The sequence below is a fragment of the Pseudomonas sp. D8002 genome (genome assembly GCF_013385695.1).
Classification (GTDB): domain Bacteria; phylum Pseudomonadota; class Gammaproteobacteria; order Pseudomonadales; family Pseudomonadaceae; genus Aquipseudomonas.
This window is the reverse complement of record NZ_JACAPM010000019.1, coordinates 10,691-123,258: the sequence shown is the minus strand read 5'-3', so window position 1 is coordinate 123,258 and position 112,568 is coordinate 10,691. Positions and strand designations below refer to the sequence as shown.

Here is a 112,568-nt window from a genome sequence, read left to right as displayed (position 1 = left end):
GGTTTGGCGTGAAATCTAAAAAGCCCCGGCGAGTGCCGGGGCTTTTTGCGTTTCAGTCCAGGCGTTCCGGGTAGGTGATCACCAGGAACGCCACCGCCTCACTGTCTGCGGGGTTGCGATAGCGGTGGGGCTGGTCGGCGTAGAACAGGATCGAATCACCGGTGGACAGCAGGTAGCGTTCCTCGTTGACGCTGACTTCCAGCACGCCCTGGGCCACCACCAGGTTTTCCTGGATCCCGGGCCCGTGACCTTCTGAAATCTCCTCGCCGAGGGCCTTCAGGCGTATCTCGTAGAACTCCGACTGGCGCGCCATATCGTAGGGAAACAGCGCCCGGCTGATGAAGCTGCCATCGGCGCTCACCAGGCGTTTGCTCTGTTGCGCCGGCAGCAGCTCAACCCCTTCGAACGCTCGATTTTCCAGGAACGCCGCCACCGACACTTTCAAGCCTTTGGCGATCTTGCACAGCACCTTGATCGACGGCACGCTGCGCCCGGACTCGATCTGCGCGAGCATCGCCCGGCTTACGCCGCAGTTGCGCGCCAGGGCATCCAGCGACAGGTAGCGTTTACTGCGCAGGCGCTGCAGGTTCTGCGCGACGCACTGGCCGATGGCGTCATCGTCGCCGCTGTTGCAGTCCTTGGGTTTGGTGGGGAGGTCGGGCACTTCGGGTATCGCGTGCAGGAAATTCATCGCCTCACGCCCGGCGGGTATCGCTGGACGTGGTGACGTGTGCGGTAAACAGCGCGACCCCGGCCCGTGCCGCATACATCGCCCACATCAGTTCAGCCGCTGCGCGAGCCTGGCGGCGTTTGCGGTGGAGGGTGAAATCGATGACGGTGGCGGATGTTTGCATGACGTAAATCTCTGGGGACTCAATGGCTCTACAGTAATCGGTGCCGCTTATTTCCATAAATACTGAGTTTGCATTTGGTAATTCTATTTTGGACTTAACACCGATGGGGGCCTGTGCGTTCATCAATGGTGACCCGCCGCGCTTCACGGGCTTCCCACCACAGACCTTGTGCCGGACCGAGCCCGTCGCAAAAACGAATTCCAAGGATTTACCCCCATGCCCCCCGCGTTTCCGTTCACCTCCCGAAAAGCCTGGCCCTTGCTGGGCTTTGGCGCCGCCCTGAGCTTCAGCCCGGTTTCCCAGGCTGACGACACATTGCAACTGGCACCCGTCGAAGTCAGCAGCGCCGAACTCAGCGCCGACGAACTGGCCGAGGTCCAGCTCAAGAGCGTTCCCGGCGCTACCAACTACATCGACATGGGCAGCGTCGATCAGGGGCGGGTGAGCACCAACGAGGACGTATTCAAGTACCAGGCCGGTGTTTATGCCAAGGCGGCAAACAACGAAGGGGTGAAGCTTTCGATCCGTGGCTCGGGTATCAACCGGGGCCCAGGCGCCCACGCTTCCGGCCTGTATGAAACCTTCGACGGCCTGCCACTGACCGGCCCGGGTGGCACGCCCTACGAACTCAAGGACCCGTTGTGGCTCAGCCGCGTTGAAGTGCTGCGTGGCGCCAACGGTTTTGACCAGGGCGCATTGGCCCTGGGTGGGGCAGTCAATTACGTGACCCACACCGGCTACGACGCGCCCAGGCTGCAAGTACGCTACGAAGCCGGCAGCCATGGCTACGCGCAGCGGGAGATCAGTTCGGGCCAGGTGCTGGGGGATGCCGACTACTACATCAGCCTCACCGACTCGCAATACGACGGTTTCCAGGACCACAGCGCCGGCAGCGGCAAGGGCATCGCGGCCAACTTCGGCTACCGCTTCAACCCCGACCTGGAAACCCGCTTCTACTTTCGCTACCGCGAAACCGACAACGATTCCCCCGGCAAACTGACCCGCGACCAGATCAGCCACGACCCGCGCGCCGCCGCCAGCCTCAACGTGGCGCGAGACTCGAAACGCACGCAACCGGGCTCGACCTGGATCGCCAACAAAACCACCCTGCACCTGGACGACAACGCCCGGGTCGAGGTCGGGCTGGCGTATCACGATTATCCGATGGACCTGCGCGAGGGCATCAACCGTCTCAAGGTTGCCTACACCGACGTCAGCGGCACCCTGAATTACATCCGCCAGGACACATTGTTCGGGCGTGACAGCAAGACCACCCTCGGCCTGCGCACCACCCAGGCGATGCCGAACAACGGCGGCTCGGAGTTCGTGCGGATCCCCACCGACAATACGGCGGGCTACGCGCCCGGCACCAGGACCCGCGACTACAGCTACCTGGGTTCGGACACCGTGCTGCATATCGGCAATGACCTGGAACTGCTGCCGGACCTGTGGCTGACCACCGGGCTGGCGGCAATCTACACCCGTCGTGAAACCGAAGTCAGCTACCCGCAGACCCACACACCCGTCAGCCAGCACGATTGGGATTACGCGCCCAGGGTTGGCCTGCGCTACGACTTCAGCCCCCAATTGCAGGTGTACGGCAACCTGAGTCGCTCGGTGGAACCGCCCCATGCGTGGTCGATGATCTGGGGTTCCAACAAGTACTTCCCCGTGGGCAGCGGCCCGGCCAGCGGTTTGCAACGTGAAGGGGTGAAGCTGAAAAACCAGACCGCCACCACCCTGGAAGTCGGCGGTCGCGGTGAAGCGTGGTTCGGCCAGTGGGACCTGGCGCTGTACCGCTCCGAGGTGCGCCACGAACTGCTCAGCGTCGAAACCCAGGCCGCGACGTCCACCACGTCCGCAATAATCGCCGAATCCAACGCCAGCCCTACCGTGCACCAAGGCCTGGAGCTGAGCCTGATCAGCCCGCTGTGGGACGGGGGCCGCACGGGCCAGCTCGCCCTGCGCCAGGCCTACACCTACAGCGACTTCCACTACCGCAACGACGACCGCTTCAGCGACAACACCTTGCCCGGCATCCCCAGGCACTACTACCAGGCGCAATTGCGCTACAGCCACCCGAGCGGTTTCTACACCAGCCTCAATGGCGAACATTCATCGCGGGTCGCGGTGGACTACGCCAACTCCTACTACGCGGCGGCCTACACACTGCTCGGCGCGACGCTCGGGTACGACGCGCCGAAGCACGACTGGCAAGCCTGGGTCGACCTGCGCAACCTGACCAACCGGCGTTACGCGAACACGGTCACGCCGGGTTATGACGACAAGGGGCTGGATGTGGCGCGGTCGACGCCGGGGGATGGCATGGGGGTTTACACCGGGGTTTCCTGGAGCTGGCGTTAATCCATAAAGTGTTTGATGTTGGCAGTGGGTGATTGCTGGCAAAGGGCACGTTCAGCGAACGAAGGCTGCATGCACCAGGCGCTGCAGCTGCGTTCGCTCCCACAGGCTCATCAGATCGAGCGGATTGGTGCCGTAACGTTGCCAGGTGTCCAGTGAACCTTGCCTGTTATCCGGTGCAATACAGCGCAGGCAGCACTCCAGAGCCGTCCCGCAGGTTGACAGCGTGACCTGCCAGCCGTCGATGTCGACAACCATTTGCTCGTCGCTGGAGCTGACGGGTTTCAGCGTTCGAACCTCTAATGCCACGTCCTTGAGCAGTTGATAGGCCTCGCGGGTGGAGACCGTGTTGGCGAAGGTTGTCATGCGTGATGTCCTTGTATGAGTCGCAGAAGTGTCGCGTGCGCACTGGTCGCTTTCAAGGTGGGCACAGCAAGTCGCAGATTCGTTGCAACCCATCACTCCATCCTTGCTCCCCCTTCGTTTTACTGTCATCGTTCGCGCAATTGGTAATCTTTCTTGTTTGAGAAATTTTTGCGCATGCATGACTTTCCTGTAGCTGATGGTGATATAGCCCGTCGCCAGCAGACCATCACCACCCTCTACAGCGACCATCATTCCTGGTTGCACGGTTGGCTGCGCAAGAAACTCGGCTGCTCGCAACATGCCGCCGACCTGGCCCACGACGCGTTTATCCGCATCCTGCTGCTGGCCGACCCCCATACCATCAAGGAACCCCGCGCCTTCCTGGCCACCACGGCGGGGCGCTTGATGATCGATGGCGCGCGTCGGCGGCGCATCGAAAAGGCCTACATGGAAGCCCTGGCGATCCAGAGCGAAGATGCCGGCATGCCGGACCCGGCGGCGATTCATGTGGCACTGCAGGCCCTGGAACGCATTGCCGAAATGCTCATCGGCCTGCCCGCCAAGGCCCGCGAGGCATTCCTGCTCAGTCGCCTCGACGGGCTGACCTACAGCGAAATCGCCGAACAACTGCAGGTGTCTTCCAGCACCGTGAAGAACTACATCTCCAGTGCGTTGGTGCATTGCTATCACACCCTGCACGGGGCGGACCCGCTGTCGTGAGTTCCGAGCAGATCATCAGTGAAGCCGCCCGCTGGCTGACGTTGTTGCACGACGACCACGTGACCGAGGCCGACCGCGCGGCCTTCGAGAAATGGTGCCAGGCCGATCCACGGCATGCCGTCGCCATCGAGCGCATGCGCAGCCTGTGGGGCAGCCTCGACGAGTTGCCCGCCGCCCCGGCGCGCATGGCCCTGAACCGTGCATTTGCCCCACAGAAAACAAGGTTTGCCGCCCGTAGCACCCAGGCCGTCGCGCTGTTGGGTGTGTTGCTGTGCGGCTGGGCCGGGATTGAGCGCCTGCCGGTGTGGATGGCCGACCAACGCACCAGCGTGGGCGAACGGCGCCAGGTGGCACTGACCGATGGCAGCCAGGTACAGCTCAACAGCAACTCGGCACTGGACGTGAAGTTTGACGGCCACCAACGGGTGATCGAACTGTTGCAGGGCGAGATGTGGGTCGAGGTAGCCAAGGACGCGCAACGGCCGTTCGTGGTGCACACCGACCAGGGCACGGCCACGGCATTGGGCACGCGGTTCCTGGTGCGCAAGGCCGAGGATGGCGCGACCGTGGTCACCGTGATCGAGTCCACCGTGGCCGTCAAAGGCACCGTTGCGGGCGACGTGAAAGTGCCGGCGGGGCAGAAGTCCACGCTCCAGGACGGCCGTGCCGGCACCCCACAACCCATCGGCAACGCCGACCCGGATGCCTGGACCCGTGGTTTGCTCAAGGTCGACGACCAGCCCCTGAGCGAGGTCCTGCAAACCCTCGCCGGTTACCGCCATGGGCTGGTGCGCTTTGATCCGCAGGCGCTGCAAGGGATGCGCGTGTCCGGGGTATTCAAGCTCGATGACACCGGCGCGGCACTGGCGTCGCTGGCGGATAACCTGCCGATCAAGGTGGAGTACTTCACGGATTTGGTGGTGGTGATCAAGCCGCTGTAAAAAGTCTGAATAAAAACTGCTCTCATTCATACCCGATTTTCCGACATGGCCGTCATGACTAATAGAACCCCCATTTCCCAGGACTTCTCATGTCGCGCCTTGCTCGTCCTTTACAGCCATTGACCCTTTCAGTGGCGATGGCGTTTGCCGCCGTACCCCTGCTGACCGTTCAAGCGTCCTACGCGGCTGAAAGCGCTGCGTTCTCCATTCCCGCCGGTGACCTGAGCCAGGCCCTCAACAGCCTCGCCGAACAGGCGGGCCTGGTATTGGCCTTTGATTCGAGCCTGACCCGTGGCAAACACAGCAATGGCCTGAACGGGCAATACAATACCGACGCCGCCCTGGCCCAAGTGTTGGCCGGCAGCGGCCTGCAAGCCCTGAAGATCGCCGACGACCGCTACCGTCTCGAAGCCATCCCGCACACCGATGGCGCCATGGAGTTGCAGGCCACCACCATCAGCGGCGCGTACCAGTCGGAAAGCCCCACCGGCCCGGTGTCTGGCTACGTGGCCACCCGCAGCCTGTCGGGCACCAAGACGGACACCGCACTGATCGAAACCCCGCAGTCGATCTCAGTGGTCACCAAGGACCAGATGCGCGCGCAGAACGCCGAGAGCCTCAACCAGATCCTGCGCTACAGCGCTGCCGTGATCCCGGAAACCCGTGGCTCCACCGCCTCGCGTCTCGACCAGTTGACCATCCGTGGCTTCACCCCGGCGACCTACCTCGACGGCCTCCGTATGCCGTCGAGCCGGGATGCCCTGCCGCAAAAAGACGCCTTCGACCTGGAGCGCGTCGAAGTGCTGCGCGGGCCGGCGTCGGTGCTGTACGGGCAGGGCACGCCCAGCGGTGTGATCAACATGGTCAGCAAACGCCCGCTCGACACGCCGTTCCATGAAGTCGGCGTCGAGTACGGGACCTTCAACAAGAAGCGCACGACCTTTGACTTGAGTGGCCCGCTGGACGACCAAGGCGTGTATTCCTACCGCGTTGCCGGCCTGTTCGACGATGCCGACGGGCAGATCGAGCACACCGAAACCCGGCGTCAATCCCTGTCCACCGCCTTCACCTGGCGCCCGGACGAGAATACCTCGCTGACCTTGCTCGGGCACGTCCAGAAGGACCCCAAGGGCGCGTCCTACGGCTCGATGCCAGCCTGGGGCTCGGTGCTGCACAGCCCGACGGGGCGCAAGATCGACGTGGATTTCTACGACGGCGAGAAAAACTTCGAGAAGAGCGACCGCGAGTATTACTCCATCGGCTACGCCTTCGAACATCACTTCAACGATGTCTGGACCGTGCGCCAGAATGCGCGCTACCTGCGCAGCGAAGGGCAATACCGCAGCCTCTACAGCAACTACCTGGAGAGCGATTACCGCACCATCCGCCGCTCGACCATCGCCAGCGACGTGAACATCGACGCCTATGCCCTCGACAACCAGTTGCAGGCCAAATTCGACACCGGGCCGTTGCAGCACACCGTGCTGATGGGCGCCGACTACCAGAACACCAGCACCGACACCAAGTCGGGCAGCGGCGTGTACACGGCAGGGCCTACGCTGGATATTTTCGACCCGGTCTACGGCGCGGCCGTGCCGGTGCCGGCCTACACCAGCGACGCCACCTCGCGCAGCGAGCAAACGGGGGTGTACCTGCAAGAGCAGATGAAGTGGGACAAATGGGTGCTGTTGATGGGCGGGCGTTATGACTGGGCCAGCACCGACAACAGTACCCTGGCGATGACCACCCAGAAAAAGACCAAGTCGTCCCAGGACAGCAAGGCCTTCACCGGCCGCCTGGGCCTGGTCTACCTGTTCGATAACGGCCTGGCGCCGTATGTCAGCTACTCGGAATCGTTCCAGCCGCAATCCGGCACGGGCTACGGCGGTTCGACGTTCCAGCCGACCGAGGGCAAGCAGACGGAAATCGGCATCAAGTACCAGCCGCCGGGCAGCAACAGCTTCATCACGGCTGCCATTTTCGACCTGCGCCAGACCAACGTACCGACGCTGGACCCGGACGCTTCCCACCTGTGCAACGGCTCCCGCTGCCAGATTCAGGACGGTGAAGTGCAATCCCGCGGGTTTGAACTGGAAGGCAAGGCCAGCCTGAACGACAACCTGGATATCACTGCGGCCTATGCCTACCTGGATAACCGCATCAGCAAATCCAACAACACCGTGCGTTATGCGCCCATCAGCGACATCGGTGTCGGCCCGGCCATTGCGGCCGAAGGCACCACCACCTACGCGGTGCCGCGTCATACCGCGTCGGCCTGGGCGGATTACACCCTGCACGACGGCACGCTGAAGGGCTTCGGCGTAGGCGCCGGTGCGCGCTATGTCGGTTCTTCCTGGGGCGATACCGCCAACACCCTGAAGGTGCCGGGCTACACCTTGTTCGATGCAGCGGTGCACTACGACATCCCGCACATCAATCGTCAGGGTGACAACCTGCGCCTGGCAGTGAACGCCACCAACCTGGCGAATAAAGAGTACGTCGCGTCCTGCTATTCCTACTCGTGGTGCTGGTATGGCTCGCAGCGTACCGTGCAGGCCAGTGCGACCTATCAGTGGTAAACACCCATTTACTGTAGGAGCGAGCTTGCTCGCGAAGAACCTGAGAGCAGCGCGCTAAGCCAGACACGCTGCGTTATCGTTAACGATTTTCGCGAGCAAGCTCGCTCCTACAGTGATCGTCAGTATTTTATGGGAGATGGCCTTTTAACATCGCCGCCCACTCTTTATCATCCGCCCCCAGCAACTCCGGCCATGGAGACGCTCCATTCACTAAGGAAGTCGTAATGCACATTGGAAAAATGCTGGGGTTGGCCCTGATCACGTTGTCGATGGGCGGCTGCGCCAGCTTCACGAAGGACGAAGTCGCACCTGTCACGCTGCCGTCGAAGGCCAGCTACGCCAACAAACCGAACGTCTACGTAGACTTCAAGTTCTACCAGGGCGAGCCGACAAATGCCGCCGCGGCCGAAGTCCCACAAGCGCGTGACATGCTCAAGCCACAGCTGCAGAAAGTCCTGACTGACTCCGGCCTGTTTGGTCGCGTGACCCTGGATGAATTCCAGAAGCAGCCAGGCGATTACAGCCTGCGCCTGAAGGTCTACAACCATCCACCGGGTGGCGGCCAACTGGTATTGGCCTTTATCAGCGGCTTTACCTTCACCATCATTCCGGCGCTGGGGACTGATCAGTACACCATGAAGCTGGAATCGGTGGACGCACAAGGCCAGGCACTGAGCACCGGCACCAACCACGACTCGATCAATACCTGGATGGGCATCTGGTTCATCCCGTTGATGGCCAACACGCCGAAAGACGCGGTGACCGATACCTTCACCCGCCAGGTCAATGCCCTGCTCAAGCAAATGGTCGACGGTAATAACCTGAAGTATTCGGCGCTGGATGCCGGCGTGCCACGAGCGTGACACGTAACTGAACGTTTGAAACAGCTGCGAGGGCAGGGTGGCCGATCCTCGCAGCCCAGGCCTTACTTAAGCGCCTTGATGAACAACGGGTCGCTGTACAGCGACTTGAGCAAATCCCGCACCATCGGGTTGTAGGCGTTGGCGGCATTCGGGATCGCAATGAACCCGAAGAACGAACTGGGCCAGGTGTGATTCACTTCCTTGGTCGCGTCGTACACCACGTCATTGCCCTTGAGCAGGGTAAACCGCGCGGCCAGGGTGCCGTTGCCGGAGCCCATGCCTGCCGACAGCGAATTCTTCACCACCAGCACTTGCAGATGACGTTCTGCTTGCGGGTTCAGCAGGCCTGCCAGTTGCAGTTCCTGGGTGATTGCAGCCTGGATATGCGCCGGGATGCTGCCACTGGGCGAGCGGATCGGGTTGGCACGTACAGACAACGAGCCTTCGCCCGATGCGGCCGTCACCTGGGCATTGCTGACGGGTTGCAGCGGCGCTGCTTGCTTGAGGACCTGGACGTTATCGAAGTTCGGCTCGTATTGCGTCATGGTGACGCCGCAGCCTTGCAACAGCAGTGCGAGCAATGGGGTCAACAGTAGAAGCTTTTTCACGGCGTTTCCTTGCGTGAGTGTGGGAGAGCGCCGCGATTATCGTCAGGCAATGGGCCATCGGCAACCAATAGTGGCAAAATGCCTGAGTGGCAGCGCTGTTACTTGGTTCGGTTTCAGGTCGGAAAATTCATCGAGAAGGCAATTTGCTGGCCCCTTTGTAACAAAATTCTCGCCAAAATCACTTTTATTTTCAGGTGGTTAGGCGGGATGCAAATGCGCAATGTTGGAATCATGCTGATCGCCTGTTCCCTGGCGGGTGGGGCGGTTTCGGTTGAGGCACGGGAGCTGCGGGACAACGACAAGTACATGTGCAGTTGGGGGGCTGGCACCGCCGCCCGGGCCCAGGAATTGAAGCTGTCGGGCGTCTCGCTGTACGCCGCGCGGCAGAAGCTGAAGACCTACCAGTTCAAGAAACCCTGGATGCACATGATGGCCATGGGCATCACCGAACAGACCTACGACAGCCGTTCGCGGGTCAAGCCCGAGGTGATTCGCCAGAGTTTTTATCAGGACTGTTTGCGCTACAAGCTGGCGCGTAAATAACCCTTATTTATCCAGCAGCAATTGGAGCCTTGAGAACGACTGGTCGTAGTTGGGCTCCCACGGAAAGCGCCCTTGTTTGTCCGGCCAGACCATTTGCAACGCAGGGAAATCAGCTTTGATCGAGGCGTAGAACCAGCCGGCATAACCGAGGTACTCGCGGTAGTGCCTGCGGTCTACAGGAATGAAGGCGATGCGCATGCCTTCGGCAATATCGTCATAGGGCTTGTAGGTTTCATAGGCGGCTTTTGCACCGGCAAAGCGGATCGCGGCGATGTTCAGCAACTGCTGGGCAATCTGCGGGGGCAGCCCGAATACGATGATTTCCGGTTGGCCGAAGTTGGCGTAGAACCCCAGGGAGTAGGCGAACGAAGGCTCACCGTCTTCAGCCCGCACATGCACATGGTGCCAGCCGATCTTCTTGATATCCGCCAACACCTTCTCGTCATATTCCGAATCTGCCTTGGGCAACTGGAATCCCGGAAGCGGGGCCTTGGCTGAAGTGTTCATCGAGAACAATGAGGCGGCGAAGAGGGCGACGGCGCGAATGATGTTCATCAGAGTCCTTTCTGCGGGATCAGGGGTTGAAAGCGCGATGAGGCTAGCAGTGTTGGGTTCGCTCGGCAAAGTGACCGATGCACCGCCCAGTACAAAATCTGCGTAAGCCTGTCCAACTTCGCCCCGGAGCCCGTCCGCATACTGGCCCCAGGTAATCGAAGAGGCACATGCCATGACCCGCTACGTCATCACCCCCAACGAAACCCCGTCCCTTGCCATCCACGGCGACGACGCCCGCTTCCCGCTGCGCCGGGTGTTCTGTGTCGGGCGCAACTACAGCGAACATGCCCGCGAAATGGGCCACGACCCCGACCGCGAGCCGCCGTTCTTTTTCATGAAGCCAGCTGATGCCGTGGTGCCCGCCGAGGGCGTGATCGCCTATCCGCCGCTGACCGCCGATCTGCACCATGAAGTCGAGTTGGTGGTGGCCATCGGCAAGGGCGGGGTGGACATTGCCCCGGAAGATGCCCTCGCGCATATCTGGGGTTACGGCCTGGGCATCGACCTGACTCGCCGCGACCTCCAGGCCCAGGCGAAAAAGGCTTCGCGGCCATGGGAGTGGGCCAAGGCCTTCGATGAGTCGGCACCCTGCACGGCGTTGCAGCCGGTGAGTGCCGTCGGCCATCCGGTCAGCGGGCGTATCTGGCTCAAGGTCAACGGCGAGCAACGCCAAGTGGGCGACCTGGCGGACCAGATCTGGTCGGTCATCGAGGTGATCAGCCATGCTTCCAAATCGGTGGCATTGAAGGCCGGCGACCTGATCTTCACCGGCACCCCGGCGGGCGTCGGCGCCTTGCAACCGGGCGATGTGGTGACCGCCGGGATCGACGGCCTGGCGGAACTGAGCTTCACCCTCGGCCAGGGTTGACGCTACAGTGGTGCCCAGGCCCCCCGAGAAACGTGTATGCCCGGCACCCGCATCACCACCTATGGCATGGAACAACGCAGCGACCGCTCCGACTTCTACATCCGCGACAAGCGGGGCAGGGCGGCGCTGACCAGCCCCCATCGCCACGAATATTTCCAGATCCAGATCAACCTGGGTGGCGACACCGTGCAGCACATCGGCGGCGCGGTGCGCCCGTTCCCGAAAAAGGCCCTGGCCTTTATCCTGCCCCATCGCCTGCACGTGATTCCCCATCCCGACGACGGCGACTTCATGCTGATCAATTTCAGCCAGGGTTTTTTCCTGCCGCAACTGACCTGCGACCCGCTGGACCTGGAAGACATCCCCATCGGCCAGGCGCCGGAGCTGTCGCCGTTCCGCTTCCAGGAGCAGTTGGACTTCATCCTCGACGACGCGGCCTTCGAAGAAGTCAAAACCTGGCTGGAACACATGCGTAGCCTGGACGCCCACCGCAGCTTCGGCGCCCGGGAGCGGCTCAAGGGTTACCTGTTCCAGTTGATCGGGCTGGTGTGCCAACAGTACGCCGAACCGCTCCAGGCGTTCGCCGCCAACAACGCCACCCGGCGTGGGCGCAAGGATGCCCTGGCCCGGGTGCAAGGCTACATCCGCGAGCATTTGCACGAGCCGTCGCTGAACCTGACGGATGCCGCGGCGGCGGCGTTCCTGTCGCCCAACTACCTGACCCACCTGTTGCGCAAGGAAACCGGCAAACCCTTCTCCCAGTTGGTGCTCGACCGGCGCATGCAACTGGCGCGCACGCTGCTGCTCAACAGCCCGCAGATGATCGGCGCGATTGCGCACCGTTGCGGGTTTACCGACGAGGCGTATTTTTCCCGGTGTTTCCGCAAGGCCCACGGGCTGGCGCCGGGGCAGTTCAGGCGGCGTGAGCAGGATTAACGCGCAATCCGGCTGACTGTTTTACAAATCCACCACAACCGATGTGTTTCAATTTACATACAATTGAGCGTCTCATCGGGAGGCGGTGCACATGGGTTCGGTTATACGGTTGGCAACTCCGGGCGATATCAATGCCATTTTCGACATTCGCACCGCTGTGGTGCAGAACCACTTAAGCCGCGAGCAGATGGCTGAGCTGGGCATTACCCCGCAAGTCGTCGCCGACAGCATGCGCGAGGCGCCTTGCGTATGGCTTGCCGAACTGGACGGCAGGCCTGTCGCGTTTGCAATGGTTGATCTTGCCGAAGGCGAGGTGTTCGCCCTGTTTGTATTGCCGTCTCACGAGAACCTTGGGTTGGGCCGCCAATTGATGGCAGTGGCCGAGGCCGCGCTGTTCGAGCACCACGACACGCTCTTCCTGATCACGGATGGGCGGGATCAGATCCGTGCCAACGGTTTTTACCAGCGGCTTGGCTGGGCAGTGGTCGACACGGCCGAGGGCGACGATGTTCGCTATCAGAAACACAAGGTGCAATGAGTGTATGAGTGAGCTGGAACCCCCTCAATCCAATGCCTTGCGCTATTTTGGCGTCGGCGTTCTATGTGTCGCGGTGTTGTTGGGGACTTATTTCGTTCGGCTCAATGCCCAGGTCGACCGGCAGCGGGAAGAGGCGGCGGAGCGCCTGGCGTTATGCCGTCAGGCAGCCAGTGTTTCGCGCGCCACGCCCCAGGACGAACTTGTGTTGGTGGATCCGTGCAAACACCTGTATCAGCACTATTTGAAGAAGCCCACGCACTTTTAATCAATAACCTTATTTTTATCGCGGAATTAAACAGCGAAGTTTGTTTAACGATGCGCTGTTATTGCACCAAAAAGTGGCATTTCCAATAATCGGATCCATTAAAAAAGTGTGGTTATTGAATGACTTAGCGCTGTTTTAATCCGACGAAAGGTTGAAAATTATCTTGTTACAAGTTTTTCCGCTGGGTAATATAGCCGGGCGTTCACCTCCCACGGTTTATGCATTTTTAAATCCCAAGTTTCCATCAGCTACTTGGGATTTTTTTTGCCCGCGATTTGAGCGTTGTATCAATCCTCTACGTCGGCAAACTCTGCGCGCATCCGCCCATTGCGCTTGGCCTGGTACAGCAACTTGTCGACGGCTTCGACAAAGGCCAGCGCCGCGCTGCCCGGCGTTACCGTGCAAGTGCCTACGCCCAGGCTCAGTGTCAGCAGGTCCGACACCGCCGAGTGCTCATGCGCGATCTGCTGCTGGCGGATCAAGTGCAGGCAGCGTTCGGCCACGCGCCGTGCCGACTCGGCATCGGTTTCCGGCAGCAACCACACAAATTCCTCGCCGCCGATGCGCGCAATGAAGTCCCGTGGCCGGTTGGCCGCCTGCGACAGCGTGCGTGCCACCTGGCGCAGGCATTCGTCGCCCTTGATATGCCCGTAGAGGTCGTTGTACTGCTTGAAATAGTCGATATCCAACAGGATCAACGACAGCGGCAATTGGCTGCGCTGGGCGCTGGTCCATTCCCGCGCCAGCACGGTGTCGAACATGCGCCGGTTGGCGATGCCGGTGAGGCCGTCCTGGAACGAATACTCCTCCAGCTGCTTCTGCAGGCGAATCAGGTGTTCTTCGGTCTTCTTGCGCTCGCTGATGTCGAACATGAAGCCGATCAGCGCCTGCACCTCGCCGTCCTTGCGCTCCACGTGCACCACGTCGCGAATCCACACGTACTCACCGCTGGCGGTCAGCGCCCGGTAATCGGCTTCATGATCGACCCCGGCGCGGGACTGGGAGACGCAGAAGTTGACCACATACTCGCGGTCGTCCGGGTGCATGCGTTCCACCCAGTCATCGACGGTGGCCCAGCTCTGCGGCGTCCAGCCCAGCAGCGCCTCGATCTGCGGGCCGATGTAGCTGAAAGTCATGGTTGCCCAGTCGATACGCCAGGGAATGGCCTTGGTCGATTCCAGCAACGTCTTGTACACAGCACTGTCGGGTTCGATCAAAGGTTCGATGCTCATGCGGAGTGCTCTCGGTGTCGGAAAAAAACCAGAGCATCTGGCCATCATCGCCAGGAAGCAAGCCCTTCGCGCGGCATCGGATAAGAGGGTGTCGGTGTGGTTTTTTTGGCGTCAGCCGGCCAGCGGTTTTAGCCGAAATGCGCACCAAGTATCACTTTTGCATTAATTCCCGGGCAGTTTGAAAAAGCTCATCTACCCTAGACGGATCACGTCCTCCGAGCCCCGTACAGGGAAGGGTGCCCGCATGATTTCGATCGCCGAGTTTCGCCACATCATGGAGTCGGGCTTCCTGCCCCTCGCCTGTGACTGCTCATTGAACAGCGACGGTTCGCTGCGCATCAACATCTTCGACCCGGCCTCCGGGCGCGTCGACCTGCTGCTGCCCCGTGTGTCGCCCCAGGGTCTGGACAGCATCCGTTCCATCTCAAACCTGATTGGCGAACTGCGCACCGAGATCAAGGCCGGGCGCAGGGGGTTTGCAGCGGTCAGTTAGCGGATCAGGAGATCGCTTGTGCCGTCGGGGTAGTCACTACCCCGTAACCGCGCCAGCAGCAATGCTCGCGGTGCCCCGGCAGGAACACGCAGCCGCCAAGGTTCATGAGCAGGACGGCGGCAACCAGCAGTGAAATTCGACGAGACATGGTGATTTCCTCAAGGTGATGGACGTCGCCAACCAACAGAACGCGCCTGTCGATTACCAACGGTTAACCCTTGAACGCGGCCACATGGATAATTCCGTCGCGGCCTTTCAACAATTTCATCAACTCCCCGCAAACCCTGGGCAATACTGGCCCTGCCTGCCGTCCTGAGCGGTCGCGATAAAAAGTTCTTTTTGTTGCGACGGATTTTCGGACACCTGCCGTTCAACCCTACAACTGCGATCACTGGCGATCGCCGATGAAGGAGTTGTCATGAGACTTGCACGACCGCTGGCCAAATTACGTTATGCCCTGTTGATCCCGCTGGCACTGGCCGCCCTGGTCAGCACGCCGACGTTTGCCCAGACCGAAGTGATCATCCGCGAAGCGCCACCGCCGATGCGCGTCGAGGCCGTTCCCGTCGAACGCCCTGGCTATGTGTGGGATCGCGGGCACTGGCGCTACGAAGGGCGCGGTTATGCCTGGGTACCGGGCCACTGGCAGCCGGTGATGCGCAACGCCCGTTGGGAACCTGGCCACTGGGAATCGCGCGGCCCCAACTGGTACTGGAGAGAAGGGCACTGGATCCGCTGAGCATTCCGTCAACCTGACCCTTAGCCACCGGACCGAGACTTGCCCTATTGAAAGACACTGATCCGGACGTTGAGCTGTTGGCCCGCATCGGTAACAACGAACCGGCGGCCATCAACGAAATGGTGACGCGCAAACTGCCGCGTTTGCTCGCGCTCGCCAGTCGGATCCTCGGGGATGCCGACGAGGCCAGGGACGTGGCCCAGGAAAGCTTCCTGCGTATCTGGCGCCAGGCTGCAAGCTGGCGCAGTGGCGAAGCGCGTTTCGACACCTGGCTGCACCGCGTGGCACTCAACCTGTGCCACGACCATTTGCGTCGGCGCAAGGAGCGCCCGTTGCGCGATGAGGAGGCGATGAGCGAGGTGGTCGACACAGCGCCTGCGCCCGATGAACAGCTGGAAGCGGCCGCCCGCAGTGAGCACATGGCGGCGGCGTTGGCGTCGCTGCCTGATCGCCAGCGTGAAGCGATTGTGTTGCAGTATTACCAAGAGCTGTCGAATATCGACGCCGCGGCGCTGATGAACATCAGCGTCGAGGCACTGGAGAGCTTGCTGTCACGGGCCCGGCGCAACCTGCGCAGTTACCTTGACGACACACCCGGGCCCGCCCGCCCAGGAAGGGGAAAACCATGACGCCTGAACGATTTGCCCAATTGGCCGAGGCTTACGGCGGCCACTTGCACCGTTGGCCGCGCGCCGAACAGGCCGAGGCCCAGGCCCTGCTGGATGCAGGCGATGCCAGTCTCCTTGAGGTGCTGCATCAGGCGCGATGGCTCGACGGCCAGCTGGACGGCTATCAACTGGCACCCGTCGACCCGGCGCTGGCGCGGCAGATTCGCCAATCGTTTCCCCAGCGCCAGTCCTTCTGGGCGCGCTACGCCGGCTGGCTGTCGCCGGCCGGTTTTGTTGGCGTGGGCATCGCCGGGGTCGCCGCCGGAATCCTGGTGGCATCGTTGAGCGTGCCGTTGCCCATGCTTGGCCCTGAAGTACTGCCGAGTGTCTTCGACCAGGGCGACGCCGAAGTCGTCTTCACCGTCAACGCCGAGGAAAGCGAGCAATGACCCCGTCACCCAAGTACCTGAAGCCGCTGCTGGTTGTGTCGGTGTTGTTCAACGTGTTTTTGATCGGCGGTGTCGGCGGTGGCTTGTACCATTGGTTGGCGAACACCAAGCCCGCCGAGGCGGTGGTTAACCAGCATGGCCTGCGCCAGGCGATGGTCAAGCTGCCGCCGGAACGGCGCAAGGAACTGCGCCAGTTGTTGCGCCAGAACCGCGCCGACAGCCAGCCGCTGGTACTTGCCGGGCGCGAGGCGCGGCTGGACGTGATCAAGCAACTGGAGGCGCCGACTCTCGACCGTGAGGCGTTGGTGACGGATTTGGGCAAGGCCCGGGAGGCGGACATGGCGCTCAGGGCGCTGGTGGACAACACCCTGGCGCAGTTCGCCAGCACCTTGCCCCGGGATGAGCGCCAGCGGTTGGTGGAGGCGTTGTATATGAAGGGCCAGGCGAAGGGCAAGGTCGCCAAGAGCCACTGATGATCGTTCCCACGCTCTGCGTGGGAACGCCGCCCCGGACGCTCTGCGTCCAGTTGGCGATGCAAGGTTCAAGTCTTGCGCAGTGGTGACGCGGAGCGTCACGGTATGCGTTCCCACGCAGAGCGTGGGAACGAGCATTAATAACCGAGACGGGCGACGGATTTTCCCGGGTGGCGGCGTTTAACCCGGGTAGGCCCGCCACTCAGGCGAAGGCCAATCTCATTGGGGAACCGTGCCATGTCCCGCCTATTCAAAGCTACGCTGGCCGCCACGTTGATGGCGGCTGCGTTGTCCGGTTGTATTGTCGAGCCTGTTCATCCGCGGCGTCCGCCGCCTTTGGTCGAGGTGGTGCCGGTGGCGCCGGCGCCAGGGTATCAGTGGGTGCGGGGGCACTATCGCTGGGGGAACGGGCAGTGGTTATGGGTGCCGGGGCATTGGCGGTACTGATCCACCACACGTTCAACTGCGACACCGAAACCCTGTGGGTGCTGGCTTGCCTGCGATGGCATCACCGCGGTCTTACTGACAGACCGAGGTGCCTGCATCGCGGGCAAGCTCGGCTCCCACAGGTGACAGGGGCTCTGTCAGGACTTTCCTGAACGTCTCCACCAACGGCCGCAAGTTGATCCGATGCCACGCCGCCCACAGCGGCGTGGTGTAGGTCAGCCACGGCAGTTCTCGCAGCACAACGCCCGGCGGTGCATTGCGGCTCAAGCCCTTTTGCACCATCGCGACACCTAGCCCCGACGCCACCAACCCCAACGCGGTAAACGGCTCGCTGGCCTCCATCGGAATCTGCGGGGTAAACCCTGCCCGAATGCACGCCGCAACAAAGTCATCCGCCGGGTTTGCACCCGCTTTGCGCTGCACGCCAATCCATTGCTGCTCGGCCAGATGCTCAGGCAGCAACTCGCTGACGCTGGCCAGCGGATGCTGCTCGGGCAGCGCCAGCAGCATCGGATCGTCCAGCACTTGCAATGCCATCAGGTCCGGGTCATCCGCCGCCGGTGGTTCACCCACCAGAGCGATATCCAGGCTGCGTTGGCGCAGGCCTTCCAGCTGTTCGGCGGAGGGCAGGTTGTACAGGGCGATATGCACGTTGGGCCGCGCGTCACGCAGTACCTTCAGGGCGTTGGGCAGCACCCCCGCGTGCATGGCGTTTTCGATGTAGCCGATGCACAGTCCGCCTTCTTCGCCTTTACCCAATCGCCGGCCCAATGACTCCAGGCGGTTGGCGTGGGTCAGCAGCGCCTTGGTTTCGGCGAGGAACGTCTGGCCGTCGCGGGTCAGGCGGATGCGCTGTTGGCTGCGCTCGAACAGGGTCAGGCCCAGGCGCTCTTCCAATTGGGCAATCTGCCGGCTCAGGGGCGATTGGGAGATGTGCAACCGTTCGGCAGCACGCCCCACGTGTTCTTCTTCAGCGACTACAACGAAGTAGCGCAATTGGCGGAAGTCGATCATGTCAGACCTTAAGGGACTCAAGTTGGTCGCAGTATGTCTTGGACGGTCCGATCTCTGCAATCTACGATCTGCTCAACGGTCAACACAGCGACCTTGAACAATCTTGAGGATTTACCCCATGAGCTTGAAAGACAAACTGCCCGGCGTGCTGGGTTTTGGCACCGCCCCCTTGGGCAACATGTTCCGTGCGATTCCTGAAGAGGAGGCGCAAGCCACCGTCGAAGCAGCCTGGAACCAGGGCGTGCGTTACTTCGACACCGCCCCGTTCTACGGCTCGGGCCTCTCTGAAATCCGCCTGGGCCAGGCCCTGTCCAAGTACAACCGTGACGACTATGTGCTCAGCACCAAGGTCGGCCGGGTGATCCTGGATGAAGTGGAAGAAAGCGCCCGCGACCTCGGCGAGAAAAGCGGCGTGTTTGAACATGGCCGGCCGAACAAGATGGTCAACGACTACAGCGCCGATGCCACCCTGCGCTCCATCGAAGACAGCCTCAACCGCCTCCAAACCGACCGCCTCGACATCGTGTGGATTCACGACATCGCCCAGGATTTCTACGGCGATCAATGGCTGGACTACTTCAATCAGGCGCGCACCGGTGCTTTCAAAGTACTGACCCGCCTGCGTGAAGAAGGCGTGATCAAGGCCTGGGGCCTGGGCGTCAATCGGGTCGAGCCTTGCGAGTTGACCCTGGACCTGGCCGAAGCCCAGCCCGACGGTTTCCTGCTTGCCGGTCGCTACACCTTGCTCGACCATGAACGCGCCTTGCAGCGCTTGATGGATGCAGCCCAGGCGCAGAACGTCGAGATCGTGGTCGGTGGCCCTTACAGCTCCGGGATCCTGGCGGGCGGCGCACATTTTGAGTACCAGAAAGCCAGCCCGGCGATCATCAGCAAGGTCGAGCAGATCAAGGCGATTGCCGCGGCCCATGGCGTGAGTGTGAAAGCCGCTGCACTGCAATTCTCCCTGGCTCACCCGGCAGTGGCCGCAGTGATTCCGGGTGCCAGTCGTCCGGGGCGCATTGCTGAAGACGTCGCGGCGTTGTCAGAGAAGATTCCCGCAGCCTTTTGGCAGGCCCTGCGCGAGGCACGATTGATTTCGGCCCGTGCACCGTTGCCGCTCTAACCACAGGAACGCGAACATGAAAATTGATATCAGTGGCAAAGTCGCAATCGTCAGTGGCAGCACCGCCGGCATAGGCCTGGGCATCAGCCAGGCGCTGGCGCAATCCGGCGCTACGGTGGTGGTGATCGGGCGTGAATCGGGCAAGGTCGACGAGGCGCTGGCGACCATTCGCCAGGCCGTGCCCGGCGCGGATCTGCGTGGGCTGGTGGCGGACCTCGGTACGGCCGAGGGCGCTGAAAAGCTGTTCGCCGCCGAGCCGCGCGCCGACATCCTGGTGAACAACCTCGGGATCTTCAACGACGTCGATTTCTTCGACGCCCCCGACAGCGAGTGGACGCGTTTCTACGAGGTCAACGTGATCTCCGGTGTGCGTTTGTCGCGGCATTACACGCCGGGCATGGTCGAGCAGGGCTGGGGCCGGGTGATCTTTGTGTCGTCGGAATCCGGGGTGGCAACGCCGGCTGACATGATCAATTACGGCGTGACCAAAAGCGCCAACCTGGCGGTGTCCCATGGCTTGGCCAAACGCCTGGCGGGCACCGGGGTGACGGTCAATGCGATCCTGCCGGGGCCGACCTTTACCGATGGCCTGGAGCACATGCTCAAGGACGCCGTGGCCAAGTCCGGGCGCAGTGCGCGGGACGAGGCGGATGTGTTTGTGCGCAATGCGCGGCCGACGTCGATCATCCAGCGCGCAGCGAATGTGGATGAAGTGGCGAATCTGGTGGCGTACATTGCTTCACCGTTGTCCTCTGCCACCACCGGTGCCGCGTTGCGGGTCGACGGCGGTGTTGTCGACAGCATGGCGATCTGATTTTTCTTGAATGGTTTGGAGTGTTAATCGTGGCAAAAGCATCTGCTGTTATTGAAATCCCGGTTTCGGCCGAACAGGTTTGGCAATTGGTCGGCGGCTTCAATTCGCTGCCGGACTGGCTGCCCTTTATCGTCAAGAGCGAGCCGAGTGAAGGCGGGCGCGTGCGTCATCTGCAAACGGCGGATGGCGGGGTGGTGGTGGAACGGTTGCAACGCTTTGATGATGCAGCGCGTACCTACAGTTATTCGATCAGCGAGTCGCCGTTTCCGGTGAGTGAGTATCTGGCGACGTTGAAGGTTGAGGCGCTGGGTGACAGCTCCGCGAAGGTGACCTGGTCGGGCGTGTTTACTCCGGAGGCCGGTGTGACGGATGCGGCGGTGGAGGAGTTGTTTACCGGTGTCTACAGCGGCGGGCTGGATGCGTTGCGCGGTAATTTTCCGGGCTGAATGAAGATCAAATGTGGGAGCGGGCTTGCTCGCGAATGCGGTGGATCAGTGCCAGATGGGTTGACTGACACTCCGCATTCGCGAGCAAGCCCGCTCCCACATTGGTTTTGTGGTGTTCTTCAGGCTTCAGGCTTCAGGCTTCAGGCTTCGGGCATCAGTTGTTGGCGGCATTCGAGGATCAGCTTCGCACCGCCTCGTTCGCTGCTGCCGACTTCCAGCTTGAAACCGTGCAGGTTGATGATCGCGGCCACAATCGACAGCCCCAAGCCAAACCCGCCTTGCTGTTGATTGCCTTCGTCCACCCGGTAAAACCGCTGGAACACTGCCGCACGTTCAGCTGCGGGAATCCCGGGGCCGGAGTCGAGCACTTCGATGCGGGTGCTGCCGGCATCGTTCACGCCTCGCAGGATCACTTCGCCGCCCGGCGGGGTGAATTTGATCGAGTTGCTCAGCAGGTTGGCCAGGGCTTCGAACAGCAAGGCGCGATCGCCGGTGATCCACGGTAACGAGGCCGGCACTTGCAGCAGCAGTTCCATCTGGCCTTCTTCTGCCAACGGCAGGTAGAAGTCGTGGAGTTCCTGCAGCAAGGGCAGGGGATCAAGCACCAGGAAGCCCGAGCGGCGCTGATGGTCTTCCAGTTCGGAAATCCGCAGCAGGCCGCGAAAACGCGCCATCAAGGTGTCGGTCTCGGCGATGGCCGCGTCCAGTTGCAGGGCGTGGGGCGCGTCTTCATCAGCCTGTTGCTGGATTCGGTACAGCTGTGCCCGCAGGCGCGTGAGCGGGGTGCGCAGGTCGTGGGCGATGTTGTCGCACACGCCCTTGACCTCGTTCATCAGCTTCTCGATGCGGTCGAGCATCGCGTTGACGATGGCTGCCAGCATGTCCAGTTCGTCGCGTCGGTCGGACAATGGCAAACGGTGGGTCAGGTCGCCGGCCACGATGGCTTCGGCACTCGCCTGGATCCCGCGAATCCGCCGCAACGGGCGCCGCCTGAGCAGGTGCCAGCCGGCCGCGCCGGGAATGATCGTCAGGGTGATGCCCCACAGCAAGGCGTGCAGGATGATCCGCGTCACGCCGAACAGCGAGCCGTTGGCGCGCACCAGGATCAGCCAGCGGCCGTCTTCGGTGTGGGTGGCCACGGCGTCGCAGCTGTCGCGCGGCAGTTTCGGGTCGTCGGAGTCGATGCAGTTGGCCAGGGCGTGGATGTGCCCGTCCATTGGCAGGTCGGGCGGTATCACGCGGATCGGGCCGCTGATGGGGTTGAACTGATTGTCGAACAGGCCGTAGGCGTCAACGCCCTTCATGTCGAAGGTCATGCTGGTGGTCAGGGCTTCCACCAGCTCTTCGCCGTCAAACCGCTGGAACAGGTGCTGGCGCTGCATCAGGGAGTGGCGCGAGAGGTCGCCCAGGTAACCGGACACCTCGTAGTACAACACGCCCATGAGGATGCAGCTCCAGGCCACGAACAACGAACTGTAGAGCGCCAGCAGCCGGCTGCTGGAAGAGCGCCAGCCTTTAGAGGGGTTCAGCAATGACATACCCGGAACCTCGTACCGTGCGGATCAGCGGCGTGAGGCCCGGCGGGTCGATTTTTTTGCGCAGGCGACCGATGTGCACGTCGATCAGGTTGGTGCCCGGGTCGAAGTGATAACCCCAGACTTCCTCGAAGATCATCATCCGCGAGAGAATTTGCCCGGTGTTGCGCATCAGGAATTCCAGCAGTTTGTATTCGGTCGGCAACAGGCTCAGGGGCTGTTCGGCGCGGCTGGCTTCACGGCTGATCAGATTCAGTTCCAGATCCGCCACGCGCAAGGCAGTTTCAAACTCCTTGACCGTGCTTTTGCGCCGCAGCAGCACTTCGACGCGGGCGGCCATTTCGTCGGAGGCGAACGGTTTGGTCAGGTAGTCATCACCACCGGCCCGCAGGCCACGTACCCGTTCATCCACATCGGAGAGGGCGCTGATCATCAGGATCGGCGTGGATACGCCGATGGTGCGCAGGGTGGTGACGATGGCCAGGCCATCCAGTTCCGGGAGCATGCGGTCGAGGGTGATCAGGTCGTAATCACCGCTGACGGCACGGACCAGGCCTTCGCGGCCATTGTCTACCCAGTCTACGTCCAGTCCATGGCTACTCAGCTCGGCAACGATCTCGCGGGCCGTTACGGCGTCGTCCTCGATGGTCAAAATGCGGGTCATAAGGATTACCTGGTGAGCGATTCACACTGAAGTGCGGGCATTTTGCCAAGAAATGATAGCCCGCTTCCTAAATAAAAATTTATGTAGGCACAAACGACACAATTCACCATAACCCGCTGAATCTGAACGAACGCTGTGTGTGTAGGATTTTTTGCATGCCATGGGGGGCGTACGGGTTATTTCCTACGAGGAATGCAATACGCCCGCCGCTCCGGGCCATTTCTTGCAAGTTGCATGGTTCAAATTAGTTCAACTTAATTAAGTTGTTGAAATATATGAAGTTTTAATTTTCGAGCTTCTGGCACGTCGCCTGCACTGTCCCTTTTGAGACTTGTAACACTATTTTTCATGCCTGGAGCAAAACAACAATGATTACATCCTCATCCACGCTGCAAGAGTCGAGCACGCTCTCCGGGGTTTCCTGGGGCGCGATCTTTGCCGGGGCCGCTGCCGCGGCTGCGCTGTCCTTGATTCTGGTACTGCTGGGCTTCGGCCTGGGCTTTTCGGCGGTGTCGCCGTGGGCCGACAGTGGCATCAGCGCCAAAGGGCTTGGCATTTCTACCATTGTCTGGCTGGCGGTTACGCAAATCATCGCGTCGGGGATGGGCGGTTACATCGCCGGTCGCCTGCGGGTGAAATGGGCCAATATGCACGGCGATGAGGTGTACTTTCGCGACACCGCCCATGGCTTCCTGGCCTGGGCCGTGGCGACACTGGTGACGGCGGTGCTGATCGTCGGTTCGGTCAGCAGTGTGGTCAGCGGTGGTGTGAAGGCCGGTGCCAGTGTGGCCTCGGGTGCCGTCAGTGGCATGAGCCAGGTGGCTGGCGCTGCCTCCAAGGGCGAAGACTTTGGCTACTACGTCGACAGCCTGTTCCGTGATGATCGCCCGGCCGCCGTCAGTGATGACGCGGTGCATGGTGTGGTCGCTCGCATCTTCGCTCGTACCGTGAGCAACAATGGTCAGCTGGCACCTGAAGACCGTGCGTACCTTGCACAGTTGATCAGCCAGCGGACAAACCTCAGCCAGGCCGATGCCGAGGCGCGTGTTGACCAGGTCTATGGCCAGGCTCAAAAAGCGCTGGATGACGCCAAGTTGAAAGCCAAGCAGGCTGCCGACACGGCTGCAAAAGTGGCTGCCTACACGTCGCTGTGGACCTTCGTGGCGCTGTTGATCGGTGCGTTTTTTGCCAGCCTCGCTGCAACCTTTGGTGGTCGTCGCCGGGATGCCGTGGTGTATCTGGAAACCACTCCCCACACCACTTCCGTTCGTTAATTCAAGGAGAACGTCATGCGCTCATTACTGCTGTTTTTCCTCGGTGTGCCTATCCCGGTCATTATCCTGATCGCGATCTTCATGCACTGATCCTCAGGCTTGCTCGGTCCCCATGTGGGAGCGGGCTTGCTCGCGAAAGCGGTGTATCAGTCACATATGGATTGGCTGATACACCGCTTTCGCGAGCAAGCCCGCTCCCACATTTTGTTTTGTGTCGTTGCTGCATTCCGGGCGAAGGCGAAATCTCCGGATTTTGTTAATTGTTGCTTAACCGCCTTTTGGCTAAGCTCCCGTCCCATGAGCCGCTATCTGCGTTTTTTCCTGGTCCTGCTGTTGAGTCTTGCGCTTCCCCTGACCGGGATGGCGGGTGTGCCGTCGAGCACCGAGCCGTGCCCGATGCAGATGTCCGACATGCAGATGATGAGCGACATGGCCCCTGACTGTTGCCAGGACGGCGCAGCCGCCGACCACGGCAAAAGCTGCAAGCCCGGCCAGGAGTGCAAGACCGGCGGCATGCTGCAATTGTCGATGCCGGTGCTCAAGGCCCCGGTGACTGCTTCCAATGCGCTGGTTGTCAGCGTCTCTTCCGACTTCATTCCCGACCGCACGCCGTCCGGCGTCTGGCGCCCGCCCCGTAGCTGAATCCTGTTGCACCTGAAGACTCGTCCCTGAACCGGGACGGCCTTGCTGTGGGCCGCGTAAAGCGGTGCGCAGCGCAACAGAACAGGACACTTCAAGATGAATTTCCTATGCGTGCGTGCCTTGGTGATGGGCGTGCTGGCGTGGCCGACGCTGGCGTCTGCGCTGACCCTGGATGAGGCCTTGCGCCTGGCGCAAAACAACGCGCCGTCGCTGACGGCTGAATCCTCCAAATTGCAGGCCGCGACCCAGGCGGCGATTCCGGCCGGCGAACTGCCGGACCCGAAACTGGTAGTAGGCCTGCAAAATTTCCCCGTCGGCGGGCCCAATCGCGGCACGTTGTATGGCGATGACATGACCGAGCAAATGATCGGCATCCAGCAACAAGTGCCCAGCCGCGACAAGCGCAAGGCACGGGTTGAGTTGGCGTCGGCCAGCGTGGACACGGCTGCCGCCGAAGGCCGGATCGAGCGCTTGAATGTGCGTCAGGCCACCGCCCAGGCGTGGATTCGCGCTTATGCGGTGGAGCGCAAAGAGGCACTGTTCAAGGACTTCTATCAGCAGAATCGCCTGCTGCAAGACACCGTGCGTGCGCAACTGGCCGGCGGTCGCGGGCAGCCTTCCGACGCTGTGATCCCGAAGCAGGAAGCGGCTGACCTGGCCGAGCGCGAGGATGAGCTGATCCAGCAACGCGCCCAGGCCCGGGCGGCCCTCAAGCGCTGGATCGGCCCGGCCGCCAGCGAAGCCCCCAGCGGGCAATTGCCGAACTGGAAAATCGACACCACCGGCTTCACCCACAACCTGCACCAGCACCCGGTTCTGCAAGCCTTTGCACCGCGCACCCGCGAGGCCGAAGCCCGGCTGAACGAGGCCAGGGCGCAAAAGACCTCGGACTGGAGTTGGGAAGTGGACTACCAGCACCGAGGCCGTGAGTACGGCGACATGGTCAGCCTGCAATTCACCTTCGATTTGCCGATCTTCCCCGGTCGCCGACAAAACCCCGGTATCGCCGCCAAGCAGGCCGAACTCGACCAACTGGACGCCGAACGCGAAGCCAAGACCCGTGAACATACCCAGGAACTCGAAGACGACCTGGCCAACTACCAGCGCCTGGACCGCGCCGTGCAGCGCAGCCAGGACAGCCTGGTGCCGCTGGCCGAGGAGAAATTGTCGCTGAGCCTGGCGGGGTATCGCGCGGGCAAGGGCGACCTGATGAGCGTGGTCAGCGCCCGCCGCGAGTGGGTCGAGGCGCGCTTCAAACAGATTGACGCCATTGAGCAGCGTGCCCTGACCGGCGCCCAGCTGTATTTCGCTTACGGGGAACCCGCCAATGAATAACCGAATCGTGAATATGGCCCTGTTGGGCGGCGTCCTGCTGCTGGGTCTGGGTGGCGGCTATTGGCTGGCGCAGACACGCGAGGCACAGCCGGCCATGGTCGGGACGAGGCGGGCGCCGGACGAGAAAAAGGCGCTGTACTGGTACGACCCGATGTACCCGCAGCAAAAATTCGACAAGCCGGGCAAGTCGCCCTTCATGGACATGCAACTGGTGCCGCGCTACGCCGGTGGCGCCGAGGAGAGTGCGGCGATTCAGGTCGACCCCAGCCTGACCCAGAACATCGGCGTGCGCCTGGCGAGCGTCAGCCGTGGGGTGCTGGCGTCGAGTCTTGAGCTGTCGGGAATCCTCGCCTTCAACGACCGCGATGTGGCGGTGGTGCAGGCGCGGGCTGCCGGATTTGTCGAGCGGGTTTACGCCCGTGCGCCGGGGGATGTGCTCAAGGCTCAGGCGCCCCTGGCGGACATTCTGGTGCCGGAATGGGCTGCCGCGCAGGAAGAGTTTCTTGCCCTGCGCCACAGCGATCCCGGCCTGTTGGCTGCCGCCCGCCAGCGTCTGCGCTTGAGCGGAATGCCTGCCGGGTTGATCACGCAGATGGAGCGCAGCGGCCGGGTGCAATCGGTGATGACCATCACCACCCCGCTGGGCGGCGCGTTGCAAACCCTCGACGTACGCGAAGGCATGACTGTCGCGGCGGGCCAAACCCTGGCGCGGGTCAATGGCCTGGGCACCGTGTGGCTGCAGGTCGCCGTGCCTGAAGCCCAGGGCGCCGCGCTGGCCGTTGGGCAAACGGTCGAGAGCCGTTTTGTCGGGTTGCCGGGACAAGTCGTCAAAGGCACCGTCGCCGCGATTCTGCCGGCAACCGCCATGGACAGCCGCACCGTGCAGGTTCGGGTCGAACTGCCCAACCCTGACGGTATGTTGCGCCCCGGTATGACCGCCCAGGTGCGCCTGGCCCAATCCAGCGGCCAATCGGTGCTGTTGCTGCCGAGCGAGGCGTTGATTCGCACCGGCAAACGCGTGCTGGTGATGGTGGCCGAGGAGGGCGGGCGATATCGCCCGGTAGAAGTCCAGGTAGGTGCAGAAAACCAGGACAACACCGTCATCCTCGCCGGCCTGCAGGAAGGCCAGCAGGTGGTGGCCTCCGGTCAATTTCTGCTGGACTCCGAAGCAAGTTTGAAGGGAATTACCACTCAATCGTCCGGCGGTTTTTCAGATGAGGGGGCCATGGACGGCATGAGCATGCAACCGGGAGCCCGGCCATGATCGCCCTGTTGATTCGCTGGTCGGTGGCCAACCGCTTTTTGGTGTTGTTGGCGACTTTATTCGTGACGGCCTGGGGTTTGTGGTCGATCCAGAACACCCCGGTGGACGCCTTGCCGGACCTGTCGGATGTGCAGGTGATCATCCGCACGCCGTACCCGGGCCAGGCCCCGCAGATTGTCGAGAACCAGGTCACTTACCCGATGACCACCACCATGCTCTCGGTGCCGGGTGCGAAGACCGTGCGCGGCTTTTCGTTCTTCGGCGACAGCTACGTCTACGTGCTGTTCGACGAGGGCACCGACCTGTATTGGGCGCGCTCGCGGGTGCTGGAATACCTGAGCCAGTTGCAGGCGCGTTTGCCGGCATCGGCCAAGCCGGCGCTGGGCCCGGATGCCACCGGTGTCGGCTGGATCTACCAGTACGCGCTGGTGGACCGCACCGGCAAACACGACCTGGCGCAACTGCGCTCGTTGCAGGACTGGTTCCTCAAGTTCGAGCTCAAGACCCTGCCCAATGCCGCCGAAGTGGCGACCATCGGCGGCCAGGTCAAGCAGTACCAGGTGCAGATCGACCCGCTGGCCCTGGCCAGTCGCGGCATCACCCAGGCCCAGGTGGTGGAAGCCATCGGCAAGGCCAACCAGGAAACCGGCGGTTCGGTGCTGAACATGGGTGAGTCGGAATACATGGTGCGTGCGTCCGGCTACCTGAAAACCCTGGAGGACTTTCGCGGCATTCCCCTGCGGCTCGACACCCACAACGTGCCGGTGACCCTTGGGGATGTAGCGACGATCCAGCTGGGCCCGGACATGCGCCGGGGCATCAGTGAACTGGATGGCGAAGGCGAGGCGGTGGGCGGCGTGGTGATCCTGCGCAGCGGCAAGAACGCCCGCGAGGCCATCGCGGCGGTCAAGGCCAAGCTGGAGCAACTGCAAACCAGCCTGCCGCCCGGGGTGGAAATCGTCACCACCTACGATCGCAGCAAACTCATCGATCGCGCCGTGGACAACCTCAGCCACAAGCTGCTCGAAGAGTTCCTGGTGGTGGCGCTGGTGTGCGGGATCTTCCTGTGGCACCTGCGCTCCTCGCTGGTGGCGATCATTTCGTTGCCGGTGGGGGTGTTGATTGCCTTTATCGTCATGCGCTTCCAGGGCATCAACGCGAACATCATGTCCCTGGGCGGGATTGCGATTGCCATCGGCGCGATGGTCGATGGCGCGGTGGTGATGATCGAGAATGCCCACAAGAAAATCGAAGCCTGGCACCACGCGCATCCGAACCAGGAGTTGAAGGGGGAGGCGCATTGGAAGGTCATCACCGATGCGGCAGTGGAGGTGGGGCCGGCGTTGTTTTTCTGCCTGCTGATCATCACCTTGTCGTTTATCCCGGTGTTCACCCTACAAGCCCAGGAAGGCCGCTTGTTCGGGCCGCTGGCCTACACCAAGACCTATGCCATGGCCGCTGCGGCGGGGTTGTCGGTGACCCTGATCCCGGTGCTGATGGGCTACTGGATTCGCGGGCGTATTCCCGATGAGCAACGCAACCCGCTGAATCGCGGCCTGATGAAACTCTACCAACCGGCCCTCGACGCGGTGTTGCGCTGGCCGCGCATGACCTTGCTGGTCGCGCTGCTGATGGTCGCCAGTGCGCTATGGCCGGTGTCGCACCTGGGCGGTGAATTCCTGCCGCCGCTGGATGAGGGTGACCTGTTGTATATGCCGTCGGCGTTGCCTGGTTTGTCGACGCAAACTGTCGGCGCATTGCTGCAACGTACCGACCGCTTGATCAAGAGCGTGCCGGAAGTCGCCCACGTGTTCGGCAAGGCCGGCCGCGCCGAAACCGCCACCGACCCGGCGCCGCTGGAAATGTTCGAAACCACCATCGAGTTCAAGCCGCGAGACCAATGGCGGCCGGGCATGACCCCGGAAAAACTGGTGAAGGAACTCGACCGAGTGGTGCAGGTGCCGGGGCTGACCAACATCTGGATTCCGCCGATCCGCAACCGCATCGACATGCTCGCCACCGGGGTCAAAAGCCCGATCGGCGTGAAGGTCGCGGGTTCCAGCCTGATGGACATCGACGCCGTGACCCAGGCCGTGGAAAAGGTCGCCAAGACGGTGCCCGGCGTCAGCTCGGCGCTGGCGGAACGCCTGACGGGCGGGCGCTACATCGACGTGGATATCGACCGCCCGGCCGCCGCGCGTTATGGCCTGAACATCACCGATGTGCAGTCCATTGTCTCCGGGGCGATTGGCGGGGAAAACATCGGCGAGACCGTCGAAGGCTTGGCGCGGTTTCCCATCAACCTGCGCTACCCGAAAGAATGGCGCGACTCGGTGAGCGCGTTGAGCAACCTGCCGATCTATACGCCGTCGGGCAGCCAGATCACCCTGGGCACCGTGGCCAGGATCAAGGTCAGCGAAGGCCCGCCGATGCTCAAGAGCGAAAACGCCCGGCCTTCCGGCTGGGTGTACATCGACGTGCGCGACCGCGACCTGGCGTCGGTGGTGAAGGACTTGCGTGAAGCGATCAACCAGAACGTGCAACTGCAACCGGGCATGAGCCTCAGCTACTCGGGGCAGTTCGAGTTCCTGGAGCGGGCCAATGAACGCCTGAAACTGGTGGTGCCGGCGACTTTGCTGATCATCTTCGTGCTGCTGTACCTGACGTTCCGGCGGGTGGATGAGGCGCTGCTGATCCTCGCCACGTTGCCGTTCGCGCTGACGGGTGGGGTGTGGTTGCTGTACTGGCTGGGCTTCAACCTGTCGGTGGCGACGGGTGTTGGATTTATCGCGTTGGCGGGGGTGTCGGCGGAGTTCGGCGTGATCATGCTGCTGTATTTGAAAAACGCCTGGGCCGAACGCCAGGGAGGAGGGGACCAGGCCCTGCTGGAAGCCATCACCGAAGGTGCCGTATTACGCGTGCGGCCCAAGGCGATGACCGTGGCCGTAATCATCGCCGGCTTGCTGCCGATCCTTTTAGGCGGCGGCACCGGCAGCGAAGTCATGAGCCGGATTGCCGCGCCCATGATTGGCGGCATGCTCACAGCGCCCTTGCTCTCCCTCTTCGTCATCCCGGCGGCATATAGGCTAATGCGCAAATCCAAAAGCTAACGACAATCAAATGTGGGAGCGGGCTTGCTCGCGAAAGCGGTGTGTCAGTCGCCAGATGCCGTGGCTGACCCACCGCGTTCGCGAGCAAGCCCGCTCCCACATTTAGACCTCATTCAGCCTGACCCACCGCTCCTCCTTGGCCGCCACCCGAATCGCCGTGGCCAACCGCTCAATCTCCCAAGCCGCCGCAAAATCCGTCCCGTCACTGCCCTTGCCGGCCAACGCCATCACCAACTCATGCACCTCCAGCGTCTTCAACTCGTTGTACCCCAACTGATGCCCCGGCGCCGGACTGAACGCCGCATACCCTGGCAACGAAGGCCCCGCCAACACCCGCTGAAACCCCTCCTGCCCAACCCGAAACAGCTGCAACTCATTCAACCGTTCCTGATCAAACAACAACGTGCCCCGCGTGCCACTGATCTCAAAGCTCAGGTGATTCTTATACCCATGCTTCAGCCAGCTACTGCTCACCGTCCCCCGTGCCCCATTGGCAAACCGCAACAACGCATGCACCTGGTCATCCACCGCAATCTCCCGCAGCGTCTCACTCCCGGCGGTGGCAGGCCGCTGCCCGTGCACCGTTTGCGTATCGGCACACACACTCACCACATCCCCCACCAAATAGCGCGCCATGGACAGTAAATGACTGCCCAGATCCGCCAACGCACCGCCGGCATGTCCCACCTCACAGCGCCACGACCACGGCGACGCCGAATCCGCCATGAAATCCTCGCTGAATTCCCCCTGAAAACTGATGATTTCCCCCAACTCACCGCGGGCGATCAACTGCCGGGCCAAACCAATCATCGGGTTGTGCTGATAGTTGTAACCCACCCGCGTCACCACCCCGGCCTTGCTCGCCGCATCACGCATCGCGGCCGCCTGCTCCAGGCTCACCGCCAGCGGCTTCTCGCAATACACCGCCTTGCCTGCCGCCAGTGCAGCCATGGCCATGGGGTAGTGCAAATGGTTGGGAGTAGTGATGGCGACAACATCCACCTTGGGATCGTCAATCAACTGCTGCCAGTCGCCATGGGCCTGGGCAAACCCCCAGTCAGCGGCGCAGCGTATTGCGCGCTCGGTATCGGCATCGGCCAGGGCGGCCAGCGTGAGCTTCACCGGCAGCTCGAACACCGCCCGCGCGTTATTAAACGCCAAGGCGTGGGCACGCCCCATAAAGCCTGTACCAATCAGGCCGATTCCGAGTTCGCGCATAGCCGGGTTCCTTCGAATTATTGTATTGAGAAGCCTATTTATGGAATAAATATTCCCAAAACTCAACACATAGAATAAAAATTCATTCCAAGGCCCACACCTCCCCCGTGGCGAGGGAGCTTGCTCCCGCTGGGCTGCGCAGCGGCCCCAAAAAGCGTAGGAGCGCTGCGCACTCCAGCGGAAGCAAGCCCCCTCACCCCAACAGCCCCCCTCCACGGATCACCGCCGCTGATAGCACTACATTCAGCACCGACCCAAACCCCTCCAGTTAACAAAACATAACGTAGCGCCGATTGTCAGACGATTCCAAAGCCCGCTAGGATGGCCCAGCTTGCCCAAGGCGCTCTAGATTGCAGGTTTCAGGGCTCCCCACGGCAAGACGACCTAACAATAATAAATGGGAGAAAGGTCTATGAGTGAGCCTGTCATGGGTGTGGTGTTTTTCCGCCCGAAGGCCACGCGCAGGGTCGCATTGCTGGCCACAGCGCTCTCGTTGCTGGGGGTTGTCGCGTTGTCGACACCGGCCCATGCCGCCACAGAAACCACCGCCGCCGCGGTGTTCGCCATTGACTCCCCCAAGGCCGCCAAAAGCCTGATGATCGACGTGGTCCACGCAGGCAAGCGCCTGGTCGCGGTCGGTGATCGCGGGCACATCCTCTATTCCGACGACCAGGGTGTCACCTGGACCCAAGCCAAAGTCCCCACCCGGCAACTGCTGACCGCCGTGTTTTTCGCCGACGACCAACACGGCTGGGCGGTGGGCCATGACGCACAGATCCTCGCCACCACCGACGGCGGCATGACCTGGACCCAACAATTCCAGGACCTCAAGCGCGAAGCACCGCTGCTCGACGTCTGGTTCAAGGACGCCAGCAACGGCTTTGCCGTGGGTGCCTACGGTGCGCTGATCGAAACCACCGACGGGGGCAAGACCTGGGACGACGTCAGCGACCGCCTCGACAACGAAGACCAATACCACCTCAACGCCATCGCCCAGGTGAAAGATGCCGGGCTGTTTATCGTCGGTGAGCAGGGCAGCATGTTCCGCTCCCATGACGAGGGGCAAACCTGGGAAAAACTCGAAGGCCCCTACGAGGGCTCGCTGTTCGGCGTGATCGGCACCGCCCAGGCGCAGACGCTGTTGGCCTACGGCCTGCGTGGCAACCTGTTCCGCTCCACGGATTTTGGCAGCACCTGGGAGCCGGTGGAGCTGAACGCCACTCGTGGCGCGCTGGAGTTCGGTTTGTCGGGGGCGACCCTGCTGGACGACGGTTCCATCGTGGTAGTGGGCAACGGTGGCAGCGTGGTGGTCAGCCACGACGACGGCCTGACCTTCAGCGTATTCAATCGCCCGGACCGCATTTCGCTGTCGGCGGTCACCGCGGCGGGCAACGGCAACTTGATTCTGGCGGGGCAGGGCGGCGTTCGCGTGGCCAGTCCAACCGGCGCCGAGCCGACAAAACAATAAGAAGGCGGGGACACAATGAGCAGTCATCACAACGACAAGGCCACGTTTCTCGAGCGCCTGATTTTCAATAACCGCCCGGCAGTCATCACGATCTGCCTGCTGGTGAGTATTTTCCTGTTCTGGCAGGCGACGTTGATTCGCCCGTCCACCAGCTTCGAAAAAATGATCCCCCTCCAGCACCCCTTCATTGAGAGGATGATGGAGCACCGCAACGACCTGGCGAACCTGGGCAACACGGTGCGCATCTCGGTGGAAGCCAAGGACGGTGACATCTTCACGAAGGAGTACATGGAGACCCTGCGCCAGATCAACGACGAGGTGTTCTACATCTCCGGCGTCGACCGCTCCGGCCTCAAGTCCCTGTGGAGCCCCAGCGTGCGCTGGACCGAAGTTACCGAAGAAGGCTTTGCCGGCGGTGAAGTGATCCCGCAGAGCTACAACGGCTCGCCGGAAAGCCTCGACCAGTTGCGCAACAACGTGCTGAAGTCCGGGCAGGTCGGTCGGTTGGTGGCCAACGACTTCAAGTCGAGCATCGTCGACATTCCGCTGCTGGAGTCCTATCCGGACCCACAGGACCAGGGCAAGCTGCTGGCCCTGGACTACCGCAAGTTCTCCCATGAGCTCGAAGACAAGATCCGCGACAAGTTCGAAGCGCAGAACCCCAACGTCAAGATCCACATTGTCGGTTTCGCCAAGAAGGTCGGCGACCTGATCGACGGCCTGGTGATGGTGGTGATGTTCTTCGGTATCGCCTTCGTCATCACCCTGGTGCTGCTGCTGTGGTTCACCAACTGCCTGCGCAGTACCGTCGCGGTGTTGAGCACCACGCTGGTGGCGGTGATCTGGCAGCTCGGGCTGATGCATGCCCTGGGTTTCGGGCTGGATCCCTACTCGATGCTCGTGCCGTTCCTGATCTTCGCCATCGGTATTTCCCACGGCGTACAGAAGATCAACGGCATCGCCCTGCAATCCAGTGATGCCGACAACGCCCTGACCGCGGCCCGGCGTACCTTCCGCCAGCTGTTCCTGCCGGGCATGATCGCGATCCTCGCCGATGCGGTCGGTTTTATCACCCTGTTGATCATCGATATCGGCGTGATCCGCGAGCTGGCAATCGGTGCTTCGGTGGGGGTGGCGGTCATCGTGTTCACCAACCTGATCCTGCTGCCGGTGGCGATCTCCTATGTCGGCATCAGCAAGCGCGCCATCGCCAAGAGCAAGAAGGATGCGCACCGCGAACACCCGTTCTGGCGCCTGCTGTCGAAGTTCGCCAGCCCCAAGGTCGCGCCGGTGTCGATAGCCCTGGCGCTGATCGCCTTCGGTGGCGGCCTCTGGTACAGCCAGAACCTGAAGATCGGTGACCTCGACCAGGGTGCACCCGAACTGCGTCCTGACTCGCGCTACAACAAGGACAACAACTTCATCATCAACAACTACTCCACCAGCTCCGACGTGCTGGTGGTGATGGTCAAGACCCCGCCCGAAGGCTGCTCGCGGTATGAAGCCATGGCGCCCATCGACCAGTTGATGTGGAAGATGCAGAACACCGAGGGCGTGCAGTCGGCCATCTCGCTGGTGACCGTGTCCAAGCAGATGATCAAGGGCATGAACGAGGGCAACCTGAAATGGGAAACCCTGTCGCGCAACCCGGACGTGCTGAACAACTCCATTGCCCGTGCCGATGGCCTGTATAACAACAATTGCTCCCTGGCGCCGGTGCTGGTGTTCCTCAACGACCACAAGGCCGAAACCCTCGACCGCGCGGTGCATGCGGTGCAGGACTTCGCCAAGGAGAACAACAAGGACGGCCTGGAATTCATCCTCGCCGCCGGTAACGCCGGGATCGAGGCGGCCACCAACGAGGTGATCAAGGAGTCCGAGCTGACCATCCTGATCCTGGTTTACCTGTGCGTGGCCACCATGTGCATGATCACCTTCCGCTCGTGGGCGGCGACCCTGTGCATCGTGCTGCCGCTGGTGCTGACCTCGGTGCTGGGCAACGCGCTGATGGCGTTCATGGGCATCGGTGTCAAGGTCGCGACCTTGCCGGTGGTGGCGCTGGGGGTGGGGATCGGCGTGGACTACGGCATCTACATCTACAGCCGCCTGGAGAGTTTCCTGCGGGCCGGCCTGCCGTTGCAGGAAGCCTATTACCAGACGCTCAAGTCCACCGGTAAAGCCGTGCTGTTCACCGGCCTGTGCCTGGCAATCGGCGTATGCACCTGGATCTTCTCGGCCATCAAGTTCCAGGCCGACATGGGGCTGATGCTGACCTTCATGCTGCTGTGGAACATGTTCGGCGCGCTGTGGCTGCTGCCGGCGCTGGCACGCTTCCTGATCAAGCCCGAGAAGCTGGCGGGGCAGAAAGGCAATTCGCTGTTCGCCCACTGATCCAACGCTGTTTGCCAAAACGCCGTGGCCTGTGCCACGGCGTTTTGCATTGCGCGGGCTTAGGCCGATGCAACGATTTGACCTATCATGAGGTCTTTCCTCTTGATGATTGATGGTTATGACTGCCGACACCGCTACCTTGCCCGACGCTTTTGAAGACTGCCAGATGGTCGAAATCGATGGCCTGCACAGCTTCGATTTCAGCCTGGATGACCAGACGTTATCGATCATCTGCATGGACGGTCGCGTCGAGAAGCGCTGGAGTTTCACCCTGGAGCAAGTCAAGGCGGCGACCTTTGATCAAACCCTGCAAAGCTGGACACTTACCGATGACAAGGGCGAACACCGCCTGGTCTGCATGAGCGGCGTCACCGGCAACAATAATGACGAGGATGAAGCGGATGATGATGCGTAAATTCTGGCCCCTGCTGATGGCCGGCAGCGTAGGCGCAATGTCGGTCCAGGCTGCGCCGGTGGACACCTATGAGTTGCTGGTGGGCAGCTACACCGCCGGCACCAGTGAAGGTATCTACCGCTTGCAGTTCGACAGCCGTACCGGGCAGTTCAACGGCCAGCCGGTGCTCGCCGCCAAGGCGGCCAACCCGTCGTGGCTGACCCTGTCCAAGGACCAGAAGCACCTGTTTGTGGTCAACGAAAACGGCCCGGGCCAAAAAGACCCGGTGGGGCGCGTCAGCAGCTACAGCATCGACCCGAAGAACCATCAACTGACCCTGATCAACCAGGTGCAGAGCCTGGGCAACGAGCCGACCCATTCCAGCCTGGCCAGTGATGGGCGCTATCTGTTCGTGGCCAACTATTCAGTGCTGGAAGATCCGGGCGGCAGCCTCGCGGTGCTGCCGGTAGATGCCCAGGGCAAGCTGTCGCCGCCAGTGCAGTTGAGCGGGCACCCGGCCAGCCGGGTCAACCCGGAGCGCCAGGCGTCCAACCACGTGCATTCGGTGGTGTCTTCGCCGGACGGCAAATACGTGTTTGTCCAGGACCTGGGGGCGGACAAGATCTTTGCCTACCACTACGACCCCAAGGCCAACCATGAACTGCCGCTGACCCCGGCCGACCCTGCGTTTGTGCAATTGCCACCGGGCAGCGGTCCGCGGCACCTGCTGTTCACCGCAGACGGCAAGCACGCGTGGCTGACCACCGAGATGAGCGCGCAAGTGGCGGTGTTCGACTACAACGATGGCAAGCTGACCCAGAAGCAACTGGTCAACTTCGCGGATGGCCAGCCGGTGTCCGACAAGGCCGGTGCTGCACTGCACACCTCAAGCGACGGCAAGTTCCTCTACGTGAGCAACCGTGGCACCGCCAACCAGATGTTGGTGTTTGCCATCGACCCGGCCACTGCGCAGCTCAAAGAGATCCAGCGCCGATCGGTGGAAGGTGACCATCCCCGGGAGTTCGCCCTGGACCCCAGCGGCAAGTTCCTGCTGATCGCCAACCAGAAGAGCAACGAGATTGTGGTCGTCGAGCGCGATCCCAAGACCGGTCTTTTGGGCAAAACCGTGCAGAAACTGGCGATTGATGCCCCCAGCGACCTCAAGTTCCTGGTGCGGCAATAAGCCACAGGCCCCGCAGTGCGGGGCCTGACTTGTTGTATTAATACTATTAATAGCGGCTAGTGTTTCAATGAATTTCTAAGGCTATCCCCTCGGGCGTAAGTTTGGTTCCAAGGCCAACACAGGCCACCAAGCCAACCGAACACAAGGGTTACCGACATGAACTTCAATCTTTTCTCGATCATCGCCGCTTCCGCTGTTTCCGCCACCGTAGCGTTGCCAGCCAGCGCCAGTGTTGAAATCAGCAGCAAAAAAACCAGCACCAGCGCCTACACCCAGAAATACCTGCAACAAAGCGCCAACTTCTATGCAGCGCTGGACCACAAAATCCAGAACTGATCTTGAAGCTGATGAAGATCAAATGTGGGAGCGGGCTTGCTCGCGAAAGCGCCGGGTCAGTCTATACATGGGCTGACTGATACACCGCCTTCGCGAGCAAGCCCGCTCCCACATTTTGTCCTGCGACAGTCTCAGGTTTTTGCCATCACGGCGATGAACAACGGCGATTCCAGGAAGCGTTGCAACCAGTCCTGCAACCGCGGATAGGGCGCCCGGGCAAACCACTCCCGATCCACATGGGCAAACTGCCGCACAAACGGTGCAAGTGCCACATCCGCCAGGCTCAAATGCCCGGCCAGCAAATACTCCCGCTCCGCCAGCAACCCCTCCAGCTTCATCAAAAATACCTCACCCTCGGCCCGATAATGCTCCATCGGATACTCCGGATAGCGCTCGGCATACTTGTATCGATTCAATTGATGTTTGAAGCCCTGATCATTCTCTTCAATCAGCGCCTGCGTCGCCCGATCATCCCCAAGCAACCAACCCTCAGGATCGTTCTGTGCCAGTGCCCAGCGCATGATCGCCAGGCTTTCATCGATCACCCGGCCATCCACGCTCAGCACCGGCACCGTGCCTTTGGGTGACAACGCCAGCATCTCAGCCGGCTTGGCCTTGAGGCTGACCTCGATGATCTGCACCGCCACCCCTGAATACCGCAGGGCCATCCGCGCCCGCATTGCATAGGGGCAACGGCGGAACGAATACAACACGGCCTCGCTCACTTGACCTCCAGGGTGCTCAAGCCATTGCCCTGGCGCTTGACCTGAATCTGCACCGGAATCCGCTCGTGCATTTCCTGCACATGGGAAATCACCGCCACCTTGCGGCCTTGGGCCTGCAAGCCGTCGAGGGCGTCCATCGCCAGTTGCAGCGACTCGGGGTCGAGACTGCCGAAGCCTTCGTCGATAAACAGCGACTCGATCTTCAACGTGCTCGACGCCATCGACGCCAGGCCCAAGGCCAGGGCCAGTGAGACGAGGAATGTCTCGCCACCCGACAACGAATGCACCGAGCGCAATTCGTCGCCCATTTCCGTGTCGAGCACCAGCAGGCCGAGCATGCTCCCGCCGCGTTTGAGGCGGTAGCGGCGCACCAGTTGGCGCAGTTGGACGTTGGCGTGGTGCACCAGCAGGTCGAGGTTGTAGGCCTGGGCGATCTTGCGGAAGGTATCGCCGGTGGCCGAACCGATCAGTGCATTCAGACGTGCCCAGCGTTGCCATTCTTCGTAGGCCTTGGCGATCTCTGCTGCCAGGGCCTGGTTGGCATCCTGGCGGCGCTGGTCGTCAGCCTGGCGGGCACGCAGTTCGGCGCAGTCTTTTTCGCCAATGGCCAACGCGGCGTTGAGTTCGGCCAGGGCGTCGTCCAGCTGCTCGGCTTCAAGGTTGCCGTTGTGCAGCGCCTGGTGATCCTTGAGCCGTTGTTCGCGCTCCTGCAGCAACACCTTCGCCTGTTCGACCGCTTTTTCGCTGTGTTGCAGTTGCTGGCGCAGTTCGGCCACCTGCGGTTCATCGAAGCCCACCAGCCGTGCCAGGCCATCGTCATCGAGCTCCGGGTGCAAGGCGCGCCAGTCGTTCAGGCGCGTGCTGAGGGCCAGGTGCTCGGTGTCCAGGGATTGTTGGCGCTCTTGCAGCGACTTGAGGTCGGCAGCCAGTTGGATCAACTGGTTGCGGGTGTCCTGCAACTGCTGGTTGGCCTCGCTCTCATGCTGGCGAGCCTGCTCGACGGCCTGGTCCAGCTGCTGTTGCCAGTGCTCGGCGCTGGGTTTTTCGCCCAGCAGGCCGGCGAGCTTTTCCTCGGCCGCGTGTTGCAGGGCGCTCTGTTCGGCGAGCTGTTTGTGCAAAGTCTCCAGCTGCTGCTGGCGGTGTTGCTGGCGGTCCTGCTCTTTCTCGATGGCTTGCTGGCGCTGTAGCTGCTCGGCCAATTCTTCCTTTTGGTTGTCGAGCTGTTCCAGGCGCTGGCTGACCTGCTGGTCGAGCAACATGAAGGTCGCCGCCGGCTCGCTGCGCAGGCCTTCGAGGGTCTCGGTGGGGAGCAGGCTGGCGAAGGCGTTGAGTTCTTCGTCCAGGCGTTCGCGGTCGTTGGACAGTTCCCGTTGCTGGTCGATCAGTAACTGGCGCGCCTGTTGGCTGGCGTCCTGGGCGGCTTGCAGTTGTTGCTGCAAACGCCCGGCGTTCTGTTGCAGGTTGAGCAGGGCGCCCTGGCGTTGCTCGTCCTGGGTGAGGCTCTGGCTGAGCTGGCTCAGTTGCTGGGCGAGCCAGGCGTCGCGCTTGGCCGCGTCCTGGTTGAACAGCGAGGCCGACAGCGGATGGGCTTCAAGGCTTGGCAGCAAGGCCTGCAACTGGCTGGCGAGTTGCTCCTGTTGTTGCAGGAATTCCTTTTGCTGGGCGATCAGGCCGCCCACTTCGCCACGCAGGTCAGTGAGTTTTTCCTTGAGCACATCCACGGCTTGCTGCGCGTTGGCTTCTTCGCTTTCGTCGTGGCGGGTCAGGCTTTGCAGCATGGCTTCGGGCTGGTGATACGGGTGCTCGACGCTGCCGCACACCGGGCACGGCTGCTCATCCTGCAGCTGGCCGCGCAATTCCTCGACGCTGGCACTGCGGGCCAGGCGCTGGCGCTCCAGCAGTTGCTTGGTGACGGTCAGGGTCTGTTCGGCGACGGCCAACTCGGCCTTGGCCTGCAAGCCGCTCTGGTTCAACAGTTCGCGTTGTTGCTGGGCGAGGGTCTGCTTTTGCGTCAGGGCCTGGCTCTGGCTGTCGAGTTGCTGATGGCTGTTCCACAGCCGCGCCAGGTCCTCAAACGCGCGATGTTGCTTGCGGTTGTCCTGGAGCAGGCTGCCGAGCAACTGGATCTGTTCGGCCACTGCATGGGGTTCGGCGCCGGCTTCGTGGTACAGCAGGTCAAGGGCTTCGCGTTGCTCGGTCCATTTTTCACCGAGACGGGTGGCGCGCTCTTCCAGTTGTGGCAGTTCGGCCTGGCCTTTATTGAGGCGATTGCCGATCAGCATCAGCTGTTGCAAGCGGTCGCGGTAGGCGCTCCAGGCCTCACTCAACGGCGCGAGGGCGGCGCTGCGTTCAAGCTCTGCGGCGAGCCGGTGCAGGCGCTCGGCGACAACTTTCTGCTTGTCGAGCAAGCCGGTCAACGTCGCCTGGCCTTCCACGCAGGCAGCTTCACCCAGCTGTTTCTCTTCGCTGCGTTTGGCCAGTTCGCGGGTCAAGTGGGCGAGGGTGGTTTGCTCCTCGAAGGCCTGGCGCAGCAAGGGCACAGCGTCGGCTTGCTGCTTGAGGGCCTGGGCGAGGGCGGCTTGCACGTCGGCCTGTTGCTGTTGCAGTTGGGTCTGGCGGGTGTGCAACGCGGTTTGTTGCTCAAGGTGCTGCTGGATCTGCGCGGCAAGGGGCTGCAGCTGCGTGGTCAGTTCGGCCTGGCGGGCGAAGTGGTGACGTTGCGGCGCCAGTTGTTCCAGGCGGCTGAGGTCCAGGCGCTGCGGGCCCTGGCTTGCCCAGTGTTGCTGGGCCTGTTGCAGTTGCTCGACCGCACTTTGTTGGCGCTCCTGCCACTCTCGCAGTTCCTTCAGCCAGGTGTGCTGCAACTCGAGTTGCTTGAGTTGCGCCTGCTGGGTCTTGAGCTGTTGCTGTGCGGCGGCCAGTTGTGCGTCGAGTTCGGCGCGGGCCTCGGGGGCCAGCGGGGTGACGCCGGTGGCCTGGTCCTGCAGGTGTTTGTGGGCGTCCCGGGCGTCCTTGGCCTTGTCGAAGGCGCGGCGACCGAGTTGGGTGTAGAGCGCCGTGTCGGTGAGCTTTTCCAGCAGTTCGCTGCGCTCGTTGTCGTTGGCCTTGAGGAACGCGCTGAACTCACTTTGCGCGAGCAACACCGCGCGGGTGAACTGCTCGAAGTTCAGGCCCAGGGCCAATTCCAGCTGGGTCTTGTATTCGGTTTTCTGGCTGGCCAGCAGTTGCTCGCTGTCCAGGTCGATCAGGCTTTGCCGGCTGGCTTGCAGCTTGCCGCTGGCCTTGTCCCGGGCGCGGTTGGCTTCCCAGCGGGCGCGGTAGCGACGGCCACTGACGCCGACAAAATCCACTTCGGCATAACCGCCGCCAGTGCCCCGGCGAATCAGGGTGCGTGGGTCACCGATGGAAATATCGGTGTCGGCATCCGGCATTTTTGCCTGGCCGGTATCGCCCAGGCGCGGCACGGCGCCAAACAGCGCCAGGCACAGCGCATCGAGCAAGGTACTTTTGCCGGCGCCGGTGGGCCCGGTAATCGCGAACAGCCCGGCGCTGGCCAGGGGCTCGGCGGTAAAGTCGATTTCAAACGGACCCGCCAAAGAGGCGAGGTTTTTCAGGCGAATGGCGAGGATCTTCATGGCTGTTCGCCCTCCTGTTGCACTTCCTGGAGCAGCACGGCGAAGTCCTTCAGGGTCTGTTCGTCCACTTCACTGCCGTAGCTTTCCTGCCAGGCGCGGCTGAACAATTCCTGGGGCGTGAGTTGGTCGAGTTCGATCAGGCGGTCTTCCTGGCTGTCTTCACGGCCTCCGTTGCCTGCGTATTCAGCGGCGATGCGCACCAGGCGCACGGCCTTGCCTTGCAGGGCGTTTTCCACCTGCTGGCGCAGGTCGGGCTGCGGTTCGTCGAGGCGCACCCGCACTTCCAGCCACGGTTGGCGCTGGGTTTCGGCCAGCAGGTCGATGTCGGGCAGGTCGGCCAGTTGCTTGAGGATGTCGGCCAGGGGCGCGGCTTCCAGGCGTTGCAGGTTGACCGAGCGCGGGATCAGGCGGGATTCGACGCTGACCAGGGTTTCGCCGTCCAGTTGCACGTCGAGGATCTGGTGCTGGTAGCCGATTTCCGAGAATGACAGCGGAATTGGTGAGCCGCAGTAGCGAATCCGCTCCTCGCCATTCACCCGCTGGGGTTTATGCAAATGGCCGAGGGCCACATAGCTGACGGTGGCATCGAACAGGCTGGCCGGCAGCGCTTCGGCATTGCCGATGATCAGGCTGCGCTCGGAGTCTTCCGACACCGAGCCGCCGGCCATGTGCGCATGGCTGATGGCAACCAGTGCCTGGCCCGGCTGGCGCTTGGCGTTGGCGGCAGCAATCAGCCACTCGTGAACCTGGCCGATGCCCCGCAGGTAATCGTCCCCCAGTTGTGCGCCGGTCACTTCGGCCGGGCGCAGGAACGGCAATGCCAGGCACCAGCCGGCAATTTCACCGTCGGCACCGGGCAATGGAATCAGCAGGCGTTCGACATCCAGTTGTCCGTCATCCAACCACAGCACCCGGCCCAATGCGTGGGTGCGCAGGCGGCGCATCAACGGTGCCGGCAGTTCGATGCGCGAGCCGGAGTCGTGGTTGCCGGCGATCATCACGATGGTCAGTGCAGGGTTTTGCTCATGGGCGCTGATGATGAAGTCGTACAGCCGCTCCTGGGCCTTGAGTGGCGGGTTGACCGTGTCGAAAATATCGCCGGCGATCAACAGCACGTCAGGGCGATGCAGGCCCAACTGGCCCAGCAGCCAGTCGAGGAAGCAGGCGTGTTCGAAGTCGCGTTCCTGGCCGTGCAGGTTTTGCCCAAGGTGCCAGTCGGAGGTGTGAAACAGACGCAAGGCGATCTCCGTAAAAAAGAGGGTGACCGCTCAAGACAAGGTGGCGGTACGCAGAACCGCCAATTCTACTTTGCAAATGAACCTATTGCGCGTACGCCCTGCTTTTTGTGGTGAGGAGCTTGCGGTGGTGAAGGAGAGTGCTGTGGTGAGGGAGCAAGCTCCCTCACCACAGCAAGCTGTCTCACACTCATTGAGGTGTCTGGCGAAGTTAAACGTCGCGCATCAAAAGGCCGAAACGCAGGTCCATCTCCGCCGGGATCGGCAAATACACCGTATGCCCGTCACCCGGCGCCACCGCGATGGCCTCGCCCTTGGCGTTGTGCAATGAGCCCAGGTCAAAGTGGAAATTCCCCGCCGGGGTCATCAGTTCCAGGTGATTGCCCACGGCAAAACGGTTCTTGACCTTGACCTCGGCCAGTTCGCCGCGCCGTTCACCGGTCAGTTCGCCGACGAACTGCTGGCGTTCGGACACCGAGCTGCCGTTCTGATAGTTCTGATACTCATCGTGCACGTGCCGGCGCAGGAAACCCTCGGTGTAGCCGCGCTGGGCCAGGGATTCGAGGTTGGTCATCAAGCCCCGGTCAAAGTCGCGCCCGGCCACCGCGTCATCAATCGCCTGGCGATATACCTGGGTGGTTCGGGCGCAGTAAAAGTGGGATTTGGTGCGGCCTTCGATCTTCAACGAGTGCACGCCCATGCGCGTCAGCCGCTCGACGTGCTGCACCGCCCGCAGGTCCTTGGCGTTCATGATGTAGGTGCCGTGTTCATCTTCGAAGGCGGGCATCTGTTCGTCGGGGCGATTGGCCTCCTGCAGCAGGAACACCTGGTCGGTGGGCGCACCGAGGCCCAGGGTCGGCTCGGGCGCATAGTGCTGCACGATATCGCCGGCGGCGTTTTCCACCGCAGGCGTCGCCTGGTATTTCCAGCGGCAGGCGTTGGTGCAGGTGCCCTGGTTGGCATCCCGCTTGTTCATGTAGCCCGACAGCAGGCAGCGCCCGGAATAGGCCATGCACAGCGCACCGTGCACAAACACTTCCAGCTCCATGGCGGGGACTTGCTGGCGAATCTCGTCGATTTCCTCCAGCGACAACTCCCGGGACAGGATGATCCGGCAGATGCCCTGCGCCTGCCAGAATTCGACGCTGGCCCAGTTCACCGTATTGGCCTGCACCGACAGGTGGATCGGCATGTGCGGGAAGTGCCGGCGCACCAGCATGATCAGGCCCGGGTCGGACATGATCAGCGCATCCGGGCCCATGGCGATCACCGGGGCAAGGTCCTTGAGGAAGGTTTTCAGCTTGGCGTTGTGAGGCGCTATGTTGACCACCACATAGAACCGCTTGCCCTGGGCCTGGGCTTCCTGGATGCCGAGGGCGAGGTTGGCGTGGTCGAACTCGTTATTGCGCACCCGCAGGCTGTAGCGCGGTTGCCCGGCGTAGACGGCATCGGCACCGTAGGCAAAGGCATAACGCATGTTTTTCAGGGTGCCGGCGGGGGCGAGCAGTTCGGGGGCGATAACGGGAGGCATGGGTTCGGGTCGCAAAAGGGCGGCAGGGTAGCCGGGCCGGGTGCGCAGTTTATTGATCCAGGTCTAATAAGTAGGGCACTCGCGGGATTTGCAGTGGACTAAACATCAAGGCGCACATGAGCGCCTGGTGTTTTAGACATGGACCGGACATGAACCAAACCAACCTGCAATTCAAAACCCTGCTGTTACTGCTCGCCCTGGTGACCATCGCGTTTATCTGGATTTTGCTGCCGTTCTACGGCGCGGTGTTCTGGGCGGTGATCCTGGGGATCATCTTTGCGCCGATGCAACGGCGCTTCCAGCAACGTTTTGGCTGGAACCGCAATCTCACATCCCTGGCAACCCTGACGGTGTGCCTGATAATCGCGATTCTGCCGGTGATCATCACCAGTGCCTTGCTGGTGCAGGAGGGCGCGACGCTTTACAAGAACGTCGAGAGCGGCAAGCTCGACGTTGCCGGGTATATCGAGCAGTTCAAGAACTTCCTGCCACCGTATTTCCAGCATCTGCTGGACCGCTTCGGCATGGGCAACCTGGAAGGCCTGCGGGAGAAGATCGTCAAGAGTGCGATGCAGGGCAGCCAGTTTTTTGCGACCCAGGCGTTCAGCTTCGGCCAGGGCACGTTTGATTTCCTGGTGAGTTTTTTCATCATGCTGTACTTGCTGTACTTCCTGCTGCGCGATGGCCCCGAGCTGGTGCGCAAGGTGCGCACCGCGGTGCCGCTGGCCGAACCGCAGAAGCGTCGCCTGCAATTGAAGTTCAACCGGGTGGTGCGTGCCACGGTGAAAGGCAACGTGCTGGTAGCGGTCACGCAAGGCGCGTTGGGTGGCTTGATCTTCTGGTTCCTGGACATTCCCAGCGCGTTGCTCTGGGCGGTGTTGATGGCGTTTCTGTCGCTGCTGCCGGCGGTGGGCGCGGGGATCGTGTGGGGGCCGGTGGCGGCGTACTTCCTGCTGAGCGGGTCGATCTGGCAGGGCGTGGTGCTCGGGTTGTTCGGGGTATTTGTGATCGGGCTGGTGGACAATGTGCTAAGGCCCATCCTGGTGGGCAAGGACACCCGCATGCCGGATTACCTGATCCTTATCTCAACCTTGGGCGGCCTGTCGATCTTTGGCTTGAACGGCTTTGTCATCGGGCCACTGATTGCTGCGTTGTTCATGTCCAGCTGGGCGCTGTTTGTGGAAACCAAACCGCGGGTGCAACTGCCTTAGGCATGAAAGCAATGCGCCATTTTGACCGACAGGGCCTGGGCGGCCGGTAATGAAGTGAGTGGGCCGCTGATGGCTTCGCCATCGCGTACCAGGTACCAGCAGGCGAGTAGACCCAGCTCCCGGAGAGAGGCGGGAACGGCACTGCCGATGACAGACATGATTTGAATAGTGGGCATGATGACCTCCGATACGCTATGGAGGTGACATTACGGTGCGTGGGCCTTCAGGGAAAATCAACCTGCTCGATAGTCGACATCACTGTTATCGAGCGACCCTCAGTCAGTCGACCACCTGGTCGAGCATATGCACCACTTCCTGTTCACTGAGCAGGCCCTTGCGCACCAGGTTTTCCGTCAGCAAGGACAGGAACTTGGCGTTGCGATGGCCTTCCAGGGCCTTGAGCTCCGTCAGTACGCTATAGACCTTGCTCGAGGTGCAGAGGCCGGCGGTGCGATGTGGGTTTTGCGTGGGCATGGGCAATCGTCCTTGTTGTTATTGGTCGGACAGTGTTGATAGTGGAAGCCTTTTGAGACACAAACATGACAGCGCAGGCCCCGTTCGGGCAAGCGCCTATTGAGATCAATGATGTGGGATTTGGCCACAGCCATTGTCCTTATAACGACCTTGGCGAGATTTATTCAGACCTGCAGGCCAAAAAAAGGCCCCGCTTTTAGGGCGGAGCCTGTTCAGGTGTATCAGTTGAGGCTTACCAGCCGCGACCGTAATAGCCGTGTGGAGGGCCGTAGTAGCCGCGCGGTGGGCCGTAGTAGACCGGCGCCGGGCGGTAATAAACCTGTTGTTGCACATACACAGGCGGTGGCGGTGCGTAGTAGACCGGCGGCGGAGCGGCATACACCGGCTGCGGCTGGACATACACCGGTTGTTGCACGTAGACCGGCCGCGATTGACTGGCGACGATCGAGCCGCCTACCACTGCACCAACAACGGCTCCCAGTGCGAGCGGAGCACCCCAACCACCACCGTGGGCGGAGGCCTGTCCTGCCATAGCGAGTGCGCCGATCAGCAAGGCGATCTTGGGGAGTTTACGAATCATGGTCATTCCTCGGTTAGCCCCTGCGCTCATGGTCTGCAATCAATCGACTCAAGGATTGTCGCGGGGATACTTTTAAGACAGCGTATTTCTAAAAAACAGCACAGCCGATAGGTAAAGGTTGTGTAAGGTCTGTATCGGTTGGCTTACACAAGTGGCCGGGCACAGTGCGTATGATCCATGACAACCCGCCGGCGCGGGTATTCCGTCTATCCGAAACCGCCTCTGGAATGGCTTCAAGGAGTTACCGATGCAGATGAACCCCAACAAGGACACCCAACTGTGCATGTCACTGTCGGCGCGCCCCGGGAACTTTGGCCTGCGCTTTCATAACCACCTGTACGAGCAGTTGGGGTTGAATTTCTACTACAAGGCCTTCAGTAGCCAGGACCTGCCGGGCGCCGTCGGTGGCATTCGGGCCTTGGGCATTCGGGGTTGTGGCGTGTCGATGCCGTTCAAGGAAGCCTGTATTGCCCTGGTGGATGAGCTGGACGATTCGGCGCGGGCCATTGCGTCAATCAATACCATCGTCAACACCGACGGGCATTTGAAGGCCTACAACACCGACTACATCGCCATCGAGCAACTGCTGCACAAGCACCAGGTGCCCAAGGACTCGACCTTCGCCCTGCGCGGCAGCGGCGGCATGGCCAAGGCGGTGGCCAGTGCCTTGCGCGATGGCGGCTACGCCAAGGGCGTGATCGTGGCGCGCAATGAAGAAGCGGGCCGGGCGCTGGCCCAGAGCCTGGGGTATGAGTGGCAGGCGCAGTTGGGTGCCTTGCGCCCGCAGATGCTGGTCAACGTGACGCCGATTGGCATGACCGGAGGGGCGGAAGCGGATCAGTTGGCGTTTGAAGCTGACGCGGTTGATGCGGCCGAGACGGTCTTCGATGTGGTGGCGATTCCCTCGGAAACCCCACTGATCCTGCGTGGACGGGCCCAGGGCAAACGAGTGATCACCGGTTTGGAAGTGATCGCCATCCAGGCGTTGGAGCAGTTCGTGCTGTACACCGGCGTGCGGCCGACGGATGAACAGTTTCAGGCGGCGGTGGCATTTGCCCGGAGCTGAGCATCACCGCTGGCGGTGTGGAGAGTGAGCTTGCTGTGGCGAGGGAGCTTGCTTTGGAGAGTGAGTTTTTGTGGCGAGGGAGCTTGCTCCCGCTGGGTTGCGCAGCAGCCCCAAGAAAATGGGAGCGCTACGCACTCCAGCGGGAGCAAGCTCCCTCGCCACAAAAGCTCCATCACCACAGAAGCCCACTCACCACAAACATTACTCGAGCCGCGAAAGGCGCTCTTCCAGCGCCGCAATCCGCGCTTCCAGCTCTTCGATACGCTCCAGGGAAACCCCACTTCCCGCACCACGCTCCACCGGATTCCCACGCGCCGCCAGGATCGCTTCAATGTCCGCCGGGTCGCCCAGGGCGTGCATGTACCGATCTTCCCGCTGCCCCGACTGACGCGGCACCAACAACGCCAGCCCACGGGCAATCAGGCGTTCCAGTTGATGCACCACCTGCTCGGCGTCTTCAAAGTCATGCATGCGCCCGCTGCGGGTCAGCAGTTCGTTGACCGTCTGCGGCCCCCGCAGGAACAGCAAACCGCTGAGAATCACCTGGGCCGGCACCAGCTCCAGCGCCTTGTCCACCCGATGCTCCCAGCGGTCGGCGCGGCTGCCCATCACCAGCCGGGTAAACCCGCGGCCTTCCAGGGCCCGCAGGCTCTGGCCAACCTGGCCCTGGCTGAGGTTCATCACCGGTTCGCGGCTGGTTTTCTGGTTACAGGCGATCACCAGCGCGTTGAGGGTCAACGGGTAGGTTTCGGGGCTGGTGGCCTGTTTTTCGATCAGGCAGCCAAGGATGCGGATTTCCGTGCTGTTCAGGCGCGGTTCTTCGGAAGTGGTGTCGTGCTCGGTGGTCATCGCGCTTTCCCTAATGCAGTGAGCTCACTAGCCTAATCCTGAAAAAATAAAAGACAAGCGGCGCCGGTGGCCGGCATGTCTATAATCGCGGCTGTTTCAAACCCTGCCACAACTGTCGAGACTGTCATGACTATTTCCCTGTACGCCGCTTCCCTCCCGGTCTTCAAGCAAATGCTCAACGCCCTGAGCGATGTGCTGAACAAGGCCGAGGCCCACGCCACCGCCAAGAACATCGACCCGAACGCCTTCCTGCAGGCACGCCTGTACCCGGACATGTTCCCGCTGGTGCGCCAGGTGCAGATCGCCGTCGACTTCGCCAAAGGCGTTTCTGCCCGCCTGGCTGAAATCGAAGTTCCGAAATACGACGATACAGAAGTCACCTTCGCCGACCTGCAAGCGCTGATCGCCAAGGTCCTGGCGTTTATCGACACCATCACCCCGGCCCAGGTCGACGGTAAAGAAGGCATCGAGATCATCACTCGCCCTGGCACGCCGAAAGAGAAGCGCTTCAGCGGCCAGTCGTACCTGCTGAGCTACGGCCTGCCGCAGTTCTTCTTCCACGTCACCACCGCTTACGCCTTGCTGCGTCACAACGGCGTGGAAGTGGGCAAGCGCGACTACATGGGCGCGTTCTAAGCCTTGTAATAAAAAGCCCGGGGCGGTTCATTCACGAACCGCCCCGGGCTTTTTTGTGCGCGCAAGGTCTACGCGGCTTGTTCTTCCTTGCCCAGGCACGCGGCAGCGGTGAACAACACGTCGGTGGACGAGTTCAGTGCGGTCTCCGCCGAGTCCTGCAACACGCCGATGATGAAGCCCACGGCCACCACCTGCATGGCGATTTCGCTGGGAATGCCGAACAGGCTGCACGCCAGCGGGATCAACAGCAGCGAGCCCCCGGCAACCCCCGACGCGCCGCAGGCACACACCGCCGCGACCACGCTGAGCAGCACGGCGGTGGGGATGTCCACGGCAATGCCCAGGGTGTGCACGGCGGCCAGGGTCAGCACGGTGATGGTGATGGCAGCGCCGGCCATATTGATGGTGGCGCCCAGCGGGATCGACACCGAGTACGTGTCTTCATGCAGGCCCAGGCGCTTGCTCAACGCCAGGTTGACCGGAATGTTGGCCGCCGAACTGCGGGTGAAAAACGCGGTGATCCCGCTTTCCCGCAGGCACATCAGCACCAGCGGGTAAGGGTTGCGGCGCAGCTTCCAGAACACGATGGCCGGGTTGATCACCAGCGCGACGAACAGCATGCAGCCGATCAACACCAGCAGCAGGTGTGCGTAGCCCAGCAGGGCGCCGAAGCCGGACGTGGCGAGGGTCGAGGCCACCAGGCCGAAAATTCCCAGGGGCGCGAAGCGGATCACCATGCGCACGATCAGCGTGACGCCGTTGGACAGATCGCCCAGCACGGTGCGGGTGGTGTCGCTGGCATGGCGAATGGCGATGCCCATGCCGATGGCCCACGCCAGGATACCGATGAAATTGGCGTTCATCAGCGCGCTGACCGGGTTGTCCACCACGCTCAGCAACAGGCTTTGCAACACATCACCGATACCGCCGGGAGGGCTCACGGCCACATCGTGGGTGGCCAGCACCAGCGAGGAGGGGAACAGCGTGCTGGCGATCACCGCAACCACGGCGGCAGCGAACGTGCCCAGCAGGTACAGGAACAGGATCGGGCGGATATGGGTTTCCTGGCCGTGCTTGTGGCTGGCAATCGAGGCCATCACCAGCACAAATACCAGGATGGGCGCGACGGCCTTGAGCGCCGAGACAAAGACCTTGCCAATAAACCCGGTGGCTTGTGCGACGTCGGGCAACAGCAGGGCCAACAGGATACCGGCGATCAGGCCGATGACAATTTGGGTGACCAGGCTGATAGACATCAGGCGTTGAAAGAGGGAAGGGGCAGCAGTCATAAAGAGGTTGTCTCTGGTTTTTTTAATAGATGCAGCTAGGCAGCATGAATCTGGCAGGGGCGAAGTCTAACATCTGTAGGAAACGTCTAATCCGGGTGCGGCGTTCCGTCACCACGATGGGACACATTCTGTTAACATTGCCCATCCTCTTATTTCTTCTCTATCAGCGGGCCCTCCGGGCTGTCGTTGATGTCGCTGTTTTCTGGAGTTTTTGATGCTGTTTCCGATCCTGCTGTTGTCGGCAGCCGGTTTTACCGTGCTGACCACAGAGTTCATCATCGTCGGCCTGTTGCCTTCCATCGCCCGGGACCTCGATGTAAGCGTGTCCCAGGCCGGGTTGCTGGTGACGTTGTTCGCCTTCACCGTGGCGGCGTTTGGCCCGTTCCTCACCGCATATTTCGCCCGGTTCGAGCGCAAGCGGCTGTTTATCACGATCCTGATCATGTTCGGCCTGGCCAACACTCTGGCGGCGATGGCCTCGAATATCTGGGTTATGTCCCTGGCCCGGTTGATCCCGGCACTGGGGCTGCCGGTGTTCTGGGCCCTGGCCAGCGAAACAGCGGTGGACATTGTCGGGCCGGAATTCGCCGGCCGCGCGATTGAAAAAATCGGCTTCGGCATCGTGTGTGCCACGGTCTTCGGGATCCCGGTGGGCACGCTGATTTCCGATATGTTCGGCTGGCGCACCGCCTTTGGCATTCTTGCGGTGGTGGCGTTCGCCAAGGCCCTGCTGCTGTTTATCTACCTGCCGAAGACCCGGGCAAAGAACGACCAGGTCAGCCTGCGCTCGCAGTTCAAGATCTTGCGCAGCCCGCTGATGCAGGGCCATATCCTGCTGTCGATCCTGGTGTTCAGCGGGATGTTCACCGCCTACACCTACCTGGCAGACATTCTCGAACGCCTGGCGGGTTTTGACGGCACGGTAGTGGGCTGGTGCCTCATGGGCTTTGGCGCGGTCGGCCTGATCGGCAACTCTTTGGGCGGGCGCATGGTCGACCGTCATCCGCTGATTGCGTCGATGGTGTTCTGCGGTTTCATGATCGCCGGCATGGTGGCGCTGGTGCCCGCCATCCATTCCACGATCGGGTTGGCGGCGGCGATGGCGGTATGGGGCGTGACCCAGGCGGCATTGTTTCTGGTCAGCCATGTGCGACTGATGAAGGCCGCACCTCATGCGCCGGCGTTTGCCGCCTCGTTGAACATTGCCGGGGCCAACCTGGGTATTGGCCTGGGGGCGCTGGTGGGCGGGCACGTGATCGACACCCTGGGCCTGGGCAGCCTCGGGTTTGCCGCGGCGGGCTTTATCCTGTTGTCGATCCTGCTGGCGCTGTGGCTGATGACCGCCAAGACCCGCGCCGTCTGCGCCTGAACCTTCAGGGCAGGGAAGTGAACAGCTCCCGTCTGGCACCTTCGGTAATCGCCACGATGCCGGGGTGCTTGACCTTGCGCTCCACCGAGATTGCATAAAACGATTCGGTCACCGCATCCGTCTGGCCGATCAGCGCCACGCCATACTGGCGTTCCACCTCGTCGGCAATCACGCTCGGCGCGATGAAAATCCCGCTGCCGGATTGGCCAAAGGCCTGCATCAACGCGCTGTCGTCAAATTCCCCGACAATCCGAGGCTGGATCTGCTGCTCGGCAAACCAGCGCAGCAAACGGCTGCGCACCACCGTCTCCGCCCCCGGAATCAACAGCGGCGCACCCTGCAGGCATTGTGGGAAATCGCCGCGATGCTGGTCAGCCAATGCCTGGGTTGCGAAGAAACTGATGCCGCATTCCCCCAGCTTCTGGCTGTAGCCCTTGATGTCCAGGTGCGGCGGCATCGGGCTGTCGGAGATCACCAGATCCAGGCGCTGGATCGCCAGGTCCGCCAGCAAGCGTTCGAGTTTGTCTTCACGGCAGGTGATGCGGATCGGCTCGCTCAACTCCATGGTTGGCGCAATCAGCCGATAGACGATGGACTTGGGCACCACATCCGCGACGCCAACCCGGAACAGGATCTGCTGCTCATTGGGCTGGGTGCGCAACATCGCTTCAAGCTCATTGCCCAGCTGGAACATCTGCTCGGCATAGGGCAGCGCCTGGCGCCCGGCTTCGGTCAGCTCCAGCTGGCGCCCGACCTTCTGGAACAATGCCACGCCAAAGGTCTGTTCCAGCAGGCTGATCTGCCCGCTGATGGTCTGCGGCGTGAGGTTCAGTTGCTCGCAGGCGCGCACGATGCTGCCGGTCTTGGCGACGACCCAGAAGTAGTGCAGTTGTCGGTAATTGAGCATGGCGACCAATACTTCGTGAAAACCGAAGTATAAACGAAAAAAATACGAATTTTCCTGAAGTGTCCCCCTGCATAGAATGCGTCGCTATCGAGGGGCCACTACTTGGACCCGACGGTTCTAACGAGGAACGCATCATGAAACTCAATTCCCTGGGCGCAACGGCGTTACTTGGGCTTTCATTAGTCATGCTCAGTGGCTGTGACCAAGCGGAAAAAAGCGCGCAACAACTGCTGGGCAAGGCCACCGAGTCGGCCAAGCAAGTGATTGACGACACCCACCAGGCCGCCGAACAGGCGTTGAGTGACGCGACCAAGGGCTTGATCGCACCGCCGCAAGGCAAGCCGGACAAGCCGGAACAGGAAGACAGCAAGGCTGAGTCCACCTCCCAAGAAACCTGATACCCGCACACAACACCAGGAATGACCTATGGAATACCTTTTACAACTGGCCGCCAGCCCGACCGCGTGGATCGCACTGGCCACCCTGATCGTCATGGAGATCGTGCTGGGGATCGATAACCTGATCTTTATCTCGATTCTCACCAACAAGTTGCCGGTGAAGCACCGGGCCAAGGCCCGCCGCATCGGCATCAGCATGGCATTGATCCTGCGTCTGGGCCTGTTGAGCACCATCGCCTTTATCGTGCAGCTGACCGAGCCGGTGATCGACATCCTGGGGCAGTCGTTCTCCTGGAAAGACATGATCCTGATCGCCGGTGGCCTGTTCCTGGTGTGGAAGGCCACCACCGAGATCCATCACAGCATGGACCCCGAGAAGGAGCATGTGGACACCGGCGCGCCGAGCGTGACCCTGGGCTTCGCCTCGGCGATTGGCCAGATCCTGCTGCTGGACATGGTGTTTTCCATCGACAGCATCATCACCGCCGTGGGCATGACCGAGCACTTGCCGATCATGATCATTGCCGTGGTGGTCTCGGTGATCGTGATGCTGGTGGCGGCCGAGCCGCTGGCCAAGTTCATCAACGACAACCCGACCATTGTGATGTTGGCCCTGGGCTTCCTCATCATGATCGGTATGACGCTGATCGCCGAAGGTTTCGGCGCCCATGTGCCAAAAGGCTATGTGTATGCGGCCATGGCGTTCTCGGCGGCTATCGAATGCCTGAACATGATGCGACGCAACCGGCATAAACGGCTTGCTGCCAAACACTAAGGGCTGAACATAAAGGCCGACTGCATGCAGTCGGCCTTTTGCTGTCTGCTAGAATCCGCCCACTTGACGCCTTGAGGGATACCCATGAACGAGCCGATTCGCCTGACCCAATACAGCCACGGTGCTGGTTGCGGTTGCAAGATCTCACCTCAGGTACTGGAAGTGATCCTCGCCGGCAGTGGCGCACAGAACCTCGACCCCAAGCTCTGGGTAGGCAACGCTTCGCGCGATGACGCGGCGGTGTACGCCATCGACGAGGAGCGCGGCGTGGTGTCCACCACCGACTTTTTCATGCCGATCGTCGATGACCCCTTCGACTTCGGCCGCATTGCCGCCACCAATGCCATCAGCGATATCTATGCGATGGGCGGCGATCCGTTGATGGCCATCGCGATTCTCGGCTGGCCGGTCAACGTGCTGGCTCCGGAGATTGCCCGGGAAGTGATTCGCGGCGGCCGTTCCGTGTGTGACGCTGCCGGGATTTCCCTGGCCGGCGGCCACTCCATCGACGCCCCCGAGCCGATCTTCGGCCTGGCCGTCACCGGGCTGGTGGAAAAGCGCCACATGAAGCGCAACGACACCGCCACCGCCGGTTGCCAACTGTACCTGACCAAGCCCCTGGGCATCGGCATCCTCACCACGGCCGAGAAGAAGGGCAAGCTGCGCGAGGCCGACGTGGGCCTGGCCCGTGACTGGATGTGCACCCTCAACAAACCCGGCAGCCGTTTTGGCAAGCTGGCCGGTGTCACGGCCATGACCGACGTCACCGGTTTCGGCCTGTTGGGCCACCTGGTGGAAATGGCTGACGGCAGCCAATTAACTGCCCGCATCGAATACGAAAAAGTCCCACGCCTGCCCGGGGTTGAGTACTACCTGGAACAGGGCTGCGTCCCCGGCGGCACCTTGCGCAATTTCGACAGCTACGCCAGCAAGCTGGGGCGCCTGAACGAACTGCACAAACGCGTGCTGTGCGACCCGCAAACCAGCGGCGGGCTGCTGGTGGCGGTCACCCCCGAAGGCAATGCCGAATTCCTCGCCGTGGCGGCGGAGCTGGGCCTGAACCTTGAGCCGATCGGCGAACTGGTTGAGCGACAGACCAACGCGGTAGAGGTGTTCTGATGCCCATCGACATCACCGATTACCGCGATATCTTTCTCAACGACCGGCCGATGATGGATACCCGCGCGCCGATCGAGTTCATCAAGGGCGCGTTTCCCGGGGTGGTCAACCTGCCGTTGATGACCGACGACGAACGCGAACGGGTGGGCACCTGTTACAAGCAGCAAGGCCAGCAGGCGGCCATTGTTCTCGGGCACGAACTGGTGTCCGGGGCGATCAAGGCCGAACGTATCGAACACTGGGCGCGTTTTGCCCAGGCCAATCCGGATGGTCTGCTGTACTGCTTTCGCGGCGGGATGCGTTCGCAGATTGCCCAGCAATGGTTGAAAACCGAGGCGGGTATCGACTATCCGCGAGTGGGCGGTGGCTACAAGGCCATGCGGACTTTCCTGCTCGACACGGTTGAAAGCGCCACCGCGCAATGCGACTTCGTACTGTTGGGCGGCATGACCGGTACCGGCAAGACCGAAGTGCTCGGCCAGTTGAACAACGCCCTGGACCTGGAAGGCCACGCCAACCATCGCGGTTCCAGCTTCGGCAAACGCGCTACGGCGCAACCTTCCAACATCGACTTCGAAAACCGCCTGGCGGTGGACCTGCTGAAAAAGCGCGCCGCCGGTATCGAGCAGTTTGTGGTCGAGGATGAGAGCCGCATGATCGGCAGCTGCGCGCTGCCGTTGCCCTTGCACAAAGGCATGCAGGGCTTCCCGATGGTCTGGCTGGAAGACAGCGTTGAAGGCCGGGTGGAGCGCATCCTGAAGGATTATGTAGTGGACCTCTGCGCCGAGTTTGTCGCGGTGTTTGGCGACACTGGCCAGGAACTGTTTGCCGAGCGCCTGACCCAGAGCCTGGCCAATATCCACAAGCGCCTGGGCGGCGAGCGGTTTGCGCGGTTGCACGCGATCATGCAGGAAGCATTGGCAGAACAAGCCAGCAGCGGCGCGGTGGATTTGCACCGCGGCTGGATTGAAGGGCTGTTGCGTGAGTACTACGACCCGATGTATGCGTTCCAGCGGGAAAGCAAAGGCGCACGCATCGAGTTTGCGGGAGAGCAAGCGGCGGTGGTGGAGTATTTCCGGGACAGGCTCGCTCGGCGTACGTGATTGATTGAGTTTGCCGGCCCCTTCGCGAGCAAGCCCGCTCCCACATTCGACCGCATTTATCCTGTAGGAATGCAGGCAAAATGTGGGAGCGGGCTTGCCCGCGAAGAGGCCCTCGAATTCACTCGATCACTACAGGATAAACGCCCCGATCAGCCCACACACCACCCCCATCAGCATCGTCAGCCCGGCCACGGTCACCAGCACCCGCGCATCGAAATCCTTGCGCAGCATCAGCAGCGACGGCAGGCTCACGCTCGGCAGTGTCATCAGCAAGGCCACGGCCGGGCCGGTGCCCATGCCGAGGGTCATCATGGTCTGCACGATGGGGATTTCGGCGGCGGTCGGGATCACGAACAACGTGCCGACAATCGCCAGAGGCACCAGCCACACCAGGCTGTTGGCCATGGCGCCGTCCACGTGGGGAAACAGCCAGACCCGCGCCGCGCCAAGGATCAGCACCGCCAGGATGTACACCGGAATCGTGCTCCAGAACAGCTGCCACAGGGTGCGCAGCCAGCGGGTCAGGAACGGTTCGGTTTCGGCATGGCTGGCCTGGGCCACGGCGTCGAGCGCGGCTTCCGGTACCTGCTCCGGCCGCGCGATGCGTTGCGCCACCAGCGAAACACCCACCACCAGCACGATCCCGGCCACCAACCGCAGCGCGGTAAAGCCCCAGCCCAGCACAAATCCCATGAACACCAGTGTCGCCGGGTTCAGCACCGGGTTGGCAATCCAGAACGCCAGCGCCGCGCCGACCGAGACTTTCTGCCGACGCATACCGGCCGCCACCGGAGCGGCGCAGCAACTGCACATCATCCCCGGCAGGGCGAACAGCCCGCCACGCAGGGTAGATCCCAGCCCGGCACGGCCAAACAGGCGCAGCAGCCAGTCCCGTGGGATCAGCACTTGCAGCAATGAGCCGAGAATGACCGCCAGCACCGCAGCCTTCCAGATCGCCAGGAAATACACCTGGGCATAGGCCAGCGCGGCGGCCAGTGGCGCGCTTTGCTGGTCGTTGAGAATCGAGGCGCCGATGCTGTGGTTGTCTGCCGCGATAAACGCCTTGGCGTAGTAGGGCGACCATTTCACGTAGTAGAGGCCGACGCAGGCCACCAGCAGGAACAGCGCTGGTTTCCACCAGAAGGACCAGCCCCGGGCAGGCTGGGTGGAGGAGAGGTTGGACATGTAGATGATCCGCAGGTGAGTCAATAGCGCAACATCATACGCTGTACAAGGCCGCCTCCGAAGCACTGTGGCGAGGGAGCTTGCCGTGGCGAGGGAGCTTGCTGTGGCGAGGGAGCTTGCTCCCGCTGGGCTGCGAAGCGGCCCCAAAATTCTGGGAGCGCTTCGCACTCCAGCGGGAGCAAGCTCCCTCGCCACGGGTCTTCGGGGGCGGTCAGATATCGGCGCTGACTTGCGTTGCGTCCGGGCAAGTCTGCTGGCCATTGTCCAGGCCTTGCTTGTAGTTGCGGCTGAGCAGCGAGGCCTTGCCGTTGTGCCAGGTCAGGGTCAACACATACAAGCTATCGAAATCGCTGCCGGACCAATCGTCGGTAATCACATGTTTTTCACCGACGGCCTCGCTTGCCACCTTGTTGATCAAGTCCGGCAGATACCCATGGGACCAGGCAGTGTAGATGACGGCGTTGTGGTATTTGTCTTCCACCAGTTCGTCAGCGAGGGCGCTGGTGTCATTGGCCGAGAACTTGATGTTGACCGGCAACCCGAGCTTGATCGCGCTGGGGCTGATGGTCATCAACGGGCGGATGTAGCTGTAGGAGTTGTCTTTCTCGCCTTCCTCGACATTGCGGGTCGGGTTGGGTGCGAACACGTAGTTGGCGTTGCCGAATTTTTCCGGCAGCACGGTGGCCAGGTTCATCGCACGGTTAAGCCCCTGGCAGTTGAGTTGGCCGAGGCCCCCGGCAGGTTTCTCCCCATGGCGCAGGAACACCAGGGTTTGCACGCCGTCGACCGGCTGGGCGCGGCTGACCCGCGATTCCAGGCTAAGGCCGACCGCGGCGCTCACCAGCAATACCGGCAGCAGGATGTAGGAGTAGCGTTTGAAGCGTTTCGCAAGGCACAGAGGCTTGATGGTCATGATGGTTCTAAGTCTCGGTGCAGGGATTCAGGGCAAGCAAGCCCAGCCATCGGGCGCTCTTTAAGAGTCCCCCAAGGCAGTTTGGTTCGTTTCGCGGGGGAGATGGGGCGGCATCCTTGCCGTGTGCAGGAGATTAACCCGCAGATGTTGCTGAATTAAGACGGATGCACGATAGGCACTGAACCACTACTCTCCTACTTTTATCAGGAGTCCCATGATGAACTCACTTTCAGACTTCCCCATCACCGCCAAATGGCCGGCCCGGCATCCCGAGCGTCTGCAGCTGTATTCGTTGCCCACGCCCAACGGGGTCAAGGTGTCGATCATGCTCGAGGAAATCGGCCTGCCCTACGAGGCGCACAAGGTCAGTTTCGAGACCCAGGACCAGCTTTCCAGCGAGTTCCTGTCGCTGAACCCCAACAACAAGATCCCGGCGATCATCGACCCCAATGGCCCGAGCGGCCAGGCGCTGGGGCTGTTCGAGTCGGGCGCGATCCTGATCTATCTCGCCGAGAAGAGCGGTGAATTGCTTCCCGAAGACCCGGCGATGCGTTACGAGACGATCCAGTGGCTGATGTTCCAGATGGCCGGTATCGGGCCGATGTTCGGCCAGGTGGGGTTCTTCAACAAATTCGCCGGCGCGGCCTACGAAGACAAGCGCCCGCGCGACCGCTACGTCGCCGAGTCGCGCCGCTTGCTGGACGTGCTGGAAAAGCGCCTGTTGGGCCGCACCTGGATCATGGGTGACGAGTACAGCATCGCCGATATCGCCACCTTCCCGTGGGTTCGCAACCTGATCGGCTTCTATGAGTCCGGCGACCTGGTGGGTATTACCGACTTCCCGAACGTACTGCGGGCCCTGGACGGGTTTGTCGCCCGGCCGGCGGTGATCCGTGGCTTGAACATCCCAGCATAAGGACCGGCATGGCTTCTTTCGACTTCAAACAACTGGACGTTTTCAGCAGCGTGGCCGTCAAGGGCAACCCGTTGGCCGTGGTGCTGGGCGCCGACAGCCTGAGCGACCAGCAGATGGCGGATTTCGCCAACTGGACCAACCTCAGCGAAACCACCTTCCTGCTCAAGCCCCGTGATCCGCGAGCGGACTACCGCGTAAGGATCTTCACGACCCTCAAGGAATTGCCGTTTGCCGGCCATCCGACCCTGGGCAGTTGCCATGCCTGGTTGCTGGCCGGTGGCCAACCCGCTGGGGAGGAGATCATCCAGGAGTGTGAGATCGGCCTGGTGCGCATCCGCCGCCAGGGCGATGAACTGGCGTTTATCGCGCCACCGTTGCTGCGTTCCGGCCCGCTGGAAGCTGAATTGGTCGAGCGCGTGCGTCGGGCCCTGGACCTTGAGCCCGGTGCGATTTTGCGCAGCCAGTGGGTGGATAACGGCGCGGGCTGGCTGGCGGTGATGCTGGCGGATCGCGAGCAGGTACTGGCACTGCGGCCTGACTATTCGCAGTTGCAGGGCTTGGCCGTGGGCGTGATCGCCCCGTGGAACCCCGAGCGGGATGGCGATGAGGCGCAGTTTGAGGTGCGGGCCTTTATTGCCGGCGACGGCGCTCCGGAAGATCCGGCCACCGGCAGCCTGAACGCCGGTGTCGCCCAGTGGTTGCTGGGCGAGGGGTTGGCGCCCAGCCGCTATGTGGTCAGCCAGGGCACCGCCATGGGCCGCGCCGGGCGAATCCGCATTGAACACAGCGGCGAGGAAATCTGGGTCGGCGGCGCGGTTGCCGTTTGCATTGAAGGCCGTCTACAGCTCTAGATCAATGCAATTGTTACCAAGCCTGCAATAAACTGTTCCGCACTTGGCGTTTGTGCTCTGCGGTGCACGAGGCATAAGCTTTCGCCCCAAAGATTTTTGGCCTGCCTTTTTTCAGGAGCATCAATGTCCAGCCAGTTCCCCGAAGCCCGTCCACGCCGCCTGCGCCGCTCCTCGGAGTTGCGTGGCCTGTTCCAGGAAAGCGAATTCACCCTCAATGACCTGGTGCTGCCGATCTTCGTTGAAGAAGAAATCGACGACTTCGTGCCGATCACCAGCATGCCCGGGGTGCAGCGCATTCCCGAGTCGAAGCTGGCCGGCGAGATCGAACGCTATGCGAAAGCCGGGATCAAGTCGGTGATGACCTTCGGCGTGTCCCACCACCTGGACGCCTCGGGCAGTGACACCTGGCAAGAGCGTGGCCTGGTGTCGCGCATGTCCTCGATCATCAAGGATGCGGTGCCGGAAATGATCGTGATGTCCGACACATGCTTCTGCGAGTACACCGACCACGGCCATTGCGGCGTGATGCACGGCGCCGAAGTCGACAACGACCGCACCCTGGTCAACCTTGGCAAGCAAGCTGTGGCTGCCGCTCGTGCCGGTGCCGATGTGATCGCCCCGTCCGCCGCGATGGACGGGCAGGTCCAGGCCATTCGCCGGGCCCTGGATGAAGCAGGCTTCAGCCATATCCCGATCATGGCCTATTCCACCAAGTTCGCCTCGGCGCTCTACGGCCCGTTCCGCGAAGCCGGTGGCAGCGCGCTGAAGGGCGATCGCAAGAGCTACCAGATGAACCCGATGAACCGCCGCGAAGCGGTGCGCGAATCGTTGCTGGATGAGCAAGAAGGTGCGGACGCGCTGATGGTCAAGCCGGCCGGCGCGTACCTGGACATCATCCGCGACATCCGCGAAGCCTCGCGTTTGCCGGTGGCGGCGTATCAGGTCAGCGGCGAGTACGCGATGATCAAGTTCGGCGCCCAGGCGGGCGCGATCGACGAAGCCCGCGTAGTGCGGGAAACCCTGGGCTCGATCAAGCGCGCCGGTGCGGACTTGATCTTCACCTACTTCGCGATGGACCTGGCACTTGCCGGGATCTAAGTAACCTGTGGCGAGGGAGCAAGCTCCCTCGCCACAGAAGGCTGTTCGCGGCTGCTTGAAACTTAGCGCTGGGCAAACGCCAGGTTCAGCCCCAACCCCGCAAACGCCGCTGCAAAACTGCGGCGCAGCCAGTTCTGTACACGTGGCGATTCGATCACCGCGCGGCGGAACACATTGGCCAGCAGGCCATAAATCACAAACACCGCAAACGTCATCGCCATGAATACACTGCTCAGCAACAGCATTTGCAGGGCCGGTGCGCCCGCGCCCGGGGTGACGAATTGCGGCAGGAACGCCAGGAAGAAAATCGTCAGCTTGGGGTTCAGAATATTCAGCAACAGGCCTCGCACCATCAGGCTGTGGGCGCTGGAAATCGTCGGTGCGTCGTTCATGGCAAAGGCCGTTCGGTCCCGCCAGGTGGCATAGGCGAGGTACAGCAAGTAGGCGGCGCCGGCATACTTGAGGGCTTCGAACGCCAGGGCGCTGGTATGCAGCAGGGCGGACAGCCCAAGCACGGAGGCCAACAAGTGCGGAACGACCCCGGCGGTGCAGCCCAGCGCGGCGAACACACTGGCGCGCTTGCCGGCGGTCAGTCCGGTGGACACGGTGAAGATCACGCCGGTGCCGGGAATGAGCACGACGATCAGGCAGGTGATCAGGAAGTTCAGGCTAAGCATGGCATTCAAACTCCTTGTAGGAACGATGGGAGCCTGATCCTTTCACGTTGCGGTTTTTTTGGCGAGTGCGGCAGGTCGGCGAACCCCGGTTAGACTTACCGGTCGATATCTGCCAAGACTGGCCCATTGTCGCCCAAGGAAGCCCCATGCGTTCATCTCGCCTCATCCTGTGCCTTACCACCTTATTGGTACTGGCCGGCTGCTCCAGCCAGCGCACCCAGCAACTGCCGGAGCGCAGCGAAGCCGAGGTGAAAGCGCAGATCGTGCGGCTGATGCCGGCCAGCGTGCCGGATCGTGGCGGCTGGGCCCAGGACATCTACACCGCCTTCAACACGCAGAAAATCTACCCCGGTACGGAGAACATCTGCGCGGTATTGGCCGTGACCGAGCAGGAGTCCACCTATCAGGTCGACCCGCCGGTCCCGAACATGGGCAAGATCGCCCAGGACGAGATCCTGCGGCGCGCCGCTAAAGTCCATGTGCCGGCGGTATTGGTGCGCACGGCACTGCAACTGCGCTCGCCCACCGGCAAGTCCTACGCCGAGCGCTTGAACGCTGCGCGCACCGAGCGGGATTTGAGTGGAATCTTTGACGACTTCATCAGTGTCGTGCCCTTGGGCAATACGCTGTTTGGCGGCTTCAACCCGGTGCATACCGCAGGCCCGATGCAGGTCAGCATCGACTTCGCACAGAAGCAGGCCCGGGATTATCCCTACACCGTGGATGGCAGCATCCGCCGGGAAGTGTTTACTCGCCGAGGCGGCATGTACTTTGGCATCACCCATCTGCTGGGCTACCCGGTGAATTACGACCAGATGCTGTACCGCTTCGCCGATTTCAATGCCGGTTGGTACGCCAGCCGCAACGCCGCATTCCAGGCAGCGGTCAGCCGAGTCTCGGGCGCCAATCTGGCGTTGGATGGCGACCTGATCAACTACGGCTCGTTCCTGCCGGGCACCACCGAGCTGGCAGTGCGCTCACTGGGCAAGGCGCTGGACATGCGCAACCCGAGCATCCGCAGCCAGCTGGAGCAGGGCGAGCGCCTGGATTTTGAAGACACTACCCTGTACCAGCGGGTGTTCGCCCTGGCTGACAAGGCCGCCGGCAAACCGGTGCCGCGGGCGATCCTGCCGGGCATCGTGCTGAAAAGCCCGAAGATCACCCGCAACCTCACCACGGCCTGGTTTGCCAAGCGCGTGGATGAGCGTTATCAGCGCTGCATGAAGCGTTAGGCTTATCACCGGGGATTTACCGGACTGATGTTGATGGTCCGGATGGCTGCGGTGGGATACACCTCCAGCCTTGTCCCCAAGGAAGAACCTGACATGACTGCCCATGCCATCCCCGAAGGCTTTACCCCGCTGCGTCGCAGCAGCCCACTCCTGGACCTGCTTGGCCCGGTGTATAGCCGAGGTGAAGGCTTGCAGCTGGAAATCGGCCTGCGCGCCGACAACCGCCACGCCAACGGACGCGGCACCGTGCACGGTGGCGTGCTGGCCACCCTGGCGGATGTGGGCATGGGCTACGCCATGGCGTTTTCCAGCGAGCCGCCGCTGCCGTTGATCACGGCGAGCATGACCCTGGACTATCTCGGCGCGGTGCAGGTAGGGGCGTGGGTCGAGGTGCGTCTGGAGCATCACAAGCGCGGGCGGCAGATGGCGTTTGCCACGGTCAGCGTGCAGGTCGGGGAGAAGGTGGTGGTGCGGGCAAATGCGGTGTTTGCGGTGCCCCAGGCGCGGGACTGACCGATAAAGAAAAGGCCCGGTTTTCGTGGAACCGGGCCTTTTCCATGTTGCTCTTTGAAATCAGTTGCGTTCAAGGGCCAGGGCTACACCTTGCCCGCCACCGATGCACAGGGTGGCCAGGCCTTTCTTGGCGTCACGCTTTATCATTTCATGCAGCAGGGTCACCAGCACACGGCAGCCTGACGCGCCAATCGGGTGGCCGATGGCAATCGCGCCGCCGTTGACGTTGACCTTGGCCGCGTCCCATTCCAGCTCTTTGCCCACCGCCAGTGACTGCGCGGCAAAGGCTTCGTTGGCTTCGATCAGGTCCAGGTCGCCCAGGCTCCAGCCGGCCTTGTCCAGGCAGCGGCGGGTGGCCGATACCGGGCCAATGCCCATGATCGCGGGATCGACGCCGGCGTTGGCGTAGCTGGCGATGCGGGCCAGCACTGGCAAGCCGAGCGCCTTGGCTTTGTCCGCGCTCATCAGCAGCACGGCGGCCGCGCCGTCGTTGAGGCTGGATGCGTTGCCGGCGGTGACCGTGCCGTCTTTCTTGAAGGCCGGCTTGAGCTTGGCCAGGGATTCGGCGGTGGTGCCCGCCCGTGGCTGTTCGTCCACGGCGAAGGCCACCGGGTCGCCCTTGCGCTGGGGAATCAGGATCGGTGTGATCTCATCGCTGAAACGCCCGGCTTCAATGGCCGCCGTGGCTTTTTGCTGGGAGGCGGCGGCGAAGGCGTCCTGGGCTTCACGGCTGATGCCGTACTTGTCCACCAGGTTCTCGGCGGTGATGCCCATGTGGTAGTCGTTGAACGCATCCCACAGACCGTCGGTGATCATGCTGTCGATCATCTTCGCATGGCCCATGCGCAGGCCGGTGCGGGCGGCCGGCAATACGTACGGGGCCAGGCTCATGTTCTCCATGCCGCCGGCGATGATTACCTCGGCATCGCCGCAACGGATCGCTTGTGCGCCCAGGTGCAGGGCCTTGAGCCCCGAGCCGCAGACCTTGTTCAGGGTCAGCGCCGGCACGGCGTGGGGCAGGCCGGCGAGGACCGAGGCCTGGCGGGCCGGGTTCTGGCCGCTGCCGGCGGTGAGCACCTGGCCAAGGATCACTTCATCCACGAGTGCCGGGTCGATGCCGGTCTGCTCCAGCAGGCGACGAATCACCGCAGCCCCCAGCTCCGGGGCCGGGATGCTTGCCAGCGAACCTTGGAAGCTGCCCACGGCGGTGCGGGTGGCAGCAACAATCACGACGTCTTGCATGGAATCTGTCCTCACTGGAAGTGCATTTCTGGAACGTGGTCCGGGACGATCAGTTTACCGGCTGTCTTGCTGACGATCTCTTCAACACTGACGCCAGGTGCGCGTTCCTTGAGGACAAAAGCGCCATTTTCGATTTCCAGGTAGGCCAGGTCCGTCAGCACGCGCTTGATGCAGTTGGCGCCGGTCAGCGGCAGGCTGCATTGGCTCAGCAACTTGGATTCACCGTCCTTGGACGCGTGGGTCATGATCACGATGATGTTCTCGGCACCGGCCACCAGGTCCATCGCGCCGCCCATGCCCTTGACCAGCTTGCCGGGGATCATCCACGAGGCGATGTTGCCCTGTACATCGACCTCAAACGCGCCGAGCACGGTCAGGTCGACATGGCCGCCGCGAATCATCGCGAAGGACTCGGCCGAGGAGAAGATCGACGCGCCAATGCGCGCGGTGACGGTCTGTTTGCCGGCGTTGATCATGTCGGCATCGATGGTTTCTTCAGTAGGAAACGGACCCATGCCCAGCAGGCCGTTTTCCGACTGCAGCATGACCTCCATGCCTTCTGGGATGTAGTTGGCCACCAGGGTCGGAATGCCGATGCCGAGGTTGACGTAGAAACCGTCCTGCATTTCGCGGGCGACGCGTTGAGCCATTTGTTCGCGGGTAAGAGCCATTTTTTGTCTCCTTATTATTTGGGCTGGTGGATTATTTGCGGAGGGTGCGCTGTTCGATGCGCTTCTCGAAGGTGCCGCAAATGATCCGGTCGACGTAGATCCCTGGGGTGTGGATATGCGCCGGGTCCAGCTCGCCCGGTTCGACGATTTCTTCGACTTCGACCACGGTGATCCTGCCGGCGGTGGCGGCCAGCGGGTTGAAGTTCTGGGCGGTATGGCGATAGATCACATTGCCGAAGTGGTCGGCTTTCCAGCCTTTGACGATGGCGAAGTCGCCGGTGATGGATTCTTCCATCAGGTACGGGCGACCGTTGAACTCGCGGGTTTCCTTGCCTTCAGCGACTGGCGTGCCGACGCCGGTGGCGGTGAAGAAGGCCGGGATGCCGGCACCGCCTGCGCGCAGTTTTTCGGCGAGGGTGCCTTGGGGCGTCAGGACCACTTCGATTTCGCCGCTGAGCAGTTGCTTCTCGAACAGGGCGTTTTCACCGACGTAGGACGCGAAGACCTTGCTGATCTGCTTGCCTTCCAGCAGCAGGCCCAGGCCGAAGCCGTCGACGCCGCAGTTGTTGGAGACCACGGTCAGGTTGCGGGTGCCCTTGCGCTTGATTTCGGCAATGAGGTTTTCCGGGATGCCGCACAGGCCAAAACCACCGGCAAGAACCGTCATGCCATCTTCCAGGCCTGCCAGCGCCTCTTCATAGGACGCTACGCGTTTATCAAAACCTGCCATATGCACCTCTTTTATTGTTTGTGGGCCAGCCATATGAACCGAGTGTTGCGCCGACGGATTGATTTGTTAAGTTGTTTTTTAAGGTTGATTGATTTAAAAAACAGCATAGTCCTCAGCCATCGGGAGAAGCTTCATGACAGTTAAACAGATGCGCGCCTTTCTTGCCGTGGCCCAGACCTTGAGCTTTGCGGCCGCCTGTGAGCGTTTGCATCTTTCCCAGTCGGCCTTGAGCCTGACCATCAAAGGCCTGGAAGAAGGCCTGGGCGGGCGCCTGTTCAGCCGCAATACGCGCAATGTCGCGCTGACCCCTGAAGGCGAATCCCTGCTGCCCCTGGCCCGGCGCTTGATCGCCGACTGGGACAATGCCGAGGATGAGTTGCGCCAGCGTTTCACCCTGCAGCGCGGGCGGGTAACGGTGGCGGCGATGCCGTCGTTTGCCGGAAACCTGCTGCCACCGATCCTGAAGATTTTTCGCGCGCGCTATCCCCAGGTCAACGTAACGGTGAATGACGTGATCAACGAGCAGGTGCTGGAAATGGTCCGCGATCGCCAAGTGGAGTTGGGCGTGGCGTTTGAACCGTCGGAAAGCTCATCGCTGGTGTTCACCCCGCTGTATGTGGACCGCTTTGTGGCGGTGGTGCCCGGTGACTCGCCATTGGCACGCCGCTCCGATATCGCCTGGCACACCTTGCTGGAACAACCCTTCATCACCTTGCAGCGCCCGTCCACGGTACGAGTGATGCTTGAAGAACACCTGAAGGCGCTGGACCTGAAGCTGCCCGTAGCCCTGGAGAGCCATCAACTGGCGACGGTGGGCAAGATGGTTGCCAGTGGCTTGGGCGTGAGTGCAGTGCCGGCGTTGTGTGCACGCCAAATGCAGGAAGCAGGCGCCCATTGCATCACCTTGAGCGATCCGGTGATCGAACGGCCGATTGGTGTACTGACCAAGCCCGGCCACGAACTTTCAGCGGCGGCCCAGGCCATGTTTGATATTTTTTGCGATGAAGCGGGGAAGGGGCGTTTTCCGGCGTTGTTGCGATAACCGTCGGCCATAAAAAAGCCTGCTCGTTTTAAGCGAGCAGGCTTAAGTGATAAGTGCGTAGTTATCAGCAGTATCTGTCGATCACCTTAACTTGCGAATGGCCTTTAAGGTTCTGCCACTCGGTATTAAGTGTATGGAAGACCTGCTCGATAAAGTTGCGATCGGCGGCGGCTTTCTTGCCGACATAACCCTGGCCGCGGCGGTACATCTTCAGGCGCGCTGCCAGTTCACGGTTATTCCTGTCGAACTCTTCTTCCACGGTGTGGGGCGCCAGGCAGTCAATATGGACCTGGCCCGATTTACCAATCCAGAGGATATGGTCGTCGAGCGTGTCTTTCTGCGCTGCGAACATCTCAGCCAATTCATCGATAGTTGGTTGGTTGTTCAGATTCATGTGTAAGCCCCTTGACCAGTTGGCGATCTCTAGTTGATCCGTTAAAACTACTAAGTTGTCTCCGGCTCAGAAAACCGGGCGTCAGCGACTGTCTGCCGAATACGGGCAGGGTCTTGAACCGATGCATGTAGTCTTGCTGATGACCTGCTACGCAATGGTTTCATAACGAAGACAAGCAGCGTTTGAGCTCCTTGTACCGATCCTTTCGGGCCGGTCAGCTTCATCAATCTGCCTTGTGGGCAGTGCACATCCGGAAAAAACAGCTCGGCGGTCAGACGAGCTTGTTCAAAACGCGCGTTACCAACGCTCCCGATCCGGGAGACGCTTGAATCATGCAATTACAAAACGGTTACGTCAACGATTATGTAGTGATTATTTTTTAGCACTACATAAATCCTTGCAGGGCGGGGGTGTGAGCGGAAAACATGACTTGGGCGTCACTTTTCGTGCGGGCAGGTCGCGGGATCCGGGGGCTTTTTGTGGCGAGGGAGCTTGCTCCCGCTGGGGTGCGAAGCGCCCCCACCAGGCTGACTGCGGTTCTGCAGGAATCATTCGGTTGTCGGTTTTGGGGCTGCTGCGCAGCCCAGCGGGAGCAAGCTCCCTCGCCACAGAAAAGCAGGATTGGGCTATCCCAGGCGTTCTGCCAGCAACGGCAACAAACGTTCGCAGGAGGCTTCGATCTTGAGTTGCAGCAACTCATCGCCCCGTGTCTTGCCCAGATTGATGGCAATCACGGGCTTGCCTTGCTCGACCATCGCCTTGCACAACCGAAACGCTGAATACGCCATCAGCGACGAACCCACCACCAGCAATCCTTCTGCGTCATCCACCGCCGCCATCGCCTTGGCTGCCGTGCCCTGGGCGACGTTCTCGCCGAAAAACACCACGTCCGGTTTCAACCGTTGCCCGCCGCAGTGGGGGCAGCGGGGCACCTGAAAACGTCCTTCAAAGGCCGGGTCCAGCAGGGTGTCACCGTCGGGGGCTTGAACGGCATCCACACCCGCCAGGTACGGATTCTCCGCTTCCATTTGGCGCTGGATCAGGTTCCGGTCGCTGGTCTGCTGGCAATCCAGACATAGCACCCGGTGAAGGCTGCCGTGGAGTTCGATCACATCATGGCTGCCAGCCTGATCGTGCAGGGTGTCGACGTTCTGGGTGATCAGCCCGGCAATGCGCTGACGTTGCTGCAGAGTGGCCAGGGCGATATGCGCCGCGTTCGGCTGCGCGACACGCACCCTCGGCCAGCCGAGCATAGCCCGCGCCCAGTAGCGGCGGCGCGCCTGCGGGGTTGCCAGGAACTCCTGGTACATCATCGGCGCCTTGCCCCGGCGCACGCCTTCGCTGTCGCGATAATCGGGAATCCCCGAAGAGGTGCTGATACCCGCACCGGTCAGCACCAGGAAGCGCCGTTCGGCCATGGCCCGGTGCAGGTTGTCGAGCTGGTTATCGACTTGATGTTGCAGGGTATCGAGCATGGGGTCCCCAATGATTATTCGCCGCGAATGTACTGCTCCAGCTGTTTGATCAGGTCGGCCTGTTCGGCAATCGCTTCCTTGACCAGGTCGCCGATGGACAGCAGGCCAAGGAGCTTGCCGTTCTCCACCACAGGCAGGTGCCGCAGATGTCGGTCGGTCATGATCGTCATGCACGTCTCGACAGTCTGGTGAGTGTCGACGGTGATCACCGGTGAATTCATGATCTCGTGGGCTTTGGTCGTCACCGAAGACAATCCATGGAGGATGACCTTACGGGCATAGTCTCGTTCACTGATGATGCCCACCACCTTGCCGTCCTGGAGCACTGGCAAGGCCCCGACGTTTTTCGAAGCCATCACGATCAAGGCCTCAAATACCGTATGGTCGTGGGGGATGGTGTGGACTTGATGGTTATGCTGGTCTTTGGACTTCAGCACTTGGGCAACGGTTTTCATGGAGGCCACTCCGGTGTTGTTATTGTTGGGAGGTTAGCAGGCCCTACAGAATCCTGGATGGCCTGCAGCAGGGCAAGGTCCAAAGCGGCATACATCCCGTCGAAAAACGTCATTGTCGCGATTTCTTAGTGCTTCTCAGCCCTTGTTTGCCGGTTTCGCCGCCCGCTTCGGGCTGGTGGCCGTCTTGCGCTTGGCCGGTTTGCGTTTGTTTTTCCACGGTGTGGCGCCACGTCCGGCCGGGCTGGCCGGGCCGCTGATGGTCAGGCGCATGCCAGTGCAGCGGGTCACCTGTTTGCTCATCCATGCCGCCTGTTTGGCGACGAACTCTTCCAGGCTCATCTCGCCGCTTTGTACCATGTCCAGTGCCTGCTCCCAGATAGCGGTGGTACCGGGGTCGGCAATTGCCCGTGGCACTGCATCAATCAGGCTGAACGCGGCGGGTGTTGCCGACAGCGCCTTGCCGTTTTTCACCAGGTAGCCGCGGTCCAGCAGGCCCTGGATGATCCCGGCGCGGGTGGCTTCGGTGCCGATCCCGGTGGTGTCCTTGAGCTTTTGCTTGAGCAGCGGGTCTTCCACCAGCTTGGCGACGTTTTTCATCGCCTTGATCAGGTCGCCTTCGGTGAAGGGTTTGGGCGGCTGGGTCCACAGGTCCTTGAGGTTGACCTTGGCCACCGCGTAATCCTGACCTTGAACCAGTTTTGGCAAGGACTGCGGCGCCGGTGCTTCACGGCCCTTGGCCGGCGCCAATGCTTCCGGCAATGCGCGTTTCCAGCCAGGCTCGACGATGACTTTGCCAACTGCCCGCAGGGCTTCCCCGGCGCAGTCGAAGTCTGCCTGGGTGCGGTCGTATTCGTGATTGGGCAGGAACTGCGCGAGATAGCGGGCCCGAATCAGGGTGTATACCGCGCGATGCTTGCCGGTCAGTTGCCCGACATCCTTGCCGGCGCCGGTAGGGATGATGCCGTGGTGAGCGCTGACCTTGGCGTCGTTCCAGGCTCGGGAGCGTCGCTTCGGATCGATGTGTGGCATCAATTCATTCACCGCCGGATCGGCCCGGCCCAGCGCCGCGAGGATTTTCGGCGCGTCGCCGTGCTGGCTCAGGGGCAGGTAGCCGCAATCGCTGCGTGGGTAAGTGATGACCTTGTGGGTTTCGTAGAGCGACTGGGCAACATCCAGGGTTTCCTGGGCGCCGAGGCCAAGCTTTTTCGAGCAGATTTCCTGCAGGGTGCCGAGGTCGAAGGGCAGGGGCGCGACGTCGCGCATGCGCTCGGTACGCAGTTTGACCAGCCGGGCGCTGGCGGCGTTGCTCATGGCGTTGGCGGCGTCCCGGGCAAGCTGAGGATTGAGGCAGCGGCCCTGATCGTCACAGGCGTCTTCTGTTGCGCGCCACTGCGCCGTAAAGGTGATGTCGTCGTGGAGCAGATCCACATCGATGGCCCAATAAGCGACGGGTACAAAGTCGGCAATGCTGCGGTCCCGGTCCACTACCAGGCGCAAGGTCGGGGTTTGCACACGGCCGACCGGCAACACGCCCTGGTAGCCGGACTGTTGGCCCAGCAGGGTAAACAGGCGGCTCATGTTCATCCCGATCAGCCAGTCGGCACGGGAGCGGCCAAGGGCCGAATGGTAGAGGCTGAAGGTTTCAGCACCGGGCTTCAACGAGGCCAGGGCCTTGCGGATCGACGCGTCGTCGAGCGCCGAGAGCCATAGCCGCTGGATGGGGCCGCGATAACGGCAATGCTCCACCAGCTCACGGGCGATCATCTCGCCCTCACGGTCGGCATCGGTGGCGATCACCAGTTCCTGGGCTTCCCCCAGCAGACGCTTGACCGCCTTGAACTGGCTGGCAGTCTTGGGCTTGACCAGCATCTTCCACTTTTCGGGGATGATCGGCAGGTCGGCCAGCACCCAGCGCTTGTACTTGGCGTCGTAGCTGTCGGGCGGGGCGGTTTCCAGCAGGTGGCCGATGCACCAGGTCACCGTCACGCCTGAGCCCAGCCAGCAACCGTCGCCACGCCGGGTCGCGCCGAGCACGGCGGCGATATCCTTGGCCTGGGACGGTTTTTCACAGAGGAACAGCCGCATGGTCACCACATTCGCTACGCAATTGAATGGGGAGCAGGATGGGCAATAAATCAGAATTGGGCAACTTTTATCTGGATGGATATACAGCAATTTGTGTGTCTGGTGCTAAACCCAATGTGGGAGCGGGCTTGCTCGCGAATGCGGTGTATCAGTCAACCTATCCGGCGACTGACACCCCGCTTTCGCGAGCAAGCCCGCTCCCACACTGAAACTCCAGCGTCGGCCGGATCGACGTTTAGTTATTGTCGATATCGACGTTCTTGGTCTCTTTCAGGCAAATCAGCCCCACGATCAGGCTCACCCCGGTAATGACCACCGGGTACCACAGCCCATAGAAAATATCCCCGGTGTACACCACCAGCGCAAACGACACCGTCGGCAGGAAGCCACCAAACCAGCCATTCCCGATGTGGTATGGCAGCGACAGCGAGGTGTAGCGGATGCGTGTCGGGAACAGCTCCACCATCAGCGCTGCCAGCGGGCCGTAGCACATGGCGGCGATCAGGATCAGCGCGACGATCAGCACCACCACCATGGTTTTGTTGACCTGGGCCACATCAGCCGATTGCGGATATCCCGCCAGGGTCACCGCGCCTTTCAGGGCGGCTTCGTCGTAACCGTCGATACGCACATCACCCACGCTCACCTGCACCGCGCTGCCCGCCGGGGCGGCCGCGCTTTCGTACGGCAGGCCCTGTTTCACCAGGAAGGTCTTGACCTTGTCGCAGGGGCTGTCAAAACGCGCCTTGCCCACCGGGTCGAACTGGAAGGTGCAGGTGGCCGGGTCTGCCAATACGGTGATCGGCGACTGGCGGCTGGCGTGGTCCATCGCCGGGTTGGTGTAGTGCGCCAGGCCCTTGAAGATCGGGAAGTACAGCGCGGTGGCCAGCAGCAGGCCGACCATCAACACCGGCTTGCGCCCCAGCTTGTCCGAAAGCCAGCCGAAGAAGATGAAGAACGGTGCACCAATCACCACGCTGATGATCAGCAGCATGTTGGCCAGTGCCGGATCCATCTTCAAAAACTGTGTGAGGAAGAACAGCACATAAAACTGCGCGGCATAGAACGTCACAGCCTGGCCGGCGTTGATGCTGAACAGCGCAATCAGCACGATCTTGAGGTTTTCCCATTTGCCGAAGGATTCGCGGATCGGCGACTTGCTGGCCTTGCCTTCCTCTTTCATTTTCAGGAACGCCGGCGACTCGTGCAGGCTCATGCGGATCCAGGTGGAGATACCCAGCAGCACGATCGACAGCAGGAACGGCAGGCGCCAGCCCCACACTTCGAATTGGTCACCGGTGAAGTAACGGCAGGCCAGCACCACCAGCAGCGACAGCAGCAGGCCGAGGGTCGCGGTGGATTGAATCCAGCTGGTGTGGAAGCCGCGTTTGCCCGCCGGGGCGTGCTCGGCCACATAGGTGGCTGCGCCGCCGTACTCGCCGCCCAGCGCCAGGCCCTGGAGCATGCGCAGCGCGACGAGGATGATCGGTGCGGCAATGCCGATGCTCGAATAGGTCGGCAGCAGGCCGACGCAGAAAGTCGCCAGGCCCATCAGGATGATGGTGGCGAGGAAGGTGTACTTGCGCCCGATCATGTCACCCAGCCGACCGAACACCAGCGCGCCGAACGGGCGCACCACAAAGCCGGCGGCGAAGGCCATCAGGGCAAAGATAAACGCCGTGGTGTCGTTGACCCCGGCAAAGAACTGCTTGCTGATTACCGCCGCGAGTGCGCCATAGAGGAAGAAGTCATACCACTCGAACACCGTCCCGAGGGAGGAGGCGAAGATGACTTTCTGTGTGTCGTTGCTGTCTCGCGCCTTGGTGGCGGAGCCCAGGGGTTGAGCGTGTTCTGACATTTGGGTAGCCCTCACAGTGATTATTTATTGTTGTTCCACTGTCGGCGCCACATCGGCGCCGCTATTCCCCTGTAGGCGCCCGGCTTGCCGGCGATGGCGCTCTCAAGCTGTGCACAACACTTGAAAACGCCATCGCCGGCAAGCCGGGCTCCCGCAGGTCAAGCCGGTAAGGTCAGTTCTTTCTCCGGGGCGAGGCTCCTTGTGTTCGGCGAAAGGATAAGCTGCGCGGCTTTTTCCGCGATCATCAGCGTCGGTGAGCAGGTGTTGCCTGAAGTGATGCGTGGCATGACCGACGCGTCGGCGATGCGCAGGCCGGGAACCCCGTGCACTCGCAGTTGGGCGTCGACCACCGCGTCCTTGTCGCTGCCCATGCGGCAGGTGCCCACTGGATGGAAAATCGTGGTGCCAATGCGGGCAGCGGCTTCCTGCAGCTGTTCGTCCGTCTGCAGTTCTGCGCCGGGCAGGTACTCCACCGGGTTGAATTGCTTCAGGGCCGGCGCCGAGACGATGCGTCGGGTCAGGCGAATGGCGTCGGCGGCCACCCGCAGGTCTTCCGGATGGCTGAGGTAGTTGGGGCGGATCAGCGGTGCGTCTGCCGGGTTGGCCGAGCGAATGTCGATGCGGCCACGGCTTTGCGGGCGCAAGTCGCACACCGAAGCGGTGAAGGCCGGGAACCCGTGCAGCGGTTCGCCAAAGCGCTCCAGGGACAGCGGTTGCACGTGGTATTCGAGGTTGGCCGACGTCTGCTCCGGCCCGGAACGGGCGAACGCGCCAAGCTGGCTGGGGGCCATGGACAGAGGGCCGCTGCGGTCATACAGGTAGCGCAGGCCCATGCCCATCTTGCCCCACACGGTGCCGGCGATCTGGTTCAGGGTGCGGGCGTTTTCCAGCTTGTAGATCAGGCGCAGTTGCAGGTGATCCTGCAGGTTGCCGCCCACGCCGGGTAACTCGTGCAGCACATCGATGCCCAAAGGCTTGAGCACGCTGGAGGGGCCGATACCGGAGCGTTGCAGGATGCCGGGCGAACCGACGGAGCCGGCGCACAGGATGATTTCCTTGCGCGCCCGCCACGTGACTGGCTGGCCTTGCTGGCGAGCAACCACCGCCGCCGCGCGGCAGTTCTCCAGGAGTACGCGGTCGACTTCAACCTCGGTCATCACCGTCAGGTTGGGCCGCTGGCGGATCGGTTTGAGAAACGCCTTGGCCGCATTCCAGCGCACGCCGGATTTCTGATTGACCTGGAAATAGCCACAGCCTTCGTTGTCGCCCTGGTTGAAGTCGCTGATGCTGTCGATACCGCTTTGCTGCGCCGCGTCACGAAACGCATCGAGGATCGGCCAGTGCAGGCGCTGTTGCTCAACCCGCCATTCACCGCCGTCACTGTGAAATTGCGAGGCACCGGCAAAATGGTTTTCGCTCTGCTTGAACAGCGGCAGCACATCCTTCCAGGCCCAGCCGGGATTGTCCTCGGCCCAGCCGTCGTAATCCCGGGCCTGGCCGCGCATGTAGATCATGCCGTTGATGGACGAGCACCCGCCCAGCACCTTGCCGCGCGGGTAGCTCAGCGCACGGCCTTGCAGGCCTTCCTGGGCTTCGGTCTTGAAGCACCAGTCGGTGCGCGGGTTGCCGATGCAGAACAGGTAGCCGACGGGAATATGGATCCAGGGGTAGTTATCGCGACCGCCTGCTTCAAGCAGCAACACGCGATGGGCAGGGTTGGCAGACAGTCGATTGGCCAGAAGGCAGCCCGCCGGGCCGGCGCCTACCACCACGTAATCGTATTCAGCAGCTGCAGAATGCATCTGTGACCTCGCTTGTTTTTCTTATTGGTCCCATCCTAGTTGTTAGTTTTCGTCTTAAAAATGTTAGTTTTTACCCAGCTGCTGTGCGTTTTTAGACAACGCTGCTGTTCAGGGGAAGAAGGGGAAGGCATGTTCGACTGGAATGATCTGCGGTTCTTTCTTGAGTTACAGCGTAGCGGGCGCTTGCTCACGGCGGCGCAACGCCTGAAAACCACCCACGCCACCGTGGCCCGGCACATCGAGGCCATCGAGAAAAGCCTGGGCACTGCGCTGTTCGTGCAGCACGCCCAGGGTTACGAACTCACGCCCTCCGGCGAAGCCCTGCTCAAACATGCCGAAGCCATGGAAAACGTGGCGCTGCTGGCCGAAGAAGAACTGACTCATTCCGCCGCGCCCCTGGGCAAGATCCGCCTGGGGGTGGCCGAGGGTTTGGGCGTGATGTTCCTGGCCAGTCGCATGGGCGGCCTGTTCGAACGCTACCCGGGCCTGGAAGTGGAACTGCTGGCAGTGCCACGGTTTGTCAGCATCCTCAACCGCGAAGCGGAAATCAGCATCCACCTCGAACGCCCCAGCGTCGACCAACTGGTGACCCGCAAACTCACCGACTACCGCCTGGCGCTCTACGCCAGCCGCAGCTACCTGGACCGCACACCGCCGATTGAAAAACGCGAGGACCTGGCGGTGCACGCCTGGATCGATTACGTCGATGATTTGCTGTTCAGCCAGGAATTGAAATTCCTCAGCAGCTTCTGCCGCAACCCCAAAGTGGTGTTCCACAGCACCAGCGTGATCGCCCAGCACCAGGCGGCGCGCTCGGGGTTGGGAATTGCCGTATTGCCGTGCTTCATGGCGGCGAGCGACCCGGACCTGGTGCCGCTGCTGCCGGCGGAGAGCATCCAGCGCAGCTACTGGATCAGCTCCCGGCGCGAGTTGCACAAGTCGGTAAGGTTGCGGGTGTTGTGGGATTACCTGGTGGAACTCTGCGCGCGGGAGCAAGGGGTTTTGCTGGGGGAGGGTTAGAGCTTCACCACCTGATGCACCTGCTCACCACAGGCACGGATCTCCTTGATCATCTTTTCAAACGGTGCGCTGACAATTTCATCGTGGGTCAGCCAGCGTATTTTCTGCGTCAGGACGTAGTGATAACGCCAGTCGCCCTTGACGCGCTCACCCGTCAGGTCCAGGTCGTACCACGGCGAGCGTACCTGGCAAGCCTTGATGTCCTTGTCGATCTGCCCACCCGACAGTGTGATGGTGTAATCCAGCGTCTCGGGGTTGCCTATGTACAAGTCGGCCAGTTGCCCATTGCGGCGGTAGTTGAGCAGACCGTCCCATTTCTCTTGCAGCAAGGCATCGTTGTAGATGTGGTCGTTGCCCAGCGGTTCCAGGGGCCGCATGTCCGTCAGGGTGGCGCTGACCTTGTAGCTGGCCGGGATCAAGAAGGCGGTGGCGGGGCGCTCGACCTGGCAGTCGGTGATCTGTTTGCCGAAGTTGTCGCAGATGTTCTGGTCGCTGGCGGTGGCGCCTTGCTGGCGGTCGGCGACGCTCAGTTGCATCAGCGGCATGCCGCGAAAATCAACGGTGGCCGAGACCCGGGCGGTGCCCTGGGCGTCGAAGCGCTCCTGTTTGTCGAGGATCAACGTGGGGGCGGCGGGTTGCAGCGGGATGTGTTCTTCACGTACCTGGCCCTCGGCGTTGGTCACCAGCACCCAGCGGTCCTGGATGTCGGGCAGGGTCTGGCCGGGGGCGAAGATCGGGTTGGTCGGGTCCAGCCACCACACCTGGCCATCGACTTCGGCGCGGACGATGGCGTGGTTCGGCGCGCCGGTGCCGGGAATCAGCAGCGGGTTAACCACATCGCCGCGGCTGACCCAGGCCGGTTCGGCCTTGATCCCGCTGGCCTTGAGCATGGCGGCCAGCAGCGTCGAAAGGTCTTTGCAGTCGCCGTAGCCGTGCTGCTCGATCTCCGCCAGGCTGAAGGGCACATAGCCGCGATCCGAGGCGCGCCAGTCGCCCAAGTAACGATAGTGGTCGTTGATGTGCTGCATCAGGCCGGCCACCTGTTGTGCCGGTGGCAAGCCGCGAACGGCGGCCACGGCGGCGGCGCCCTGGGGCGGCAGCTTGGCGCCGAGGATCTGGTTGTAGCGTTCGGCAAAGCCGCCGAAGTACTGCTGGCGATCCAGGGAGCTGCCGACTTCGATACGCGGGGCGTGGCGTATGTAGGCGTTGGCGGATTCGTTGATGTAGCTGAGGTAGGTCGGGGCCTTTTGCACCACGTCCAGGGTCTTGCGATTGGCCGATGGCGTAATGCTGAAACCCTCCATCAATTCGCTGCGCCACTCGATCGGCCGCTCGGCGGTGAAGCGTGCCTTGAAGTGGTCGCGCCGTGCGGCGTTGGGGCCGAACTGCAAGGCGTAGTAGAACTCGGTCATCAGCGGTTTGGCCGGGTGATGTTCGCGCACCGTGTAGCGGATTTGCGTGCCGACCCGCAGGTTGGGAAACGCCAGCGAGGTCTGTTTTTCCCGGGAGAAACCCTGGTCCGGGTTGGGGGCGGTGCGGGTGTCGATTTGCGTCGGGTCCAGGGGCACAGGTTTGCCGCCGGGCTGGGTGGACTCGGCCTTGATCAGTTCGAAGCCGTCTTCTTCCTGGTAGCTGAAGTCGATCCGCGAGAGCATTTCGCGGCCGCTTGGCTTGAGGATGGTGTAGTGAAAGCGGGTAGTGCAGTCGACGCTGGCGTCGCGGTTGAAGTGGCAATGCAGCTCGGTGTCGCTGGCCAGCGGGGCTTCGGCCATTGGTTGCAGGGCGGCAAGCGCGCTGTGACTGGCAAGCCCCCAGCTGATGCAGATCAGGGGACGGTAAAACGAAAAACGGAGCATGGGCGCCTCAGGTGGAACATTGACACAAGTACCCTAGGGGTACCGAGAAGGCGCCGGATGATAATGGATCGCAACACGAATGCCTAGCATTGTCCGACAATTAATTACGCTGTAAGGCCCGATCTAGAGCCTTCGTTAATGTTTTAAGGATTATTTTTCGAGTTCAAACTCGACGCTTCCCAGCCGCTCACCGTTCACCAGCACGTGAACCGCATGCTTGCCGGGATAGTGCTTGCGCGTGGTCAATTCACGGATAGGTTGGCCACGGCTGATGGCGTGATGTTCTCCGGCACCCAGGGTAAATGCCTTGAGCTTGAACACCTTGGACGCGCTGTGACCGGCGCTTTTCACATAGTCGATGGCGTAGTCGACCACCAGCTTTTGCGACGAATCGGCAGTGGACTCCAGGCTGAAGGACAGGTTGATCCGCTCCCCCAACTTGATCGCCGCCGGCTCGACCTTGAGTTGATGGATCTTCACTTCGGCCCTGGCCCCGGCGCCCATGATCGTCAGCGCCCGGGTGTTGCCTTGCTTGATCAGGCTGCGCAGCGCGTGGCGGGCGATCCACGCCGTGTGGGGGTTATCCAGGGACCAGCCTTCGATCAGGCCCAGCACCCAATCCGGATGGTCCTTGGTGATGTCGTTGAGGTGGTTGGCCACCGACTTGCGCACGTAGAGGCTGCTGTCGGCCTTGAGATTGTCGAGGATCGAAGCGCACAGGTTCGGATCGGCCTGCACCTCGGCCAGGCGAAACGACCATGGCAGCCGTGGCCGTGAACCTTCGCTGGCGAGGCGTCGTACGTGTTCGTTGTCGTCCAGCGACCACTGTTGCATCACCGCCAGGGTGCGCTTGAAATCCTTCAGCAGGAAATGCCGCACGGCAAACTCGGCGGAGCCGAAGGTGGTGAAGTACTTGAGGGCAGCCATGGAGCGCTTGAAATCATCGCCGCCGTAGCTGGCAACGTAGTGGGGCAGGAACAGGCTGACAAAGGCGCTGTTCAGCCGAGGGGCCAGGGCATACAGCAACTTCAGGGTTTGCGGATAATCCAGCGGGATCACAGCGTTGAGGCTTTCACTGACCCGCGCCATGCGCTGCATCACCGACAGGTCTGCCAACCCGGCCTTGGCGTGTTTGAGAAAACCCTTGGCGTCGAACGCCGGGTACACCGCGGTCATTTCGCTGGCGATGTGTTGCAGGCGTTCGGCGTTGAAGATTTCCTTCAGGGCCGGGGCGCTTTGGTCGGTCATGGGCAAGTCCGCGGTTAGCCAGAGATGCCCACGAGGCTAACCATCAGTGCCTAGAGATACCAGCGATATTCCCGCGCATGAATTTCCTGCTGGAATGCCAGGTGGTCCTGGCGTTTGTTTTCGCAATACACGTCGACAAACTCCGCGCCCAGGCCTTCGCGCAACGTCGGCTGATGCTGCATGGCGCGCACCGCCTCCAGCATTTCCACGGGGAAGTCCGCGCCGCTGTTGCGGTCTTCGTTCAGCGGGGCGATGGGCTCCTTCGCTGCTTCAAGACCATGCTCAAGCCCCACCAGAATCGCCGCCAATACCAGATACGGGTTGGCATCGGCACTCGCCAGGCGATGTTCGATGCGCAGGTTGCGCGGGTCGGATTCAGGGATTCGCACGCACGCGTCACGGTCTTCAAAGCCCCAGCACGCGCGGGTTGCCGCGTTGACCGTGCCACCAAGGCGGCGGAAGGCGTTGTGGTTGGGCGAGAAGATCGGCATGCAGTGCGGCAGCAGTTCCAGGCAACCCGCCACTGCGTGGCGCAACGGTTGCTGCTGGTGGGCCGCCAGCAGGTTATTGCCCGCCGCATCGTACAGGCTGACGTGCACATGCATGCCGCTGCCGGGGTGTTGCAGGTAAGGCTTGGCCATGAAGCTGGCGCGGTAGCCGTGCTTGAGGGCCACGCCACGGGTGCTGCGGCAGAACAGGGCGGCCCAGTCGGCGGCGCGCAGGCCGTCTTCCAGGTGGCCGAAATTGATTTCGAACTGGCCGGGGCCGAGTTCGGCGGTGATCACCGTGATGTCGATGCCCTGGGCCTTGGCCGTCTCGACCATATCGTCCAACACCGGCGCAAAGCGTGACAGGCGCTCGATGTGCAAGTTGGGCTGGTCGTCCGCGTCATCACTCAGCGGGTCGCGGGCAAATTGCGGCAGGCCGTCGCTGAGCTTTTTGTCGAACAGGTAGAACTCCAGCTCGAACGCGACCACCGGGTGAATGCCTTTGCGCTGCAGGCGTTCCAGCACCTTGGCCAGTACTTCCCGGGGTTCGAATTCGATGGGCGCTTCGGTGCCGTCGGAGGTAATCAACATCTGCCCCAGCGGCTGCGCCTCCCAGCTCACCGGCTTGAGGGTGCCGGGCACCAGGCGGCGGTTGGCGTCCGGGTCGCCGTCGTGGAAGCAATAGTCGCCGATCTTGAACAGGCCGCCCTGGGCACCCAGCAGCACCGCGTTCTGCGGCAGTTTCAACGGGCTGCCGGCGGCGACCTTTTCCAGCATCTCCACCGGGTAGCGCTTGCCGTAGAAATGCCCGGGAATGTCCAGGGCAATCAGGTCGACATAGCGCACATCGGGATGGTTCTGGCGAAAGGTCCGGACTTCGGCCAAAAGCGTGGAAGCATGGCTTTTCACGGGTGTTGCTCCTAGTTGTAGACCCACAGCACGCGGGCTGGCAGGTCGGTCAGGTTGCCGTAGCGGCAGTGGGCAAAACTGGCCAGGTGGAAGCTGTCGCCGGGGCCCAGGGTGACCGAGTCCGGCTCGCCCTCGACCCACAGCGTCAACTCGCCCTCCAGCACGTAACCGGCCTGTTCGGCCCGGTCGCTCATGGTTTGTTCGCCGCTGTTGGCACCGGGGGCCAGCAGGCTGTCGAGGATCGAGAACGCGCCGTGCATGCTCGGCGACACCAGGATGTCGGTGATGCCATTGGCGTAATACACCGTGCGCCGTTCGTTGGGGCGGGTGACCCAGTCCACCGCCTTGGGTTTGGACAGGCTGTAGAAATAGGTGGTGGGCACACCGAGGGCGTGGCTGATGGCCGTGAGGTCGGCCACGGTCGGGCGCGACAGGCCGCGTTCAACCTGGGACAGGAAACCCACGGAACGCTCGATCTTTTGCGCCAGTTGCGCCAGGGTGAGCTTCTTGTGCTTGCGCAGGTCGTGGATCAGGATCGCCAGGGCGTCGAGTTCTTCTTGCTTGTCCATGGGCGCTTCGTGAAATTCTTATCAGGAAATTTCATGAAAAATTACAGGATTAATTTCACGAGGGCAATGGGTATGGAGTTGGCAGAGCATTTACGCCGCCTGGAACAGGAGTTGCACCAATGCACCACCCGTGCAGATGCGGCGCGGTTGTCGGTTCTGCTGGCGGATGATTTCGTCGAATTTGGTGCCAGTGGCAATGTGTGGGGCAGCAAGGCCGAGGTGATCGAAGGGCTGCAGGATGAGGTGTTTTCAGTCCGTAGCATCAGTGACTTTGCAATGAAGGTGCTGGCCGAAGGCGTGGCGTTGGTGACGTATCGCTGCCAGCGCGCGGCGACGGATGCAAATGCGGCGGGGGAGTCGTTGCGCAGTTCGGTGTGGCGCGAAAGCGGCGGGCAGTGGCAGATGGTGTTTCATCAGGGCACGCCAACACTTCAGCGTGCACCTGTGTAAGCGCCGGCAGGTCAGGCCGTACGCTTGGCCTCGAACCCCGACAGGCTGACATCATCACGATGCCCGAGCAGCTCGGCCACCACCGAGGTCGGCGACTTGTGCTTGTAGGTGTTGTAGTTGTTGACCGAGTCGTGGAAGAGCTGGCGGGTGAACGCGACACGGCTTTCCAGGCTGGCGATTTCTGCGGTGGGTGACGAGGCATTTTGCGCCGCCGCCAATTGTTGTTCGGCCTCCTTGAATTGGCCGAAGGCTTTTTTGCAGCGATCGAGCAGGGCCACCAGTTCCCTGTAGGTGCCGAACACGTAGAGCGCGAGCAAGGTGACAACGGTCACGAAAATGATGATGACGTGGGTACCAGTCATTGGAATTCCTGAGCGGCTGGAAAAAAGAACCAATCTTATCTGATTAATCGCCGGCCCGGTCGCTGGCCGTCCATCCATCTGCCGCTTCCATCACGGCGCTGAATGATTCCACGCCGCTGCGGTCGGAATCTTTACGCGTCATTCATTGAAGGAAGTGCCCATGAAGTCCAAATCCCTTGTTGCCTGCCTGCTGGTTGCCGCGAGCCTGTCCGCCGCGAGTCTCACCGTCCAGGCCGCGGATACTCCGCAAAAAACCGTGCAGCCTTCGAATATCAATACCCGCGACCTCAAGACGGGAGACCGCGCGCCAGACATTCTGATGCGTAAGGAGTCGGCCATTGCCGACTGGAAGAAACGTGGCCTGAAGCAGCCGGAAGAAGACAGCCAGTGGGCTCGAGTGAACGACAAGTACGTATTGCTCAAAACCACCAACGGCACGATTCTCGACATCACGCCCGTTAAAAAATAAAGCGTTCAGCGGGATGGGTGATCACGCTTCATCCCGCTGGATTTGATTTTTGCATAAATGCATAAACCAGCATTTTTTTCTTCTTGTTTTGCGTTAAGGTACGTCCGCTGCGGGCCGCAATGGTCCCTTTACCTTGACCGGAATGAGAGCAGGATGCTTGCCACAATAAGAAATTACCCGCGTACCGTGAACCTGTTGTTGTCGGCCACGCTGATCCTCACCCTGGCCAAGGCCATCACCTTTCCGTACCTGGTGATCTACCTCACCAACCACTTTGCCCTCGACATCAGCCAGGTCGGCCTGGTGATCGGCAGCTCGCTGATCGTCGGCTCGCTGCTGAGTGTCTACGGCGGTTTCCTGGTAGACCGCATCAATAGCTACAGGCTATTGCTCAGCTTGAGTGTGGTGTTTGCCCTGGGGTTTGTCGGCACGGTGCTGGCCCGGGAAATCTGGTCGTTCTACAGTTGCCTGATCCTGATCAACCTGGCGTACGCGGTGATCGACATCGCGATCAAGTCCGGGTTTGCCAGCCTGTTGCCGGAAGATGAGCGCAGCGAAGCGTTTTCCATCAAGTACACCCTGACCAATATCGGCTATGCCGTAGGGCCGTTTTTTGGCGCGATGGTGGCCAAGCTCGATATCAGCTTGCCGTTTATCCTGTCGGCGGTCCTGGGCTTCGGTTTTTTCCTGCTGTACTGGCGTTGGGGCGACCGCACGCTGGCCACGGTAGACACCACGCAAAAGCCGGTGTCGTTCCTCGCGGTGGGGCGTGTATTGCTGCGGGATCACCGACTGGTGTGCTTCACCGTCGGCGGCCTGCTCAGTGCCGTGGTGTTCGGCCAGTTCACCGCGTACCTGTCGCAGTACCTGGTGACTACCACTACCGCCGAATACACCTACACCATCATCAGCGCGGTACTCACCACCAACGCGGTGTTGGTGATTGCCCTGCAATACGCGATTGGCCGGCGCATTTCCCACCGCTACCTGAGCCAGTGGCTGATCTTCGGCCTGGGCATGTTCATGCTGGGGGTGATTGGCTTTGCCCTGGCGAGCAACGTGTGGTGGTGGATCCTGGCGATGGCGATTTTCACCGTGGGCGAAATCGTGGTGTTTCCGGCCGAGTACATGTTCATCGACCGCATCGCCCCGGACAACCTGCGGGGCATGTACTACGGGGCGCAAAACCTCTCCAACCTCGGTGCTGCCCTGGGGCCGGTGCTGTGCGGGCTGGTGCTGGCCAACCTGCCGGCCCACTACATGTTCTACATGTTGGCAGCGTTCATTGTCGGGGGAGGGGTGTTCTATTTTATCGGGGCGTCGTTGAAAGCCCGCGACCTACTGTAGGAGCACGGTTGTTCGCGAAGGTCGTTAACGATAACGCGCCACGCCTGAATGAACGCGGTGCCCGGGCGTTTTTCGCGAGCAAGCCCGCTCCTACAAAGGGCGCAGCGGCAGGTCATCCAGCCTGAGTTTACCGACGGTGTTGCTCTGCAATTCGTACCGCAACTCGTCGACCATCTTTTCCACTTCCTGCGGGGTCTGCAGCTTGTTGACGCTGATCCCGGTGACCACCAAATCCACCCGGCCGCTTTCGGCGTCGAAGACCTTGAGCGTCAACGACGCGTCACGGCACAGGGTGAATTCGCAGGTCAGGGGCGACAGGGCCTCTTCGATGCAGTTGCGCAGTTGGGAGAGCGTAAACATCAGGGTTCTCCTCAGCGACGACGCAGCAACAGGCCCAGCAGCAGGCCGACACCGGCGACGATCGCAACCGTTGCCAGGGGTTTTTGCTTGGCGAAATCGCCGACGGTGTCCAGCGCGTCACCGTAGGTTTGCTGCAACTGGCCAGCGGCCTGGCGAGCTACACCCTCGGCCTGGAGACGTTCGTCACCGGTCAGATCACCCAGAAAACCTTGAGCCTTGCCGGCCACTTTTTCGACGGCGCCTTTGACTTGTTCGCTTTTCATGATGGATTCCTTAAAGGGCATGACATCTCAACGGCACAGGACCCGAAGCCCTGTGCCCACCCTTCAAGGTTAAGCAGTGCACCCCCGCGCAATAAGGCGAATTTGCACCGGTCGCACTAGTGCATTTGCACTCTATTTCGGCTTTTTAACCCGCAACTCACCGGCAAACAGCCCGCGCTCACGGGCCCACACGATGGCTGCACTACGGCTATGCACCCCCAGTTTGGAGTACACCGTGGCCACATGGTTACGCACGGTGTTGGGTGCCAGTTTCAGGCGCGAAGCGATTTCCTTGTCGGCCAGGCCTTCGCAAATCAACCCCAGTACGTCGCGCTCGCGGGCGGTCAGGTCGGTAAAGGAAATGTTCGGTACATTGGGGCTGTTGACGCTCTTGGCGTTGGCCAGTTTTTCAATCAGCGTCTGGCTGAACCATGAGGCGTCCTGCATCACTTCCTCGATCGCGGCCACCAGTTCCAGCTCGGAGCGCTTGCGTTCGGTGATGTTCATCAGCACCAGCAGGTAGCAGGGCACATCCTGGATACTGACGGTGTCGGCAGACAGCACACAGTCGATCAGCTCATTGCCTTTCTTGCGAATCTTCAGGTCGAGGCCGTCGAGGTTGCCGGCTTTTTCCAGGGTGGTGAACAGTTGCGTGCAGGCCTGGGGGCTGTCGATAAAGTCGATGTCTTCGATGGATTTGCCGATCAGTTCTTCACTGGTATAGCCGGTGATGGTCATGAAGGCTTCGTTGATATCCACCACCTGGCGGTTGGCGGCGTTGCACACCAGGGTCGGCACCGGCGTCAGGCGGAACGACTTGGCGAAGCGTTCCTCGCTCTGACGCAGGGCGGTTTCGGCCTTGCGGCGAGGCTCCAGGTCGGTGAAGGAAAACAGCATGCAGTCTTCCTCATTCATGTCCAGCGGCTGGCCGGCCACGATCACCAGTTTGCTGCCGCCTTCGGGCAGTTTCAGTTCGGCTTGCATCTGTGGAATGGTCGCGCCTTCGCCCAGGCGCTTGACGGCCAGGTCCTTGTTTTCGGCCTGTTCCAGCACGTCCAGTTCATACACCGAGTGGCCGATCACCTGGTCGCGGTTGTAGCCGGTCATCTCCAGGAAGCCCTGGTTGACCTTGATGTAGCGCAGGTCGCTCAGGCGGCAAATCACCGCCGGCGCCGGGTTGGCATTGAAGGTCTTTTCGAAGCGCTGTTCGGCGCTGGCCCATTCGGTGGCGTCGCTCAGGATCAACACCAGCAATTCCGGCTCGCCCGACGCGTCGTCGAGCACCAGGCTGCGCAGGCGATGCACCCAGACTTTTTCCTCGTCGCCGGTGGGGGTGACTTCCACCACCACATCGCTGAACTCTTCACCGTCTGCCACCCGGCTCAGAGGATAATTCTCCAGCACCAACGGGTGGTTGTTGCGATACCGCAAGGCAAAGCGCGCGGCGTATTCCTTGGTGTTGGCACCCAGGTCTTCGACTTTATCCACGCCATGCATCAGCAGCGCGGCTTCATTGGCCCAGAGTATGGTCTGGTCGGCCTCGGCGAGGATCACCCCATCGGACAAGCCGGAGATGATCTGCTGCAGTTGGCGGCGGTTGGTTTCTTTGGCGAGGACGGCCTGGCTCATGGTTTCTCCTGGGGTAAGTCGCATGGGAAGTACGACACCTGAGGCTCAGGATAGTGCAGAGAAAGTGCCCGGCGCGGGGTGCGAATGCACCAGTGCGCCTAGTGCAATTGTGTCGAGACCGCAGGGCAGGTGCCTCGCCAAACTGGCCACCTACCCACTGTTCAAAGGATTTAACATGACCACTGTCTATGAAACCAACCGTTCGCTGTTTCGTGTGTCCTGGGGCTCGGTATTGGCCGGTAGTGCAATTGCCCTGGTGACCTATCTGGTATTGAGCGTACTTGGCACCGCGATTGGCGCCAGCGCGGTAGACCCGATGGCCGCGGGTAACCCGCTGAGCGGTTTCGGCACCGGTGCCGGGATCTGGCTGTTTGTCTCGACGCTGCTGGCAATCGGTACCGGTGCATTCGTGGCCGGGCGCACCGCGCCGGATCGCGGCGGCCTGCACGGCGTGCTGAGCTGGACCATCACCACCTTGCTCACCACCTGGCTGCTGGCCGCGCTGGCCACCAGCGTTGTGGGAGCGGCGGGCAATGTCGTCGGCAAGGGCCTGTCGGCTGCCGGCAGCGGGATCGCCGCCGTGGCGCCGGGTATCAGCGACAGCGTCAAGCAGCAACTGAATGAGCAGGGCATCAAGCTGGACTGGAACAGCCTGCAAGGTCAGCTCGACACACTGCTCAAGCAGAGCGGCAAACCTGAACTGGACCCGGCCAACGTTGAGCAAAAAGCCGATCAGGCGGCTGCGGACGGCAAGCAGTCGGCCAACGATGCCGCGACCAACCCAGCCCAGGCTGGTGATGAATTGAAGCAGTGGTTCGAGCGGGTCAAGGCTTCCGGTGAGCCGGCGTTGAACGCGGCGGACAAGCAGGCACTGGTCAATATTGTTGCGGCCCGTACCGGCAAGAGCCAGGCTGAGGCCACCCAGATTGTCGACAACTACGCCCAGGCCTACCAGCAGGCCGTGCAGAAGGTCGACGAACTGAAGCAACAGGCTGAACAGAAAGCCCGTGAAGCCGGTGAAGTCGCGGCCAAGCAACTGTCCCGTGCTGCGTGGAGCACCTTGTTGATGTTGCTGCTGGGCGCAGCGTTGAGCTTCGGCGTGGGTCGCCTGGCGATTTCCACCCGTCGTGTACCGTTGGCCTGATCATGACCTGAGGTGATCTATGTGGCGAGGGAGCTTGCTCCCGCTGGGCTGCGAAGCGGCCCCAAAAAAGAGGGGCGCGCTACGCACTGGAGCGCCAGCCCGGTCCAGCGGGAGCAAGCTCCCTCGCCACGATGCTTCGCTGGCACCAAACATGCTAGTGTCAGCACTCCAACATCCACTGGCAGTGCCTGGCGATGCGCGACATCTACAGCGTCTTCAACTCCAACGGCGCCTATGAAACCGGGGCCCATGCCCACGACGAATTCATGCTGATGGTGCCCGAGCACGGCCTGTTGCGTTTCAAGGATGAGGAAAGCGGGCGCACCACCTCGGTGATCGACCGCCAGTTCGTACTGGTGCCGCCGCAATCCAGCCATTCCTCCTCGTCACTCACCGCCAGCCAGGGCCACGTGGCGTTCTACGTCGACCCCGACTACATGCACTACGCCTTGCGTGACCTGTCCGGTGACGCCAACCGCTTGCTGCGCGTGCCCACCCTGGGCATCTGGCAAACCTCCGCGCCGTTGCACCATCTGCTCCTGGCAAAAAAAGCCTTCAGCCAACCCGACCTGTACATCGACCGCCGCCGTCAGGTGGCCCAGGCCGATCACCTGCTGCTGCTCGAATGCCTGGCGATTTCCCTCAGCCAGCCGAGTCTGCAACGCTCATCTACCGAGCGCCACGGCGCCATGCTGGTGCGTGACGTCAAGGCGTACGTGGAAGGCAACCTCGAACATGCGCCGGGGCTGGATGAAATCGCCGAGACGTTTCACATGTCGCGCCGCCATCTGACCCGGCTGTTCGCGCTGCACACCGGCGAGACGGTGCTGGCGTACGTCCAGCGCCTGCGCCTGGAGCGCGCGCAGACGTTGTTGCGGCACACCCGCATGTCGGTGCTGGAGATCGCCAATAACGTCGGCTATGAGTCACCGTCACACCTGGCCCATGTGTTTCGCCGGGTGCTGGGAGTGTCGCCGGATGAGTGGCGCCGCGGCTGATACCGCCTCAACGTTTTTGATGTCCCGATCCCGCGCATGATCCGGCCCGATCCCGTGCGCCGCAAATCCGTCATCCGTTCATCCTCACCCCGTCAACAACAAACAAGTCCGGCCTACCGGACGAGGAGGGGCGGTGAGTGCAAAACCCTTTATCAGCTTCGCAGGGGTGCAAAAAAGCTTCAAAGTCGAAGGCCGCCAGTTTGTGGCCGTGCGCAACGTATCGCTTGAAGTTCAGCGGGGCGAAATCATCACCCTGGTCGGACCTTCGGGGTGCGGCAAGTCCACCTTGCTAAACATGACCGCCGGGCTCTTCGGCCCCACGGAGGGCCAGGTGCATTACGACGGCGCCGAGGTCAAGGGCGTCAACACCCGTGTCGGCTACATGACCCAGGCCGACCACTTGCTGCCGTGGCGCACCGTGGCCGGCAACATCGCCGTGCCGCTGCAAATCCGCCGCATGCCCAAGGCCCGGATCGACAGTCGCGTCGAGGAGCTGATGGCGCTGGTGGGCCTCACCGGTTTTGGCGAAAGCTACCCTAACCAGCTTTCCGGCGGCATGCGCAAACGCGCGGCCATGGCGCGCTTGATGGCCAGCGACCCGGAAACCCTGCTGATGGACGAACCCTTCGGCGCCCTTGATGCGCAGATGCGCCTGACCCTGCAGACCGAACTCTTGCGCCTGTGCCGCAAGCTCAACAAGACCGTGCTGTTCGTCACCCACGATGTCGATGAAGCCATCGCGCTGGCGGACCGCTGCGTGGTGTTCGCCGGTCGCCCGGGCACCATCGACCATGTGCTCGATATTCCCTTGGGCGGTGAACGCAACCTGGTGCAATTGCGCTCCGACCCACGCTACGTGGAACTCTGCGCCGCCCTCTGGAAACGCTTGGCGCCCGACGTCGCCGGTGCTGCCGATCCCGCCTCATTGGCTCACTCGCTGGAGGTCGTATGATCCAGGTCTATCGCTTGCTGTTCCTGATTTTCCTGCTGGTGTTCTGGGAGTGTGTGTCCCGCTGGTTCGGCGTGGAATTTTTCATCAGCCGGCCTTCGGCGGTGGCGCAAAGCCTGTGGAAAATCCTCATGAACGGGGTGTTCTTCTATCACGCCGGCATCACCACCCTGGAAGCCGTGCTGGGCTTCTTCTTCGGCTCCCTCGCAGGCTTGATCGCCGGTTTGGTGCTGGGCCGCGCCAAGCTGCTGGCGGATATTCTCGACCCGTTCCTGACCGCCTTCTACAGTTTGCCGAAAGTCGCGCTGGCGCCGCTGTTCATCCTCTGGTTCGGCATCGGCTTGCCGATGAAAGTCATCCTGACCGCGGCCGTGGTGTTCTTCCTGGTGTTCCTCAACACCTACAGCGGCGTGCGCAACGTGTCCCGCGAGCAACTGACCATCCTGCGCCTGATGGGCGCCAAGGAGCGCGACCTGCTGACCATGGTGGTCATCCCGTCCGCTTTCACCTGGGTATTCACCGGCCTGCGCCTGTCGGTGCCCTATGCGCTGATCGGCGCGCTGGTGGGCGAGATCATCGCCGCCAACCGGGGCCTGGGCTACCTGCTCTCGGATGCAGCCTCGCAGTTCGATACCGCCGGTGTATTTGCCGCACTGGTGGGCATCATCGCCCTCGCGCTGATCCTGAACACGGCGGTGAAGCTGGCCGAACGCAAGTTGATGCCGTGGAAGGCCAACGAAGCGGAACGTGAAGTTGCGGTTTAACCCCTTATTTTTGTGGAGCTTGATCATGTTCAAACCACTGTTCATCGCCAGCGTTTTACTCGCTTCATGCCTGCCCGCCGCGCAGGCCCGGGACCTGACTAAAGTCACCCTGGCGTTCCCCAGCGAAGGCTTCCTCTATGTGCCGATCTACGTCGCGCAGAAGCAAGGCTACTTCGCCGATGAAGGCCTGAATGTGGACGTCATCGTATTCCAGAAAGGCGGCTCGGCAGCACTCACCGCCGTGCTGGGGCGTGATGCGGATGCGTACGTCGGCCTGCCCGCCGTCGCGGTGCGCGCCCGCACCAAAGGCCAGAATGTCCAGGCATTCGCCGCCGTGCAGACCCAGTTCGGCAGCACCGTGGTGATCGACGGTGCCTCGGCGCAAAAGGCCGGCGTGTCGGCCACCTCATCCCTGGCCGCCCGTGCCCAGGCCCTCAAGGGCTTGAAGATCGGCGTCACTGGCCCTGGCAGCACCACCGACATGCTGGTGCGCTACCTGGCCAAGGATGCGGGGCTCAACCCGGACAAAGACTTCACCATCATGCCCATCGGCGGCGCGCCAAACATGCTCGCGGCGTTTTCCCAGGGCAGCATCAACGGCTTCTCGCTGTCGCCACCCACCATCACCACCGCCGAGAAGCAAGGCGGCTTTGTGTTGATGGACCTGGCGAAGGGCGAATACAAACCCCTGGACGGCTTCCTCTTCACTGCGATGATTGCCCGTGAAGACTGGCTGGTCAGCAACAAGGTCACGGCCGAAAAAATGGTCCGCGCCCTGTGGCGTGCCGAACACCTGATTGCCAGCGACCCGGACAAGGCCCGCGAGTCGGTGCGCCCGTATTTCGCCAACACCGACGCCGCCATTTTCAATGCTGCCTGGACCGCTTCGCTGCCGTCCTACCCGCCCACGCCGCGCATCGAGAAAGACGGCGTTGAGAAAAACATCCGCTTCATGAACGCTGTGGAGAGCGACCCGGTCGAACTCGACCCGCAGCAGGTCTACACCAACTCCATCGTCGACGCCGTGGCGCCGACTGTTTCCACCCTTCAGGGAGAGGCGAAATGACGCCCGAGGTTCACCTGGTCAATGTTTTTCCCGCCACCGCCCGTGGCGGCAACCCCGCGCCAACCGTGGCCGTCGCCGATGGCATGAGCGATGCCGACATGCAGCAGGTCGCCCGCGACTATGGCCATGAGTGCGGCTTCGTGTTCGCCGCACCGGTTGGCAGCGAGTTCGATTTTGCCTTGCGCTTCTGGGTGCCCAACCACGAGATGGAAATGTGCGGCCACGCCACCGTGGGAGCGGTGTGGCTGCTGGATCGGTTGGGCATGCTGCACAAGGACCGCCTGACGTTATCGACCCTGAGCGGTCCGGTGGATGCGCGGATCACCGCTGCGGGCACCCCGGATATCCAGGTGGAAATCAGCCAGCCCAAGGGCCAGGTCGAGGCGTTGAACGATGCCGAAGTCGAGGCCGAGATTCTGTCGGTGCTCGGCATCACTTCCAACGAACTGGCACCGCTGCCGATCCAGAACGCTTGCACCAGCCGGGTGAAAACCCTGATCGCGCTGAAAAGCGTGGCGGTACTGGATAGCCTGAAACCGGATTACCGGCGGATGCAGCAACTGTGCGAGCGCATCGGCTCCACCGGTTTGTATCCCTATGCGCCATCGGATCTGGACGGGCGACAATTTGATGCGCGGCAGTTTCCCAAGTCCTCGGGTTACCCGGAAGACGCCGCCACCGGCATCGCGGCTGCCGCGTTGGCGTTTGGCTTGTTGGAGAATGGCCTGGTGACGGCAGATGATCGCCCGGTGCACATCCGCCAGGGCCGGGCCATGGGCCGACCTTCGCAAATCTCCCTGCGGTTTCGCCGGGATGCAGCGGGGCAGGTGCAAGGTTGCTGGCTGGGTGGGCATGTGGAATTTGTCGAGGAACCGGCATGAGCGTGCGCGAAAAACTGCAAGCCCTCGGGCTGGAGTTACCCGAAGCGCCGAGCCCCAAGGGGGACTACGTGCCGGTGACGATTCATGGAGGCGTGGCGTATGTCAGCGGGCAGGTTTGTCGGCAGGGTGACAGCGTGATTACCGGGCCGGTGACGGACCAGACCTCTACGGAGTTGGTCAACGAAGCAGGGCGGACCTGTGTGCTGCGGGCCTTGAGCGTGCTGGACCAGGCGGTAGGGCTGGAGAACGTCGAGCGCATCCTGTTCGTTCGCGGGTTTGTGTTTGGCGGGGAAGGTTTCCAGGGCTTCTCCAAGGTTGTCGACGGCGCCTCGCAACTGTTGATTGAGCTGTTTGGCGAGCACGGCCGGCATGCGCGTTCGGCGGTGGGCGTGGCGGGATTACCCAGCAACGGCCTGCTGGAACTGGAACTGACGGCGGTCGTTGCCTGAACCACCCACCAAAATGTGGCGAGGGAGCTTGCTCCCGCTGGGCTGCGCAGCCGCCCCAAAACCGATGATCGCAGTGCCTCGGGCATACCGCGTCAACCGGTTCGGGAGCGCTTCGCGCTCCAGCGGGAGCAAGCTCCCTCGCCACAGGATTCGTGTTGCTTTCACCTCTGCAGGAACCCCGGCGAACGAGTAAACTGCCCGCCTTTTATTCTCACGACGAGACGGTGAGCTTTTGAACGCAGGAAAAACCGCAGGGCTGTTGCTGCTCACCGCCTTATTGGCGGGATGCGGCACCTCGCCACCCCGCACCCCCAACGACATCTGCGGCATCTTCCGCGAAAAAGACGATTGGTACGACGCCGCCAAGGTGACCCAGGCGCGCTGGGGCGTGCCGATCCAGGTGCCGTTCGCGATCATGTATCAGGAATCGGGCTTCCGGCAGGACGCCAAGACCCCACGCAAGTACCTGCTGTGGATCATCCCCTGGGGTCGTGTGTCTACGGCCTCCGGCTACGCCCAGGCCAAGGATGAAGTGTGGAGCGACTACCAGAAAAGCACCGGACGCTACGGCGCCAGCCGGCAGGACTTTGACGACGCCATCGACTTTGTCGGCTGGTACATGGACAAGACCTACACCATCAACGGCGTATACAAATACGATGCCTACGGCCAGTACCTGAATTACCACGAAGGCTGGGGCGGTTACCGGCAGCGTACCTACGCGAGCAAAGCCTGGCTGATGCCGGTGGCAGGCAAGGTTCAGGCGCGTTCGCAGATGTATGCGGCGCAATATGCGGGCTGCAAGAATGATCTGGGGCGTGGGTTCTGGAGCCGGTTCTGGCATTGGCTTTAAGTGCTCGGGCAGTCCTTTGCCCGGCGTAGGAGAGCGGAGCTAAACGGCTAACCATCCCACCAATGGCACTACCGCCAACGTGCTCAGCGCCATTGAGATTACGTTGCCGATATAAGGATGAAAGTGCGGTGGTAACCGTCCTGCAATCGCGCAGGCCAGTGGCGGCGCCATCAGCGCGCCGAGCAACGCACTGGACCCCATCACCATCCAGCTGCCGCCATGGGTCAATACGGCTGCCGGGACTACCGATACCAGCGGGACATACGTGGGATACCAGCCTCGTTTTATCCACTGATGTCGCCAGATCACCACGCCCAGCGCTGATGTCAGCGCTTGCGCGCCGATCAGGTGCAGTATCAGGCCGGATCCATAGGCCGGGCTCATCGGGTTCAGCGCGTAAGCCAGTAACACACCCGCCAGCAAGCCAAGGCTGGCCAGCTCATTGCCGAAGAACGGCGCTTCGGAAAAGTCAGCCAATACCCTCCGCACGCTCCACACCACACCATAAGTCGGTGGCTTCAGCGGGGCGGGCCTTTGCGGCGCTGTGTAATCGCTTCGTACCAGGACCGGCACGTGACGGCACAATACAAAGGCAATCACACTGCCAACCGCCATCCCAAGCACATTTCCGATCACCACCGGCAAGCCCAGCGGTATGCAGACGTAATTAACGATCAACAAACACATCGGCGTGACCAGTAAACCTCCCAGTACGGCGCCGTTGAGCGTCACTTTCCAGCCACCTCCGAACATCAGCACCATTGCCGCCGGCAGTGAAACAAACGCTGCAAACGTCGGTTGCCAAGTGTCAGCGGTCACCGTCCAGCCCCATAACGCGTTGCTTAGCAGCAAGCCGAGTAAGGAGCTGGTTATCAGCCACGGCCACAGCCCTGTGCCGTACGAGATAGCAAAGCCCTGCCAGGACTTGCCCGTGCGGCTGGCCCACCACGCCAGATACGCACCGCCCAGCAGGCCCAGTGACGCCAGTTCGTGTTTGTAGAACGCGACCTCGCTGATATCCCCCAACACCCAGCGCAGCCACGCACTGGGATGTGGAAGGCTGGTCACCATATCGGCATATCCCGGCCAAGGGTAAATAAGGGCTATCCATAGGATCAGCAAAGCACTGGCAAGACCCAGAACTATGACGGTGTTATCGGCCCGGGAGCGCCCTGCACGCGGCTTTTCAAAGAGGCTTTCCATGATGCACCCTCCGATCAGCGTGGCAGGGCAGGGTGCTGGGTGTACCCGAGCATCTGGTCGTAAAGATCAGCACGCCGGTCCCGCTGCAAGTCGTTAAGACTGTTCCAGATAGGCGCGCTGCGGGCACTGGTGAGATCGACATCGGCGAAAAGGATCTCCTGCCGATTCGCCGACGCCACCGTACCGATGGGCCATCCATTGGTACCGGCAATCAGCGAACATCCCAGGTAACGCGCATCGCGCTCCTCGCCGATACGACTGGCGGCAGCGATAAACACGTTATTGACGTGGGCGGCGGTCATCGTGAGATACGACGCCATGCACTTCCCCGCGTCGTCGAACAACGGCGGCGGGGTCCACACCCAGTTGTTGAGGCTGCAAATAATATCGGCGCCTTGCTGGCTGAGGATGCGTGGCACCTCGGGAAACCAAATGTCCCAGCAGATCAACAGGCCAATACGGCCTATGGGTGTTTCGAAAACGGGGAATCCTGTATCGCCGGGAGTGAACCAGAGCTTCTCCAGGTTCCACAGATGGGCCTTGCGGTACTTGCCAATAAAGCCATCCGGCCCCAGCAATACAGCCGTATTGAACAGCTGCATAGCGGAAATTTCGCTGAGGCCTGCCACCAGGTACACCTGATGTTTACAGGCAAAATCTGTCCAGGCCTGCACACTTGGCCCACCCGGAATGGCCTCGGCATGATCAAACGCGTCCTGACGGCTGGAGAAGAAATAGCCACAGTTAGAGAGCTCTGGCAGCACGATCAGATTGGCACCGCCGCTCACTGCTTCCGTCGCCAGCTCAAGGCTATGACGCAGGTTGCGCTCCCGGTTTTCCATTCCGACCTGGGGATCAAACTGTACGACAGCTATGCGAACAGGACTTGTTGGATCGCTCATTGCGGGTGACCTCTTATTTTTATTCAGCCAGAAGTGGCTGGATGTTTATAAGAGGCGACCTGATGTTTAAATGAAAGTCGGACGCGTCCGATAGCAATGTAGTTTGCTTCTGCCAAGGCTTTTGCATGGTGTGTTTATTTTGCTGGGGGTGAATATTCTGTTTTGTATTCTGGATAGTCTTGCATTGAGAATCCTCCATTGAAGAGGGCGCCAGTTCTATTGCAGATATTTATGACGGTATCTATTGCGCCCCTGAAACAAGGCTCTGTCCAGCCGGCATCTACTGAAAAAGATTCGCCGCAGAGGTAAAGTCCAGACTTGAATGAGTAGCCCTTATTGTATTTCATTAAGCTGACAGCCTCATAGTAGGTCCCTGGTCTGTACAGTTTTGCGCATCCCAATGAGTTTTGGTCATTCATCCAGCGTTGCACGATGGCCTGCTCGTGGCCGATGTATGGAGAGATTTTTTCTTGGATGTTAGTGGATTTAACCAGGATTCTATCCAGCTCTTCTATGCACTTGGTTATTAACTCTTTGTCACTTAGTGAAGATAATTTTGTTGCGTCATCTTCCCAGGTGTAGCTCAAGAGTATGCAGTCGTAGGTGTGATGCTCGTTATAGCGATAGGTATATACATCATGTATGAAACTGTCGGTAACGATGGCTTGCGGGATCTTCGTGTTTTTGGACAGGAAGGTTTTTTTTAACGGGGCGTACACTTTGCAGCTGGTTTCCCAGTGAGCAGTTTTATAGGCATTTATCGTGTCGTAAGGGAGCATCTCTTCATCGAAACCCTCAAGCAGTATTTGTGTTTCGATTATCCAGGAGGGGAGCGTGATGATGACCGAGTCGAAGTCGGCATGGCAGACTTCAGTTTTTTTGGGGTTACTAGCATTCCAATGATAATAAACGCGCGTTTTCCCATTTCTCAGCTTTTCCAGTTTTTTTACTGGAGAGTCAGTCAGTAATCCATCCGTCTTCTTGAGGCTGAGGTCATACACGGAGTCGCTTATTTCAGGAGTACTCATAAAGAGCAGACATTCTGCCAAGGCCCCGAGACCTTTGTAGCTGGGCTTATTAAACTCTAGTCCCCGAGAGTCAAAAACGGCCGGACTTCTCAGGTGCGGCGAGTCGACTGCCTCGCCATCCAGTTTGACCCGGCCATGAATTAGCTGGAGGTGACTGCTGAAACCAAAAATCGCAGTCCGCAGGGGATAAAGCGAGCAAATGTCATAAAATGCTCCCCAACTGCCATCGCCTATTCCAATTGCATAGAACACAGCCGACTCTTGCGTCGTCATGCCCATGCCACCGAAGTCACCGGGGCGTTCCTTGTGCCAAGACTCAATAACCGGCATTTTCACTAAATCCCTAAACGAGATACTTTCGTATTTTTCAACTACTCTGGTCCAAAATAATTCCCATTGCTCGCTTCCGTATAATTCCGCAACTTTCTGAGTCATACGGTTCGCAAAGTTTCGCCATTTTGCAGACACTGCACTCAGGGTCTCGCCAGGTGGAGGCGTTATACCATCTTTGTTTTTCCAGATCAGCATGGTGGGCTGACTACTATTATCTATACTCCCTTCGCGTAAGTAGATCCCGGTTGATGTGACCCACGGGCTTCCCGGATTTGGGAAGTTTGAATGAACAAGATCAAACGCTTTGGTGTAATAGGCCATCATGGATCGGCCTTCAGTGGGGTTTTCATCAGATCGATTAAAAAAGGGCATACGCATCGCGCCCATTTCAAAGGGCGGTCGTCCTGTATTGTTGGAGCGCTGTCCACCAAGAACGGTAAGGTGTCTGCCTCCGATTCTTTTGGATTTCTCGATCAGGGATATGTCTTTAAAGCCGCAGCGATACAGTTCTCTTGCTGCAGTAAGGCCTGTGATGCCTGCCCCGATGATACATATTTTGTGGTCCAAATGAGGCGCCTTTGCAATTCCGCCTTTTTGCTCCACTAAGGCTCGATAATCGAAGCATAAGTCTGGTGGGCCAGGAAAACGGCCCCGCCATTTATTTCTGGTAGATCTCTTTTCTCTGGAAGCGCGGGCAGCAATATCAGCCGGGTAATTGAAGTCTGATCCTATGGTCATACAAGTCATCCTTGATGTTCTATGTTTCTGGATAGTTAGGCTGCTCGTTGTATCGAAGAAGATAAATAGGTGGTTTGTATTTTTTTTACGTACGTTTTCGTGATTTTTTGTAGGTTGGTGCATTCGAACTGGCAGGCTATTGGAGAAAACGAGGTATGTGGGCTTGCCAAATGCGTTTGACTCTGGGAAAACGCCCATTTGGCGCGATCCGCGCATTACACAAAACGAGAAAAAATGAGCACCGAACTGGAAATCACCGACATCCGCCTCGGCGACGGCAAAACCGTGGTCAAAGGCGCCCTGATCACCACGCAATACACCGGCACTCTGGAAGACGGCACGGTGTTCGACTCCTCATGGGAACGCGGCAAGCCGTTTCAATGCGTGATCGGCACCGGTCGCGTCATCAAGGGCTGGGACCAGGGGCTGATGGGCATGAAAGTTGGCGGCATTCGCACGTTGTTTGTGCCGGCGCACCTGGCCTACGGCGAGCGCTCGATGGGGGCGCATATCACGCCCAACAGTAATTTGCGGTTTGAGATTGAGTTGCTGGAAGTACTGACGCGGGATGATTGAGGGGCGGTGAACATGGATGTTGTTGAAGCAGGGGAGTTGCCGCGCAGTTCGATAGCGGGCATTCGGGTGGTTGAGCTGACCCTTGAGGATGAAGCCGAGTTGCAGTGCTTTTTCGAAGCAGCCCCGGAATATTTTCTCGCGGTCAACGGTGAGCCAGCCACACCCACGGAGGCTCGGGATGAGTTGACTCTTGAACTGCCCGACACCTGGAGCTACACCCGGATGTATTGGATTGGCTACCGCAATGCCGAAGGGCAGTTGGTTGCGGTGGTGAATGTGGCGTCGGATCTGTTGGCGGTCGGGGTTTGGCATATCGGGTTGCTGTTGGTGGCCACGCCGTTGCATGGCAGCGGTTTTGCGCGGCAGTTGCATGCCGATTTCCAGGATTGGGTAGTGAGCCTGGGCGCACGCTGGTTGCGGCTGACGCTGGTGGTGGGGAACGTCAAGGCTGAGCGGTTCTGGCCCCGGCTTGGGTATGTTCAGGTGCGGACTCGGGATGGCATCGAGATGGGGCGGCAGGTGAATCGGGTTTCCATTCAGGTGAAGGCGTTGGCGGGTGGGGCGATCAATGAGTATTTGGCGCTGGTGGAGCGTGATCGACCGTCTTCTGCGTAGCAGCTGTCGAGCCTGGCAGAGGCTGCGTTCGGCGACTCGGTGGAGTGTCTGGCTTGATGATCACAGTGTGGCTGACGCAGCCTCGCTTGGGCTCGACAGCTGCTACGGGGGGAGAGCTGCGCAGTGGTGCGTACCTGAACCCTCCCTGAAGAACCTGCCCAAACCCATCGGGTAAATTTTCCTACGGTTTACTCTCATTAATTCGGAGCGTAAGCTTCGCGCGTTTTCATCAATAGTGGAGACCCTCAGTGGGTACTTGTTCGAGTGACAGTCGTCGGCCGGTCTCGATAACCGGCACATACTTGGCAAGATAACGCGCATTTTTCCGATGCCGTTGTCTCGCCCAGAAGCGAGAAGCGGCATTTCGATGGCGGCCAGTCCTGGCCCGATTCCGAATTCCCTCTCATCGACGCTTAACAGTACGTGATGCCTTGCATCGCGGTACTGCGGACGCGCCTGTCGTTTGCGACGGGCGGGCCTGTCCTGTCGTGCCCGTGACTCAATCACGGCCCAGGATGGTCGTACCTGGCTGAAGGTTTCCTCGCGTAAGTTTGGCTGGTAATGAATAGGGAAGACGCCTATGCAAGCAATCAACAACATCAACCTCAACTCGCTGATCGACACGCTGGTCAGCCTCACCGCGGCCTTCATTCTCGGTGGCCTGATCGGGTTTGAGCGTCAGTACCGCCAGCGCACGGCGGGGCTGCGCACCAACGTGCTGGTGGCGGTGGGAGCGGCGATTTTCGTCGACATGGCCAACCGCCTGGGCGGCGCCGAAGGGGCGGTGCGGGTCGTGGCCTATGTGGTCTCGGGCATCGGTTTTCTCGGTGCCGGTGTGATCATGCGTGAAGAAGGCAACGTGCGCGGCCTGAATACTGCGGCCACGCTCTGGGCGTCGGCGGCGGTGGGTGCCTGTGCCGGTGCCGACCTGATCCTCGAAGCGCTGCTCGGTACGCTGTTTGTGCTGGCGGCCAACACGCTGCTGCGCCCGATCGTCAATAACATCAACCGCCAGCCACTGGACGTGGTGTCGGCCGAGGTGACCAACATTCTGTATGTGGTGGCCCGGCGTACCCAGCAGAAGGCGGTATTGGCCTTGCTCGAAGCCGAACTTGCTCGCTGCAACTACCCGGCCAGTGATGTGGACGTACGTCCCTTTGGTCCTGAAGAGGTGGAAATCGAGGCGACGCTGGCCGTGACCTCGGTAGACGGTGACGAACTGGATGCGCTGGTGGCGCGTATTTCCACTTCAGCCCTCGTGGTGCAAGCGTTCTGGAGTCCGAGTACCACCGACTAGGCCGCCTTGGCGCCCCCGGGACCGGCTCTTTACTATGCTTGTGGTGAGGAAAAATCCTACATTCAGCTGGGACTATCCCTTCAGTTGTTACGCCGTTCCATTGGTAAGGTTGCGCGCTTGCGACTAGCCAGGCACGCAGGTGCCGCCTACCTAGGGTTATGCGCTGTTCAAATGGAGGGACCCGACTGCTGCTTGTAGGACTGTTCAGTTCCGTTCGTCGGAACTGTCATTTCTCACAGGTAGATAGGTCCCGTGTGATGTGTAACGGTACTGAATCCTCCCAGGGGAGCCTTATGAGCAAAGCTTTAATCGTGGATGACCATCCATTTATCCGCGCAACCGTCCGCTACTTGCTGAAGCAGGAAGGCTTCGACACGATCTTCGAGGCCGGCAACGGCGCCGATGCCATGCAGATTGCCCGGGAGGAGCGCCCCGAGCTGATCATCCTCGACCTGGCGATGCCGAAGCTGGGTGGCCTGGAGGTGATCAGCCGGATCAAGGCGCTGGGCCTGCCGTGCAAGATCCTGGTGCTGACGTCCTACCTGGCGGTGTTTTTTTCCACCCGCTGCATGCGTGCCGGCGCGATGGGGTTTGTCGCCAAGACCGGCGAGCTGGATGAGTTGCAAAAAGCGATCAAGGCCGTGATGTCCAACTACAGCTGCTTTCCGAGCCTGCCCACCAGCTCGGTGCGCCGCGACGATTTGCAATCCACCGAGCAGGACCTGGTGGCAGAGCTTTCCGACCGCGAGCTGACCGTACTGCAGAAGCTGGCGCTGGGGTTGGGTAACAAGGAAATTGCCGAGGACATGTTGCTCAGCCACAAGACCATCAGCACTTATAAAACCCGACTGAAGGAGAAGCTGCGGATGTCGTCGGTGGTGCATTTGTCCAAGTTCGCCCAGCGCAATCATCTGATCTGAAATGATCAACTTTCGGGTCTTGTGGCTCAGCGCAAGTGTGCTGCTGGGCGCGCTCTGCACACAAGGCCTGGCGCTTGGCGAGCCGCGCACCCTGTATCTGTTGGGGCATTCCGTCATTGAAACGCCCGCCGTACGGCTGCATGAAACGCAGTGGAGCTGGCTGCGCGAACGGCGCCGGTTGTTGATGGGCATCTCTGGCCCCGACTACGCACCATTCGAGTTGAGCACCAGCGATGAACTCGAGGGGATTACGGCGGATTACGCGTCGCTGATCGCCGATGCGCTGAACATCACGATAGAAGTGCGCCGCTACGACAATCGCGATGAAGTCATCACCGCGCTCAAGCGTGGCGAGGTGGATTTTGTGGGATCTGCCAACGGCTACGAGGCGGCAGACCCGCAGCTGGTACTCTCGCGCTCCTATGCCATGGATCAACCGACCCTGGTCACCCGCACGGGTGACAGCCAGGGCCTGAGCAGCGACCTGGCCGATAAACGTGTGGCGATGTTTTATCACTACATGCAGCCTGACGCGGTGCAGGCGTTTTACCCCAATGCCCGGATCCAGCTGTTCCCTTCAACCTTCGAGGCCATCGGCGCGGTTGCGTTCGGCCATGCAGATGTTTACCTCGGCGATGCAATCAGCACCAACTACCTGATCAACAGGAACCACCTGAACAACGTCCGCATGGCCGACTTCTCGTCACTTGAGGTCAATCCCTTCGCGTTTGCATTTTCCCGGGACAACGCGCGCTTGCTGTCGATCATCAATGCGGCACTGGCGGTGATCCCGGTCAGCGAGCAGATGGAAATCCTTCGGCGCTGGAGTGCCGGCAACCTGGGGTTCCTGGGGGCGGACCGGCTGCGCTTGAGTGCCAGTGAACAGCGTTGGCTGGACAAGAACCCGAGAATAAAGGTCGCGGTACTCGACAAGTTTCTGCCGGTTTCATTTATCGACAAGCAGGGCGCGTTCGAAGGGTTGAGCGCCGAGGTGCTGGCCCGCATCAGCTTGCGCACGGGATTGAAGTTTGACTTCATTCCCGGCACCTCGATGCTCCGGCAAATCGACAGGGTCAACACCGGTGGTGCAGACATGATCGCGGTGGTCACCCCCAGCGTCGAGCGCACGGACAAGGTACGCATTACCCGGCCTTACCTGACCAATCCGTTTGTGTTGGTCAGTCGCATTGATGACGGCAGCCCCCTTACCCTGGAAGACATGGCCGGCAAGCGCCTGGCGCTGATTGGCAGCAATAGCCTGCAGGAGGGCATCGCCCAGGACTATCCGAGCATCAAGTTCGTGGACGTCGAGAACCCCGAGCACGGCATGGAGCTGGTGGCCGATGGCGGTGCCGATGCCGCCGTCAATACCTTGATCAGCGCCCGCTACATGATTGCCCGCGAGTACCGTGACCGGTTGCGGATCACCAGCACGGTCGGGTCCGAGCCGGCCCGCATAGCCTTTGGCGTCAACCGCAGCCAACTGGAGTTGTATTCGATCCTCGACAAGGCGCTGCTGAGTATTACGCCCCAGGAAATGGACGAATTGGCTGGCCACTGGCGTAGCGAGGTATTGGTTGAAGACAGCTACTGGGCGCGGCACCGCAATGCGATTATTCAAGGTTTCAGCCTGGCGGCGCTGCTGTTGCTGATCACCCTCGGCTGGGCGATTTATCTGCGTCAGCTGATACGCAAGCGCGTCGAGGCCGAACGGGCGCTGAGTGATCAGATGCGCTTTATGGGCGTGCTGATCGACGGCACGCCCCATCCGATTTATGTGCGTGATCGCCTGGGCCGGCTGATGGCATGCAATAGCGCTTACCTTGATGTGTTCGGTTTCAAGCTGGAGGACGTGACCGGTAAAACCGTGGTCGAGACCGACACCGGCAATCGCCCCCAGGCCGAGTCTTTTCATCAGGATTACCTGCGCTTGATGGAGCGGGGCGAGCCACAGATCCAGGACCGCGTGCTCAAGGTGCCGGGCGGTGCGGTCCTGACCATCTACCACTGGATGCTGCCGTACCGCGACGGTAATGAGCAGGTGGTGGGCATGATCGCCGGCTGGGTGGATGTCAGCGAAAGGCAGCAACTGCTCGGCCAGTTGCAGGAGGCCAAGGAGGATGCCGACGCGGCCAACCGCGCCAAGACCACGTTTCTCGCGACCATGAGCCATGAAATCCGCACGCCCATGAACGCCGTGATCGGCATGATCGAACTGGCCCTGAAAGCCGCCGAGCAGAACCGGGCCGACCGCGATGCGCTGGAGGTGGCCGCTGATGCGTCACGGGGCATGCTGGAATTGATCGGCGATATCCTCGATATCGCGCGTATAGAATCGGGCCACCTGTCCCTGACCCTCGAGCCTTCGAACCTGCACGAGTTGCTGGCGTCGGTGGCGCGGGTTTTCGAGGGGCTGGCGCGGGCCAGGGGCCTGGTACTGCAGGTGGAGCTCGACCCGCTGATTGATCGGTACGTGCTGGTGGACCCGATGCGCTTCAAGCAAGTGGTGTCGAACCTTTTGAGCAACGCGATCAAGTTCACCCCTCACGGCCGGGTGCGGCTTGGCGCGTCCGGCTCGTCGGCGATTGCCAGCGGCTACTTGAACCTCAGGCTGTGGGTGGAAGACACCGGCATCGGCATCAGTGTCGAAGACCAGAAGCGCCTGTTCAACCCGTTTATCCAGGGCAGCAACACTGCGCAATCGGCGCGCAGCGGTTCGGGCCTGGGCCTGGTCATCAGCCGCAACCTGTGCGAGATGATGGGGGGACAATTGCAATTGAGCAGCCTGCTGGGGCAGGGCACTCGGGTGGATGTCACCCTGGAGCTGGCAGTCGCCGACAGCACGCTGATGCCGCCCGCACCGGTTGCCGTGGAAACTCCGCCGGCCCACGCGCTGAACATTCTGGTGGTGGATGACTACCCGGCCAACCGGCTGCTGCTGGCCCGGCAATTGAGCTTCCTGGGGCACCGGATCACCACCGCCGAAGATGGCGTCGAGGGGCTTGAGTTGTGGCTGTCCGGGCATTTTGACGGGGTGATTACCGACTGCAATATGCCGTTCAAGGACGGTTATGAGTTGGCGCGGGATATCCGCACCCTTGAGGGCGAGCGTGGCCTGGCGCCGTGCCTGTTGCTGGGGTTTACCGCCAACGCCCAGCCCGAGGAAGCCGAGCGCTGCCGGCAGGCGGGCATGGATGGCTGCCTGTTCAAACCCACCGGGCTTGAGGATTTGCATGCGGCCCTGGCGCGGCGCACGGCCACACCTTCGGTGGCGCCCGGCACCACGGATGAGCTGGCGGCAGGCTTTGACTTGAGCCACCTTGAGAAACTGACCGGCGGGGATATCGACGCGGTGAAGGAGCTGCTGGCGCCCTTGCTCGACAGCCTTGAGGCAGACCATGGGCAGCTGGTGAACCTGCAACGCAAGGCAGACTTTGCCGGCCTGCATGACCTGGCCCATCGCACCAAGGGCGGGGCAAAGATGGTCAAGGCCCATGCACTGATGGTTTGCTGCGAGGTATTGGAAAGCGTTTGTGAACGTCAGGCCCGCGACGAATTGGCCAGTGCCGTCGATGGCATGGATGAAGCGCTCGCGCACCTGCACCACGCGCTGTCGGGGTATTGCAATCAGACTTGACCGGTGCGGAGGGGCATTGAGCTGTTTGGGACAACTCCTACGTGAAGGTGGAACATGCCTTATTTAGTCTTCGGAATATGTCTGGAAAATAGTGCGTCCAGTCCTTCACGAGCGCTTCTTGCTCAGGTGTTCGCCATGCCAAACAAAGCACTGACCCTCCTGATCGCCGATGAACAGCATCTGCAACGACTGTACATCGAAAAAATGCTCAACCAACTGGGCTACTACCGCATCGTTCCGGTGCAGACGTTCGAAGAAGTGCGGATCCTCACGGCGATTCCGGCCAGGCCGTTCGATGTGCTGATCATCAACGCCGGGCTGGCAGACAGCGACGGCGGGGTGCTGGCCTTCCAGGAACAGCACCCGCAGATTCGCCATGTGCTGGTCTACGATATCCGCGAACCGGGCACGCCGGCCGCCGCACCGACCCTGCTGGTGCGCCTGCCGGGTACCCCGGACAGCATCAACCTTGAACACTTCATGGACATCATCGACCCGCCGTCAGCCACCGACGGGTTGCGGGTGTTGCCGTGGCTGCGGGAGTTGTCCGGCAGCCCTGCGGCTTAGTCCCAGTTCGGCGCGATGCCTTTGGGGCTGGTCAGCCGATGGCCACGCTCCAGGGCGGCGATCTGCGTCATGTCAGCGTCACTCAGGGTCAGGTCCAGGGCCTTGAGGTTGCTGGCCAGGTTGGCGCGCTTGGTCGACGACGGGATCACCGCGTAGCCCAGTTGCATGGCCCACGCCAGGGTCACTTGCGCCGGGGTTGCCTGATGACGTTCGGCGATCTGCTGGATCACCGGGTCCTTCAGCACTTCGCCGTAGGCCAGGGTCATGTAGGAAGTGATCTGGATGCCATGGGCCTTGGCAAACTCCGCCACGGTGCGGTTTTGCAGGTACGGGTGCAGTTCCACCTGGTTGGTCGCGATGTGCTCGGCACCGACGGCGGCAATTGCCTGCTTCATCAGGTCGACGGTGAAGTTGGAAATACCGATCTGGCGGGTCAGGCCCTGGCGCTTGGCTTCCAGCAACTGGCCCATGAACTCGGCGACCGGTACCTGGTCTTCCGGCGATGGCCAGTGGATCAGGGTCAGGTCCAGGTAGTCGGTCTGGAGTTTGCGCAGGCTTTCCTTGAGGCTGGGAATCAGCTGGCCTTCGGCGAAGTTGGCGATCCAGATCTTGCTGGTGATGAACAGCTCGTCCCTTGGGATGCCGCTGTCGGCGATGGCCTGGCCGACGTCGGCTTCGTTTTCGTAGATTTGTGCGGTGTCGATGACGCGATAGCCCAGCTCCAGGCCGGTGCTGACGGAGTCGATGACGACCTGGCCTTGCAGGCGGAACGTGCCGAGGCCGAATGCGGGAATGGACATGAGTGACTCCTGAAGTGATGTGAACAATGGAGTCGAGTATCGGCCTCTCGTTCCTTCGGAAAAACCGCTGAATCCGAAAAGGACTCTTTACCAAAAGTCATGAGTGGCCGGCGGGTGGTCACACGATATCCCTCGAGAGCGGTCTTACCGGGTAGATGCGGGGGGCTGTCGGACATTTCGGGCGTTACTTGATAAGGGGCGCCTCTTTTAACCAGCAGGAGCTAGCGCAAGGACCAAATGCTCAAGGCCTTACAGCACCGAGAAACCTTGAGCAGCGGTCTGAACAGTCGAGTTCAGGGTGAACTGTCCTTGAGGGTCTGGAAGGCTTTTACGCGCTTGACCAGGCTTTTCTTGCTGGCCGAATCGGCACTGTTGAACAGGAACGAAAAGTCCGAGGCCAGGGTCGAGCTGCCGGCGATGGTCGCGTACTGGTGACAGGCATTGCAGTTATCGCCCTGGACGTAGGTCTCCAGGGTGGTGTTGGCCACCGGTACGTTGCCCTGGCTGATAAATGGCCCGTAGGACAGCGGCACTTGCGCACTGACACCCGGTTCCGGCTGGGTGGGCGGGTTGGGGGTGAGGGTCCAGAGTACGTTGATCAGTTTGTAGTACTGGAACACCGACTTGCCCTGGCTCTGCTGGGCAAAATTGGCCTGCACCGCGCCGTTAAGCGCCTGCAGTTCAGTGGGCAGCGGATGTTCCCGGGTGGTCTGCACGGGTTGGTCCCGTGGAAACGGCTCGGTGCAGTCGCGGTCCGGATGCTGCTTGCACTGGATACGCGCCACGTTCGGCGTGCATTCGGGGCCGGTGCCGCAGTTCGGGTTGTTGAAGGCAAAGCTGTCGGGCGGCGTTTGTTGTGGCGGCACCTGGTTGGGTTCCGGCACGTTGTCCACCTGCTCGAAGGTGGTCCAGATGAAGTTGGGCGAGGCCTGGGTCTTGTTGATGATATGCAGGCCCACCAGGCCCACCACCTGCTGGGTGCACTGCAAGGTGGCCGGGTTTTTGAGCCAGGCGACGGTGGTCAGGTAACGTCCGTAGAGCTCGGGTTTGCCGGTGAGGATTCGCCATGCTGCCTTGACCTCCAGAGCTCCCAGTTGCTCCTGCGGCACCGGGTTGGGCGGCAGCGAGCGCATGGGTTCACCGATGGGCAAGGACAGCCCGCCGGGGTTCTGGTTGTCGAGGTTCTGCGCGACTTTCAGCTGGTTGGCCGCGTCGTACAGCCCTTTGCTGACGATGTAGTCGAACTCGGCCTTGCCCACCTTGCGTTCAAAAAACACCAGGTTCTGCGACTGGTCCGTCAGCCAGCCGCCGGAGGCTTCCATGATCGGGTCCGGAATCGAGGCCAGGGTGCCGCTGGACAGGTGAAACCCATGCCGCGCGTTGATCGCGCTTTCGGAGGTGGCGGTCATGAACTTGCGCGCCCCCACCGACATCGCCCTGAGGCTGCCCTGGGTGCTGCAATTGGACGGCACCAGGGTTTGCACGCCCCAGCCGGTGGGCGCGGGCGCGCCGGGCAGGAAGATATCGTTGGCGTCCTTGTAGCTGGCCCATACCGGCGCCACGCTCATCGGCTGCCCGGAGGCAGTCGGTACGCCGAATTGCGCCAGGGTACTGTTCATGTCCGGCTCCCCCGCGAGGGCAGGTGTGGCTGGCCAACCGGGATTCACCGGCCAGTTCAGGGCAATGAACAACTGCCAGCCAAAGCAATTCATGAAGCTCTGGCCGGTGGCGTTGAAGTTGTTGATCGGCAGGAAGCCGCCGCTTTTCGGGTTGAACACCAACTGTTGCTGCACGCAAGCGTCGGCGTCGGAAGTGGGGGATGCGTAGGCGGCCTGCATGGCGAACAGGCTCAGCACCACACTGGTCAGCAGCGATAAAACACTCAAGCGTAACCTGGACATCATCGCGCTCCTTGCAAGCAGGTAAAGCCGCACCCTGGGTGGGTGCGGCTGATGGGCTGTATCAGTCAGGCGCCAGGCACCAGCGCCAATCCGGATTCCCATGGGTGTTCCGCCGCGCTGGGGTTATCGGCTTCGCCCGGGTTGAGGGCGCGCACTGTCACCAGCCCCGGTGCGGCAGTGGGGCTTACGGTGATGGTCAGCAGGTAGCCCTGGGTGCCACCGGAGTTGGTTTGCCCGGGGATGGCCGAGGCATCCGGCAGGAACTTTGTGACCTGCGCCGTCACCCCAGGATTGGAGAATTGCACCCGCGCCGTCTCGGCGGTGGTCTTGAGGTCGGCGCCTTGCACCACCAGGGCAAACTGCCCGCTGGTGCCGGGTGCCAGCCAGGCCGGCAGGTCGGTGGGTGACTGCCCGTAGAACAGGTCCAGCGGCAGCAGCTGTACCGGCCAGGGTTGCACGCCGTTGACCCGGTCCGTCACGCACGGGCAGGAATCCGGCGTCGGGCTGATGGGCGTGGTTGTCACACTCAGGCCCACCAGCAACTGCTGGGCAATCACCCACACGTAGTCGATCGGCTGGCCGCTGATGGTGATGTCGTTGATCGAGAACCCGGCGCTGACCGGCACTTCAAACACCGCTTGCAGAATCTGGTCGGAGCCGTTGGCGGCGGATTTGGCGGTGCCACGGGTGATTTTCCAGTACTGGCTGACATCCTGGCCCTGGGGGCCTTTCCACGCCGAGAAGTCGGTGGGTTGTTGCAGGTACAGGCCGATGGGGTTGGTCAGGGAGAGCCGGTTATTCACTGCCACGCTGTTGGCCGAGAAACCGATATGCGGATCGGAGTTGCGGTAGTTCTGCCCGTATTGCGCGCAGCAGATCAACGCCTGGGAATTCTGGCTGCTGCTCAATGGCCGCAGGATGGTCGCCGCGGCAGCCAGGTACACCTCGGCGCTCAGGGTGTTGGGGCCGGAGGTCAGGTGCATCGCACCGCCGTACTGGCCAGGCACACAGGCGGTGCCGGCGTTCCATTTGTTGACGGTGTCGTAGGCCGGTTGACCGGTGGTGGGGTCGATGACCGGATCGCCGGCCTTACCGGTCGGGCAGTCGGCGGTGTAGCGCAGGTACAGGTCTTCGAGTTGCACCTGTGGGTCGATGTAGTCGCGATACAGCCCCAGTACAGCAGTCGGATCGATGCGCCACATGGCCAGGAAATACGCCGGGTTTTCGCAAGTGAAGGTGATCTTGCGCATGTTGCCGTCGGCATCGCGCACGATGGACCACTCGCAATATTCGTCAAGCCAGCCACGGGGGCCCGAAGGCGAGAAATCCTTGTACTTGCCTTGCCAGTCGATGCTCGGGCAGCGAGTGACGGGGAGTTGCAGCAGGGTGCCTTGCTTGTTCGGGTCGTAGAGCATGTACAGGGTGTTGTTGATCGTAATCTGGCCGTTGTCGGTCAGCTCCATCACCTGTTGCATGGACATGGCCTTGCCGCCCAACTGTGGAATCACCGCTGTGCCGTTGTTGTAGAAAAACGTCCACAGCCGATTGGGGAAGGGCGCCCAGGTAATCGCCGGCGGCGTGGTGGGGCCGTAGCCTTCCACCAGTGGGTTGTAATAACCCGAGCGCGGCGCGTCATTGAGGCCCGACCACGGGTTGCCGATGATCGCGGACTGGGTCCAGCCGGTGAGGTCGTTGTTCCAGTCGGTTTCAAACTGCGGCAACTGGTTTTCCAGGCCCAGCTTGTTGTAGTCCTTGGGAGCTTGCCCGGCGGGAGAGGTGAATTGTTTGAAGGGTGTGCTCATGTCGATTCTCCAGGTGTTGTTGTGGTGGAAACGGAGCAGCAACCGGCACTGGGAGCAGGGCCGGCGACGGTTTGGCGCGGGTCGTCCCACACCAGTTGGGCGATAAAGCCAGGCAGCGGCGCGTACTCCTGCGGCGTCAACACCCGGGCACTATCGAGATGGGTCACCACCACGGATAACTGCGTGGTGTCAGTGGGGCGAAGGTTCAATGCGGCAGCAGTGCGCGCGGCATTCAGCGCGCGTGACACGCCATGGGTGATGCAGCGGCCCTTGTCATCCACCAGGCCCATGCCGATGCGACTGAAGCGCCCGACATAGTGCGGATTGTCGGCGCTCACCTGCTGCGGCGTGGCGTCGGGCTGGTTGAGGAATACGTCGATCAGGTAGGTGTCGTGGGTGCAGCGCACATGGTCGAACACCACCCACGGGCCCAGGCTTGCGGTTTGTTCCTGCGCTTGCATCGGCGTCGAACTTTGCTGGCAGCAGGCTTTTGCGGCCGGGCGGCGGGTGCCATAGGGCGGTGCGACGGGCACACCGTAGTCATAGCCGATATGCCGACTGTCCTGGGCCATGTCCCCCAGGGTGGTGTAGCGCCAGGCGTCGGCACTGGTGAAGGTGACATCGTCGGCCTCGCTGCCGGCAAACGGCTGGAGCAGGCACTGGGTGGTGTACTGCGCTGCCGGGTGGGCGCGGATCCAGACCTCCAGCATCCGGTCGATATTGGCGTGGTAGGAGCTGAACACCGGGTCGAACGCGGTGTAGGCGTTGTCGGCCATGTCGCCGCCGATCCAGCCGTGATAGTTGTCGTGGGGCTGCTCGTAGAGCCCGTCGAAATTCAGCGCGCGGTTGGGGTACAGGTCATCTTCCTGGGGGGGATCAAACACCGGGATGTTCGCCCAGGGATAACCTGGCACTCCCTGGGGCTGGCTGAAGGTGTTGAACTTCAGGGCATCGACCACCTGTTGCTGGAAAATCCGGCTCATGCCGTACAACTGGGTGCGTTCGACGCGCTGCGTCTCGCCCTGGGTGTAGAACAGCGGGTTGCGTTGCACGAAGCGGCAGTCCACACCGGGTACCCTGGCCTTTTCACAGACCTTCGAACAGCCGTCCTTGGCAGCGGCGTAGCGCAACGGATTAGGGCGAACCTCGCCGGTGTGCGGGTGCACGTAGGTTTCATCGAGAAACGCCTGGGGCAAGCCGGCCTGGGGGCTGCCGTCGACACTGGCGTCTTCGGCCATCCAGTCCCAGTAGGGGATGGGGCAGTCGATCAGCGCTTCCAGGTACAGCAGATAGGCCCGGTGCCACAGGGCAAACGCTTCCTGGTAATGCAGGCACCAGTTGGTGTGGATATAGGCGTAACGCTGCCACGGGGAGCCGCTGTCGGCGTTGGCCACCTGCATTACGTCATCGAGGCGTGAGCGGTACAGGTTCAGTTGTTCCTGTGTCAGTGCGCGAATGTCCTGGCGCACGCGTTTGACCGGGTGAGGCAGGTCGGGTGGGGGGATGCGTTCTGCCTCGTCGAACGGTGAGGCGGGAGTGAGGCGCCAGCCCTGGTTGACCCACAGCCTGAAGGTTTCCAGCGCGTCGATGGGCCAGAACTGCTGCTGGTCGAGGGTCAGCGGCATGCTACGGGAGGCCAGGTGCTGGTAGATGGTTTCGGACCAGGTCTTGACGGAGGCGGGGTCTTCGAGGAATACGAAGTAGGCGTTCATGCAGCCCACCCAGGAGGCGGCGACGGCGGCGCGTTGCTCTTGGGGGATCCAGTAGGGGGCGCTGAAAAGGCCGTGGATATCGGTGGCCCATGTCGGTTTCGCGACTATCATAAGATCCCTCTCATGCGGCCCCGGTGCCTGATTTGGCTGGGCTGCTAAGCTGGATTGATGTTAGTGCGCCACCGCGCAGGATTTGTGCAAATTGGTGGGTGTTTACGGTGGATTCATTGCAGTTTTTTCAAGGAAGATATGGAAAAAATGACAGATGCCATGGATTTGAAGATTCTGGGGAAATTGCAAAGGGATTGCAGTCAGAGTCTGGAGTTGTTGAGTGACAGTGTCGGGCTGTCTTCAACCAGTTGTTACCGGCGTATCAGGCGGTTGGAGAGTGTCGGGATCATCAAGGCCAAGGTGGCGGTGCTGGATGAGCGCAAGCTTGGGATTCAGGTTACGGCGTTCTTCCTGATCAAGCTTGATAGGGACAGCAATGATATCGACCGCAAGATGCAGCATATCCTGGCGAGTCATCCGGAGATTCAGGACTGTTATCTGCTGACCGGGGAGTTTGATTTTGTGATGGTGGCGAAGTTTCGGGATGCCACTGAGTACACTGATTATATCTATCGGTTTTTAGAGATTTATCGGGATATTCCGATTCGTACTTATTCGTCTACTTTGGTAGTGCGGACGGTTAAGAAGTCTTATGAACTGCCGTTGCCGGGGTCTTTGGTTTGAGTACATCTCCGTTTCTTCGGTAACGGCCGCTTATGGTT

Annotated in this window: 110 protein-coding genes; 62 read left to right on the top strand and 48 right to left on the bottom strand. The window is 61.4% G+C overall.

From position 1 onward, the window contains the following. Window positions 1–52: 52 nt before the first annotated feature. Together HX807_RS11570 and HX807_RS11565 are read right to left on the bottom strand one after the other, a co-directional pair. Window positions 53–691 (bottom strand): helix-turn-helix domain-containing protein, encoded by a 639-nt coding sequence (locus HX807_RS11570; RefSeq protein WP_008436005.1) that lies wholly within the window; start codon window positions 689–691, stop codon window positions 53–55. Window positions 692–695: 4 nt separating this feature from the next. After that, the gene (locus HX807_RS11565) at window positions 696–854 is read right to left on the bottom strand and encodes a hypothetical protein (RefSeq protein ID WP_003219684.1); all 159 of its coding nucleotides are present in this window, start codon (window positions 852–854) and stop codon (window positions 696–698) included. Window positions 855–1,070: 216 nt separating this feature from the next. On the opposite strand from HX807_RS11565, the gene HX807_RS11560 reads away from it, so the two are divergent. Then, the gene (locus HX807_RS11560; protein ID WP_177050011.1) at window positions 1,071–3,218 is read left to right on the top strand and encodes a TonB-dependent receptor domain-containing protein; all 2,148 of its coding nucleotides are present in this window, start codon (window positions 1,071–1,073) and stop codon (window positions 3,216–3,218) included. A 51-nt stretch (window positions 3,219–3,269) separates the two neighbouring features. Here the strand turns inward: HX807_RS11560 and HX807_RS11555 are convergent, their stop codons facing one another. Next, window positions 3,270–3,581 (bottom strand): hypothetical protein, encoded by a 312-nt coding sequence (locus tag HX807_RS11555; protein WP_102605590.1) that lies wholly within the window; start codon window positions 3,579–3,581, stop codon window positions 3,270–3,272. Window positions 3,582–3,755: 174 nt separating this feature from the next. On the opposite strand from HX807_RS11555, the gene HX807_RS11550 reads away from it, so the two are divergent. From HX807_RS11550 to HX807_RS11535, 4 genes are all read left to right on the top strand, one after another. Then, window positions 3,756–4,301, top strand: coding sequence for a sigma-70 family RNA polymerase sigma factor (locus tag HX807_RS11550; protein ID WP_003219688.1), 546 nt, complete (start codon window positions 3,756–3,758; stop codon window positions 4,299–4,301). After that, window positions 4,298–5,242 (top strand): FecR family protein, encoded by a 945-nt coding sequence (locus tag HX807_RS11545; protein WP_008435992.1) that lies wholly within the window; start codon window positions 4,298–4,300, stop codon window positions 5,240–5,242. The genes HX807_RS11550 and HX807_RS11545 overlap by 4 nt, the downstream gene beginning before the upstream one ends. Window positions 5,243–5,331: 89 nt before the next feature. Then, window positions 5,332–7,821 carry a TonB-dependent siderophore receptor gene (locus tag HX807_RS11540; RefSeq protein ID WP_177050009.1) on the top strand — a complete coding sequence of 830 codons (2,490 nt, stop codon included), beginning with the start codon at window positions 5,332–5,334 and terminating at the stop codon, window positions 7,819–7,821. Between the two features lie 224 nt (window positions 7,822–8,045). Then, window positions 8,046–8,684, top strand: coding sequence for a hypothetical protein (locus tag HX807_RS11535; protein ID WP_134326911.1), 639 nt, complete (start codon window positions 8,046–8,048; stop codon window positions 8,682–8,684). A gap of 62 nt (window positions 8,685–8,746) precedes the next feature. Here HX807_RS11535 and HX807_RS11530 read toward each other — a convergent pair whose 3' ends face one another. Then, window positions 8,747–9,292 carry a hypothetical protein gene (locus HX807_RS11530; protein WP_003219695.1) on the bottom strand — a complete coding sequence of 182 codons (546 nt, stop codon included), beginning with the start codon at window positions 9,290–9,292 and terminating at the stop codon, window positions 8,747–8,749. Between the two features lie 213 nt (window positions 9,293–9,505). On the opposite strand from HX807_RS11530, the gene HX807_RS11525 reads away from it, so the two are divergent. Further along, entirely contained in the window at window positions 9,506–9,835 is a 330-nt protein-coding gene (locus HX807_RS11525; protein WP_023658946.1) for a hypothetical protein, read from the top strand. Window positions 9,836–9,838: 3 nt separating this feature from the next. Here the strand turns inward: HX807_RS11525 and HX807_RS11520 are convergent, their stop codons facing one another. After that, on the bottom strand, window positions 9,839–10,390 hold the full coding sequence (locus HX807_RS11520; protein WP_003219697.1) for a DUF4262 domain-containing protein: 552 nt from the start codon (window positions 10,388–10,390) through the stop codon (window positions 9,839–9,841). A gap of 172 nt (window positions 10,391–10,562) precedes the next feature. On the opposite strand from HX807_RS11520, the gene HX807_RS11515 reads away from it, so the two are divergent. The 4 genes from HX807_RS11515 (at window position 10,563) to HX807_RS11500 (ending at window position 12,997) form a co-directional block, all read left to right on the top strand. After that, entirely contained in the window at window positions 10,563–11,258 is a 696-nt protein-coding gene (locus HX807_RS11515) for a fumarylacetoacetate hydrolase family protein (protein WP_177050007.1), read from the top strand. A gap of 36 nt (window positions 11,259–11,294) precedes the next feature. Further along, the gene (locus HX807_RS11510; protein ID WP_087693025.1) at window positions 11,295–12,194 is read left to right on the top strand and encodes an AraC family transcriptional regulator; all 900 of its coding nucleotides are present in this window, start codon (window positions 11,295–11,297) and stop codon (window positions 12,192–12,194) included. 91 nt (window positions 12,195–12,285) lie between these two features. After that, window positions 12,286–12,732: a GNAT family N-acetyltransferase gene (locus HX807_RS11505; RefSeq protein WP_003219700.1), complete on the top strand. Its 447-nt coding sequence runs from the start codon at window positions 12,286–12,288 to the stop codon at window positions 12,730–12,732. A gap of 4 nt (window positions 12,733–12,736) precedes the next feature. Beyond that, entirely contained in the window at window positions 12,737–12,997 is a 261-nt protein-coding gene (locus HX807_RS11500; protein ID WP_003219703.1) for a hypothetical protein, read from the top strand. Between the two features lie 287 nt (window positions 12,998–13,284). Here the strand turns inward: HX807_RS11500 and HX807_RS11495 are convergent, their stop codons facing one another. Then, window positions 13,285–14,229 carry a sensor domain-containing diguanylate cyclase gene (locus HX807_RS11495; protein WP_177050005.1) on the bottom strand — a complete coding sequence of 315 codons (945 nt, stop codon included), beginning with the start codon at window positions 14,227–14,229 and terminating at the stop codon, window positions 13,285–13,287. Window positions 14,230–14,473: 244 nt separating this feature from the next. On the opposite strand from HX807_RS11495, the gene HX807_RS11490 reads away from it, so the two are divergent. Further along, on the top strand, window positions 14,474–14,722 hold the full coding sequence (locus HX807_RS11490; RefSeq protein WP_008435982.1) for a DUF1652 domain-containing protein: 249 nt from the start codon (window positions 14,474–14,476) through the stop codon (window positions 14,720–14,722). 4 nt (window positions 14,723–14,726) lie between these two features. Here HX807_RS11490 and HX807_RS11485 read toward each other — a convergent pair whose 3' ends face one another. Next, entirely contained in the window at window positions 14,727–14,870 is a 144-nt protein-coding gene (locus HX807_RS11485) for a hypothetical protein (RefSeq protein ID WP_166742173.1), read from the bottom strand. A gap of 270 nt (window positions 14,871–15,140) precedes the next feature. Between HX807_RS11485 and HX807_RS11480 the strand changes: the two genes are divergently transcribed. The 5 genes from HX807_RS11480 to HX807_RS11460 all read left to right on the top strand — a co-directional run bounded on the left by HX807_RS11480 (window position 15,141) and on the right by HX807_RS11460 (window position 17,438). After that, window positions 15,141–15,461: a YXWGXW repeat-containing protein gene (locus tag HX807_RS11480; RefSeq protein ID WP_003219711.1), complete on the top strand. Its 321-nt coding sequence runs from the start codon at window positions 15,141–15,143 to the stop codon at window positions 15,459–15,461. Window positions 15,462–15,508: 47 nt separating this feature from the next. After that, a complete protein-coding gene (locus HX807_RS11475; protein ID WP_102607490.1) occupies window positions 15,509–16,090 on the top strand; it encodes an RNA polymerase sigma factor in 582 nt (193 codons plus the stop codon). Next, complete coding sequence (locus HX807_RS11470) at window positions 16,087–16,518, top strand: hypothetical protein (RefSeq protein ID WP_003219715.1); 432 nt, start codon at window positions 16,087–16,089, stop codon at window positions 16,516–16,518. The genes HX807_RS11475 and HX807_RS11470 overlap by 4 nt, the downstream gene beginning before the upstream one ends. After that, window positions 16,515–16,991, top strand: a complete 477-nt coding sequence (locus HX807_RS11465; RefSeq protein ID WP_003219717.1) for a periplasmic heavy metal sensor — start codon at window positions 16,515–16,517, stop codon at window positions 16,989–16,991. Before HX807_RS11470 ends, HX807_RS11465 begins: the two co-directional genes overlap by 4 nt. Before the next feature lie 237 nt (window positions 16,992–17,228). Next, the gene (locus HX807_RS11460) at window positions 17,229–17,438 is read left to right on the top strand and encodes a YXWGXW repeat-containing protein (RefSeq protein ID WP_080673247.1); all 210 of its coding nucleotides are present in this window, start codon (window positions 17,229–17,231) and stop codon (window positions 17,436–17,438) included. A gap of 72 nt (window positions 17,439–17,510) precedes the next feature. On the opposite strand, the gene HX807_RS11455 is transcribed toward HX807_RS11460, so the two are convergent. Further along, window positions 17,511–18,452: a LysR substrate-binding domain-containing protein gene (locus HX807_RS11455; protein WP_177050003.1), complete on the bottom strand. Its 942-nt coding sequence runs from the start codon at window positions 18,450–18,452 to the stop codon at window positions 17,511–17,513. 118 nt (window positions 18,453–18,570) lie between these two features. Between HX807_RS11455 and HX807_RS11450 the strand changes: the two genes are divergently transcribed. From HX807_RS11450 to HX807_RS11440, 3 genes are read left to right on the top strand one after another with little or no spacing between them, the layout of a single operon-like run. Further along, the gene (locus HX807_RS11450; protein ID WP_003219721.1) at window positions 18,571–19,575 is read left to right on the top strand and encodes an aldo/keto reductase; all 1,005 of its coding nucleotides are present in this window, start codon (window positions 18,571–18,573) and stop codon (window positions 19,573–19,575) included. A gap of 16 nt (window positions 19,576–19,591) precedes the next feature. Continuing rightward, entirely contained in the window at window positions 19,592–20,389 is a 798-nt protein-coding gene (locus HX807_RS11445) for an SDR family NAD(P)-dependent oxidoreductase (protein ID WP_003219722.1), read from the top strand. Window positions 20,390–20,418: 29 nt separating this feature from the next. Continuing rightward, window positions 20,419–20,835: an SRPBCC family protein gene (locus HX807_RS11440; protein ID WP_177050001.1), complete on the top strand. Its 417-nt coding sequence runs from the start codon at window positions 20,419–20,421 to the stop codon at window positions 20,833–20,835. 140 nt (window positions 20,836–20,975) lie between these two features. On the opposite strand, the gene HX807_RS11435 is transcribed toward HX807_RS11440, so the two are convergent. Continuing rightward, on the bottom strand, window positions 20,976–22,373 hold the full coding sequence (locus HX807_RS11435; protein WP_003219725.1) for a cell wall metabolism sensor histidine kinase WalK: 1,398 nt from the start codon (window positions 22,371–22,373) through the stop codon (window positions 20,976–20,978). After that, the gene (locus HX807_RS11430) at window positions 22,351–23,034 is read right to left on the bottom strand and encodes a response regulator transcription factor (protein ID WP_003219726.1); all 684 of its coding nucleotides are present in this window, start codon (window positions 23,032–23,034) and stop codon (window positions 22,351–22,353) included. Before HX807_RS11430 ends, HX807_RS11435 begins: the two co-directional genes overlap by 23 nt. A gap of 368 nt (window positions 23,035–23,402) precedes the next feature. Between HX807_RS11430 and HX807_RS11425 the strand changes: the two genes are divergently transcribed. The 5 genes from HX807_RS11425 to HX807_RS11405 all read left to right on the top strand — a co-directional run bounded on the left by HX807_RS11425 (window position 23,403) and on the right by HX807_RS11405 (window position 30,659). Then, window positions 23,403–24,308, top strand: coding sequence for a hypothetical protein (locus HX807_RS11425; protein ID WP_003219728.1), 906 nt, complete (start codon window positions 23,403–23,405; stop codon window positions 24,306–24,308). Window positions 24,309–24,605: 297 nt separating this feature from the next. Continuing rightward, window positions 24,606–24,950 (top strand): hypothetical protein, encoded by a 345-nt coding sequence (locus HX807_RS11420; protein WP_102369398.1) that lies wholly within the window; start codon window positions 24,606–24,608, stop codon window positions 24,948–24,950. A gap of 96 nt (window positions 24,951–25,046) precedes the next feature. Beyond that, window positions 25,047–26,285, top strand: a complete 1,239-nt coding sequence (locus HX807_RS11415; protein ID WP_177021643.1) for a TolC family protein — start codon at window positions 25,047–25,049, stop codon at window positions 26,283–26,285. Continuing rightward, the gene (locus HX807_RS11410; RefSeq protein WP_177049999.1) at window positions 26,278–27,549 is read left to right on the top strand and encodes an efflux RND transporter periplasmic adaptor subunit; all 1,272 of its coding nucleotides are present in this window, start codon (window positions 26,278–26,280) and stop codon (window positions 27,547–27,549) included. The genes HX807_RS11415 and HX807_RS11410 overlap by 8 nt, the downstream gene beginning before the upstream one ends. Further along, entirely contained in the window at window positions 27,546–30,659 is a 3,114-nt protein-coding gene (locus HX807_RS11405) for an efflux RND transporter permease subunit (RefSeq protein WP_177049996.1), read from the top strand. Before HX807_RS11410 ends, HX807_RS11405 begins: the two co-directional genes overlap by 4 nt. Before the next feature lie 102 nt (window positions 30,660–30,761). Here HX807_RS11405 and HX807_RS11400 read toward each other — a convergent pair whose 3' ends face one another. Beyond that, window positions 30,762–31,877, bottom strand: coding sequence for a Gfo/Idh/MocA family protein (locus HX807_RS11400; RefSeq protein WP_177019746.1), 1,116 nt, complete (start codon window positions 31,875–31,877; stop codon window positions 30,762–30,764). 427 nt (window positions 31,878–32,304) lie between these two features. On the opposite strand from HX807_RS11400, the gene HX807_RS11395 reads away from it, so the two are divergent. The 5 genes from HX807_RS11395 to HX807_RS11375 all read left to right on the top strand — a co-directional run bounded on the left by HX807_RS11395 (window position 32,305) and on the right by HX807_RS11375 (window position 37,649). Beyond that, window positions 32,305–33,345, top strand: coding sequence for a YCF48-related protein (locus tag HX807_RS11395; protein ID WP_256349438.1), 1,041 nt, complete (start codon window positions 32,305–32,307; stop codon window positions 33,343–33,345). Between the two features lie 15 nt (window positions 33,346–33,360). After that, complete coding sequence (locus HX807_RS11390; protein ID WP_003211205.1) at window positions 33,361–35,736, top strand: RND family transporter; 2,376 nt, start codon at window positions 33,361–33,363, stop codon at window positions 35,734–35,736. Between the two features lie 118 nt (window positions 35,737–35,854). Then, window positions 35,855–36,151 (top strand): DUF5629 family protein, encoded by a 297-nt coding sequence (locus HX807_RS11385; protein WP_003211207.1) that lies wholly within the window; start codon window positions 35,855–35,857, stop codon window positions 36,149–36,151. Beyond that, window positions 36,138–37,313, top strand: a complete 1,176-nt coding sequence (locus HX807_RS11380; RefSeq protein ID WP_003211210.1) for a lactonase family protein — start codon at window positions 36,138–36,140, stop codon at window positions 37,311–37,313. The genes HX807_RS11385 and HX807_RS11380 overlap by 14 nt, the downstream gene beginning before the upstream one ends. Window positions 37,314–37,469: 156 nt before the next feature. Further along, entirely contained in the window at window positions 37,470–37,649 is a 180-nt protein-coding gene (locus tag HX807_RS11375) for a hypothetical protein (protein WP_003211212.1), read from the top strand. Window positions 37,650–37,780: 131 nt separating this feature from the next. Here the strand turns inward: HX807_RS11375 and HX807_RS11370 are convergent, their stop codons facing one another. From HX807_RS11370 to yegQ, 4 genes are all read right to left on the bottom strand, one after another. Next, window positions 37,781–38,374 carry a glutathione S-transferase gene (locus tag HX807_RS11370; RefSeq protein WP_177049993.1) on the bottom strand — a complete coding sequence of 198 codons (594 nt, stop codon included), beginning with the start codon at window positions 38,372–38,374 and terminating at the stop codon, window positions 37,781–37,783. Continuing rightward, a complete protein-coding gene (locus HX807_RS11365; RefSeq protein WP_177049990.1) occupies window positions 38,371–42,009 on the bottom strand; it encodes an AAA family ATPase in 3,639 nt (1,212 codons plus the stop codon). Before HX807_RS11365 ends, HX807_RS11370 begins: the two co-directional genes overlap by 4 nt. Continuing rightward, on the bottom strand, window positions 42,006–43,247 hold the full coding sequence (locus HX807_RS11360) for an exonuclease SbcCD subunit D C-terminal domain-containing protein (RefSeq protein WP_177049989.1): 1,242 nt from the start codon (window positions 43,245–43,247) through the stop codon (window positions 42,006–42,008). The genes HX807_RS11365 and HX807_RS11360 overlap by 4 nt, the downstream gene beginning before the upstream one ends. A 208-nt stretch (window positions 43,248–43,455) precedes the next feature. Continuing rightward, complete coding sequence (yegQ, locus tag HX807_RS11355; RefSeq protein ID WP_008435935.1) at window positions 43,456–44,775, bottom strand: tRNA 5-hydroxyuridine modification protein YegQ; 1,320 nt, start codon at window positions 44,773–44,775, stop codon at window positions 43,456–43,458. 149 nt (window positions 44,776–44,924) lie between these two features. Here yegQ and HX807_RS11350 point away from each other — a divergent pair, with 149 nt between their 5' ends. Continuing rightward, window positions 44,925–45,986: an AI-2E family transporter gene (locus HX807_RS11350; protein ID WP_003211223.1), complete on the top strand. Its 1,062-nt coding sequence runs from the start codon at window positions 44,925–44,927 to the stop codon at window positions 45,984–45,986. Here HX807_RS11350 and HX807_RS11345 read toward each other — a convergent pair. The 3 genes from HX807_RS11345 to HX807_RS11335 form a co-directional block, all read right to left on the bottom strand. Then, complete coding sequence (locus HX807_RS11345) at window positions 45,983–46,162, bottom strand: hypothetical protein (protein ID WP_003211225.1); 180 nt, start codon at window positions 46,160–46,162, stop codon at window positions 45,983–45,985. The genes HX807_RS11350 and HX807_RS11345 overlap by 4 nt on opposite strands. A 103-nt stretch (window positions 46,163–46,265) precedes the next feature. After that, entirely contained in the window at window positions 46,266–46,460 is a 195-nt protein-coding gene (locus HX807_RS11340) for a hypothetical protein (protein WP_003211226.1), read from the bottom strand. A 232-nt stretch (window positions 46,461–46,692) separates the two neighbouring features. Continuing rightward, complete coding sequence (locus tag HX807_RS11335; RefSeq protein ID WP_008435927.1) at window positions 46,693–47,046, bottom strand: hypothetical protein; 354 nt, start codon at window positions 47,044–47,046, stop codon at window positions 46,693–46,695. 241 nt (window positions 47,047–47,287) lie between these two features. Between HX807_RS11335 and HX807_RS11330 the strand changes: the two genes are divergently transcribed. Further along, window positions 47,288–48,106, top strand: coding sequence for a shikimate 5-dehydrogenase (locus tag HX807_RS11330; protein ID WP_003211230.1), 819 nt, complete (start codon window positions 47,288–47,290; stop codon window positions 48,104–48,106). Between the two features lie 201 nt (window positions 48,107–48,307). Here HX807_RS11330 and HX807_RS11325 read toward each other — a convergent pair whose 3' ends face one another. Beyond that, entirely contained in the window at window positions 48,308–48,955 is a 648-nt protein-coding gene (locus HX807_RS11325) for a YceH family protein (RefSeq protein ID WP_003211232.1), read from the bottom strand. A gap of 126 nt (window positions 48,956–49,081) precedes the next feature. Between HX807_RS11325 and HX807_RS11320 the strand changes: the two genes are divergently transcribed. Further along, window positions 49,082–49,591 (top strand): DUF1993 family protein, encoded by a 510-nt coding sequence (locus HX807_RS11320; RefSeq protein WP_003211233.1) that lies wholly within the window; start codon window positions 49,082–49,084, stop codon window positions 49,589–49,591. Between the two features lie 68 nt (window positions 49,592–49,659). On the opposite strand, the gene sstT is transcribed toward HX807_RS11320, so the two are convergent. Further along, on the bottom strand, window positions 49,660–50,880 hold the full coding sequence (sstT, locus tag HX807_RS11315; RefSeq protein ID WP_003211235.1) for a serine/threonine transporter SstT: 1,221 nt from the start codon (window positions 50,878–50,880) through the stop codon (window positions 49,660–49,662). A 214-nt stretch (window positions 50,881–51,094) separates the two neighbouring features. On the opposite strand from sstT, the gene HX807_RS11310 reads away from it, so the two are divergent. Then, window positions 51,095–52,249, top strand: a complete 1,155-nt coding sequence (locus HX807_RS11310; protein WP_177049986.1) for an MFS transporter — start codon at window positions 51,095–51,097, stop codon at window positions 52,247–52,249. A 4-nt stretch (window positions 52,250–52,253) separates the two neighbouring features. Here the strand turns inward: HX807_RS11310 and nhaR are convergent, their stop codons facing one another. Then, window positions 52,254–53,156, bottom strand: coding sequence for a transcriptional activator NhaR (gene nhaR / locus HX807_RS11305; RefSeq protein WP_003211241.1), 903 nt, complete (start codon window positions 53,154–53,156; stop codon window positions 52,254–52,256). Between the two features lie 134 nt (window positions 53,157–53,290). On the opposite strand from nhaR, the gene HX807_RS11300 reads away from it, so the two are divergent. The 4 genes from HX807_RS11300 to mnmH all read left to right on the top strand — a co-directional run bounded on the left by HX807_RS11300 (window position 53,291) and on the right by mnmH (window position 56,551). Beyond that, window positions 53,291–53,554, top strand: coding sequence for a hypothetical protein (locus HX807_RS11300; protein WP_177028778.1), 264 nt, complete (start codon window positions 53,291–53,293; stop codon window positions 53,552–53,554). Between the two features lie 28 nt (window positions 53,555–53,582). After that, window positions 53,583–54,329 carry a TerC family protein gene (locus tag HX807_RS11295; RefSeq protein WP_003211245.1) on the top strand — a complete coding sequence of 249 codons (747 nt, stop codon included), beginning with the start codon at window positions 53,583–53,585 and terminating at the stop codon, window positions 54,327–54,329. Window positions 54,330–54,413: 84 nt separating this feature from the next. Next, entirely contained in the window at window positions 54,414–55,448 is a 1,035-nt protein-coding gene (gene selD / locus HX807_RS11290) for a selenide, water dikinase SelD (RefSeq protein WP_177049984.1), read from the top strand. Further along, entirely contained in the window at window positions 55,448–56,551 is a 1,104-nt protein-coding gene (mnmH, locus tag HX807_RS11285; RefSeq protein WP_102604856.1) for a tRNA 2-selenouridine(34) synthase MnmH, read from the top strand. Before selD ends, mnmH begins: the two co-directional genes overlap by 1 nt. A 129-nt stretch (window positions 56,552–56,680) precedes the next feature. Here mnmH and HX807_RS11280 read toward each other — a convergent pair whose 3' ends face one another. Both HX807_RS11280 and HX807_RS11275 read right to left on the bottom strand, forming a co-directional pair. After that, the gene (locus HX807_RS11280; RefSeq protein WP_003211251.1) at window positions 56,681–57,736 is read right to left on the bottom strand and encodes a permease; all 1,056 of its coding nucleotides are present in this window, start codon (window positions 57,734–57,736) and stop codon (window positions 56,681–56,683) included. A gap of 211 nt (window positions 57,737–57,947) precedes the next feature. After that, a complete protein-coding gene (locus HX807_RS11275; RefSeq protein WP_102604857.1) occupies window positions 57,948–58,649 on the bottom strand; it encodes a histidine phosphatase family protein in 702 nt (233 codons plus the stop codon). A 217-nt stretch (window positions 58,650–58,866) separates the two neighbouring features. On the opposite strand from HX807_RS11275, the gene HX807_RS11270 reads away from it, so the two are divergent. From HX807_RS11270 to hemB, 3 genes are all read left to right on the top strand, one after another. Further along, entirely contained in the window at window positions 58,867–59,565 is a 699-nt protein-coding gene (locus HX807_RS11270; RefSeq protein WP_087694098.1) for a glutathione S-transferase N-terminal domain-containing protein, read from the top strand. An 8-nt stretch (window positions 59,566–59,573) separates the two neighbouring features. After that, window positions 59,574–60,416, top strand: coding sequence for a PhzF family phenazine biosynthesis protein (locus HX807_RS11265; RefSeq protein ID WP_177021653.1), 843 nt, complete (start codon window positions 59,574–59,576; stop codon window positions 60,414–60,416). A 123-nt stretch (window positions 60,417–60,539) separates the two neighbouring features. After that, on the top strand, window positions 60,540–61,514 hold the full coding sequence (gene hemB, locus HX807_RS11260; protein WP_177049983.1) for a porphobilinogen synthase: 975 nt from the start codon (window positions 60,540–60,542) through the stop codon (window positions 61,512–61,514). A 62-nt stretch (window positions 61,515–61,576) separates the two neighbouring features. Here the strand turns inward: hemB and HX807_RS11255 are convergent, their stop codons facing one another. Continuing rightward, a complete protein-coding gene (locus HX807_RS11255; RefSeq protein WP_177049981.1) occupies window positions 61,577–62,191 on the bottom strand; it encodes a LysE family translocator in 615 nt (204 codons plus the stop codon). Window positions 62,192–62,337: 146 nt separating this feature from the next. Between HX807_RS11255 and HX807_RS11250 the strand changes: the two genes are divergently transcribed. Then, on the top strand, window positions 62,338–63,423 hold the full coding sequence (locus HX807_RS11250; RefSeq protein WP_177049979.1) for a DUF1615 domain-containing protein: 1,086 nt from the start codon (window positions 62,338–62,340) through the stop codon (window positions 63,421–63,423). A 93-nt stretch (window positions 63,424–63,516) separates the two neighbouring features. After that, the gene (locus HX807_RS11245; RefSeq protein ID WP_177049977.1) at window positions 63,517–63,936 is read left to right on the top strand and encodes a PaaI family thioesterase; all 420 of its coding nucleotides are present in this window, start codon (window positions 63,517–63,519) and stop codon (window positions 63,934–63,936) included. Window positions 63,937–63,996: 60 nt separating this feature from the next. Here the strand turns inward: HX807_RS11245 and HX807_RS11240 are convergent, their stop codons facing one another. From HX807_RS11240 to HX807_RS11230, 3 genes are read right to left on the bottom strand one after another with little or no spacing between them, the layout of a single operon-like run. After that, window positions 63,997–65,178, bottom strand: a complete 1,182-nt coding sequence (locus tag HX807_RS11240; protein WP_177049975.1) for an acetyl-CoA C-acetyltransferase — start codon at window positions 65,176–65,178, stop codon at window positions 63,997–63,999. 11 nt (window positions 65,179–65,189) lie between these two features. Then, window positions 65,190–65,849 (bottom strand): CoA transferase subunit B, encoded by a 660-nt coding sequence (locus tag HX807_RS11235; RefSeq protein ID WP_003211625.1) that lies wholly within the window; start codon window positions 65,847–65,849, stop codon window positions 65,190–65,192. A 31-nt stretch (window positions 65,850–65,880) separates the two neighbouring features. Beyond that, the gene (locus HX807_RS11230) at window positions 65,881–66,579 is read right to left on the bottom strand and encodes a CoA transferase subunit A (RefSeq protein ID WP_008435892.1); all 699 of its coding nucleotides are present in this window, start codon (window positions 66,577–66,579) and stop codon (window positions 65,881–65,883) included. Between the two features lie 133 nt (window positions 66,580–66,712). On the opposite strand from HX807_RS11230, the gene HX807_RS11225 reads away from it, so the two are divergent. Then, window positions 66,713–67,621, top strand: coding sequence for a LysR family transcriptional regulator (locus HX807_RS11225; protein WP_134326891.1), 909 nt, complete (start codon window positions 66,713–66,715; stop codon window positions 67,619–67,621). A gap of 64 nt (window positions 67,622–67,685) precedes the next feature. Here HX807_RS11225 and HX807_RS11220 read toward each other — a convergent pair whose 3' ends face one another. The 6 genes from HX807_RS11220 to HX807_RS11195 all read right to left on the bottom strand — a co-directional run bounded on the left by HX807_RS11220 (window position 67,686) and on the right by HX807_RS11195 (window position 75,690). Further along, entirely contained in the window at window positions 67,686–68,015 is a 330-nt protein-coding gene (locus HX807_RS11220) for a hypothetical protein (protein ID WP_003211618.1), read from the bottom strand. Window positions 68,016–68,641: 626 nt separating this feature from the next. Beyond that, window positions 68,642–69,490, bottom strand: coding sequence for an NAD-dependent protein deacetylase (locus tag HX807_RS11215; protein ID WP_177049973.1), 849 nt, complete (start codon window positions 69,488–69,490; stop codon window positions 68,642–68,644). 14 nt (window positions 69,491–69,504) lie between these two features. Then, window positions 69,505–69,945, bottom strand: a complete 441-nt coding sequence (locus HX807_RS11210; protein ID WP_177049971.1) for a CBS domain-containing protein — start codon at window positions 69,943–69,945, stop codon at window positions 69,505–69,507. A gap of 135 nt (window positions 69,946–70,080) precedes the next feature. Continuing rightward, entirely contained in the window at window positions 70,081–72,030 is a 1,950-nt protein-coding gene (locus HX807_RS11205; protein ID WP_087694093.1) for a DNA topoisomerase III, read from the bottom strand. 235 nt (window positions 72,031–72,265) lie between these two features. After that, window positions 72,266–73,888: an MFS transporter gene (locus HX807_RS11200; protein WP_008435879.1), complete on the bottom strand. Its 1,623-nt coding sequence runs from the start codon at window positions 73,886–73,888 to the stop codon at window positions 72,266–72,268. A 158-nt stretch (window positions 73,889–74,046) separates the two neighbouring features. Then, window positions 74,047–75,690, bottom strand: coding sequence for a GMC family oxidoreductase (locus HX807_RS11195; RefSeq protein WP_177049969.1), 1,644 nt, complete (start codon window positions 75,688–75,690; stop codon window positions 74,047–74,049). A 129-nt stretch (window positions 75,691–75,819) separates the two neighbouring features. Here HX807_RS11195 and HX807_RS11190 point away from each other — a divergent pair, with 129 nt between their 5' ends. Beyond that, window positions 75,820–76,710: a LysR family transcriptional regulator gene (locus HX807_RS11190; protein WP_003211603.1), complete on the top strand. Its 891-nt coding sequence runs from the start codon at window positions 75,820–75,822 to the stop codon at window positions 76,708–76,710. On the opposite strand, the gene HX807_RS11185 is transcribed toward HX807_RS11190, so the two are convergent. From HX807_RS11185 to HX807_RS11170, 4 genes are all read right to left on the bottom strand, one after another. Continuing rightward, complete coding sequence (locus HX807_RS11185) at window positions 76,707–78,566, bottom strand: DUF3857 domain-containing transglutaminase family protein (RefSeq protein WP_134326886.1); 1,860 nt, start codon at window positions 78,564–78,566, stop codon at window positions 76,707–76,709. The two genes, HX807_RS11190 and HX807_RS11185, sit on opposite strands and share 4 nt — an antisense overlap. 150 nt (window positions 78,567–78,716) lie before the next feature. Beyond that, on the bottom strand, window positions 78,717–79,814 hold the full coding sequence (locus HX807_RS11180; protein ID WP_177049967.1) for a DNA alkylation repair protein: 1,098 nt from the start codon (window positions 79,812–79,814) through the stop codon (window positions 78,717–78,719). A 50-nt stretch (window positions 79,815–79,864) separates the two neighbouring features. Then, the gene (locus HX807_RS11175) at window positions 79,865–81,211 is read right to left on the bottom strand and encodes a glutamine synthetase family protein (RefSeq protein WP_087694088.1); all 1,347 of its coding nucleotides are present in this window, start codon (window positions 81,209–81,211) and stop codon (window positions 79,865–79,867) included. Between the two features lie 11 nt (window positions 81,212–81,222). Next, window positions 81,223–81,780, bottom strand: coding sequence for a helix-turn-helix domain-containing protein (locus HX807_RS11170; protein WP_003211595.1), 558 nt, complete (start codon window positions 81,778–81,780; stop codon window positions 81,223–81,225). A gap of 72 nt (window positions 81,781–81,852) precedes the next feature. Between HX807_RS11170 and HX807_RS11165 the strand changes: the two genes are divergently transcribed. Beyond that, window positions 81,853–82,230 (top strand): DUF4440 domain-containing protein, encoded by a 378-nt coding sequence (locus HX807_RS11165; RefSeq protein WP_256349435.1) that lies wholly within the window; start codon window positions 81,853–81,855, stop codon window positions 82,228–82,230. An 11-nt stretch (window positions 82,231–82,241) separates the two neighbouring features. Here HX807_RS11165 and HX807_RS11160 read toward each other — a convergent pair whose 3' ends face one another. After that, entirely contained in the window at window positions 82,242–82,592 is a 351-nt protein-coding gene (locus tag HX807_RS11160; RefSeq protein ID WP_087694086.1) for a LemA family protein, read from the bottom strand. 160 nt (window positions 82,593–82,752) lie between these two features. Between HX807_RS11160 and HX807_RS11155 the strand changes: the two genes are divergently transcribed. Beyond that, window positions 82,753–83,061, top strand: coding sequence for an RcnB family protein (locus HX807_RS11155; protein ID WP_003211589.1), 309 nt, complete (start codon window positions 82,753–82,755; stop codon window positions 83,059–83,061). 153 nt (window positions 83,062–83,214) lie between these two features. Continuing rightward, window positions 83,215–84,408 (top strand): MFS transporter, encoded by a 1,194-nt coding sequence (locus HX807_RS11150; protein ID WP_177040011.1) that lies wholly within the window; start codon window positions 83,215–83,217, stop codon window positions 84,406–84,408. Between the two features lie 90 nt (window positions 84,409–84,498). On the opposite strand, the gene HX807_RS11145 is transcribed toward HX807_RS11150, so the two are convergent. From HX807_RS11145 to HX807_RS11135, 3 genes are all read right to left on the bottom strand, one after another. Beyond that, window positions 84,499–84,768 (bottom strand): DUF1652 domain-containing protein, encoded by a 270-nt coding sequence (locus HX807_RS11145; RefSeq protein ID WP_003211585.1) that lies wholly within the window; start codon window positions 84,766–84,768, stop codon window positions 84,499–84,501. 11 nt (window positions 84,769–84,779) lie between these two features. Further along, entirely contained in the window at window positions 84,780–85,031 is a 252-nt protein-coding gene (locus tag HX807_RS11140; RefSeq protein WP_003211583.1) for a CsbD family protein, read from the bottom strand. A 132-nt stretch (window positions 85,032–85,163) separates the two neighbouring features. Next, window positions 85,164–86,660, bottom strand: coding sequence for a PAS domain S-box protein (locus HX807_RS11135; RefSeq protein WP_003211582.1), 1,497 nt, complete (start codon window positions 86,658–86,660; stop codon window positions 85,164–85,166). Between the two features lie 175 nt (window positions 86,661–86,835). Here HX807_RS11135 and HX807_RS11130 point away from each other — a divergent pair, with 175 nt between their 5' ends. From HX807_RS11130 to HX807_RS11095, 8 genes are all read left to right on the top strand, one after another. Continuing rightward, window positions 86,836–87,804 (top strand): hypothetical protein, encoded by a 969-nt coding sequence (locus HX807_RS11130; protein WP_008435869.1) that lies wholly within the window; start codon window positions 86,836–86,838, stop codon window positions 87,802–87,804. Window positions 87,805–87,998: 194 nt separating this feature from the next. Further along, window positions 87,999–88,802 (top strand): AraC family transcriptional regulator, encoded by an 804-nt coding sequence (locus HX807_RS11125; protein ID WP_003211578.1) that lies wholly within the window; start codon window positions 87,999–88,001, stop codon window positions 88,800–88,802. A gap of 133 nt (window positions 88,803–88,935) precedes the next feature. Next, entirely contained in the window at window positions 88,936–89,754 is an 819-nt protein-coding gene (locus HX807_RS11120; protein ID WP_003211576.1) for an ABC transporter ATP-binding protein, read from the top strand. Further along, window positions 89,751–90,515 (top strand): ABC transporter permease, encoded by a 765-nt coding sequence (locus HX807_RS11115; RefSeq protein WP_008435867.1) that lies wholly within the window; start codon window positions 89,751–89,753, stop codon window positions 90,513–90,515. The genes HX807_RS11120 and HX807_RS11115 overlap by 4 nt, the downstream gene beginning before the upstream one ends. 25 nt (window positions 90,516–90,540) lie before the next feature. Continuing rightward, complete coding sequence (locus tag HX807_RS11110) at window positions 90,541–91,581, top strand: ABC transporter substrate-binding protein (RefSeq protein ID WP_177049963.1); 1,041 nt, start codon at window positions 90,541–90,543, stop codon at window positions 91,579–91,581. Further along, window positions 91,578–92,462, top strand: coding sequence for a PhzF family phenazine biosynthesis protein (locus HX807_RS11105; RefSeq protein ID WP_003211571.1), 885 nt, complete (start codon window positions 91,578–91,580; stop codon window positions 92,460–92,462). Before HX807_RS11110 ends, HX807_RS11105 begins: the two co-directional genes overlap by 4 nt. After that, window positions 92,459–92,911 carry a RidA family protein gene (locus HX807_RS11100; RefSeq protein WP_177049961.1) on the top strand — a complete coding sequence of 151 codons (453 nt, stop codon included), beginning with the start codon at window positions 92,459–92,461 and terminating at the stop codon, window positions 92,909–92,911. The genes HX807_RS11105 and HX807_RS11100 overlap by 4 nt, the downstream gene beginning before the upstream one ends. Before the next feature lie 232 nt (window positions 92,912–93,143). After that, on the top strand, window positions 93,144–93,764 hold the full coding sequence (locus tag HX807_RS11095) for a hypothetical protein (protein WP_023658938.1): 621 nt from the start codon (window positions 93,144–93,146) through the stop codon (window positions 93,762–93,764). Between the two features lie 39 nt (window positions 93,765–93,803). Here the strand turns inward: HX807_RS11095 and HX807_RS11090 are convergent, their stop codons facing one another. The 3 genes from HX807_RS11090 to HX807_RS11080 all read right to left on the bottom strand — a co-directional run bounded on the left by HX807_RS11090 (window position 93,804) and on the right by HX807_RS11080 (window position 97,968). Further along, window positions 93,804–94,967: a hypothetical protein gene (locus HX807_RS11090; RefSeq protein WP_166742172.1), complete on the bottom strand. Its 1,164-nt coding sequence runs from the start codon at window positions 94,965–94,967 to the stop codon at window positions 93,804–93,806. Window positions 94,968–94,981: 14 nt separating this feature from the next. Continuing rightward, window positions 94,982–95,869 carry a nitrilase family protein gene (locus tag HX807_RS11085; protein WP_032899456.1) on the bottom strand — a complete coding sequence of 296 codons (888 nt, stop codon included), beginning with the start codon at window positions 95,867–95,869 and terminating at the stop codon, window positions 94,982–94,984. Window positions 95,870–96,003: 134 nt separating this feature from the next. Then, on the bottom strand, window positions 96,004–97,968 hold the full coding sequence (locus HX807_RS11080) for an FAD-dependent oxidoreductase (protein WP_177049959.1): 1,965 nt from the start codon (window positions 97,966–97,968) through the stop codon (window positions 96,004–96,006). A gap of 234 nt (window positions 97,969–98,202) precedes the next feature. On the opposite strand from HX807_RS11080, the gene HX807_RS11075 reads away from it, so the two are divergent. From HX807_RS11075 to HX807_RS11050, 6 genes are all read left to right on the top strand, one after another. Then, window positions 98,203–98,544, top strand: coding sequence for an FKBP-type peptidyl-prolyl cis-trans isomerase (locus HX807_RS11075; RefSeq protein WP_003211564.1), 342 nt, complete (start codon window positions 98,203–98,205; stop codon window positions 98,542–98,544). A gap of 12 nt (window positions 98,545–98,556) precedes the next feature. Then, window positions 98,557–99,159: an N-acetyltransferase gene (locus HX807_RS11070; protein ID WP_177049957.1), complete on the top strand. Its 603-nt coding sequence runs from the start codon at window positions 98,557–98,559 to the stop codon at window positions 99,157–99,159. Between the two features lie 580 nt (window positions 99,160–99,739). Then, entirely contained in the window at window positions 99,740–100,456 is a 717-nt protein-coding gene (locus HX807_RS11065) for an MgtC/SapB family protein (protein ID WP_003211562.1), read from the top strand. 293 nt (window positions 100,457–100,749) lie between these two features. Continuing rightward, window positions 100,750–101,376, top strand: a complete 627-nt coding sequence (locus tag HX807_RS11060; protein ID WP_003211560.1) for a response regulator transcription factor — start codon at window positions 100,750–100,752, stop codon at window positions 101,374–101,376. Between the two features lies 1 nt (window position 101,377). Beyond that, on the top strand, window positions 101,378–105,013 hold the full coding sequence (locus HX807_RS11055) for a transporter substrate-binding domain-containing protein (RefSeq protein WP_177049955.1): 3,636 nt from the start codon (window positions 101,378–101,380) through the stop codon (window positions 105,011–105,013). Window positions 105,014–105,148: 135 nt separating this feature from the next. Beyond that, entirely contained in the window at window positions 105,149–105,580 is a 432-nt protein-coding gene (locus tag HX807_RS11050; protein ID WP_177009742.1) for a chemotaxis protein CheY, read from the top strand. On the opposite strand, the gene dkgB is transcribed toward HX807_RS11050, so the two are convergent. The 4 genes from dkgB to HX807_RS11030 form a co-directional block, all read right to left on the bottom strand. Next, window positions 105,577–106,380, bottom strand: a complete 804-nt coding sequence (gene dkgB / locus HX807_RS11045) for a 2,5-didehydrogluconate reductase DkgB (protein WP_008435855.1) — start codon at window positions 106,378–106,380, stop codon at window positions 105,577–105,579. The genes HX807_RS11050 and dkgB overlap by 4 nt on opposite strands. A 293-nt stretch (window positions 106,381–106,673) precedes the next feature. Continuing rightward, window positions 106,674–108,281 (bottom strand): hypothetical protein, encoded by a 1,608-nt coding sequence (locus HX807_RS11040; protein ID WP_177049954.1) that lies wholly within the window; start codon window positions 108,279–108,281, stop codon window positions 106,674–106,676. Window positions 108,282–108,346: 65 nt separating this feature from the next. After that, window positions 108,347–110,083: a hypothetical protein gene (locus HX807_RS11035; protein WP_102606333.1), complete on the bottom strand. Its 1,737-nt coding sequence runs from the start codon at window positions 110,081–110,083 to the stop codon at window positions 108,347–108,349. Further along, window positions 110,080–111,906 (bottom strand): tyrosinase family protein, encoded by a 1,827-nt coding sequence (locus tag HX807_RS11030; protein WP_177049953.1) that lies wholly within the window; start codon window positions 111,904–111,906, stop codon window positions 110,080–110,082. Before HX807_RS11030 ends, HX807_RS11035 begins: the two co-directional genes overlap by 4 nt. A 159-nt stretch (window positions 111,907–112,065) precedes the next feature. On the opposite strand from HX807_RS11030, the gene HX807_RS11025 reads away from it, so the two are divergent. Further along, window positions 112,066–112,530, top strand: a complete 465-nt coding sequence (locus tag HX807_RS11025) for an Lrp/AsnC family transcriptional regulator (protein ID WP_032899475.1) — start codon at window positions 112,066–112,068, stop codon at window positions 112,528–112,530. Window positions 112,531–112,568: the final 38 nt, after the last annotated feature.

Bases quoted from the DNA above. Each gene is read 5' to 3' on its own strand.
- HX807_RS11570 (WP_008436005.1), bottom strand. From the start codon at position 691: ATGAATTTCCTGCACGCGATACCCGAAGTGCCCGACCTCCCCACCAAA.
- HX807_RS11565 (WP_003219684.1), bottom strand. From the start codon at position 854: ATGCAAACATCCGCCACCGTCATCGATTTCACCCTCCACCGCAAACGC.
- HX807_RS11560 (WP_177050011.1), top strand. From the start codon at position 1,071: ATGCCCCCCGCGTTTCCGTTCACCTCCCGAAAAGCCTGGCCCTTGCTG.
- HX807_RS11555 (WP_102605590.1), bottom strand. From the start codon at position 3,581: ATGACAACCTTCGCCAACACGGTCTCCACCCGCGAGGCCTATCAACTG.
- HX807_RS11550 (WP_003219688.1), top strand. From the start codon at position 3,756: ATGCATGACTTTCCTGTAGCTGATGGTGATATAGCCCGTCGCCAGCAG.
- HX807_RS11540 (WP_177050009.1), top strand. From the start codon at position 5,332: ATGTCGCGCCTTGCTCGTCCTTTACAGCCATTGACCCTTTCAGTGGCG.
- HX807_RS11535 (WP_134326911.1), top strand. From the start codon at position 8,046: ATGCACATTGGAAAAATGCTGGGGTTGGCCCTGATCACGTTGTCGATG.
- HX807_RS11525 (WP_023658946.1), top strand. From the start codon at position 9,506: ATGCGCAATGTTGGAATCATGCTGATCGCCTGTTCCCTGGCGGGTGGG.
- HX807_RS11520 (WP_003219697.1), bottom strand. From the start codon at position 10,390: ATGAACATCATTCGCGCCGTCGCCCTCTTCGCCGCCTCATTGTTCTCG.
- HX807_RS11515 (WP_177050007.1), top strand. From the start codon at position 10,563: ATGACCCGCTACGTCATCACCCCCAACGAAACCCCGTCCCTTGCCATC.
- HX807_RS11510 (WP_087693025.1), top strand. From the start codon at position 11,295: ATGCCCGGCACCCGCATCACCACCTATGGCATGGAACAACGCAGCGAC.
- HX807_RS11505 (WP_003219700.1), top strand. From the start codon at position 12,286: ATGGGTTCGGTTATACGGTTGGCAACTCCGGGCGATATCAATGCCATT.
- HX807_RS11500 (WP_003219703.1), top strand. From the start codon at position 12,737: ATGAGTGAGCTGGAACCCCCTCAATCCAATGCCTTGCGCTATTTTGGC.
- HX807_RS11495 (WP_177050005.1), bottom strand. From the start codon at position 14,229: ATGAGCATCGAACCTTTGATCGAACCCGACAGTGCTGTGTACAAGACG.
- HX807_RS11490 (WP_008435982.1), top strand. From the start codon at position 14,474: ATGATTTCGATCGCCGAGTTTCGCCACATCATGGAGTCGGGCTTCCTG.
- HX807_RS11485 (WP_166742173.1), bottom strand. From the start codon at position 14,870: ATGTCTCGTCGAATTTCACTGCTGGTTGCCGCCGTCCTGCTCATGAAC.
- HX807_RS11480 (WP_003219711.1), top strand. From the start codon at position 15,141: ATGAGACTTGCACGACCGCTGGCCAAATTACGTTATGCCCTGTTGATC.
- HX807_RS11470 (WP_003219715.1), top strand. From the start codon at position 16,087: ATGACGCCTGAACGATTTGCCCAATTGGCCGAGGCTTACGGCGGCCAC.
- HX807_RS11465 (WP_003219717.1), top strand. From the start codon at position 16,515: ATGACCCCGTCACCCAAGTACCTGAAGCCGCTGCTGGTTGTGTCGGTG.
- HX807_RS11460 (WP_080673247.1), top strand. From the start codon at position 17,229: ATGTCCCGCCTATTCAAAGCTACGCTGGCCGCCACGTTGATGGCGGCT.
- HX807_RS11455 (WP_177050003.1), bottom strand. From the start codon at position 18,452: ATGATCGACTTCCGCCAATTGCGCTACTTCGTTGTAGTCGCTGAAGAA.
- HX807_RS11450 (WP_003219721.1), top strand. From the start codon at position 18,571: ATGAGCTTGAAAGACAAACTGCCCGGCGTGCTGGGTTTTGGCACCGCC.
- HX807_RS11445 (WP_003219722.1), top strand. From the start codon at position 19,592: ATGAAAATTGATATCAGTGGCAAAGTCGCAATCGTCAGTGGCAGCACC.
- HX807_RS11435 (WP_003219725.1), bottom strand. From the start codon at position 22,373: ATGTCATTGCTGAACCCCTCTAAAGGCTGGCGCTCTTCCAGCAGCCGG.
- HX807_RS11430 (WP_003219726.1), bottom strand. From the start codon at position 23,034: ATGACCCGCATTTTGACCATCGAGGACGACGCCGTAACGGCCCGCGAG.
- HX807_RS11425 (WP_003219728.1), top strand. From the start codon at position 23,403: ATGATTACATCCTCATCCACGCTGCAAGAGTCGAGCACGCTCTCCGGG.
- HX807_RS11420 (WP_102369398.1), top strand. From the start codon at position 24,606: ATGAGCCGCTATCTGCGTTTTTTCCTGGTCCTGCTGTTGAGTCTTGCG.
- HX807_RS11415 (WP_177021643.1), top strand. From the start codon at position 25,047: ATGAATTTCCTATGCGTGCGTGCCTTGGTGATGGGCGTGCTGGCGTGG.
- HX807_RS11410 (WP_177049999.1), top strand. From the start codon at position 26,278: ATGAATAACCGAATCGTGAATATGGCCCTGTTGGGCGGCGTCCTGCTG.
- HX807_RS11405 (WP_177049996.1), top strand. From the start codon at position 27,546: ATGATCGCCCTGTTGATTCGCTGGTCGGTGGCCAACCGCTTTTTGGTG.
- HX807_RS11400 (WP_177019746.1), bottom strand. From the start codon at position 31,877: ATGCGCGAACTCGGAATCGGCCTGATTGGTACAGGCTTTATGGGGCGT.
- HX807_RS11395 (WP_256349438.1), top strand. From the start codon at position 32,305: ATGGGTGTGGTGTTTTTCCGCCCGAAGGCCACGCGCAGGGTCGCATTG.
- HX807_RS11390 (WP_003211205.1), top strand. From the start codon at position 33,361: ATGAGCAGTCATCACAACGACAAGGCCACGTTTCTCGAGCGCCTGATT.
- HX807_RS11385 (WP_003211207.1), top strand. From the start codon at position 35,855: ATGACTGCCGACACCGCTACCTTGCCCGACGCTTTTGAAGACTGCCAG.
- HX807_RS11380 (WP_003211210.1), top strand. From the start codon at position 36,138: ATGATGATGCGTAAATTCTGGCCCCTGCTGATGGCCGGCAGCGTAGGC.
- HX807_RS11375 (WP_003211212.1), top strand. From the start codon at position 37,470: ATGAACTTCAATCTTTTCTCGATCATCGCCGCTTCCGCTGTTTCCGCC.
- HX807_RS11365 (WP_177049990.1), bottom strand. From the start codon at position 42,009: ATGAAGATCCTCGCCATTCGCCTGAAAAACCTCGCCTCTTTGGCGGGT.
- yegQ (WP_008435935.1), bottom strand. From the start codon at position 44,775: ATGCCTCCCGTTATCGCCCCCGAACTGCTCGCCCCCGCCGGCACCCTG.
- HX807_RS11350 (WP_003211223.1), top strand. From the start codon at position 44,925: ATGAACCAAACCAACCTGCAATTCAAAACCCTGCTGTTACTGCTCGCC.
- HX807_RS11345 (WP_003211225.1), bottom strand. From the start codon at position 46,162: ATGCCCACTATTCAAATCATGTCTGTCATCGGCAGTGCCGTTCCCGCC.
- HX807_RS11340 (WP_003211226.1), bottom strand. From the start codon at position 46,460: ATGCCCACGCAAAACCCACATCGCACCGCCGGCCTCTGCACCTCGAGC.
- HX807_RS11335 (WP_008435927.1), bottom strand. From the start codon at position 47,046: ATGACCATGATTCGTAAACTCCCCAAGATCGCCTTGCTGATCGGCGCA.
- HX807_RS11330 (WP_003211230.1), top strand. From the start codon at position 47,288: ATGCAGATGAACCCCAACAAGGACACCCAACTGTGCATGTCACTGTCG.
- HX807_RS11325 (WP_003211232.1), bottom strand. From the start codon at position 48,955: ATGACCACCGAGCACGACACCACTTCCGAAGAACCGCGCCTGAACAGC.
- HX807_RS11320 (WP_003211233.1), top strand. From the start codon at position 49,082: ATGACTATTTCCCTGTACGCCGCTTCCCTCCCGGTCTTCAAGCAAATG.
- sstT (WP_003211235.1), bottom strand. From the start codon at position 50,880: ATGACTGCTGCCCCTTCCCTCTTTCAACGCCTGATGTCTATCAGCCTG.
- HX807_RS11310 (WP_177049986.1), top strand. From the start codon at position 51,095: ATGCTGTTTCCGATCCTGCTGTTGTCGGCAGCCGGTTTTACCGTGCTG.
- nhaR (WP_003211241.1), bottom strand. From the start codon at position 53,156: ATGCTCAATTACCGACAACTGCACTACTTCTGGGTCGTCGCCAAGACC.
- HX807_RS11300 (WP_177028778.1), top strand. From the start codon at position 53,291: ATGAAACTCAATTCCCTGGGCGCAACGGCGTTACTTGGGCTTTCATTA.
- HX807_RS11295 (WP_003211245.1), top strand. From the start codon at position 53,583: ATGGAATACCTTTTACAACTGGCCGCCAGCCCGACCGCGTGGATCGCA.
- selD (WP_177049984.1), top strand. From the start codon at position 54,414: ATGAACGAGCCGATTCGCCTGACCCAATACAGCCACGGTGCTGGTTGC.
- mnmH (WP_102604856.1), top strand. From the start codon at position 55,448: ATGCCCATCGACATCACCGATTACCGCGATATCTTTCTCAACGACCGG.
- HX807_RS11280 (WP_003211251.1), bottom strand. From the start codon at position 57,736: ATGTCCAACCTCTCCTCCACCCAGCCTGCCCGGGGCTGGTCCTTCTGG.
- HX807_RS11275 (WP_102604857.1), bottom strand. From the start codon at position 58,649: ATGACCATCAAGCCTCTGTGCCTTGCGAAACGCTTCAAACGCTACTCC.
- HX807_RS11270 (WP_087694098.1), top strand. From the start codon at position 58,867: ATGAACTCACTTTCAGACTTCCCCATCACCGCCAAATGGCCGGCCCGG.
- HX807_RS11265 (WP_177021653.1), top strand. From the start codon at position 59,574: ATGGCTTCTTTCGACTTCAAACAACTGGACGTTTTCAGCAGCGTGGCC.
- hemB (WP_177049983.1), top strand. From the start codon at position 60,540: ATGTCCAGCCAGTTCCCCGAAGCCCGTCCACGCCGCCTGCGCCGCTCC.
- HX807_RS11255 (WP_177049981.1), bottom strand. From the start codon at position 62,191: ATGCTTAGCCTGAACTTCCTGATCACCTGCCTGATCGTCGTGCTCATT.
- HX807_RS11250 (WP_177049979.1), top strand. From the start codon at position 62,338: ATGCGTTCATCTCGCCTCATCCTGTGCCTTACCACCTTATTGGTACTG.
- HX807_RS11245 (WP_177049977.1), top strand. From the start codon at position 63,517: ATGACTGCCCATGCCATCCCCGAAGGCTTTACCCCGCTGCGTCGCAGC.
- HX807_RS11240 (WP_177049975.1), bottom strand. From the start codon at position 65,178: ATGCAAGACGTCGTGATTGTTGCTGCCACCCGCACCGCCGTGGGCAGC.
- HX807_RS11235 (WP_003211625.1), bottom strand. From the start codon at position 65,849: ATGGCTCTTACCCGCGAACAAATGGCTCAACGCGTCGCCCGCGAAATG.
- HX807_RS11230 (WP_008435892.1), bottom strand. From the start codon at position 66,579: ATGGCAGGTTTTGATAAACGCGTAGCGTCCTATGAAGAGGCGCTGGCA.
- HX807_RS11225 (WP_134326891.1), top strand. From the start codon at position 66,713: ATGACAGTTAAACAGATGCGCGCCTTTCTTGCCGTGGCCCAGACCTTG.
- HX807_RS11220 (WP_003211618.1), bottom strand. From the start codon at position 68,015: ATGAATCTGAACAACCAACCAACTATCGATGAATTGGCTGAGATGTTC.
- HX807_RS11215 (WP_177049973.1), bottom strand. From the start codon at position 69,490: ATGCTCGATACCCTGCAACATCAAGTCGATAACCAGCTCGACAACCTG.
- HX807_RS11210 (WP_177049971.1), bottom strand. From the start codon at position 69,945: ATGAAAACCGTTGCCCAAGTGCTGAAGTCCAAAGACCAGCATAACCAT.
- HX807_RS11205 (WP_087694093.1), bottom strand. From the start codon at position 72,030: ATGCGGCTGTTCCTCTGTGAAAAACCGTCCCAGGCCAAGGATATCGCC.
- HX807_RS11200 (WP_008435879.1), bottom strand. From the start codon at position 73,888: ATGTCAGAACACGCTCAACCCCTGGGCTCCGCCACCAAGGCGCGAGAC.
- HX807_RS11195 (WP_177049969.1), bottom strand. From the start codon at position 75,690: ATGCATTCTGCAGCTGCTGAATACGATTACGTGGTGGTAGGCGCCGGC.
- HX807_RS11190 (WP_003211603.1), top strand. From the start codon at position 75,820: ATGTTCGACTGGAATGATCTGCGGTTCTTTCTTGAGTTACAGCGTAGC.
- HX807_RS11185 (WP_134326886.1), bottom strand. From the start codon at position 78,566: ATGCTCCGTTTTTCGTTTTACCGTCCCCTGATCTGCATCAGCTGGGGG.
- HX807_RS11180 (WP_177049967.1), bottom strand. From the start codon at position 79,814: ATGACCGACCAAAGCGCCCCGGCCCTGAAGGAAATCTTCAACGCCGAA.
- HX807_RS11170 (WP_003211595.1), bottom strand. From the start codon at position 81,780: ATGGACAAGCAAGAAGAACTCGACGCCCTGGCGATCCTGATCCACGAC.
- HX807_RS11165 (WP_256349435.1), top strand. From the start codon at position 81,853: ATGGAGTTGGCAGAGCATTTACGCCGCCTGGAACAGGAGTTGCACCAA.
- HX807_RS11160 (WP_087694086.1), bottom strand. From the start codon at position 82,592: ATGACTGGTACCCACGTCATCATCATTTTCGTGACCGTTGTCACCTTG.
- HX807_RS11155 (WP_003211589.1), top strand. From the start codon at position 82,753: ATGAAGTCCAAATCCCTTGTTGCCTGCCTGCTGGTTGCCGCGAGCCTG.
- HX807_RS11150 (WP_177040011.1), top strand. From the start codon at position 83,215: ATGCTTGCCACAATAAGAAATTACCCGCGTACCGTGAACCTGTTGTTG.
- HX807_RS11145 (WP_003211585.1), bottom strand. From the start codon at position 84,768: ATGTTTACGCTCTCCCAACTGCGCAACTGCATCGAAGAGGCCCTGTCG.
- HX807_RS11140 (WP_003211583.1), bottom strand. From the start codon at position 85,031: ATGAAAAGCGAACAAGTCAAAGGCGCCGTCGAAAAAGTGGCCGGCAAG.
- HX807_RS11135 (WP_003211582.1), bottom strand. From the start codon at position 86,660: ATGAGCCAGGCCGTCCTCGCCAAAGAAACCAACCGCCGCCAACTGCAG.
- HX807_RS11130 (WP_008435869.1), top strand. From the start codon at position 86,836: ATGACCACTGTCTATGAAACCAACCGTTCGCTGTTTCGTGTGTCCTGG.
- HX807_RS11125 (WP_003211578.1), top strand. From the start codon at position 87,999: ATGCGCGACATCTACAGCGTCTTCAACTCCAACGGCGCCTATGAAACC.
- HX807_RS11115 (WP_008435867.1), top strand. From the start codon at position 89,751: ATGATCCAGGTCTATCGCTTGCTGTTCCTGATTTTCCTGCTGGTGTTC.
- HX807_RS11110 (WP_177049963.1), top strand. From the start codon at position 90,541: ATGTTCAAACCACTGTTCATCGCCAGCGTTTTACTCGCTTCATGCCTG.
- HX807_RS11105 (WP_003211571.1), top strand. From the start codon at position 91,578: ATGACGCCCGAGGTTCACCTGGTCAATGTTTTTCCCGCCACCGCCCGT.
- HX807_RS11100 (WP_177049961.1), top strand. From the start codon at position 92,459: ATGAGCGTGCGCGAAAAACTGCAAGCCCTCGGGCTGGAGTTACCCGAA.
- HX807_RS11090 (WP_166742172.1), bottom strand. From the start codon at position 94,967: ATGGAAAGCCTCTTTGAAAAGCCGCGTGCAGGGCGCTCCCGGGCCGAT.
- HX807_RS11085 (WP_032899456.1), bottom strand. From the start codon at position 95,869: ATGAGCGATCCAACAAGTCCTGTTCGCATAGCTGTCGTACAGTTTGAT.
- HX807_RS11080 (WP_177049959.1), bottom strand. From the start codon at position 97,968: ATGACCATAGGATCAGACTTCAATTACCCGGCTGATATTGCTGCCCGC.
- HX807_RS11075 (WP_003211564.1), top strand. From the start codon at position 98,203: ATGAGCACCGAACTGGAAATCACCGACATCCGCCTCGGCGACGGCAAA.
- HX807_RS11070 (WP_177049957.1), top strand. From the start codon at position 98,557: ATGGATGTTGTTGAAGCAGGGGAGTTGCCGCGCAGTTCGATAGCGGGC.
- HX807_RS11065 (WP_003211562.1), top strand. From the start codon at position 99,740: ATGCAAGCAATCAACAACATCAACCTCAACTCGCTGATCGACACGCTG.
- HX807_RS11060 (WP_003211560.1), top strand. From the start codon at position 100,750: ATGAGCAAAGCTTTAATCGTGGATGACCATCCATTTATCCGCGCAACC.
- HX807_RS11055 (WP_177049955.1), top strand. From the start codon at position 101,378: ATGATCAACTTTCGGGTCTTGTGGCTCAGCGCAAGTGTGCTGCTGGGC.
- HX807_RS11050 (WP_177009742.1), top strand. From the start codon at position 105,149: ATGCCAAACAAAGCACTGACCCTCCTGATCGCCGATGAACAGCATCTG.
- dkgB (WP_008435855.1), bottom strand. From the start codon at position 106,380: ATGTCCATTCCCGCATTCGGCCTCGGCACGTTCCGCCTGCAAGGCCAG.
- HX807_RS11040 (WP_177049954.1), bottom strand. From the start codon at position 108,281: ATGTCCAGGTTACGCTTGAGTGTTTTATCGCTGCTGACCAGTGTGGTG.
- HX807_RS11035 (WP_102606333.1), bottom strand. From the start codon at position 110,083: ATGAGCACACCCTTCAAACAATTCACCTCTCCCGCCGGGCAAGCTCCC.
- HX807_RS11030 (WP_177049953.1), bottom strand. From the start codon at position 111,906: ATGATAGTCGCGAAACCGACATGGGCCACCGATATCCACGGCCTTTTC.
- HX807_RS11025 (WP_032899475.1), top strand. From the start codon at position 112,066: ATGGATTTGAAGATTCTGGGGAAATTGCAAAGGGATTGCAGTCAGAGT.